This window comes from Vibrio sp. M260112 (assembly GCF_036533775.1).
In the GTDB taxonomy this organism is placed as follows: Bacteria; Pseudomonadota; Gammaproteobacteria; order Enterobacterales; family Vibrionaceae; genus Vibrio.
In genome coordinates this window covers 1-115,343 of sequence record NZ_JATABH010000001.1, presented here as the reverse complement: position 1 = coordinate 115,343, position 115,343 = coordinate 1, and the positions used below count along the sequence as shown (strand labels likewise).

General features: G+C 44.4%; 102 protein-coding genes, 2 pseudogenes, 1 riboswitch and 1 other annotated feature (1 of these 106 running past the window's edge). Of the genes and pseudogenes, 59 read left to right on the top strand and 45 right to left on the bottom strand.

The window, feature by feature from the left end; genetic code table 11:
* A protein-coding gene (manA, locus tag QTN95_RS00510; protein ID WP_331415939.1) for a mannose-6-phosphate isomerase, class I crosses the window boundary here: on the bottom strand, positions 1-265 show its beginning. Its footprint begins 953 nt before the window's first position; 265 of the gene's 1,218 nt are visible here — the first part of the coding sequence; it begins with the start codon at positions 263-265; its stop codon lies beyond the left edge, outside the window.
* Positions 266-331: 66 nt separating this feature from the next.
* A complete protein-coding gene (locus QTN95_RS00505) occupies positions 332-2,233 on the bottom strand; it encodes a PTS fructose transporter subunit IIABC (protein WP_331415938.1) in 1,902 nt (633 codons plus the stop codon).
* Positions 2,234-2,600: 367 nt separating this feature from the next.
* Here QTN95_RS00505 and QTN95_RS00500 point away from each other — a divergent pair, with 367 nt between their 5' ends.
* Positions 2,601-3,440 (top strand): AraC family transcriptional regulator, encoded by an 840-nt coding sequence (locus QTN95_RS00500; RefSeq protein WP_331415937.1) that lies wholly within the window; start codon positions 2,601-2,603, stop codon positions 3,438-3,440.
* A 3-nt stretch (positions 3,441-3,443) separates the two neighbouring features.
* Here the strand turns inward: QTN95_RS00500 and QTN95_RS00495 are convergent, their stop codons facing one another.
* Positions 3,444-4,226: a PTS sugar transporter subunit IIA gene (locus tag QTN95_RS00495; RefSeq protein WP_331415936.1), complete on the bottom strand. Its 783-nt coding sequence runs from the start codon at positions 4,224-4,226 to the stop codon at positions 3,444-3,446.
* Positions 4,227-4,234: 8 nt separating this feature from the next.
* Positions 4,235-4,537: a PTS fructose transporter subunit IIB gene (locus QTN95_RS00490; RefSeq protein ID WP_138970272.1), complete on the bottom strand. Its 303-nt coding sequence runs from the start codon at positions 4,535-4,537 to the stop codon at positions 4,235-4,237.
* Between the two features lie 200 nt (positions 4,538-4,737).
* Between QTN95_RS00490 and QTN95_RS21225 the strand changes: the two are divergent.
* Together QTN95_RS21225 and QTN95_RS00485 are read left to right on the top strand one after the other, a co-directional pair.
* A pseudogene (locus QTN95_RS21225) lies at positions 4,738-5,179 on the top strand (PTS sugar transporter subunit IIA); the annotation flags it as partial.
* A 74-nt stretch (positions 5,180-5,253) separates the two neighbouring features.
* A pseudogene (locus tag QTN95_RS00485) lies at positions 5,254-6,606 on the top strand (fructose-specific PTS transporter subunit EIIC); the annotation flags it as partial.
* Between the two features lie 67 nt (positions 6,607-6,673).
* Here QTN95_RS00485 and QTN95_RS00480 read toward each other — a convergent pair.
* From QTN95_RS00480 to QTN95_RS00470, 3 genes are read right to left on the bottom strand one after another with little or no spacing between them, the layout of a single operon-like run.
* Complete coding sequence (locus tag QTN95_RS00480; RefSeq protein ID WP_331416037.1) at positions 6,674-7,078, bottom strand: PPC domain-containing DNA-binding protein; 405 nt, start codon at positions 7,076-7,078, stop codon at positions 6,674-6,676.
* A gap of 9 nt (positions 7,079-7,087) precedes the next feature.
* Positions 7,088-7,405: a DUF1496 domain-containing protein gene (locus tag QTN95_RS00475; RefSeq protein ID WP_331415934.1), complete on the bottom strand. Its 318-nt coding sequence runs from the start codon at positions 7,403-7,405 to the stop codon at positions 7,088-7,090.
* Positions 7,402-8,313 (bottom strand): 1-aminocyclopropane-1-carboxylate deaminase/D-cysteine desulfhydrase, encoded by a 912-nt coding sequence (locus QTN95_RS00470; protein ID WP_331415933.1) that lies wholly within the window; start codon positions 8,311-8,313, stop codon positions 7,402-7,404. The genes QTN95_RS00475 and QTN95_RS00470 overlap by 4 nt, the downstream gene beginning before the upstream one ends.
* Positions 8,314-8,807: 494 nt before the next feature.
* Between QTN95_RS00470 and QTN95_RS00465 the strand changes: the two genes are divergently transcribed.
* The 3 genes from QTN95_RS00465 to fabV all read left to right on the top strand — a co-directional run bounded on the left by QTN95_RS00465 (position 8,808) and on the right by fabV (position 13,192).
* Entirely contained in the window at positions 8,808-9,434 is a 627-nt protein-coding gene (locus tag QTN95_RS00465; protein ID WP_331415932.1) for a TetR/AcrR family transcriptional regulator, read from the top strand.
* Between the two features lie 60 nt (positions 9,435-9,494).
* On the top strand, positions 9,495-11,786 hold the full coding sequence (locus tag QTN95_RS00460; protein ID WP_331415931.1) for an acyl-CoA dehydrogenase: 2,292 nt from the start codon (positions 9,495-9,497) through the stop codon (positions 11,784-11,786).
* Between the two features lie 203 nt (positions 11,787-11,989).
* On the top strand, positions 11,990-13,192 hold the full coding sequence (gene fabV, locus QTN95_RS00455) for an enoyl-ACP reductase FabV (protein WP_138970278.1): 1,203 nt from the start codon (positions 11,990-11,992) through the stop codon (positions 13,190-13,192).
* Positions 13,193-13,325: 133 nt separating this feature from the next.
* Here fabV and xthA read toward each other — a convergent pair whose 3' ends face one another.
* Positions 13,326-14,132 carry an exodeoxyribonuclease III gene (gene xthA, locus QTN95_RS00450; RefSeq protein ID WP_331415930.1) on the bottom strand — a complete coding sequence of 269 codons (807 nt, stop codon included), beginning with the start codon at positions 14,130-14,132 and terminating at the stop codon, positions 13,326-13,328.
* Positions 14,133-14,341: 209 nt separating this feature from the next.
* On the opposite strand from xthA, the gene QTN95_RS00445 reads away from it, so the two are divergent.
* A complete protein-coding gene (locus QTN95_RS00445) occupies positions 14,342-16,459 on the top strand; it encodes a methyl-accepting chemotaxis protein (protein ID WP_331415929.1) in 2,118 nt (705 codons plus the stop codon).
* 108 nt (positions 16,460-16,567) lie between these two features.
* Here QTN95_RS00445 and rsmS read toward each other — a convergent pair whose 3' ends face one another.
* The 4 genes from rsmS to dinG are packed head-to-tail and all read right to left on the bottom strand — an operon-like array spanning position 16,568 to position 20,181.
* Complete coding sequence (gene rsmS / locus QTN95_RS00440; protein ID WP_331415928.1) at positions 16,568-16,738, bottom strand: pleiotropic regulatory protein RsmS; 171 nt, start codon at positions 16,736-16,738, stop codon at positions 16,568-16,570.
* Positions 16,738-17,286, bottom strand: a complete 549-nt coding sequence (locus QTN95_RS00435; protein WP_331415927.1) for a primosomal replication protein — start codon at positions 17,284-17,286, stop codon at positions 16,738-16,740. Before QTN95_RS00435 ends, rsmS begins: the two co-directional genes overlap by 1 nt.
* A gap of 11 nt (positions 17,287-17,297) precedes the next feature.
* Positions 17,298-18,077, bottom strand: coding sequence for a sulfite exporter TauE/SafE family protein (locus QTN95_RS00430; RefSeq protein WP_138970282.1), 780 nt, complete (start codon positions 18,075-18,077; stop codon positions 17,298-17,300).
* A 31-nt stretch (positions 18,078-18,108) separates the two neighbouring features.
* Positions 18,109-20,181 (bottom strand): ATP-dependent DNA helicase DinG, encoded by a 2,073-nt coding sequence (dinG, locus tag QTN95_RS00425; RefSeq protein ID WP_331415926.1) that lies wholly within the window; start codon positions 20,179-20,181, stop codon positions 18,109-18,111.
* A gap of 516 nt (positions 20,182-20,697) precedes the next feature.
* On the opposite strand from dinG, the gene QTN95_RS00420 reads away from it, so the two are divergent.
* Complete coding sequence (locus tag QTN95_RS00420) at positions 20,698-21,666, top strand: porin (RefSeq protein ID WP_331415925.1); 969 nt, start codon at positions 20,698-20,700, stop codon at positions 21,664-21,666.
* A 138-nt stretch (positions 21,667-21,804) separates the two neighbouring features.
* On the top strand, positions 21,805-22,479 hold the full coding sequence (locus tag QTN95_RS00415) for a DUF2057 family protein (protein ID WP_331415924.1): 675 nt from the start codon (positions 21,805-21,807) through the stop codon (positions 22,477-22,479).
* A gap of 60 nt (positions 22,480-22,539) precedes the next feature.
* Here QTN95_RS00415 and bioA read toward each other — a convergent pair whose 3' ends face one another.
* Positions 22,540-23,820, bottom strand: a complete 1,281-nt coding sequence (gene bioA / locus QTN95_RS00410) for an adenosylmethionine--8-amino-7-oxononanoate transaminase (protein ID WP_331415923.1) — start codon at positions 23,818-23,820, stop codon at positions 22,540-22,542.
* Between the two features lie 132 nt (positions 23,821-23,952).
* Between bioA and bioB the strand changes: the two genes are divergently transcribed.
* Genes bioB through bioD form a run of 4 tightly spaced genes read left to right on the top strand, consistent with a single transcriptional unit; the run spans position 23,953 to position 27,623 of the window.
* Entirely contained in the window at positions 23,953-25,005 is a 1,053-nt protein-coding gene (gene bioB, locus QTN95_RS00405) for a biotin synthase BioB (protein WP_138970287.1), read from the top strand.
* Positions 24,992-26,137 (top strand): 8-amino-7-oxononanoate synthase, encoded by a 1,146-nt coding sequence (gene bioF, locus QTN95_RS00400; protein ID WP_331415922.1) that lies wholly within the window; start codon positions 24,992-24,994, stop codon positions 26,135-26,137. The genes bioB and bioF overlap by 14 nt, the downstream gene beginning before the upstream one ends.
* Entirely contained in the window at positions 26,137-26,937 is an 801-nt protein-coding gene (gene bioC / locus QTN95_RS00395; protein ID WP_331415921.1) for a malonyl-ACP O-methyltransferase BioC, read from the top strand. Before bioF ends, bioC begins: the two co-directional genes overlap by 1 nt.
* A complete protein-coding gene (gene bioD, locus QTN95_RS00390) occupies positions 26,934-27,623 on the top strand; it encodes a dethiobiotin synthase (protein ID WP_331415920.1) in 690 nt (229 codons plus the stop codon). The genes bioC and bioD overlap by 4 nt, the downstream gene beginning before the upstream one ends.
* Before the next feature lie 52 nt (positions 27,624-27,675).
* Here bioD and QTN95_RS00385 read toward each other — a convergent pair whose 3' ends face one another.
* The gene (locus QTN95_RS00385; RefSeq protein WP_269377266.1) at positions 27,676-27,843 is read right to left on the bottom strand and encodes a hypothetical protein; all 168 of its coding nucleotides are present in this window, start codon (positions 27,841-27,843) and stop codon (positions 27,676-27,678) included.
* A 308-nt stretch (positions 27,844-28,151) separates the two neighbouring features.
* Here QTN95_RS00385 and htpX point away from each other — a divergent pair, with 308 nt between their 5' ends.
* The 9 genes from htpX (at position 28,152) to QTN95_RS00340 (ending at position 35,244) form a co-directional block, all read left to right on the top strand.
* Positions 28,152-29,015, top strand: coding sequence for a protease HtpX (htpX, locus tag QTN95_RS00380; protein WP_331416036.1), 864 nt, complete (start codon positions 28,152-28,154; stop codon positions 29,013-29,015).
* Between the two features lie 182 nt (positions 29,016-29,197).
* Complete coding sequence (locus QTN95_RS00375; RefSeq protein WP_331415919.1) at positions 29,198-29,617, top strand: nuclear transport factor 2 family protein; 420 nt, start codon at positions 29,198-29,200, stop codon at positions 29,615-29,617.
* Positions 29,614-30,342 carry an SDR family oxidoreductase gene (locus QTN95_RS00370; RefSeq protein WP_331415918.1) on the top strand — a complete coding sequence of 243 codons (729 nt, stop codon included), beginning with the start codon at positions 29,614-29,616 and terminating at the stop codon, positions 30,340-30,342. Before QTN95_RS00375 ends, QTN95_RS00370 begins: the two co-directional genes overlap by 4 nt.
* A 10-nt stretch (positions 30,343-30,352) precedes the next feature.
* Positions 30,353-31,630 carry an NAD(P)/FAD-dependent oxidoreductase gene (locus QTN95_RS00365; protein ID WP_331415917.1) on the top strand — a complete coding sequence of 426 codons (1,278 nt, stop codon included), beginning with the start codon at positions 30,353-30,355 and terminating at the stop codon, positions 31,628-31,630.
* Between the two features lies 1 nt (position 31,631).
* Positions 31,632-32,414, top strand: coding sequence for a DUF1365 domain-containing protein (locus QTN95_RS00360; protein ID WP_331415916.1), 783 nt, complete (start codon positions 31,632-31,634; stop codon positions 32,412-32,414).
* Between the two features lie 15 nt (positions 32,415-32,429).
* Positions 32,430-33,677 (top strand): cyclopropane-fatty-acyl-phospholipid synthase family protein, encoded by a 1,248-nt coding sequence (locus QTN95_RS00355; RefSeq protein WP_331415915.1) that lies wholly within the window; start codon positions 32,430-32,432, stop codon positions 33,675-33,677.
* A gap of 16 nt (positions 33,678-33,693) precedes the next feature.
* Positions 33,694-34,215 carry a DUF2878 domain-containing protein gene (locus QTN95_RS00350; protein ID WP_331415914.1) on the top strand — a complete coding sequence of 174 codons (522 nt, stop codon included), beginning with the start codon at positions 33,694-33,696 and terminating at the stop codon, positions 34,213-34,215.
* Complete coding sequence (locus QTN95_RS00345) at positions 34,169-34,717, top strand: chalcone isomerase family protein (protein ID WP_331415913.1); 549 nt, start codon at positions 34,169-34,171, stop codon at positions 34,715-34,717. Before QTN95_RS00350 ends, QTN95_RS00345 begins: the two co-directional genes overlap by 47 nt.
* A complete protein-coding gene (locus tag QTN95_RS00340) occupies positions 34,714-35,244 on the top strand; it encodes a DUF3833 domain-containing protein (RefSeq protein WP_331415912.1) in 531 nt (176 codons plus the stop codon). The genes QTN95_RS00345 and QTN95_RS00340 overlap by 4 nt, the downstream gene beginning before the upstream one ends.
* 272 nt (positions 35,245-35,516) lie before the next feature.
* On the opposite strand, the gene purB is transcribed toward QTN95_RS00340, so the two are convergent.
* The 3 genes from purB to mnmA form a co-directional block, all read right to left on the bottom strand.
* The gene (gene purB, locus QTN95_RS00335; protein WP_331415911.1) at positions 35,517-36,887 is read right to left on the bottom strand and encodes an adenylosuccinate lyase; all 1,371 of its coding nucleotides are present in this window, start codon (positions 36,885-36,887) and stop codon (positions 35,517-35,519) included.
* 145 nt (positions 36,888-37,032) lie between these two features.
* Positions 37,033-37,653: a high frequency lysogenization protein HflD gene (gene hflD, locus QTN95_RS00330; RefSeq protein WP_138970302.1), complete on the bottom strand. Its 621-nt coding sequence runs from the start codon at positions 37,651-37,653 to the stop codon at positions 37,033-37,035.
* Positions 37,654-37,681: 28 nt separating this feature from the next.
* Positions 37,682-38,818 carry a tRNA 2-thiouridine(34) synthase MnmA gene (gene mnmA, locus QTN95_RS00325; protein WP_331415910.1) on the bottom strand — a complete coding sequence of 379 codons (1,137 nt, stop codon included), beginning with the start codon at positions 38,816-38,818 and terminating at the stop codon, positions 37,682-37,684.
* 195 nt (positions 38,819-39,013) lie between these two features.
* On the opposite strand from mnmA, the gene QTN95_RS00320 reads away from it, so the two are divergent.
* Both QTN95_RS00320 and QTN95_RS00315 read left to right on the top strand, forming a co-directional pair.
* Positions 39,014-39,283, top strand: a complete 270-nt coding sequence (locus tag QTN95_RS00320) for a hypothetical protein (protein WP_331415909.1) — start codon at positions 39,014-39,016, stop codon at positions 39,281-39,283.
* A gap of 260 nt (positions 39,284-39,543) precedes the next feature.
* The gene (locus tag QTN95_RS00315) at positions 39,544-40,848 is read left to right on the top strand and encodes an inosine/guanosine kinase (protein ID WP_331415908.1); all 1,305 of its coding nucleotides are present in this window, start codon (positions 39,544-39,546) and stop codon (positions 40,846-40,848) included.
* A gap of 101 nt (positions 40,849-40,949) precedes the next feature.
* Here QTN95_RS00315 and QTN95_RS00310 read toward each other — a convergent pair whose 3' ends face one another.
* Positions 40,950-41,357, bottom strand: coding sequence for an H-NS family histone-like protein (locus QTN95_RS00310; protein WP_331415907.1), 408 nt, complete (start codon positions 41,355-41,357; stop codon positions 40,950-40,952).
* Between the two features lie 565 nt (positions 41,358-41,922).
* Positions 41,923-42,104, top strand: a riboswitch (Lysine riboswitch).
* Between the two features lie 113 nt (positions 42,105-42,217).
* On the opposite strand from QTN95_RS00310, the gene QTN95_RS00305 reads away from it, so the two are divergent.
* From QTN95_RS00305 to QTN95_RS00250, 12 genes are all read left to right on the top strand, one after another.
* Entirely contained in the window at positions 42,218-43,819 is a 1,602-nt protein-coding gene (locus QTN95_RS00305) for a Na+/H+ antiporter NhaC family protein (RefSeq protein WP_331415906.1), read from the top strand.
* A gap of 176 nt (positions 43,820-43,995) precedes the next feature.
* Positions 43,996-44,132, top strand: a sequence feature (His leader region).
* 53 nt (positions 44,133-44,185) lie between these two features.
* Positions 44,186-45,082, top strand: a complete 897-nt coding sequence (hisG, locus tag QTN95_RS00300) for an ATP phosphoribosyltransferase (protein ID WP_138970308.1) — start codon at positions 44,186-44,188, stop codon at positions 45,080-45,082.
* Positions 45,083-45,087: 5 nt separating this feature from the next.
* Positions 45,088-46,380, top strand: a complete 1,293-nt coding sequence (gene hisD / locus QTN95_RS00295; RefSeq protein ID WP_331415905.1) for a histidinol dehydrogenase — start codon at positions 45,088-45,090, stop codon at positions 46,378-46,380.
* Between the two features lie 10 nt (positions 46,381-46,390).
* Positions 46,391-47,431 carry a histidinol-phosphate transaminase gene (hisC, locus tag QTN95_RS00290; RefSeq protein ID WP_331415904.1) on the top strand — a complete coding sequence of 347 codons (1,041 nt, stop codon included), beginning with the start codon at positions 46,391-46,393 and terminating at the stop codon, positions 47,429-47,431.
* A gap of 58 nt (positions 47,432-47,489) precedes the next feature.
* Entirely contained in the window at positions 47,490-48,563 is a 1,074-nt protein-coding gene (gene hisB, locus QTN95_RS00285) for a bifunctional histidinol-phosphatase/imidazoleglycerol-phosphate dehydratase HisB (RefSeq protein WP_138970311.1), read from the top strand.
* A gap of 10 nt (positions 48,564-48,573) precedes the next feature.
* On the top strand, positions 48,574-49,188 hold the full coding sequence (gene hisH / locus QTN95_RS00280) for an imidazole glycerol phosphate synthase subunit HisH (protein ID WP_331415903.1): 615 nt from the start codon (positions 48,574-48,576) through the stop codon (positions 49,186-49,188).
* 27 nt (positions 49,189-49,215) lie between these two features.
* Positions 49,216-49,953, top strand: coding sequence for a 1-(5-phosphoribosyl)-5-[(5-phosphoribosylamino)methylideneamino]imidazole-4-carboxamide isomerase (gene hisA / locus QTN95_RS00275; protein WP_331415902.1), 738 nt, complete (start codon positions 49,216-49,218; stop codon positions 49,951-49,953).
* Between the two features lie 206 nt (positions 49,954-50,159).
* A complete protein-coding gene (locus QTN95_RS00270; RefSeq protein ID WP_331415901.1) occupies positions 50,160-51,617 on the top strand; it encodes an integrase family protein in 1,458 nt (485 codons plus the stop codon).
* Between the two features lie 190 nt (positions 51,618-51,807).
* A complete protein-coding gene (locus QTN95_RS00265; protein WP_331415900.1) occupies positions 51,808-53,436 on the top strand; it encodes a hypothetical protein in 1,629 nt (542 codons plus the stop codon).
* A 1,090-nt stretch (positions 53,437-54,526) separates the two neighbouring features.
* On the top strand, positions 54,527-55,600 hold the full coding sequence (locus tag QTN95_RS00260; RefSeq protein ID WP_331415899.1) for a plasmid recombination protein: 1,074 nt from the start codon (positions 54,527-54,529) through the stop codon (positions 55,598-55,600).
* A complete protein-coding gene (locus tag QTN95_RS00255) occupies positions 55,554-55,802 on the top strand; it encodes a hypothetical protein (protein ID WP_331415898.1) in 249 nt (82 codons plus the stop codon). Before QTN95_RS00260 ends, QTN95_RS00255 begins: the two co-directional genes overlap by 47 nt.
* Positions 55,803-55,949: 147 nt before the next feature.
* Complete coding sequence (locus tag QTN95_RS00250) at positions 55,950-56,630, top strand: hypothetical protein (protein ID WP_331415897.1); 681 nt, start codon at positions 55,950-55,952, stop codon at positions 56,628-56,630.
* A gap of 227 nt (positions 56,631-56,857) precedes the next feature.
* Here QTN95_RS00250 and QTN95_RS00245 read toward each other — a convergent pair whose 3' ends face one another.
* The 3 genes from QTN95_RS00245 to QTN95_RS00235 form a co-directional block, all read right to left on the bottom strand.
* The gene (locus tag QTN95_RS00245; RefSeq protein WP_331415896.1) at positions 56,858-57,616 is read right to left on the bottom strand and encodes a hypothetical protein; all 759 of its coding nucleotides are present in this window, start codon (positions 57,614-57,616) and stop codon (positions 56,858-56,860) included.
* Positions 57,617-58,016: 400 nt separating this feature from the next.
* Positions 58,017-58,532 carry a hypothetical protein gene (locus tag QTN95_RS00240; RefSeq protein ID WP_331415895.1) on the bottom strand — a complete coding sequence of 172 codons (516 nt, stop codon included), beginning with the start codon at positions 58,530-58,532 and terminating at the stop codon, positions 58,017-58,019.
* Between the two features lies 1 nt (position 58,533).
* Positions 58,534-59,676 (bottom strand): hypothetical protein, encoded by a 1,143-nt coding sequence (locus QTN95_RS00235; RefSeq protein ID WP_331415894.1) that lies wholly within the window; start codon positions 59,674-59,676, stop codon positions 58,534-58,536.
* Between the two features lie 391 nt (positions 59,677-60,067).
* Between QTN95_RS00235 and hisF the strand changes: the two genes are divergently transcribed.
* Together hisF and hisIE are read left to right on the top strand one after the other, a co-directional pair.
* On the top strand, positions 60,068-60,841 hold the full coding sequence (hisF, locus tag QTN95_RS00230; protein ID WP_138970314.1) for an imidazole glycerol phosphate synthase subunit HisF: 774 nt from the start codon (positions 60,068-60,070) through the stop codon (positions 60,839-60,841).
* Positions 60,838-61,473, top strand: a complete 636-nt coding sequence (gene hisIE, locus QTN95_RS00225) for a bifunctional phosphoribosyl-AMP cyclohydrolase/phosphoribosyl-ATP diphosphatase HisIE (RefSeq protein WP_331415893.1) — start codon at positions 60,838-60,840, stop codon at positions 61,471-61,473. The genes hisF and hisIE overlap by 4 nt, the downstream gene beginning before the upstream one ends.
* A gap of 170 nt (positions 61,474-61,643) precedes the next feature.
* Here the strand turns inward: hisIE and QTN95_RS00220 are convergent, their stop codons facing one another.
* The gene (locus QTN95_RS00220; protein ID WP_331415892.1) at positions 61,644-62,849 is read right to left on the bottom strand and encodes a putative manganese transporter; all 1,206 of its coding nucleotides are present in this window, start codon (positions 62,847-62,849) and stop codon (positions 61,644-61,646) included.
* Positions 62,850-63,172: 323 nt separating this feature from the next.
* Here QTN95_RS00220 and QTN95_RS00215 point away from each other — a divergent pair, with 323 nt between their 5' ends.
* Together QTN95_RS00215 and QTN95_RS00210 are read left to right on the top strand one after the other, a co-directional pair.
* Positions 63,173-64,078, top strand: coding sequence for a manganese-dependent inorganic pyrophosphatase (locus QTN95_RS00215; RefSeq protein WP_269377291.1), 906 nt, complete (start codon positions 63,173-63,175; stop codon positions 64,076-64,078).
* 67 nt (positions 64,079-64,145) lie between these two features.
* Positions 64,146-64,523, top strand: a complete 378-nt coding sequence (locus QTN95_RS00210; protein ID WP_331415891.1) for a DUF2750 domain-containing protein — start codon at positions 64,146-64,148, stop codon at positions 64,521-64,523.
* Here the strand turns inward: QTN95_RS00210 and QTN95_RS00205 are convergent.
* From QTN95_RS00205 to pspF, 7 genes are all read right to left on the bottom strand, one after another.
* Complete coding sequence (locus tag QTN95_RS00205; protein ID WP_331415890.1) at positions 64,520-65,302, bottom strand: DUF2927 domain-containing protein; 783 nt, start codon at positions 65,300-65,302, stop codon at positions 64,520-64,522. The two genes, QTN95_RS00210 and QTN95_RS00205, sit on opposite strands and share 4 nt — an antisense overlap.
* An 8-nt stretch (positions 65,303-65,310) precedes the next feature.
* Positions 65,311-66,096 (bottom strand): peptide ABC transporter ATP-binding protein, encoded by a 786-nt coding sequence (locus tag QTN95_RS00200; protein ID WP_138970320.1) that lies wholly within the window; start codon positions 66,094-66,096, stop codon positions 65,311-65,313.
* Positions 66,093-67,091 (bottom strand): peptide ABC transporter ATP-binding protein, encoded by a 999-nt coding sequence (locus QTN95_RS00195; RefSeq protein WP_331415889.1) that lies wholly within the window; start codon positions 67,089-67,091, stop codon positions 66,093-66,095. The genes QTN95_RS00200 and QTN95_RS00195 overlap by 4 nt, the downstream gene beginning before the upstream one ends.
* Positions 67,091-67,978, bottom strand: coding sequence for a putrescine export ABC transporter permease SapC (sapC, locus tag QTN95_RS00190; protein ID WP_138970322.1), 888 nt, complete (start codon positions 67,976-67,978; stop codon positions 67,091-67,093). Before sapC ends, QTN95_RS00195 begins: the two co-directional genes overlap by 1 nt.
* A complete protein-coding gene (locus QTN95_RS00185) occupies positions 67,965-68,927 on the bottom strand; it encodes an ABC transporter permease (RefSeq protein WP_138970323.1) in 963 nt (320 codons plus the stop codon). Before QTN95_RS00185 ends, sapC begins: the two co-directional genes overlap by 14 nt.
* Positions 68,927-70,546: an ABC transporter substrate-binding protein SapA gene (sapA, locus tag QTN95_RS00180; RefSeq protein ID WP_331415888.1), complete on the bottom strand. Its 1,620-nt coding sequence runs from the start codon at positions 70,544-70,546 to the stop codon at positions 68,927-68,929. The genes QTN95_RS00185 and sapA overlap by 1 nt, the downstream gene beginning before the upstream one ends.
* A 116-nt stretch (positions 70,547-70,662) precedes the next feature.
* The gene (gene pspF, locus QTN95_RS00175; protein ID WP_138970325.1) at positions 70,663-71,655 is read right to left on the bottom strand and encodes a phage shock protein operon transcriptional activator; all 993 of its coding nucleotides are present in this window, start codon (positions 71,653-71,655) and stop codon (positions 70,663-70,665) included.
* Positions 71,656-71,857: 202 nt separating this feature from the next.
* Between pspF and pspA the strand changes: the two genes are divergently transcribed.
* The 13 genes from pspA to QTN95_RS00110 all read left to right on the top strand — a co-directional run bounded on the left by pspA (position 71,858) and on the right by QTN95_RS00110 (position 93,808).
* Positions 71,858-72,526, top strand: a complete 669-nt coding sequence (gene pspA / locus QTN95_RS00170) for a phage shock protein PspA (RefSeq protein WP_138970326.1) — start codon at positions 71,858-71,860, stop codon at positions 72,524-72,526.
* An 80-nt stretch (positions 72,527-72,606) separates the two neighbouring features.
* Positions 72,607-72,840, top strand: coding sequence for an envelope stress response membrane protein PspB (gene pspB / locus QTN95_RS00165; RefSeq protein ID WP_138970327.1), 234 nt, complete (start codon positions 72,607-72,609; stop codon positions 72,838-72,840).
* Positions 72,803-73,222 carry an envelope stress response membrane protein PspC gene (pspC, locus tag QTN95_RS00160; protein ID WP_171052107.1) on the top strand — a complete coding sequence of 140 codons (420 nt, stop codon included), beginning with the start codon at positions 72,803-72,805 and terminating at the stop codon, positions 73,220-73,222. Before pspB ends, pspC begins: the two co-directional genes overlap by 38 nt.
* A 141-nt stretch (positions 73,223-73,363) precedes the next feature.
* The gene (locus tag QTN95_RS00155; RefSeq protein WP_331415887.1) at positions 73,364-74,395 is read left to right on the top strand and encodes an efflux RND transporter periplasmic adaptor subunit; all 1,032 of its coding nucleotides are present in this window, start codon (positions 73,364-73,366) and stop codon (positions 74,393-74,395) included.
* Between the two features lies 1 nt (position 74,396).
* Entirely contained in the window at positions 74,397-75,485 is a 1,089-nt protein-coding gene (locus tag QTN95_RS00150) for an efflux RND transporter periplasmic adaptor subunit (RefSeq protein WP_331415886.1), read from the top strand.
* On the top strand, positions 75,478-78,579 hold the full coding sequence (locus QTN95_RS00145) for an efflux RND transporter permease subunit (protein WP_331415885.1): 3,102 nt from the start codon (positions 75,478-75,480) through the stop codon (positions 78,577-78,579). The genes QTN95_RS00150 and QTN95_RS00145 overlap by 8 nt, the downstream gene beginning before the upstream one ends.
* Before the next feature lie 64 nt (positions 78,580-78,643).
* Positions 78,644-79,207 carry a DNA-3-methyladenine glycosylase I gene (locus QTN95_RS00140; RefSeq protein WP_331415884.1) on the top strand — a complete coding sequence of 188 codons (564 nt, stop codon included), beginning with the start codon at positions 78,644-78,646 and terminating at the stop codon, positions 79,205-79,207.
* A gap of 539 nt (positions 79,208-79,746) precedes the next feature.
* Complete coding sequence (locus QTN95_RS00135; RefSeq protein WP_331415883.1) at positions 79,747-81,396, top strand: ShlB/FhaC/HecB family hemolysin secretion/activation protein; 1,650 nt, start codon at positions 79,747-79,749, stop codon at positions 81,394-81,396.
* A 16-nt stretch (positions 81,397-81,412) separates the two neighbouring features.
* Positions 81,413-90,460, top strand: coding sequence for a two-partner secretion domain-containing protein (locus QTN95_RS00130; protein ID WP_331415882.1), 9,048 nt, complete (start codon positions 81,413-81,415; stop codon positions 90,458-90,460).
* Positions 90,453-90,743 (top strand): hypothetical protein, encoded by a 291-nt coding sequence (locus tag QTN95_RS00125; protein ID WP_331415881.1) that lies wholly within the window; start codon positions 90,453-90,455, stop codon positions 90,741-90,743. Before QTN95_RS00130 ends, QTN95_RS00125 begins: the two co-directional genes overlap by 8 nt.
* Positions 90,744-91,335: 592 nt before the next feature.
* On the top strand, positions 91,336-92,238 hold the full coding sequence (locus tag QTN95_RS00120; RefSeq protein ID WP_331415880.1) for a hypothetical protein: 903 nt from the start codon (positions 91,336-91,338) through the stop codon (positions 92,236-92,238).
* 71 nt (positions 92,239-92,309) lie between these two features.
* A complete protein-coding gene (locus tag QTN95_RS00115) occupies positions 92,310-93,050 on the top strand; it encodes a hypothetical protein (protein ID WP_331415879.1) in 741 nt (246 codons plus the stop codon).
* Positions 93,047-93,808 carry a hypothetical protein gene (locus QTN95_RS00110; RefSeq protein ID WP_331415878.1) on the top strand — a complete coding sequence of 254 codons (762 nt, stop codon included), beginning with the start codon at positions 93,047-93,049 and terminating at the stop codon, positions 93,806-93,808. The genes QTN95_RS00115 and QTN95_RS00110 overlap by 4 nt, the downstream gene beginning before the upstream one ends.
* Before the next feature lie 260 nt (positions 93,809-94,068).
* On the opposite strand, the gene QTN95_RS00105 is transcribed toward QTN95_RS00110, so the two are convergent.
* Both QTN95_RS00105 and cls read right to left on the bottom strand, forming a co-directional pair.
* Positions 94,069-95,274, bottom strand: a complete 1,206-nt coding sequence (locus QTN95_RS00105; RefSeq protein WP_331415877.1) for a cystathionine beta-lyase — start codon at positions 95,272-95,274, stop codon at positions 94,069-94,071.
* Between the two features lie 68 nt (positions 95,275-95,342).
* On the bottom strand, positions 95,343-96,797 hold the full coding sequence (gene cls / locus QTN95_RS00100; protein ID WP_331415876.1) for a cardiolipin synthase: 1,455 nt from the start codon (positions 96,795-96,797) through the stop codon (positions 95,343-95,345).
* A gap of 366 nt (positions 96,798-97,163) precedes the next feature.
* On the opposite strand from cls, the gene QTN95_RS00095 reads away from it, so the two are divergent.
* The 4 genes from QTN95_RS00095 to QTN95_RS00080 all read left to right on the top strand — a co-directional run bounded on the left by QTN95_RS00095 (position 97,164) and on the right by QTN95_RS00080 (position 102,090).
* Positions 97,164-98,594, top strand: coding sequence for a sodium-dependent transporter (locus QTN95_RS00095; RefSeq protein WP_331415875.1), 1,431 nt, complete (start codon positions 97,164-97,166; stop codon positions 98,592-98,594).
* 151 nt (positions 98,595-98,745) lie between these two features.
* Entirely contained in the window at positions 98,746-100,362 is a 1,617-nt protein-coding gene (locus QTN95_RS00090) for a methyl-accepting chemotaxis protein (RefSeq protein WP_331415874.1), read from the top strand.
* Between the two features lie 88 nt (positions 100,363-100,450).
* The gene (locus QTN95_RS00085; protein WP_331415873.1) at positions 100,451-101,146 is read left to right on the top strand and encodes a TIGR01621 family pseudouridine synthase; all 696 of its coding nucleotides are present in this window, start codon (positions 100,451-100,453) and stop codon (positions 101,144-101,146) included.
* Between the two features lie 11 nt (positions 101,147-101,157).
* A complete protein-coding gene (locus QTN95_RS00080) occupies positions 101,158-102,090 on the top strand; it encodes a class I SAM-dependent methyltransferase (RefSeq protein ID WP_331416035.1) in 933 nt (310 codons plus the stop codon).
* 86 nt (positions 102,091-102,176) lie between these two features.
* Here the strand turns inward: QTN95_RS00080 and QTN95_RS00075 are convergent, their stop codons facing one another.
* The 5 genes from QTN95_RS00075 to QTN95_RS00055 all read right to left on the bottom strand — a co-directional run bounded on the left by QTN95_RS00075 (position 102,177) and on the right by QTN95_RS00055 (position 106,918).
* The gene (locus tag QTN95_RS00075) at positions 102,177-102,800 is read right to left on the bottom strand and encodes a CDP-alcohol phosphatidyltransferase family protein (protein WP_331415872.1); all 624 of its coding nucleotides are present in this window, start codon (positions 102,798-102,800) and stop codon (positions 102,177-102,179) included.
* Complete coding sequence (locus tag QTN95_RS00070; RefSeq protein ID WP_331415871.1) at positions 102,793-103,440, bottom strand: ATP-binding cassette domain-containing protein; 648 nt, start codon at positions 103,438-103,440, stop codon at positions 102,793-102,795. Before QTN95_RS00070 ends, QTN95_RS00075 begins: the two co-directional genes overlap by 8 nt.
* Positions 103,406-105,115 (bottom strand): ABC transporter permease, encoded by a 1,710-nt coding sequence (locus QTN95_RS00065; protein WP_331415870.1) that lies wholly within the window; start codon positions 105,113-105,115, stop codon positions 103,406-103,408. Before QTN95_RS00065 ends, QTN95_RS00070 begins: the two co-directional genes overlap by 35 nt.
* A 10-nt stretch (positions 105,116-105,125) precedes the next feature.
* On the bottom strand, positions 105,126-106,268 hold the full coding sequence (locus QTN95_RS00060) for an ABC transporter substrate-binding protein (RefSeq protein ID WP_331415869.1): 1,143 nt from the start codon (positions 106,266-106,268) through the stop codon (positions 105,126-105,128).
* A 203-nt stretch (positions 106,269-106,471) separates the two neighbouring features.
* On the bottom strand, positions 106,472-106,918 hold the full coding sequence (locus QTN95_RS00055) for an META domain-containing protein (protein WP_269377331.1): 447 nt from the start codon (positions 106,916-106,918) through the stop codon (positions 106,472-106,474).
* A gap of 195 nt (positions 106,919-107,113) precedes the next feature.
* On the opposite strand from QTN95_RS00055, the gene QTN95_RS00050 reads away from it, so the two are divergent.
* A complete protein-coding gene (locus QTN95_RS00050; protein WP_331415868.1) occupies positions 107,114-107,362 on the top strand; it encodes a DUF1289 domain-containing protein in 249 nt (82 codons plus the stop codon).
* Between the two features lie 6 nt (positions 107,363-107,368).
* Complete coding sequence (locus tag QTN95_RS21220) at positions 107,369-107,533, top strand: DUF1289 domain-containing protein (RefSeq protein ID WP_443088842.1); 165 nt, start codon at positions 107,369-107,371, stop codon at positions 107,531-107,533.
* 8 nt (positions 107,534-107,541) lie between these two features.
* On the opposite strand, the gene QTN95_RS00045 is transcribed toward QTN95_RS21220, so the two are convergent.
* The 9 genes from QTN95_RS00045 to QTN95_RS00005 form a co-directional block, all read right to left on the bottom strand.
* Complete coding sequence (locus tag QTN95_RS00045) at positions 107,542-107,763, bottom strand: hypothetical protein (RefSeq protein WP_269377334.1); 222 nt, start codon at positions 107,761-107,763, stop codon at positions 107,542-107,544.
* 313 nt (positions 107,764-108,076) lie between these two features.
* On the bottom strand, positions 108,077-108,637 hold the full coding sequence (locus tag QTN95_RS00040; RefSeq protein ID WP_269377335.1) for a VC2662 family protein: 561 nt from the start codon (positions 108,635-108,637) through the stop codon (positions 108,077-108,079).
* Positions 108,638-108,848: 211 nt separating this feature from the next.
* Positions 108,849-109,256: a GspS/AspS pilotin family protein gene (locus QTN95_RS00035; protein WP_331415867.1), complete on the bottom strand. Its 408-nt coding sequence runs from the start codon at positions 109,254-109,256 to the stop codon at positions 108,849-108,851.
* A 2-nt stretch (positions 109,257-109,258) separates the two neighbouring features.
* Positions 109,259-109,555, bottom strand: a complete 297-nt coding sequence (locus QTN95_RS00030; protein ID WP_004746701.1) for a YciI family protein — start codon at positions 109,553-109,555, stop codon at positions 109,259-109,261.
* Positions 109,556-109,660: 105 nt separating this feature from the next.
* The gene (gene yciA / locus QTN95_RS00025; protein WP_331415866.1) at positions 109,661-110,053 is read right to left on the bottom strand and encodes an acyl-CoA thioester hydrolase YciA; all 393 of its coding nucleotides are present in this window, start codon (positions 110,051-110,053) and stop codon (positions 109,661-109,663) included.
* A 74-nt stretch (positions 110,054-110,127) separates the two neighbouring features.
* The gene (locus QTN95_RS00020; RefSeq protein WP_331415865.1) at positions 110,128-110,679 is read right to left on the bottom strand and encodes a septation protein A; all 552 of its coding nucleotides are present in this window, start codon (positions 110,677-110,679) and stop codon (positions 110,128-110,130) included.
* 110 nt (positions 110,680-110,789) lie between these two features.
* Positions 110,790-111,014 carry a hypothetical protein gene (locus tag QTN95_RS00015; protein ID WP_138970393.1) on the bottom strand — a complete coding sequence of 75 codons (225 nt, stop codon included), beginning with the start codon at positions 111,012-111,014 and terminating at the stop codon, positions 110,790-110,792.
* 258 nt (positions 111,015-111,272) lie between these two features.
* Complete coding sequence (locus tag QTN95_RS00010; protein WP_331416034.1) at positions 111,273-113,789, bottom strand: response regulator; 2,517 nt, start codon at positions 113,787-113,789, stop codon at positions 111,273-111,275.
* On the bottom strand, positions 113,782-114,981 hold the full coding sequence (locus QTN95_RS00005; RefSeq protein ID WP_331415864.1) for an acyl-homoserine-lactone synthase: 1,200 nt from the start codon (positions 114,979-114,981) through the stop codon (positions 113,782-113,784). The genes QTN95_RS00010 and QTN95_RS00005 overlap by 8 nt, the downstream gene beginning before the upstream one ends.
* Positions 114,982-115,343 lie beyond the last annotated feature (362 nt).

The following is a 115,343-nucleotide window of genomic DNA, read 5'->3' as shown; positions in this document are numbered from 1 at the left end:
CAATTTTGTCACTCAGAAACAGGCTTAAATTTTGTGAGATTAGATTGGAGAGTTTTGTCTCTTCACCCTCGGTGTTCACGGTAGAACAGCCATTGGGATGGGCACCCATCCAGATTTCGGCTTGGGGTTCTCCACTCTGATTGGAAATACCAAATAGCTGAGCAAAAGAACAGCGGCTACCCCATGCGTAATTCTGGATAACGTTAGTCATAGGGTAGAAGACTTGTCGAATAAGAGAGTCATTCGAGATAGAAAAATCAGACATAGAAGTCACCATGAAATAAACATGGCTTGAGGATGAAACCACTCAAGCCATAAGGGGGAGAGCGGTTTAAGCGGTTGCAGCGGCTAGCTTCGCCTTACGCAGGTTTTTAAGCGCAATACATGTCATTGCAGTAACACATGCGCCAGTCGCCATTGATAGCAGAGCAAGCATAGGGAAGTTCATCGCCCCAAGCAGTGCGACAACAGGACCACCATGAGCCACGCTGTTGGTGATGCCGAATGAGAACGCCATTACTGCCGCCACCATAGAGCCAAGTACGTTAGCTGGGATAACTGACATCGGATCCTGAGCGGCAAACGGTATAGCACCTTCAGAAATGCCCACAAGTCCCATTGCACCAGCTGCTTTGCCTGCCTCGATTTCAGAGGATTCAAACAGATCGAACTTACGGCCAACTGCGGTTGCGATCGCCATACCAAGTGGAGCGACTGGGATTGCACACGCCATTGCGCCCATAAATTGAGTTTGACCGCTAGCAATCATGCCGACAGAGAATAGGAATGCGACCTTGTTGAATGGACCACCCATATCGAAGCCAGCCATACCACCAAGAACGATACCGAGTAGAACGACGTTACCCGTGCTCATGCTGGTTAGCATTGCAGTCAGGCCATCCATTAGTCCGGCGATCGGTGCGCCGATAACAAAGATAAACAGACCAGCGATAAACAGTGAACCTGTGATCGGCGCGATCATGATCGGTACAAGCGGCTGGATGAATTTGTGGTAGTTGATTGAAGTAATGAACTTAACGAAGTAACCCACAAGCAGACCGGCTACGATAGCACCGATAAATCCAGTACCCGCTTCAGCGCCATAGAATGAACCGTTGTTAGCAATCCAGCCACCAATCAGGCCAGGAGCTAGGGCAGGGCGGTCAGCAATCGCATAAGCAATGTAACCAGCAAGAATCGGGATCATCAGCGTGAAAGCGACCACGCCCACTTCAAGGATTTGGTTCCACATGCTACCGGCAGGAATTGCCATACCCGATTCACTCGGCTCACCACCAATGGCTAGGGCAAGAGCGATTAATAGACCACCCGTTACGACAAACGGGATCATGTGTGATACGCCGTTCATCAGGTAACGGTAGAGATCGGAACGAGCTTGTGAGGCTTTGTCTGCGACAGACTGGGTCGCTTGTGTTTGTTCTGCTTGGTAAATTGGTGCAGATAGTGCTTGTTGAATCAGTCCTTCGGCATCGCGTATAGGCGCTTTAACATTGGTTTTAATCACGCGTTTACCAGCAAAGCGAGCCATATCAACTTGTTTGTCGCACGCAACGACAACCGCTTCCGCTTGTGCAATCTCTTCTTCGCTTGGATTATTTTTGACCCCGATCGAGCCATTCGTTTCAACCTTGATTTCGTATCCTAACTTTGCCGCACCTTTTTCTAGTGCTTCCGCTGCTAGATAAGTGTGGGCAACACCCGCAGGACAACCGGTCACTCCGATAATCAAGCCTTTGGTTGGTGCTTGGTTCGATGCCGTTTCAGGCTGTTTTGTCAGTAAAAGTTCCAGCGCAGCATGGTTATCTTGGCAATCGAGAAACTGTTCAATAAAACCTGGCTCGATCAGCTTAGAAGAGAGTTCAGCCAGAACCTCAATGTGGTGATTGTCTCCTCCGTCTGGTGAAGCAATCATAAAGAACAGTTTCGAAGCAAGCCCATCTTCAGCGCCGTAGTCGATGCCTGTTTTATGCACACCGATAACCACTGCGGGCTCGATGACAGCAGAACTCTTAGCGTGCGGCAGTGCGACGCCTTGTTCAAAACCTGTATTGCCAAGTTCTTCACGCGCTTTGATATCAGCAAGAAACTGTTCTTTGTCTGAAATACGACCCTGTGCGTACAGGATCTCGATTAGCTCGTTAAAAACCTCTTCTTTGGACTGCGCATTAAGATTGAGCGCAATCAAATTCTCATTGATGAGTTTGGTGATCATTAGGAACCCCTATCATTTTATTGTTTTACTAGGGGTATTGTGAAAGGCGAGGCGAAAGTCCTGTAGTGAAGAAAAAATGCATTTACTAGACGATTGTAACTGTATTTTCGTGATGTGATTTGGATCGTGGTTGAACGCCGTTGTGTTATGGGGTTGTTGATGTTAAATGTTTTTAAAACATTAACTTATGGTGTGATTGGTCGTCTTGTTGTTTGTTGATCTATGATTGTCTAACTATAAAATTATTGCTTTTGCTGGATTTTTGTATCATCAATGTGGAAGTGTGACTTTGCTCAGTAGCGCCGTGATTCATCACGGGGTATACCTGTGCGTGTAGTAGAGAGAATGTCCTGTTGAGGGGCCAAAGATGATGTTCCAAGATTTAATTTGTGCGGTACTTAATGAACGTAAACCAATCCACAATATTTGGTTTGCGGGTGACTTTCATACTCCACCAGAGTGCAGTTATCAGGTTAACTTTCCACGTTTGGAACTGGTGCTTGAAGGTGAGTACATCAATGAGATGGAAGATCATCAACGTAAGGTCAGTCAGATCGTTGCTCAGGCGGGCGATGCGATTTTTATTCCGCCAAACTGCTGGAACAAGCCAGATTGGGATACCAACTGTTCTGTGCTAAGCATTCTTTTTGGTCGCCGACAATTAGGGCTTAGCTTAGTGAGTAAGCGAAAAGGTGAAGAGAGTTTCTATGATATTCAGAAGCATAGTTTACAAACCCGTTCGGGCTTTGCTATCGACAATATCCTAGAAGCCCTGAGTTCGTTGGCGAGAGAAAGCATCAAACAACCGATGGATGAGTTATTACTTCAAGCATTGCTCCAATACTGCAATACCATGCTTGATGCGCCGGAAGAGAAATCACATAACCGTGTTCAGGATCTCTATCAGGGGATTTGTATCTATATTCAGGAAAATTTCCATCGACAGATCACTCGAGATAGCATTGCGGAACGCTTTAGTATTTCGTCCAATCACTTATCTAGGTTGTTCCGTCAACAGGGTCATATGACCTTGGCCGATTACATTACTTGGGTACGGATAGATCGAGCGAAATTCATGCTCAAGAAATACAACTTTAAACTGAATGAAGTGTCGGTTCGTTGCGGATTCAAGGATGTAAACTACTTTTGTCGGGTATTTAAAAATCGCACGGGCAGAACCCCTTCCGATTATCGAGGCTCAATTTAATCGCTATCCAATCAATCTCGACATTGAATACATCAACAAGGCTTGAAGTTCGATGCTGCTTTTGGTCACTAACAAACGTTCAGCCAGCTGCCCAGAGAGCAAATTACGGGTTAGGTTGGTCGCAGTGATAATCTGATCGCGAGTTGGCGAGGAAGGCATCACCAGTGCTATTGCTAGATGAATTTGGCCGACTTGAGAAGCCCAGTCTATTGGTGTTTCACTACTGATAACCGCAATAGAAATATGATTGATGCTTTTGTTTTCGAACATCACGTGAGGCAGGGCAATACCAGCGGTGATGCAGGTAGAAGAGCGCTCTTCACGTTTGATAAATGCCAGAATAAGCTCATCAGGATTTATCGGGTGGATCAGTTGCGCGAGGCCTTTGAGGCACTCAAATTTGGTCAACGCGGTATGTGCTTTAGCGTAGTGCCACTCCACGGGGCTCGGTGTATTTAACTGTGGCAGACGCTTAGCAAGTTGGTTAGAGAACTCGTGGTTGATTTGCGCTCCAACCAGATCATAGTGTTCCGCAACAACATCTTTAATCACGAAGCATGCCAGTTCAGCATCAATGCCAAAGGCGGTGATCTGGCACAGATCCCCTTCAACAAGTCCGGCCTGAAGCAGTGCCACTGACTTGGTCAAATCGGCACTTCGATTGCGAGTGATGTTGATGATTCGAATCGAACTTTTAAACTTTTTCGCCAATCTACGCAGTGGCTGAGCGACGTGAGTCGAGGCGCTAGTGTTACTGACAAGAAACGTTATCTGGTATTCAGTCATGGGTGGGGTTATGCGCGGCAGTGAGTGATGAAAACTTTATCCACATTGAGCAGCACTTCTTCTATCGAGAGTCGGATACACGGAATGCTATCAAAACGCGCAGCTTGTTCAATTTCAATGTCAGATACGATTAACACTTTGTCTGCTTGAGCGATGTCGTGCGGCGTCAGAAGATTTTCGATACCCATTGCACCTTGGGTCTCGACTTTAATCTGAACAGAGTATTTCGGCGCAGCTTTATTTAACGCATCTGCTGCCATATAGGTATGTGCAATGCCTGTTGGGCAGGCAGTGACAGCAATAATTTTCATAGTCAATCTCTGTGGGTATTTTGGCGGATATTAGCACAGCGAATTGAGATTTCATTGGCACGGAACAATAAATTCACCGATACACTTCACACTTTAATGTCAGTGTTACAATAATCCAGTTAATGCGGTTTTAGTCCTATATCTCTGACAGATAGGGCTGATTAATCTATATTCGAGCGCGAGTACGGCAGGTAGAGACAATGGACATAACAAACCTAATCCAAGCGGAAACTCTCTGTTTGGAGCTAACAGCGACCACTAAGCAGCAAGTTTTCGAAGAGTTGGTTGGTATGTTAGATAAGGCGGGAAAACTTGCCGATAAAGAGCAATTTCTGGCTGATCTATGGGCGCGTGAAAACATTGGAAATACAGGGTTTGAAGAGGGGATTGCCATTCCCCACGCAAAGAGCTGTGCGGTAGCAAAACCAGCGGTTGCGATTGGCATTAGTCGCTCGGGTATTGACTACGGCGCTGAAGATGGCGAGCTGTCGGCTGTATTTTTTATGTTAGCTTCGCCGGACGGGGATGATCATCATCACATCGAAGTCTTAGCACAGCTATCTGGTAAGTTAATTGAACCAGAGTTTATTGAACAGCTTAAACAGGCACAGAGCGTTGAGCAGGCCCTTGCGCTGATCATTGATGAGCAGATTGATGATCCGTTGTCACACCAACAGCTGTTGCAGGAATCCCATTTCCAGTCACAAAGTCTAGTGGCGCATCAACTTGCTCGGGTTAAAGAGCATCTGCTGTTTGGCACGTCGCACATGATTCCATTTATCGTCGCGGGTGGCGTTCTGTTGTCGCTGTCGGTAATGATCTCAGGGCATGGTGCGGTGCCAGAGAAAGGGATGCTGGCGGATATGGCGCAAATGGGTATTGCCGGTCTGACACTATTTACTGCGGTGCTTGGTGGATATATCGCCTACTCCATCGCTGACAAGCCGGGACTCGCACCGGGTATGATTGGTTCTTGGGTCGCCGTTGACCAGTACCACACGGGTTTTCTCGGCGCGATAGTGGTTGGCTTTTTCGCTGGCTATGTGGTGTGGTTACTGAAGAAAATTAGATTGCCGGAAAGCATGATTTCGCTCGGTAGTATCTTTATCTATCCATTGGTGGGCACATTTGTCACCTGCGGTGCAGTAATGTGGGTGATTGGCGTTCCTATCTCATCAACCATGAATTCGCTTAACACCCTACTGACGGATATGGCAGGTTCAGGCAAGATCGTGTTAGGTATGGTGCTGGGTGCCATGACCGCTTTTGATATGGGTGGTCCTATTAATAAAGTTGCTACTCTGTTTGCTCAAACGCAAGTGAATACTCAGCCATGGTTAATGGGAGGGGTTGGCATCGCAATCTGTACCCCACCGCTTGGGTTGGCACTCGCAACGCTACTATCGCCACAGAAGTTTAAGCGTGACGAGCGTGAAGCAGGCAAGGCTGCTGGGATCATGGGCATGATTGGCATCAGTGAAGGGGCAATTCCTTTTGCGGCTGCCGATCCTGCGCGTGTGTTACCTGCAATTGTGCTGGGGGGTATTGTGGGTAACGTGATTGGCTTTATGTTCCACGTACTCAATCATGCGCCATGGGGTGGCTGGATAGTTTTGCCTGTCGTTGATGGCAAACTCGGTTATATCGTTGGTACGCTCGCTGGCTCGTTGACGACCGCTTGTATCGTCATCCTACTGAAGAAAAATGTTAAAGACGAAGATGAATACGGCTCGTTGAAGCGTGTGTATTCTTCGGTTCAGGGAGAAGGTGAGGCGGATGTACTGGCGGTGACATCATGTCCGTCTGGGGTGGCGCATACCTTTTTGGCGGCTAAGTCACTAGAGAAAGCTGCCAACGCCGTTGGGGTGAGAATCAAGGTAGAAACCCAAGGTGCAGATGGGATTAACAATCGCATTACCGAGCGTGATATTGCCCGCGCTAAGTTGGTGATATTTGCTCATGATGTGGCGATTAAAGAGCCAGAAAGGTTTAAGAACATTGCCATTATAGACGTGAGTACCAAAGATGCGATGCACAATGCAGCGGCCCTGATTCAGTCAAAGCGTTAAGGAATTTAGTCAAATAGTTCCCCCGAACTATTTATGCTCCTGGCTCCATGTTTCATGGAGCCTTTTTTCATTGGCTCGAAGAGTCAAGGTGCAACTCAGTATAGCCAGTCTGTGGGTCGTATTCTCGGTTGAAATTAAGCTCATGGTATTGGAGAACAATCAGTTCAGCCGTGGTATCAATCAGGCAACCTGCCAGTAGGTGTCCACCAACCACTGAACCATCTGCGCGTGAGACAGAAAGATGAACGTGCTGGTGGTCTGGAGTCAGTGTACCCATAACGGAAACAATCTCTAGCGGCTCATTAAGTTGCAGTGTCTCAGTCGCACCAGCTAAGCGCAGTTTGAGATGCGTAAAGCAGCCGACGCAAGAGGCGATACTTCCAGCACGAATTTGGTGCTGAGTGACCAATCGTTGAAGGGCAAGTTTTAAGTCGTCACCTTTGGTGAGACGCACAGCAATCGGTGTGATCAACATGAGTCCTTATTCGTTGGTAGAGTAGCGTTTGACCGCTTTGGCCTTAGATTTATCTTCGCTGGTAGAACCCTCGCTGTGTTCCGCTAAAGGGGACCACTTTAGTGCACCATTTGTCTCGAAATCGTTAGCTGCCGAACAAATCATGTAATGTTCACCAACCTGAAGGATAGCGCCGTCAGAATAGGCTTGATCCTGATAGTAACAAACGCGTTTGCCAATCTCGCTGGCATTCACTGCGACGATGGGTTTTGCTGTGGTGCTAATCGTATTGGCTTGTGTTGAAAATGGCATTACAACGAGTAGCAGCGGTAGGTACGACTTCATAGACTCTCTCCCAAATCAGGGCCATATTTACGCTCGTAACGAGGTAGCATGCTTTCGTTTCCAAGTAAGCCACCTTGGTGAACATAGATGATGGTTTTATCTTGATTCTCTTTATACCACGATTGTAGACACTGCCACATCATAGGGTCATAGAGGAGATCGAATTCGATAGAGGTATCTTCGAGAAGCTGTTTCCAAATTAGATAATCTTGTCGATAGAGTTTGCCAAAATGGTGCTTATGGTCCAGTTCCAGGATGTGTGGAAAGTCGCTCTCACCAAGTTGTTCAAATTGTTTGATTAAATACTCTTTGCCACCGACACAAGGGCAGGTGATAACGGGTATGGAATGTGGCTTAAGGAACTTATGCAAGTATAGTGCTGTTGTCCCAGTCCCCGCTGGCAAAGCAACAACAAACTGATTGTGAGGTTCAAAGCGAGTCCAAGAGAGTATTTCTCGTGCCAGTTGTTCAATACCTGAACGAGCCAGAGTCGAGCGTCCCCCTTCTTCTATCACAAGGCAACTGCTATCCGGTTGCCGCATTTGCTCAATAAAGTCTTTGGGATGAAGGTGGTACTCTGAGGTTGCAATCACCTTAGCCCCGAGCTCTAGAGCACCACGATAGTTACCCATCGGCCTATCGATTAACCACTGCGGTAGATGGTCAACGTAAAACTCTAATGTCCAGCCTTTGATTGATGCTAAAGCGGCTAGAGAGTAGAGCGAGTTAGCTTGTGCGCTACCATAGCTGATCAAGGTTCGAGTTGCAGGGTAATCTTGCTCCAATACGGCCATAAATTTTCGCGCTTTATTCCCACTGAAATGCGTGTGGAGCTGATCATCGCGCTTAAGGAAAAAAGGAATGTCATCAAATTGGTGTTGAGTAATTGGCGTATTGGCGAGTTTCATCGATCGAAGTAGTGAACCAAATGGGCGATCATATTAACGGATCACTATTGTGCTGTACCAATCTAGATCAAAATTTTATCGGGCGGGCCATCAAGAGTCTCGGGGTTAGTGATGCCGCGAGTGGTGCTTAAAAAGCGCACTAAATAAAAAAAGCCCAGAGCAAAGGGGCTCTGGGCGGATACAATTAAACATAGGAGTTAATAAGAAAAAGCAGCGTAAATTAGTAGTTTCAGTAAGAAAACAAGTTTGACGGCCTGTAAACTTATCGGGTTGTTAAACCCTCGAACACTCTGCTAACTACACCTATTCAGACCGAGCAAATTCAAAACAGTTCCCAAATTTTTTTAATTTTATTTTATTCCCGTCAATTCAGCCTGTTACCACCGTCTTTTGAGTGCTGGTCAGACCAATGCTAAAAAGTGTGATGTTAATAACTTGTTGCTTTTGTGTTTCGGCTGTATATTTCAAACAGTTGTTTAATACGAGTGATTGAAATGCCAGCGAGAAACTCAACCAAAGAGAAAATCCTTGATGTAGCGGAAGCCTTGTTTGCAGAACACGGTTTTAAAGATACCTCTTTACGAACAATCACCAGTAAAGCTGGCGTTAACTTAGCTTCTGTGAATTATCACTTTGGCGATAAGAAAACTTTGGTAAGAGCGGTATTGAATCGTTATTTAGAGGCGTTTATGCCAGCGGTGCAAGATGCTCTCATCAACCTTAACCTTAATGACAGCTATAAAATGGCTGACGTGTTTGAGTCTTTACGCTCTCCATTACGTAACTTAAATGACGTAAGACCGAATGGAACCAGTCGCTTTATGTTGTTAATTGGTCGTGGTTACACCGATGTTCAGGGACACTTGCGTTGGTTTATCACCACTCGTTATCAAGACACATTATCGTTGTTTACCGAATCGGTAATGAAGGCGAATCCAAAACTAACTCAGGAAGAGTTGTTCTGGCGTTTGCACTTTACCTTAGGTACTTGCGTATTCACCATGGCTTCAAGTCAGGCCTTACTGGAAATCGCAGAAAATGATTACGGTAAAGCGATGGATGCAAAATCTGTCGTTGACCAACTGATTCCATATTTAGCAGCAGGCGTCGCTGCGGAATAAACTGATTAGACAAATAACAAAAATATTGGACCACCCTACAGTGAACAAAAGGATCTGATTATGAGCTCTCTAAGACAAAAATGGGTAAGTGACCCAGCTTTCAAAATGTTTAAAAAAGTGCTGCCTCCGTTATCTAGCACTGAGAAAGAAGCAATGGAAGCGGGTAGCGTATGGTGGGACGGAGAGCTGTTCTCTGGTCGACCAGACTTTAATAAGTTGCACCAGTACCCGAAACCTACGCTGACGTCAGAAGAGCAGTCGTTCATGAACAATGAGCTCGAAACGCTGTTGGCGATGCTCGACGATCATAAAATTGTGAAAGAAGATCGCGACCTACCAGCAGAAGTGTGGGAATACCTACGCAAAGAGCGTTTCTTCTCTCTGATCATTTCTAAAGAGTACGGTGGTCGTCAGTTCTCGTCTTTAGCGAACTCAACGATCGTATCTCGCATCGCGACACGCAGTATCAGTGCTGCCGTATCTGTGATGGTGCCAAACTCGTTAGGTCCGGGTGAACTTCTTTCCCACTACGGTACTCAAGAGCAGAAAGATTACTGGCTACCGCGTCTCGCTAACGGTACAGATATTCCTTGTTTTGCGTTGACTGGTCCAGAAGCGGGTTCAGATGCTGGCGGTATTCCGGATGACGGTATTGTCTGTTACGGCAAACATGAAGGCAAAGAAGTTCTAGGTATTCGTCTGAACTGGAACAAGCGTTACATCACGCTAGCACCTGTTGCGACAGTTCTTGGTCTGGCATTCAAAATGTACGATCCAGACGGTTTAATGGGAGACAAGAAAGAGCTGGGTATTACCTGTGCCCTTATCCCTGCCAACCACAAAGGTGTTGAGATTGGTGAGCGTCATGATCCACTTGGTCTCGCATTTATGAATGGCCCAACGCGCGGCAAAGATGTCTTTATTCCGATGGAGTGGCTAATTGGTGGTCAAGATTACGCAGGTAAAGGCTGGCGTATGTTGGTTGAGTGTTTGTCAGCAGGCCGTGGTATTTCACTGCCAGCGCTAGGCACGGCAATGGGACACTTAACTGCTCGCACCACGGGTGCTTATGCGTACGTTCGTAAGCAGTTCGGTATGTCGATTGGTAAGTTTGAAGGTGTGGCAGAAGCGTTAGGCCGTATCGGTGGTTTAACTTACCTTCTTGAAGCAAGCCGAACACTAACGACCACGTCGCTTGATTTAAAAGAGAAGCCGGGCATTGTGACTGCAATCGCTAAGTACCACATGACAGAGATGGCGCGTACTATTCTGAATGACTCTATGGATATTCACTCAGGTCGTGCAATCCAAGATGGCCCAATGAACTATTTGGCGGCGCCATACCTTGGTATCCCAGTCGCGATTACGGTAGAAGGTGCTAACATTCTGACTCGTAACTTAATGATCTTTGGTCAAGGTGCGACACGCTGTCACCCTTACGTACTCAAAGAGATGGAAGCTGCGGCTAACCCAGATGAGAAGCAAGGCGCAAAAGAGTTCGACGATCTGCTGTTCAAGCATATAGGTCATGCGATGAAGAACACCTTTGGTGCGTTTGGCGCGGCATTGACTGGTTCACGCTTTATCAAGGCGAACATGAGTGGTCCAACTCAGAAGTACTACAAAGAGATGACTCGTTTAAGCCGAGCGCTGGCAGTGAGTGCTGACATCGCGATGGCAACCTTAGGCGGTGATTTGAAGCGCAAAGAGATGATTTCTGCTCGTTTGGGCGATGTTCTGGCGTATTTGTACTTAGCATCAGCAGCACTGAAGAAGTATGAAGATGAAGGTCGTCAGCAACAAGACCTAGATTATGTTCACTACGCTGTTCAGCACTGTCTGTACCATGCTGCGCAGTCGTTACAGGAAGCGTTCACTAACTACCCTCAGAAAGCGGTTGGTCGTCTGCTGAAAGGCTTGATCTTCCCACTCGGCAACCACTACCAGAAACCAAGCGACAACCTAACGGTTCGATTGGCTGAAAGTTTAATGACTCCTGGCGCTCATCGTGACCGATTGACTCACCTTTGCTACATAGGCAAAGATGAAAACGACAGTGTTGGTCTGATGGAGAATGCATTCCTCGCGATGTATGGTGTGAAGGGGTTGGAGCGTAAACTGATGCGCGCAGCGAAAGAGGGTAAAGTGGCTCGTAAAGGGTTACTGAAAGATCGTCTGGCACAAGCGCTTGAAGCCGATGTGTTAACAGAGGAAGAAGTTGATCAAATTCTAGCAGCAGACCAATTGCGTTACAAAGCGATTCAAGTTGACCACTTTAGCCATGATTTCAGCGAAGTTCGTACTCATGGTGAGACAAAAAAGTCAAAAGCAAAGCTTGATAGTGCAGCGTGATCTAGACGATTTCATCTACTCTAGATAAAAACTTGCTCATTTTTAAAGGCACCTCCAGTAGGTGCCTTTATTTTGTGCACAATTTAATAATCCTGACTGAAAGTGCTCCAACCACTTGCATTTTACCGACATTTTTACAGAAATTAGATGCGAACTGCGGGTGAAACTTTTATCCTAGCGGGGTTTTGTTAAGGAAGTTGAATATGATCATCAAACCTAGAATTCGCGGATTTATCTGTACTACTACGCACCCAATGGGCTGTGAAGCTAACGTAAAAGAACAAATTGCTTACACTAAAGCACAAGGCCCAATCAAAGATGCACCTAAACGTGTACTTGTTGTTGGTGCTTCAAGTGGCTACGGCCTATCTTCTCGTATCGCTGCGGCATTTGGTGGCGGTGCTTCTACTATTGGTGTTTTCTTCGAGAAAGAAGGTTCGGAGAAGAAGCCTGGCACAGCGGGTTTTTACAACTCAGTTGCTTTTGAAAAGTTTGCGCGTGAAGAAGGTCTTTATGCAAAAAGCTTAAATGGTGATGCTTTCTCAAATGAAGCTAAGCAGAAAACGATCGATCTGATTAAAGAAGACTTAGGTCAGATTGATATGGTGGTTTACTCACTGGCTTCTCCAGTGCGTAAGATGCCAGAAACGGGTGAAGTGATCCGTTCATCTCTAAAACCTATCGGTGATACGTACACATCTACTGCGGTAGATACAAACAAAGACGTGATCATTGAAGCGAGCGTAGAGCCGGCAACTGAGCAAGAGATCAACGACACTGTTACGGTTATGGGCGGTGAAGATTGGGAATTGTGGATCAATGCTCTTTCTGAAGCGGGTGTTCTAGCAGACGGTTGTAAGACGGTTGCGTACAGCTACATCGGTACTGAGCTGACTTGGCCGATCTACTGGGATGGTGCGCTAGGTAAAGCAAAAATGGACCTAGACCGCGCTGCTGCCGCTCTTAACGAGAAACTTGCAGCTCAAGGTGGCACAGCAAACGTAGCGGTTCTTAAGTCTGTCGTTACTCAAGCAAGTTCTGCAATTCCGGTAATGCCTCTTTACATCGCGATGGTATTTAAGAAAATGCGTGAAGAGGGCGTGCATGAAGGTTGTATGGAACAGATCTTCCGCATGTTCAGCCAGCGTCTCTACAAAGAAGATGGTTCAGCACCTGAAGTGGATGACAAGAACCGTCTGCGTCTGGATGACTGGGAACTACGTGATGACATTCAGCAGCACTGCCGTGACCTATGGCCACAAATTACATCAGAGAACCTAAAAGAGCTTACTGACTACGTTGAGTACAAAGAAGAGTTCTTGAAACTGTTTGGTTTCGGTGTTGAAGGTGTTGATTACGACGCGGATGTGAATCCAGCGGTAGAAGCAGACTTTATCGAGATTTGATAGAGAGTATAGCTTCGAGAACGGGCTTCGCCCTGCGAGAGGCTAGAACGCTTCGCTCCGAGATACGACTTAAGGGTTGGTGCTACGCACCAACCCTTTTTGTTTGCGAGAGTTTAGAGCGCTTCGCTTCTCTCTATTCAAACGTCGACCAAATCGGCGCGTGATCAGACGGTTTATCAATCCCGCGTAGTTCATAGTCAATGTCTGCCTCGATACACTTCTCTGCCAGCTTAGGCGTCGCTAGTACCACATCAATACGTAGGCCGCGGTTATCTGGGAAACCTTTTGAACGGTAATCAAACCACGAGAAGCGGTCGTTTACGTCGGGGTGGATCTGACGGAAGGTGTCAACAAAGCCCCAATCAAGTAATGTCTTAAGCCATTGGCGCTCTTCGGGTTGGAATGAGCACTTACCCGTTTGTAGCCAACGTTTACGGTTAGGTTCGCCAATACCAATATCGGCATCAATTGGGCTGATGTTGATATCGCCCATCACAACCAACTGTTCTTCATTATTATGGTGGTCATTGAGATAAGTCATGAGATCAGCGTAAAACTGGCGCTTGTATGGAAATTTGCTCTCATGGTTAATATTGTCACCCTGAGGGAAATAACCATTGAGAATGGTAACTGGCTGCCCATTATCGTCTTCAATCGTGACCATGATCATGCGTTTTTGATGATCGTCACTGTCTGTCGGAAAGCCTTTCTGAACGGATAAAGGTTCTTTTTTACATAGCATTGCAACGCCATAGTGCGCCTTTTGACCATGGAAGTAGACTTTGTAACCCATGGCTTCAACATCTTCTAATGGAAATGCTTCATCGTGAACTTTAATCTCTTGGAGACCAATGACGTCCGGCTGATGTTTGTCGATAACTGCTTGGAGTTGATGCAGGCGGGCGCGAAGTCCGTTGATGTTGAAGGAAATGACTTTCATTGAGTTCCCTTTTTGGCTATTTGAATTCTTGTCTGGCCAATACTAGCATCAAATAGACGAACGGTGGAAAGCCGATAAAGTTACTTGGTGTTTATTTAACATATTTTTAAACTTTCGTTTGATAACCGATTCAAATGTGGTGTAATTCGTCTGTGCCTCTGGGCTAATTAACCCTCTTCAAAACACCGAGTTTGCTAAAAGGATGTATTATGCGAACGTTATCAGTGCAGTGGAAAATCACGCTCTTAGCGGGTTTCTGTCTTCTTATCACATCTCTCTCATTGATCGGCTTTTCTGTCTATAACGCTGTATCAAATCAGCAGCAAATTAAGCAGCAAAGTTCTCAATCTGTGATTAATAAGTCTGAACAGATTGTTGAGACACGTGCCTTGCTCAATGCCACAGAAGTTACTCAGTTTTTGAACGAAGCGCTCTACCGTGCAGAAATGCTGGCATCCAGTGCTATGTTTCAAAAGACGTTAAGTGAAGAGAATTTCGGTGACAGTGAAGAGCTGCGAACCGCTTTAGATGAGATGGTGCGCCGCTCTGTATTGAGTTTTGAGACCATTCAGGGTGCTTACTTAGTATTTCGACCAAATATGCTCGATAACGAAGACAGCAATTACGAGAATGCTGAGTATGTCGGCTCCAATGAAATTGGTCGCTTTGCTCCTTACTGGCTAACATCGCAAAATGGCGAAAACGTTGTGGCTAATGTACTGTCAGAAGCGGTATTGGCTGACGCGATCAACAGTGAACGCTTTTATTGCCCTATGGCGTCCAGCACCGCGTGTGTGACCACGCCGAGGTTAATTAACCAAGATGGAACTACTTTCTTAACCAGTTCAATATCTGTCCCGCTCATGCTCGACGATACCCCCATTGGGTTTTTCGGTATCGATTTGCGTCTTGATAGCCTCACAAATATCGTTGCGGAATCTGACCAACTGCTTTTCTCTGGCACGGGTTCGATTAATTTAGTCAGCCTCGACGGTTCTTTAATTGCAAGCGATGATGTGACTCAAACCATTGGTCAGCCTTATAGCAGTGATATTGTCTCAAGCGATCAATTGACCGATTTGTTGTTTGGTCAAGAGGTGAAAACTCAGTGGAGTAGTGATGGTAACTGGCTGAATGTTTTTGCGCCTATCATGGTGGCTAACCAGACATGGGGTGTGTTGTTTGACATGCCGCGTGAGAGTGTCTTGGCTGATGCGGAAGCACTGGATACCATTATTAGCGAACAAGTGGCTTCAAGTGTAAAAACTGAAGTGATCGCTGGTGCAGCTTTGATGCTACTCGGTCTTGCTACTATCGCGGTCGCGGCGTCACGTCTAGTGAAGCCTATTCGAGAAGTGGTGGTGCGCTTGAATGATATTGCGTCTGGTGAAGGTGACTTGACGCAACGATTGGAAGTTAAATCTCAAGATGAGATTGGCCGATTAGCGATTGGCTTTAACCAATTCCTTGATAAATTACAGTCTATCATCAGTGATGTGGTGGACACGACGCTTCAGATCGGTACCACCACACATCAGTCTCGTGTAGCTGCACAGCAAACTCGCACCAGCAGTGATTCACAGTTTAAAGAAGTCGATCTCGTGGCGACTGCTTCTGAAGAGATGACGCAAACTGCTAGCCTAGTGGTTCAAAACGCTGAAATCGCAGTGAGGGCAGCAGAGCAGGCTAATGAAGCCGCTGCGACTGGGCAACGTGTTATTGAGCTGTCTCAAACGGAAATGGTTAGATTAGTTGATCGTATGACGGCTGCTGTACCTGTTGTGGAAGAGTTAGCAGCAAACAATGCGAATATAACGGACATTCTATCGGTTATCGAGGGTATTTCTGAACAGACTAACTTGCTTGCTCTTAATGCCGCGATTGAAGCGGCTCGAGCGGGGGAACAAGGGCGCGGTTTTGCGGTTGTGGCTGATGAGGTCAGAAACCTAGCCAGCCGTACTCAAGAGTCAGTGGGTGAAATCCGTAAAGTGATAGAGAACGTGCAAAATGGTACACGGGATGTGGTTAAGGCAATCCAAGACGGAAATGACTTAGCGAATGACTCCGCGCAGCAAGTTCAGAATGCTGCAGCAGAACTGAACCAAATTTTTGAAGCTATCGCGTCAATCAACGATATGAATACGCAAATAGTGAAAGCGGCTGAAGAGCAGCAATCTGTCTCCGCAGAGGTCAATCAAAGCGTGAGTAATATTCGTGATTTAAGTGCTCAAATCTTAACTCAAGCCGAAGAGTCGGAGATGGTAAGTAGGCAAATTGGCGACTTGTCTGATAAACAACAGCAGTTGGTCAATCAGTTTAAAGTGTAGCGCTGAGCCATGATCAGATAAATGCGAAAAGGGCTTCGAATCATCGAAGCCCTTTATTCATTGTTGTGGCAAGATCAGCTTATCCAATCGGTATTGGTCTAATCGTTCTTAATCTGCGTGAGTTTGTCGTAATCTCTTCTCAATATCCGATTGAACAATTTGCAGTGCTTTTAAAGCGATATCTGGCTCTACTTCGTTGCTTTCTAAGAGGTAAATAAGATCAACCGCTAGTTTGATTTCATCCGGAGCGTTTTCAAGTCCTTCATTGGTCGACGACATTATTGGTTCCTTTCACGATAGGTTATCTGCTTTTCAACTTTCAGTTTGGCTTCTTGGCAGCGTTTAAGTCTCTGCTCGGTAGCAATCAAAGCTTGCTGTGCCGCTTGCTGTTGAAACGGAGGAGCATACTGTAGAGCCAGCTCCTTGTCGCGAACCATTTCAAGTAAGCGACGCTCCCACTCCTGATGCTGAGCAAGATTTTGATATAGCTCGTTGATCGGTTTTTGAAAGTGGCTTTTATGCTTAGGCTCTTGTTTACGAATCTTTGTGGTTGCGAGTTCTCGTTGTAGCGCGCTTACTTGTGAGAGCAAACGCTCCGTTAGATATTCCGCTCGCAGTGCCGTTAGTTTGCCGGCGGTCTGTTCTCTAATGATGCTTTCAAGAGTCCCTTGAGTCTCTTTAACACATGGAACGAGCAATTTGGAACGACTTTGGAACAGTCGTTCGTCAAATAGTGGCTGGTGGTGCTCGCCCCTTTTGCGGTCGAGTGCAGCAGCATCGACAGCAAGCTGTTCCAAGGTTGATTGAAGCTGATTGAATTTGCTCATGGCGTTCTCAACTATAGATTAACAAACCAAGCTTCGTAGGCCAGTTTGACGGCTAAGATACTTACGACTGTAACAAAAACTGGTCGGATAAACTTGGCTCCGAATCGTATTGCTGAATGTGCGCCGACGAAAGCCCCTGCCATGAGACAGAGACCCATAGTCAATCCGAGTACCCAATCGATATGCCCCAGAATTGCGAAAGTAACTAATGAAGTAAAATTACTTGTGAAATTCATTGCCTTGGCCAGCCCCGAAGCAAGAAGAATATTGAGACGATACAGGGCCATCGAACTTACTGTCCAAAACGCGCCAGTACCAGGGCCTGCAACACCGTCGTAGAAACCTAAAGTCAAACCTTGCGCGTACTGTTTTTTGTTAAGTACTGGACAAGGCTGAGGCGTATCGTTCTTTACCGTGCTAGGGGTTTTATGCCAAATGGTATAAATAGCCGCGGCGAGGATCACCAATGGCAGAATTTTTTCCAGCCACTGTGTACTAATGAGGTCTACCACCAAGGTGCCGATAATTGCTCCGATCAAAGTCGAGAAGAAAGCACGTTTCCAGCAACTTGGCTTAAATAGCTTCTTACGGTAGTAGGTAAAAGCCGCGGTTGATGATGCAAAGGTGGCGGCTAATTTATTCGTTCCTAATGCAATATGGGGTGGTAAACCTAATGACAGTAGTGCAGGGACGGTCAGCATACCACCCCCACCAGCAACAGCATCAATAAACCCAGCAAGGAAAGCAACCAGTGCCAACACCAACAGTACGGTTGGCTCAAACAATTCCATAAAATAGTTCTTCTTATATAAATACGGATACTTATTCGATGATCCGCTTGAATGGTGGCAGTGAATCGAGTAGGGCGCTGCCATAGCGTTTGGTGATCACGCGACGATCGAGAATGATGACTTTACCAGAATCCCTCTCTTTACGCAGCAAGCGTCCGACAGACTGGATTAATTTTTTACTCGCTTCAGGAACCGTGATCTGCATGAAAGGATTTCCCCCTCGACTTTCTATGTATTCCGCATGCGCCTGCTCTACTGGTGAAGTCGGTACAGCGAAAGGGATTTTGGTGATGATCAAGTTTTCTAGCAATTCACCAGGTAAATCTAATCCTTCCGAGAAACTGCCAGTGCCAAATAAAACGCTGGTCTTTTGGCATTGAACTAAGGTTTTATGTTTTTTGAGTATTTCTGAGCGCGACTCCTTACCCTGAACTTGCAGTGCCCAGCCTCTTTTTACGAAATCGGTTGAGAGGGCTTGCGCGACTTGATTCATCTGCCAGTATGAAGAAAACAAGACTAAATTGGCTTTTTTGTCTGCAATTAAATTAGGCAGCTTTTCAATCAAGTGTTCAGTGAATTGTGGCGATTGCGGTTCATACGCCATTTTAGGGACATAGAGCTCCGCTTGATTCTGATAGTCAAAAGGCGATGCTAAAGCCAAAAATCGCACACCATCTTCGCCCTTTTCACTGATGCCTGCTTGGCGACAGAAAAAGCTAAACGAGTTTAAAGCACGCATAGTGGCAGAAGTGAGTACCGCGCCAATGCAACGACTCCAAAGTTGCTGGTCAAGTTGCCAGCCTACTTCCAAAGGTGAAACGTTGACGATAAAGTCGCCTTCGCGCTCTGTACTGACTTCCAACCAGCGAGCTAACGGCGCACCTTTTTCCCTTTGTGGTTCGGCCATTAGGTTCCATACCTGAGCGAGATTATCCATACGTTGGATATAAAATCCCAGTTCAGCAAGAGCTGGCTCTGCCAATCGATTTGAAAGTTCACCTTCTTTAACTCGTTCGGCAATCAGGTCTGCAATTTTTGCGACTGCTAGCGAACCTTTGTGGCTGAGTTTTTTGAGTTCTATAGATTCCTCTGTGAGCCACTGAGGCAACTCGCCATTCTCAAAACGATAAATGTTTTCTTCGAAATGGGCGGGATCAAAGCGAGTTGCTAGCTGAGTTAACGATGGGATCAGTTGCTGAACTGAGTCTTGTAGTTCGTTTCGAAATCGAGCGACACGTTTTTCGTCTGCCATATTGGCAAATTTCGTCACCGCTTGGTTAAGGCGTTCTAGCCAGCTAGCCGCGCCCTTCAGGCTTGCTGCGGCAGAAGAGTGGTCCCTGGCTACGTGTGGTAGGTGATGCGCTTCATCAAAAACATAAATTGTATTTTCTGGTTCAGGCAGAATGACACCACCACCAAGGCCCGCATCAGCCATGACTAAGCTATGGTTGGCGATAATGACATCTGCTTTATCCATTTCAGAGCGCGCTTTTTGAAACGGACAGTTGCGATGCGCTGGCATACTATTGTTGCAGCTATGTTTATCGCTAACGATTAATTGCCAAATATCATCGGCGATTGGCTTAGGCCAGGAGTCTCTATCGCCGTCCCACTTATTTTGCGCTAGCGAACGGTACATTGTTTCGAGTTGTTCGATATCTTTCTTCTTAGGTTTTGTCTCGAACATGGCTAACTGACCACCATCAACGCCACTGGCGGTTGCAAGTTTCTCGGCACAACAATAGCGCTGACGTCCTTTCGCTAAAATAAAAGAGAACTCACGATCAGTCAGGCGGCGATATAAAGGTAAATCCTTATTGACCAGCTGTTCTTGTAAAGCCACTGTCGCAGTAGATATGACCACTTTTCTATTGTTATGAATCGCGACAGGGATGGTCGCCATTAAATAGGAGAGGGACTTACCAATTCCAGTCCCAGCTTCTGCAACGAGCATACGGGTAGATTTGTGATACTCACCACATAATGTTTTCGCTATCTCCGCAACGAGGTAATTCTGAGCTCGACGAGGCACAAAGTTTTCAAGCTGAGATTGGAGGTTTTGATAACTCGTTCGAATGGATTGTTGGATTTTACTGGTATTCATATTGTGACCTGTATTGCGGGTGGCGCATCATAGCACAGTTTGCTAAACGCTACTTAGTTCACGAAATAGAATCCTTAATAACGAAATGTGGATCTTCTTCACAAAAAAAAACTGAACCTTCAGATACTTACAATTAATTCTAAATGTAAAAAATATATCACGCCAAACTTGGGATTTGACTGGAATAATATTCTGATTTTTATGTTTCAGTATGTAGTTTTAGGGTTTATATGCTGTATTGATGGTTTGTTAAGTTTTCGATACTGCGAGGCTAAAAGTTATGAAGTCGCTCGAAAATTGCCCATAATTTTATGTAAACAATTGATTTTAAATGAATAAATGTTTTTTTATTTTCTGTTTTTAGAATATTTGACACGCCGAATAATCTTTTGCAATCTAGACCTCGAAATTTAGTGACGTTGATATCCGACCCATTAGAGGAAGGAATCATCATCAAAAAACATAAAGGGAACCGGACAAGGATTTCCCATTCTATAGAAAAGGCAGTGGATTATTATGAAAAAGACTCTAGTAGCTCTTTCAGTTCTAGCAGCAGCTTCGTCTGCTCAAGCAATCGAACTTTACAACCAAGACGGTGTAACTGTTAACCTATCTGGTGATGTAGAAGTACGTTACCTAAAAGATATCGGCGTAGACCAAATCACTAAGCAAGAGATCGACGATGCTGATTTCGGTTTCGACACTCGTTACGCTGTAAACGACGACTTCCAAGTTGGTGCTTTCCTTGAGTTTTCTGGTGACAACGATGACCGTGCGAAAGGTAACTCTTCTGTAGGTAACGTTTACTTCGGTTTCTACCACAACGCTTACGGTACTCTAAAAGTTGGTAAACTAGATACTCAACTTGACGACGCTGGTATCGGTTCTGATTACCTTTTCGGTGTTAACTCTTTCTTCAACGATGCTAGCTTCGGTGGTGATGAAGCAGTACGTTACGATTACGACAACGGCTCTTTCTACGCAGGTCTAGGCCTAATCCAAGACAAACACGATGAAGATGCTATTGGCGAAGATGGTCACTACTTCGACGCTAAAGTTGGTTACCGTGTAGCTGACTTCGACTTCACAGTTTTCTACGGTGATGCAGAGCTTAAAGGTGTAGACAGCGATTCTGTTGCTCTAAACAAAGAAGAAACTCTAATCGCTGGTGAGATTCGCTACGCTGGTATCGAAAACCTAAACCTAGAACTAGGTTACTACAAAGTAGACACTAAAGAATCTGGTGCTTCTTCTGATGTAGATACTCTAGCAGTTGCTGCAGACTACACATGGAACAAAGTTACATTCGCTGGTGGCTTCAGCACAACTGATTACAGCGATGCAGCTACAAAAGACTTCGATCAGTGGTTCCTAAACGCGGGTTACGGTATTGCACCTAACACTACTGTTTACGTAGAGATCGGTGACAACGACAAAGACAACACTGACCTAGGTTACGGTGTTGGTATCAAAGCTTCTTTCTAATTGAAAGTCTTTGATTAATAACACGAAGCCACCCTTTGGGGTGGCTTTTTATTTTTTATAACAATGGCTTATTACTTTTAACTTGTTTAAGCTGCTGTTAAAATCAACCCCAATTGTCGCAGAATTAAAGAGATTTTTATGATGAAATGGATGCTAACGTTTTGTGCGCTGTTTTCTTTTACAGCAAGTGCTGCAGTCTTAACCCCAGCAAAAGGTTTATCGGTTCTTTACATAAATGGTGAACAGTCTGAGTCCAAAATTGGTAAATTGGATATACCTCAAGGGAGTGTTCAATTGGTTGTTCAAATGGATAAAGAACTAGGTCGTGGTAATTCTGCAAAAGTGTTTACTTCTTATCCATACGTTATTAATTTCAACGTGACAGGTAATGATATCGTTATTGATCACCCAACAGCGAGAAGCACCCAAGAAGCGGTAAATGCTTTCAAGTCAGAACAGCCAGAGTGGAAACTGTCTCAAGATGGCCAGTCTCTGAACTATACTCAAGACTTGTTGCCTTCAAACGGAAGTTTGTTTCCATACGTAGCCATGGATAAGCTAGTTGCAGAGTACAACCAGTCAAAAGGAATTTTCTTTGAAGGTGGCAAGCTAATTGACAAACCTGTAGAAGCTCAAGTTATTGCAGTAGCGACTACAAGCACAGCTGTTACATCAACAGCAAGTCAAGTTGAAAAAACGTCTCCAGCTAAACCTGTTGCCTCAAGCAATGTTGAACAACTAAAAGCTTGGTACCTAAAATCTTCTCAACAAGAGCGTAAAGAATTCCGCCGTTGGATGATTGACCAAGAGTAATAAACAGTGTGAAGTTTCGAGTTGCAAGCTTCTAGTCACTCGCAGCTCGAAACTTAACTGTTAACCACTAAAGCATTCTTCACAATTCAACGCACATTCAACCGCATCTACTAATGCTTCTATATGCTCAGGTTCACTAATGAACGGCGGCATCATATAAATCAGTTTGCCAAATGGGCGGATCCAAACCCCTTTCTCGACAAACAGTGCTTGAATCGTTTCCATATTGACTGGCGTCGTGGTTTCAACCACGCCAATGGCACCAAGCCAGCGAACGTCTTCTACCAACTTGTGCTGCTTTAACTTAGGCAGTAACTCAGAAAAAAGCTGTTCGATTTGCTTTGTCTGCTGCTGCCATTCATTTTGCTCTAGCAATTCCATGCTGGCAGTCGCGACTGCGCAGGCCAACGGGTTGGCCATAAAAGTAGGGCCATGCATAAAGCAACCTGCATCACCGCCACATACCGTATCCGCAACATCACTTGAGGCTAGCGTTGCTGATAGCGTCATGTAGCCACTGGTTAATGCTTTACCTACACATAGAATGTCAGGGGATATCTCAGCGTGCTCACAGGCAAACATTTTTCCGGTACGACCAAAGCCAGTCGCTATCTCATCAAGAATCAATAGCACGCCAAACTCATCACATAATTCTCTAACACCTTTAAGAAATTGAGGATGATAGATTCGCATTCCGCCAGCGCCTTGAACGATAGGTTCTAGGATCACGGCCGCTATCTGAGAATGGTTTTGAGCGAGCTTGTGCTTAAAGTCGGCTAAATCAGCTTCATCCCACTGCTCCCAGAAGCCGGTTTTTGGAGAAGAGGCGAAGATGTGTTCAGGCAAAAATCCTTTATACAAAGAGTGCATTGAGTTGTTAGGGTCTGTCACCGACATTGCAGCAAACGTATCACCATGATAGCCATCTCTGAGTGTTAGGAACTTAGGTCTCACTTGACCTTTTGCATGCCAGTATTGCAACGCCATTTTCAAGCTGACTTCCACCGCGACAGAACCCGAATCGGCCAAAAAGACATGCTGAAGATTATTTGGTGCAAATGAGAGTAGCTTTTTACACAGGTTAATCGCTGGATCATGAGTGATCCCGCCAAACATAACGTGAGACATCTTATCAATTTGGCTATGTGCGGCAGCATTGAGATGAGGATGATTGTATCCATGAATCGCAGACCACCATGATGACATGCCATCAATTAGCTGCTCACCAGACTCTAATTGCAGCATGACTCCTTTGGCGGAAACAACTGGGTAGCAGGTCAGAGGTGTCAGCGTTGAAGTATAGGGATGCCAGATATGACGGCGGTCGAAAGCGAGATCCATGTTCAGTTCCTGAAATCCTAATGATTAAAAATTAATCAAGTGTAAACTTTTGAAATTGCTGGGTGTTGACAGTCTACCTTGTGTCAGTAGACTAGCCAAGTATTCAAACTGACAATAATTAAAGGAAGCCCCGTGGAAGTACGTCACAACTGGACAGTTGCTCAAGTTAGAGAACTTATGGATAAGCCATTCATGGATCTTCTATTTGAAGCGCAACTGGTGCATCGTCAATATCAGCAGCACAACCATGTCCAAGTCAGCACCTTGCTTTCGATAAAAACAGGCGCTTGTCCTGAAGACTGTAAATACTGCCCCCAGAGCGCAAGATATACAACGGACGTAGAGAAAGAGCGTCTGATGGAAGTCGAGCGTGTTTTAGATGCAGCGCAGAAGGCTAAGAATGCAGGTTCGACCCGCTTCTGTATGGGAGCGGCATGGAAAAACCCAAAAGAACGCGATATGCCGCATCTGACCGATATGATTAAGGGCGTCAAAGGGATGGGGTTAGAAACCTGCATGACGCTGGGTATGCTTACTTCGGATCAAGCGAAAGCTTTAGCCGATGCAGGGTTAGACTACTACAACCACAACTTAGACACTTCACCTGAATTCTACGGCAACATTATTACTACTCGTACTTATCAGGACCGTCTGGATACACTTTCTCACGTTCGCGATGCAGGCATGAAGATATGTTCTGGCGGTATTATTGGTATGGGTGAGAATGCCAATGATCGTGCTGGCCTGCTTGTTGAACTGGCAAACCTACCTACTCACCCAGAGAGTGTGCCAATCAATATGTTGGTCAAAGTGAAAGGTACCCCACTAGAGAAGGTAGAAGATGTTGAACCATTCGATTTTATCCGTCTGATAGCGATTGCTCGAATCATGATGCCTAAGTCTGCGGTACGCCTGTCTGCTGGTCGTGAGAACATGAATGAGCAGATGCAAGCGCTGTGCTTTATGGCGGGGGCCAACTCCGTTTTCTATGGTTGTAAACTGCTGACAACACCAAACCCTTCTGAAGACAAAGATATGCTTCTGTTCGATAAGCTTGGCATTAATAGCCAGCAAGTGTCTCAGAAGCCCGATGAAATCGAAGAGAATGATCTTCTTGATCGAGTTGTAGAACGAGTGGCTGCACGCCCAACGAAAGACGACTTATTCTACGATGCAGGCGTTTAATACTCGAATTGCTAAAGCCCTTGAGCAACGTAAAACTCAGGGTTTAAGCCGTACTTTACTCAATATAGAACAAGGTAATCGTACCCACTTAGTTCACGAAGGTAACAGTTACCTTAATTTTTCCAGCAACGATTATCTTGGGTTAGCCGCGGATAAAGAGTTAACCAAAGCGTGGCAGCTAGGCCTAGAGCGTTATGGCAACGGTAGTGGTGCATCGCCATTGGTGACGGGTCATAGCTCTGCTCATCGCGATCTAGAACAGAGCTTATGCCAATGGCTGGGGTTTGAAAGGGCGATATTGTTTAGCTCGGGATTTTCTGCCAATCAAGCCATGCTATTTGCACTATTAGAGAAAGATGACCTGCTATTACAAGATAAGCTCAATCACGCCTCACTGATCGAAGCTGGTATGTTGTCGACTGCGAAGATGAAGCGTTTCAGACACAACGATGTTGACCACCTTTGCTCTTCCATTGATGGCAATACTTTGGTCGTCACAGAAGGGGTTTTTAGCATGGATGGTGATTTATCACCATTGGCAGATATCTATTCAGTGACACGTAAAAAAGCCTGGCTTGCGGTTGATGATGCTCATGGTATTGGTGTGCTTGGTAAAGATGGTCGTGGCAGTTGCCATCATGCGGGGATTCAGCCTGATTTGTTGGTCGTGACCTTTGGTAAAGCATTGGGTCTATCTGGAGCTGCAATTATGTGTAGCCGTGAGGTGGGGGACTATTTAACTCAGTTTGCCCGACATCATGTCTATTCGACCGCGATGCCCCCTGCACAGGCTGTGGCCTTAACTCAAGCGATCACTATGATTCAGGAGCAGTCATGGCGAAGAGAAAAATTGTGCGAACTCTCTGAGTATTACCATTCTCTGTTAGGGAATGAACAAGGTTACTGTGCAACTCAAACGCCGATTAAGCCATTTATTCTTGGTAGTAGTGAAAAGGCAATCAATATCGCATCACAGCTCAAAGCTAACGGTATCTGGGCGACGGCGATCCGTCCCCCTACAGTTGCTGTTGGTAGTGCACGACTGCGCGTGACTCTCACGGCTAGCCATGAAAAAGCACACATACGAGCATTGGCAAATCAGCTAAAAACAGCTTTGAAGGAAGTGGATTAATGGAACAAGCGGTATTGATTACTCCTGACCGTGTCAACGACAAAGCAGCGATTGCTGATGCATTCGGCAGAGCAGCCAAAACGTACGATCAACATGCAGAGTTTCAGCGTGATGTGGGCTTACGTGTGTTGGCCCAAATGCCTCAAGATCTTACGGGTAAAACGGTATTGGATTTGGGATGTGGGACAGGCTATTTCTCATTAGAGCTGATAAAACGTGGTGCGACGGTGATCTGTTTTGACCTGTCGCAACAGATGCTCGACGCCGCTAAACAGCGCTGTGGTGAGATGGCTACGTACTTGCAAGGAGATGCCGAAGCGTTGCCATTTGAAAATCATAGCATTGATTTTGCATTTTCCAGCTTAGCGCTACAGTGGTGTGATGACTTATCCGTGCCACTTCGTGAGCTGCGTCGAGTGATAAAACCGCTAGGTTCAATTTATTTTTCGACTTTACTCGACGGTTCTCTAAACGAGCTAAAACAAGCGTGGAGCAAAATTGATTCATATCAACACGTGAATCAATTTATCTCAGTCAATCAGGTAAAAATTGCGTTAGCGCAATCTGAATGCCATACGCATCAACTAGACTTACCGACCATTACGGTTTGGTACAAGACGGCATTTTCTTTAATGCGTGATCTTAAGGGCATTGGTGCAACGCATGTGGGTGGCAGGGCAAATGGCTTGACTGGTCGCAAAGCGTTACAACGTGTCGAACAAGAGTATCAAACAAACCAAAATCATCAGGGTCTTCTGCCTGCAACATATCAGGTCTGTTTAGGGGTTATTCATCTATGATTGATGCATTTTTTATTGCGGGTACGGATACCGATGTTGGAAAAACAGTTGCGTCTAAAGCGATTTTAAACGCGCTAGCGGAAAAGGATTTAAAAACCATAGGCTATAAGCCTGTCGCTGCGGGTTGCGAAAAAACGGAGTTTGGATTGCGAAACTCGGACGCGCTCTATCTGCAAAAAGCCGCTACGTTGGAAGTGGCGTATGATGACGTCAACCCATACGCACTAGCGTTGCCAGCGTCACCACATATTGCAGCTAAGCGAGAAGGAGTCGTCATCGATTACGCCGTACTGAGTGATAAGCTGTCACAGCACAAGAAAAATGCGGATATCGTGTTAGTTGAGGGCGCTGGCGGTTGGCGAGTACCTGTATCGGACTCTGATTGTTTGTCAACGTGGGTGCAGCAGGAAAAACTGCCTGTTGTCCTTGTGGTCGGTATTAAACTTGGCTGTCTTAGCCATGCAATGTTGACGCTCGATGCAATCAAAGCGGACGGTTTACAAGTCATCGGCTGGGTCGCAAACCGGATCAACCCAGGCACAGAGCACTATGCTGATATCATTGAGATGCTAGAGCAAAAAATTGATGCGCCGAAAATTGGTGAAATACCTTACGTTCCAAGCGTGAAGCGCAAAGGGCTTGCAAAGTATATTGATGTGACGCCTTTGCTAAAGGGCGACTGTTAGAGATATTAAAAGGGCTGCCATTGGCAGCCCTTTTTGCATTTGGTCAACAGCATTATCGCTCTTGATTAAGCCCCATCAGCGCACTTTGAGTCTCTGCAATACGTTTTTGTGTTTGATTGTCTACAGAGATACCTAACTGCTGCTTTGCCTCATCTTCCGAGATCCCTAAGTGGCAGCACAACAGATCAATAGCCATTTGATAGTCGTTAGTTTCAACCATGATTTTGTCCCTTATCCCTATGTCCCATGGAGTGGATCAGTAGTAAATCTAGCATGTTTGATTGGACTCTCAATACGACCAAAGTCTAACGCCTCGTGGTGTTGAGAAAGCTGACGATACATTATGGCGCTAATCCATTGATTGTAATGAAATTGAGAAATTTGCTGCGTCCAGAAATCAAATGTTTCAATTTGCTGCTTAACCTTGATATTAAAAGGGATAGACTATATCTATTAGGTAAAGAACAAGCTGGTCGTGATTTGAATGCATCAGCACAGAGAAAAAGCTTCCGTTTTTGGAGAAAAGTAATGAAGCGAGTAATGTTATTCCTTGTAACCAACTTAGCTGTTGTACTGGTATTAAGTGTTGTCCTCAACATTGTGTATGCAGTGACAGGCATGCAACCAGGCAGCCTTTCAGGGTTACTGGTGATGGCCGCGGTATTTGGTTTTGGTGGTTCGTTTATCTCATTGCTAATGTCAAAGAGTATGGCATTGCGTTCAGTGGGAGGCATGGTTATTGAGAGTCCGCGTAACGAAACAGAACATTGGCTGCTAGAAACGGTGCGTCGTCAATCTGAGCAAGTGGGTATTGGCATGCCAACGGTAGCCATCTATGATTCAGCGGATATCAATGCTTTTGCAACAGGTGCGAAACGAGATGACTCTTTGGTCGCGGTTTCGACAGGCCTATTGCACAACATGACTCGTGATGAAGCAGAAGCGGTGCTTGCGCACGAAGTTAGCCACATTGCCAATGGTGATATGGTTACCATGACCCTGATGCAAGGTGTTGTAAATACCTTCGTTATCTTCTTGTCTCGTTTTATCGCTAACCTTGTTGCGTCGAACGACAATGAAGAAGAAGGTGGTAGTAATATGATGGTTTACTTTGGTGTCAGTATGGTACTAGAACTCATCTTCGGTTTCCTAGCGAGCTTTATTACCATGTGGTACAGCCGTCATCGTGAATTCCACGCAGATTCAGGTGCCGCACAGTTGGTTGGTAAGCACAAGATGATCGCAGCGCTAGAACGTCTTAGAGTAAGTCATGAATCACAGCTAGAAGGTTCTATGATGGCGTTTGGCATCAATGGTAAGCGTTCAATGACAGAACTACTAATGAGCCACCCTCCACTAGACAAACGTATTGCTGCACTGCGCAATTCTTAATCTGTCGCTATAATTATTTGAAAAGGCTTGGTTTATAACCAAGCCTTTTTTGATCCGTTTGAAAAATCCTACGTACAAAAGCCATAAGTTATACAAAATCATTTTTGTACAACTTTAATTTTTCATCTATGATTTACATGTTATACAAATAAAATTTATGTATAGCTTTTAGGGGGTGACATATGGATGTCCAAGCTGTAAGCAAGGTATATCAACAACTGAACAAGGAAAATCTTCACCTTCTGTCGGATGTTTATCATCAAGAAGTGGTGTTTGAAGATGCTGCCCACCGCTTGGAAGGTTGGGACGCGCTTGAGCGCTATTTTGAGACACTCTACAAAAACGTGACACGTTGTGATTTTGAGATTCAGGAGCATCAGCAAACGGATGATAGTGGGTTTCTCACTTGGCGAATGGCATTAGAGCATCCAAAATTATCAAAAGGTACGGTGATTTATGTCAATGGCGTTAGTCATATTAAGTTTTCTGAAGGGCGAGTCATCTACCACAGAGACTATTTTGATTTGGGTGAAATGCTGTATGAGAACCTACCGTTACTTGGCTCAATTATAAAAAGCATCAAGCAGAGGTTAGGCCAATGAACTGCGTTCTGATTACGGGTGCGACATCGGGTATTGGCTATCAGTTAGCCAAAGATTACGCTGAAAATGGCTGGCATGTTATTGCTTGTGGACGTAACACTGCCGTTCTCAATGAAATGGTTGAGACGTCAACGTCGATCTCTTCACTAACCTTTGATCAAACAAACCTTGAGCAGACCAAAACGGCTTTGTCTCATTTGCCGATTACGCCCCAGTTATGGATATTCAATGCGGGTGATTGTGAGTACATCGAAGATGGGCAACTGGACGCTGAACTCATTAAGAGAGTTTTCGATATCAATGTGATTGGTTTGTCGAATGCTATCCACGCGTGTCAGCCGAATTTCAGCGCGGGGCATAGGGTGGCGATTATTGGCTCTATCGCCAGTGAAGTCGCGTTACCTAGAGCGGAAGCCTATGGTGCGTCAAAAGCTGCGGTCAGCTACCTCGCTAGAACTTTACAGTTGGACTTAAAACCACAGGGAATTGATGTTTCGATAGTCTACCCAGGCTTTGTGAAAACACCACTCACAGATAAGAACACCTTTGATATGCCAATGATGGTGACTGCGCAACAAGCATCCCAACAGATTCGTCATGGTTTAGCGAAGGGCAAAGGCCATATTTATTTTCCAACTAAATTTACATCAATTTTGCGATTGATTGGTGCATTGCCATACCGTTGGCAAAATGCTCTGACTGCAAAGTTGCTCGCCCAGGGATAGAGGTAACGATATGAAAATCGCAATTATAGGCAGTGGAATTTCTGGATTAACGTGTGGTTATTATCTTAGTCGTGACCACGATGTAACCTTGTTTGAAGCGAATGATTATATTGGAGGGCATACCGCGACGGTTGACGTCGAACTTGAGGGTAGTCGCTACTCCGTTGATACGGGCTTTATCGTTTATAACGATCGAACCTACCCGAATTTTATCGCCTTGATGAATGAGATTGGCGTGGAAGGAAGACCAAGCCAAATGAGCTTCAGCGTCCGAAATGACAGTAATGGGCTTGAGTATAATGGCCACACATTAACCACCTTATTTGCACAGAAGAGAAACTGGCTAAATCCTAAGTTTTACTCATTTATATTTGAAATATTGAGATTTAACCGCCTAGTCAAAGAGTGTGTTGATCAAACAACGGGCGAGAACACCTTAGGCGACTTCTTGACCTCTCACCGTTTTAGCGATTACTTCTGCGACAACTATATTCTACCAATGGGGGCGGCCATTTGGTCTTCAACTCTCGCAGATATGAGAGCGTTTCCTCTCCAGTTTTTTGCGCGTTTTTTCTTAAATCATGGACTGCTTGATGTGACAAACAGACCTCAATGGTATGTGATTAAAGGTGGATCTAGAGAGTACATCAAGCCATTGACTAAAGGGTTTACGGACAAGATTCGACTCAATAGTCCGGTCGAGTCAGTGAGTCGTGATCAAGCTGGGGTTACGGTTAGAGTTAATGGTCAAACCGAACGTTTTGACCAAGTGATTTTTGCTTGTCACAGCGATCAAGCTAAGCATTTGTTGGCTGATATCAGCTCAGTAGAGAGCGAAATCTTATCCGATTTAGCCTATCAGCCAAATGAAGTCGTTCTTCACACGGATGAATCTTTGCTGCCAAAACGAAAAGCGGCATGGGCATCATGGAACTATTGGTTGGATGGTGGTGAGCAAGAGCAATCTCGACCACCTACGTTGACCTACAATATGAACATCCTACAGCACATCCAAGCGCCAAAAACGTTTTGTGTTTCTTTAAACAGTAGCGATCAGATAGACAAAGACAAAATACTGAAAAGTTTTGTCTACCACCATCCGGTGTTTAGCCGCGACTCGATGGCCGCTCAGGCAAGACGCAATGAAATTAATGGCTTGTCTCGGACATGGTTTTGTGGCGCGTATTGGTACAACGGGTTCCATGAAGATGGCGTTCGCAGTGGATTGGATGTAGTGAGAGGAATACGTTTAGCCAGTGAAACCCTTCAATCTCAGGGAGCGGCTTAAGATGTCCTTGGAACAGCGTAACCATTTGCTGGTTGGAAACGTCCGACATCGTCGTTTTACGCCCATTGAACATGCGCTGAACTATCATCTATTTATGCCTTGTCTTGATCTGGATGATCTCGACGCTCTGCAACAGAGAGTGTGGGGGTTTGGTCAGAGATGGTGGCATTGGGCGAGGTTTAAGCGCCAAGACTATCTCGGTAGTGGGGACTTAAAACAAGCGGTATTGAGTAAGGTTCAACAGCTGGGTGGAGAACCGATTCAAGGAACCGTGAAAGCGGTCATCCATCTTCGATACTTTGGCATTTACTTCAGTCCGGTGAACTTTTACTACATTTACGACCAACAAGGTCATTGGAGATACTTGCTTGCGGAAGTCAGTAATACTCCTTGGAATGAGCGCCACTACTATCTGCTCGATGCTGATGACCGGAATACTTGGACTCACAGCAAAGCATTTCATGTCTCGCCATTCAATCCGCTAGAACAGCAATACCACTGGAACATCAAACCTCTGGGCGACAAGTTATCTGTTCACTTGGCTTGTCACCGAGAGAGTAAGGAGTTTGATGCTACGCTTAAAATGAACAAACATCCTTTTAATTCAAAAGTATTACTCAAGCACCTGATCGTTACACCCATAATGGCAGTAAAAGTGATGACAGGGATTTATTGGCACGCTTTAAAGCTCTGGATTAAAGGTGCACCGTTTTACTCTCATCCGAAATATCAACAAGGGCTTGACAGTTCAACGGATAACAGCGGCGCGGAACTAAAAAAATAACAAGGAACCGATGACATGATTAACTCACAGACACTGGCTTTGCCTGTTCAGTTAAGTTCAGTACAAAAAACAGCCCGAAATATCGCATTTTCTTGTCTCTGCAAGCTACAAGTTGGTTCTTTAACTGTGATTGAATCATTTAGTGATGAACCAGCACTGCGCGTAAGAGAGCAGTTTGGCAAGCCTAAAGAAGGTCAACCCAGCGCTATCATAGAAGTAAAGAATCCGGGCTTTTATGCCCGTTTGCTCAAGGGGGGCAGTATTGCTGCGGGTGAGGCATACATGGATGGTTGGTGGGATAGCCCTAACCTTACTCAACTGATGGAGTTGATGGCACTCAACTTGTCAGCGTTAGACTCTATAGAGAGCCGTTCTAGTTTGTTGTCCAAGCTTACTTATCAAGTCAGCCATTGGTTAAACAGAAATACGGTGGCCAATTCAGCCAAAAACATCGAAGCGCACTATGACCTGAGCAATGACCTTTACCAAACATTTCTCGACCCAAGAATGCTCTACTCGTCTGCTGTGTTTAACGATGACAGTGACTCTTTAGAGCAAGCGCAAATCAACAAGATGGAACGTTTGTGTCAGCAACTCAAGCTGACAGCGAACGATAGCGTGATCGAAATCGGCACAGGTTGGGGGGCAATGGCGATCTATATGGCGGAAACATATGGCTGCCATGTTACGACAACGACGATTTCAGAGCAGCAATACCAATATGCGAAACAGGCCATAGAGGCGAAAGGCTTGACCGATAGAATCACGTTACTTAAGAAAGACTATCGTTTGCTTGAAGGTGAATTTGACAAGCTGGTCTCGATCGAAATGATTGAAGCGGTTGGCAAACAGTTTTTGACGTCGTACATTCAGAAGTGCCAATCGTTACTCAAACCTGGTGGTCTGATGGCGATACAAGCAATTACCATTGCAGATCAACGTTATGACTACTACAGCAACAACGTTGACTTTATCCAGAAGTATATCTTTCCGGGTGGTTTTCTTCCTTCAATCACCGCTTTAACTCAAGCCACCACTAAGCATAGTGACTTGGTACTAAGAGATCTGTTTGACATAGGACAGGACTACGCACGCACGCTTAGTCACTGGTATGAGCGTTTCAATGTTGCGCAAGAACAGGTCTATAAACTCGGATTTGATGAACGTTTCATTCGCATGTGGAACTATTACTTCTGCTATTGTGAAGGCGGATTCCGAGCAAAATCGATCAGTACAGTGCACATGACGTTCCAACGTCCTTAACAAAGAGAGTGAGCTGATGAAGCGTCTCATACTCATCTCAACTTGGTTCCAGATTATCTGGTTCGTGGCTGTTATTGGGCAAACATCATGGCATTGGCTGACGTTGTTGTTAGTCACCTTTACTCTCTTAATCACCGCTATGCGTAGCGAATTTGCTTGGAAAAAGCTCGCGGTGATCGTGGCAGTGGGCATCAGCGTAGACTCGGTTAATATGGCGTTAGGACTCTTGCATTTTGAGCAAGGGTACCTTCCGTTATGGTTAGTCTCTCTATGGGTTATTTTTGCCTGGTACTGCTATTTTTTATATCCGGTAGTGAGCCAATACCCATTATCTATCGTATCAGTCATAGGTGGAATTGGTGGAGCACTCAGTTACAGTGCCGGTGAGAAGCTTAACGCGGTGACTTTCGGATTGCCGATAGTGTTAACAGCAGGCATCTTGTTAATTGAGTGGACCATTATGGTCTTATTGATTTTTAAGGTGTACGGATATGAAAATCATCCTGATACTCGTAACTTATCTAGTAGTGACAGCTAGTGCGTTGGCTTCTGTTGTCTCTGACAGGGTGGAACAAGACTGGCGCAATTGGTCAAAGGTAGGACAAGCGCAACTTACGATGCTTTTCTTTGATATTTACCACTCTCAGCTTCTTACACCGAGTGGGCGATATACACTTGACCCTGATATTACCCCGCATCCTTTGGCACTATCTATCACCTACCAAAGAGAGATTTCACAGCAGCAATTGATCGATGCGACGCTAGAACAATGGCAAAAGCTCGGCTACCAAGCAACACAAACCCAGCAATGGGCAGAGTATTTAGCGAGTATCTTCCCGAATATCAAGAAGGGACACAGTTTGACATATGTAACAGATGGTGTTCAGGGACAGTTTTATTTCTCTGAGCAGCAAGCGAGCATTAAGCTCATCGGTGTGATAGAGGAAGAACAGCTTAATGATGCATTTTTGGCTATTTGGCTCTCGCCCGATACTGAATATCCTAGCTTGAGAGAGCGCCTGATTGGGAGAGCACAATGATAACTCAGCTACGTGCGGCTATCGCCGCTCTGGTAATCCTGTTTTTACTAGGCTGTGCGGCGGAATTGGATGATTACCAATCTACTCAACCTAAATTTGACCTGTTCGAGTATTTTCAGGGAGAGTCGACGGCTTGGGGAATGGTGCAGGACTACTCCAGTAAACAGACGCGGCGTTTCGAAGTTAACATCAAAGGGAGCGTAGCGGGCAATGTGCTGACCTTAGTTGAAGATTTCGTTTTTGATGACGGAGAGACATCGCAGAGAATCTGGTCAATCGAGCGGGTTGGTGGTGGTCAATACCAAGGGCGTGCCGATGACATCATTGGTGTTGCCACAGGACGAGAAGTTGGTAATGCTCTGCAATGGCAGTATGATTTTGAATTGAAGATGGAACAATCAACGGTGGTGGTTACCTTCGATGATTGGTTATACAGACAAGATGACAGACATGTGTTCAACCTTACCAAAATCAAAAAGTTTGGCATTGAGGTAGGCACGATCACCCTGTTTTTCCAGAAGCAATAAACACAACGCTTCGCCCTGCGAGAAAATTGGAGCGCTTCGCTTGTGGATAACTGGCTCGGGCTTCACCCTACTGGCAGTGAGTGTTGGTAGGAAAATGATGCAACTTTTGGTCTTGAAGGTGTTGACAGGACTCGTTCCTAAAGCGAGCTAATAATCCAGCTCACCAAAATAAAAATGGGTTGACGCCTTAACGCCAACCCTCACACTACTCGCTACTCGCTACTCGCTACTCGCTACTCGCTACTCGCTACTCGCTACTCGCTACTCGCTTCTTACAGCTTGTCTGTCAGCTCAACCGCTTGACCGATGTAGTTTGCTGGCGTCATCTCTTTAAGACGTGCTTTCTCGTGCTCAGGAAGTTCAAGACCGTCGATAAAGCGACGCATTGCTTCACCGTCTACACGTTTACCACGAGTTAACTCTTTGAGCTTCTCGTATGGTTTTTCGATACCGTAGCGACGCATCACAGTTTGTACAGGCTCAGCTAGAACTTCCCAGTTCTTGTCCAGTTCTGCTAGTAGTGCTTCACGGTTAACTTCGAGTTTGCTGATGCCTTTTAGAGTAGAAGTGTAAGCGATGATTGCATAGCCAACACCAACACCTAGGTTACGTAGTACTGTTGAGTCCGTTAGGTCACGCTGCCAGCGAGAGATAGGCAGTTTTTGCGCTAGGTGACCGAATACAGCATTCGCTAGACCTAGGTTGCCTTCAGAGTTTTCAAAGTCAATTGGGTTAACTTTGTGTGGCATCGTTGACGAACCAATCTCACCAGCAACGGTTTTTTGTTTGAAGTGACCGAGTGCGATGTAGCCCCATACGTCACGATCGAAGTCGATTAGGATGGTGTTAAAACGCGCAACCGCATCAAACAATTCAGCGATGTAGTCGTGTGGCTCGATCTGAGTTGTGTAAGGGTTCCAAGTCACACCCAGCGACTCGGTGATGAACTCTTCGGAGAACGTGTGCCAATCTAGCTCAGGGTAAGCGGATAGGTGAGCGTTGTAGTTGCCGACAGCACCGTTGATTTTTGCTAGGATTTCAACGTTAGCGATCTGCTTGTATTGACGTTCCATACGGTACGCAACGTTTGCCATCTCTTTACCCATGGTTGATGGAGAAGCTGGCTGGCCGTGTGTACGTGACAGTAGTGGAATATCACGGTATTCAACAGCAAGAGCTTTAATCGCGTCGATGATGTTTTTGATTTCAGGAAGAATAACTTCGTCGCGAGCTTCTTTCAGCATTAGAGCGTGAGAGGTGTTGTTGATATCTTCTGATGTACATGCGAAGTGAATGAACTCATTTACTGCGTGTAGCTCAGGAACACCAGCAACTTTCTCTTTCAGAAAGTATTCAACCGCTTTAACGTCATGGTTTGTTGTGCGTTCGATCTCTTTGATACGAGCGGCATCTTCTTCAGAGAAATTTGCGGCTAGGTCATCTAGGAACTGATTGGCTTCTGCACTGAATGCAGGGACTTCTGCGATGGCATCTGTAGCTGCTAGCTTTTGTAACCAGCGGATTTCAACGATAGAGCGGTACTTTAGTAGACCAAACTCACTAAAGATGCTGCGAAGTGCAATAGTTTTACTTCCGTAACGACCGTCTACTGGTGAAACAGCAGTCAATGCTGACAGTTCCATGATGTTCTCCTGAATTGAGTTTCGAAATTTTGTGAGCTTTATACCAGCATCTTAGTGATTTGTCACGAATATTGCGCAAACGTTTGCGCGGGATTTGTTTTGGTATAAAGAAACAGCTCGCGCTAAGGCACGAGCTGGGAATTAATTATGACATTCTAGCAAGTAGGATCTGTGCTTGTTCTACCATCTTTTTTCGTCCAAAGATGAGGTGACGACGCTTACCGCCCACTTGTCGCCATAGTACCGCGCTGCGAATGCCAGACAACAGCAGAGCTCGAACTTTATGTTGATTTGTAGTCTGTTGCAGCACAGAAGGTGTCCCCGTTACTTGAATGCGAGGCCCCACTGGGCTAATGACATCAAGATAGACGCTGGCAAGGTTACTCAGCATCTGTTCGTCGAGTAAATCAAAGTGATCGAGTTGGCGTTCGAGCATTTGGATACGGTCGCCGAGCTGTGACATCGCATCGTTACGGCTTTGAAGCTTGCGCTCTAATGCCATCAAACTAATGATGTAACGGGTAATCTCACTGCCAGAAGGGGTGCTATCGATTCCTTTGACCAAACATTCTAGCCCCAGCTTCAAATCGACTTCACGACCATAAACACTGACCGTATTTGCAGGGTTAGTGTTTAAGATCGCTTTTAATGAAGTTTCAAACGCGTCAGAGTCACAGTGACCGTTTTTAGCGACTTGTTGTACCAAAGCAACAGCTTGGCAGATTCCAGCAAATGCGATAGTGCGGTCATAAAGTGTGTTAGCCACGTAATTCTACTCCAATGATTAAGATAAATTAAATTCGCTCTTCGATGATGCCGCCACCTAAGCAGACTTCACCTTGATAGAAAACAGCAGATTGTCCCGGTGTCACCGCAATTTGCGGCTCGTCGAAGATGACTTTGATGTTCTCATCATCGATAGGGATGATAGTACATGGGATATCTGTTTGACGGTAGCGAGTTTTCACAGTGCATTGTAACGGTTCTTTAATCGCTTCACGATCAACCCAGTGCAATTGGGAAGCGATAAGTCCTTGAGACTTCAACATTGGGTGATCTTTACCCTGCACCGCGATAAGAACGTTGCGTTTGAGATCTTTTTTGCCAACGAACCATGGGTCTTCATTACCGCCGCCGCCTTTCTGACCACCAATGTGCAGACCTTTACGCTGGCCAAGAGTGTGATACATCAGGCCATTGTGCTTGCCAATCACTTTACCTTCAGGTGTTTCTATATCGCCTGGTTGAGCAGGTAAGTAACGACCTAGGAAATCGGTAAACTTACGTTCACCAATAAAGCAGATACCCGTGGAATCTTTTTTCTTCGCGGTGATCAGATCTTGTTCTTCTGCAATACGGCGAACTTCAGGCTTTTCTAACTCACCAACAGGGAATAGGCTGCGTGCCACTTGATCGCTGCTTAGAGTATAGAGGAAGTAACTTTGATCTTTGTTGCTGTCTAGGCCGCGCAGCATTTTAGGTTTTTCACCTGCTGCAAGCTCTTCAGCAGTCGGGAACGTACGGCGAACGTAATGACCCATAGCGATGTAATCAGCATCAAGAACTTCATCAGCAAACTCGAGGAATGCTTTGAATTTGATCTCTTTATTACACAAGATATCTGGGTTTGGCGTGCGGCCTGCTTTGTATTCAGCAAGGAAATACTCAAACACGTTGTCCCAGTATTCCGCTGCAAAGTTAATGGTGTGTAGGTGGATGCCTAGTTTGTCGCACACTGCTTGCGCGTCTGCAAGGTCTTCAGCTGCTGTACAGTACTCTTCATTGTCATCCTCTTCCCAGTTTTTCATGAATAGGCCTTCAACTTGATAGCCCTGTTGCTTGAGAAGATAAGCAGAAACGGATGAATCCACACCGCCGGACATGCCAACGATGACTTTCTTTTGACTGTTATCAGTACAGTTGTCAGACATTACTAAACACCACTTAAATAAACTGGAGGCAGATTTTATCAGAAAGCATAGCAAGGGGACAGATCCGAGATCGAACTCACACTTCGATTTTGGTCAATTTCCCCTCAATCACTGACAGAAACCTGAGAATAATTGAGTATAGAGAATCTATATATGGCATAGTTGCACAAATTCAAGTTCCACAGAGCAACTGAAATGAGCGACCAGAACCAAATCATCGAAGAGCAACAATTGATTGAGGTGATTGAAAATCAGCTAGAGGATGGAAACCCAATTAAAGTCAAAGAGACTTTGATGCGTTTGATGATGACAGGCACCTCCCGTGAAGACGCCATTGCCATGATGGCTTGTGCCGTGGCTATTGAGATTTATGATGTCATGAAAAACGACGGTGAGTTCAACCTAAAGCGTTACTCTGAAAATCTAGCAAGTTTACCGGATCTAAGCTTTATAGAAGGCGAGTAATCCGTCATATCACATTTGATCAGGTCTCAGTGAAATTGAATGTGAGATCTGACATTCTGTTTGGGAACGGAGAGCGAATGTGCTCGAAGTAGCAACAATCAGCCACTTTGTTGATGAAAATCCCTTCTTATTTAATACGTACTAAATCGCCTCAGATTTAATTACGATTGCAAACGTTTGCTATAATTCCTCTAGTTGCCGCGCTAAAAAGGGCGAGGTAGAATCCGGCATCCTTTCATCCCTTATTCAGAATCATCAATATGAAATTTCCTGGTCAACGCAAATCGAAGCATTACTTTCCTGTTCACGCTCGCGATCCGCTTGTGACTCAATCACAAGAAAGCAAAAAAATGTCGCGTACGCACATTATTGGTATCGATCAAACCTTGGTAGATATTGAAGCGAAAGTAAACAGCGAGTTGATTGATAAATATAAGCTGAGTAAGGGACACTCACTGGTTATTGATGATGAGACAGCTGAAGCTTTATATAACGAGTTGAAAGAAAGCCAACTTATCACCAATGAATACGCTGGTGGTACCATCGGTAATACGCTTCATAATTACTCAGTCTTAGCGGATGATCGTTCAACACTGCTTGGTGTAATGATCCAGGATATTAAAATTGGTAGCTATGGTTACCGTTATTTGTGTAATACGTCTAGCCGTATGGATCTTAACTATCTGCAAGGTGTTGATGGTGCAATTGGCCGCTGTTTTGCTCTTATTACTGAAGATGGTGAACGTACTTTTGCTATTAGTGAAGGTCAGATGAACCAACTTCATCCTGATAGTATTCCAGAAAAAATCTTTAAAAATGCTTCGGCTCTTGTACTCACCGCTTATTTAGTTCGTTGTAAAGAGGGCGATCCGATGCCTGAAGCGACGATGAGAGCGATTGAATACGCTAAGAAATATGAAGTGCCGGTCGTACTGACACTTGGAACTAAGTTTGTGATTCAAGACGATCCTCAATTCTGGCAGGATTTCTTACGTGATCACGTTAGTGTCGTTGCAATGAATGAAGATGAAGCAGAAGCGTTAACGGGTGAGTCTGATCCTCTAGCGGCGTCAGATAAAACTCTGGAATGGGTTGATTTAGTATTATGTACTGCGGGTCCTGTTGGTCTATTTATGGCTGGTTACACTGAGGATTCAGCTAAACGTGAAACGTCTTTGCCTCTTCTTCCTGGTAGTATTGCAGAATTCAACCGTTATGAATTTAGCCGACCAGCTTCAAAAGACTTATGTGAGAATCCAATTAGAGTTTACTCTCATATTTCGCCATATATGGGTGGTCCGGAAAAAATCAAAAATACCAACGGAGCGGGGGATGCAGCACTATCGGCGTTGTTGCATGATATGGCGGCAAATAAGTACCACAAAAAAAACGTGCCTAACTCAAGTAAACATGCGTATTCATATTTGACTTACTCCTCTTTCTCACAAGTTTGTAAGTATTCTAACCGAGCGAGTTATGAAGTTTTAGTTCAGCATTCACCGCGTTTGTCTCGTGGTTTACCTGAGCGTGAAGATAGCTTGGAAGAAGCGTATTGGGAACGTTAATCAACGAATAAATAACAAACCTCACTCGAGTGAGGTTTGTTAGCGATAAAAAAGCGCCCAATGGGCGCTTTTTTTAATTGCTTGTAACAAACGTTGACCGATTAGATTAGGAAATCGTCTAGAGATTTACCAGCGTCTAATAGCTCTTGAATTGCAGAAGGCGTACGGCCTTGACCTGTCCATGTTTTCTCTTGGCCTGTGCTGTCAGTGAACTTATATTTTGCAGGACGAGGAGCGCGCTTAGATTTCGCTTTGCCTTTAGTTTCACCGGTAAGTGCAGAAATTAATGCTTCAACGTCGATACCGTCGCTTGCAATTTGCTCCGCAATTGCGGCTAGCTTCGCTTCTTGTTCAGCAGCTTGTGCACGTTCAGCTTCTTCTGTTTCTTTACGTTCGCTAACAACAGTCGTTAATTTATCTAGCGCTTCTTCAAGTTGCTCTAGTGTTAGTTCACGTGCGAAAGCACGTAGGCTACGGATGTTTAATAGTGTTTTAGTTAGTTCCGACATTAATTCGTCTCTTCGTATATAAGTTGTCGATGAATGAATCATAAACTTCAAATTTAAATAATACAATCTTCTGCAATAAAAAATATAAAAAACAGCGGATGTTTCGGTGTTGCTGTCTCAATGAATTAAAAAGCGAAGAGCGCAATAGAGTCGTAAATCTGATTAATTAAATTACGATAGAGTTACTGTTATTATAGTTTCATATCAATATGGGAAGAGCTATATATCAATCCTATTAATTGTAGGGTTGTTACTGTTTTAACCTTTAGACATATATATACGTTGTTAATGTGGGTATGTTAACCAGAGTCAATAAAGACCATATAGGGTCAGCTTGTTTTCCCTGCGTATCTATTATTACTGGCTAAATAGTAGTGACTATTAAACCGGATGACTATTCATCCGTCATGGAATCTTAGTCAGTCGCTTCGAATGGGACAAATTAACAATAAAATCGAATAATATGTTGAATCGACTCTCAGGTTAAGTACAATGGCTGGAACCTAATGCGATTGTCGGGTTAAATTATTGTTAAATTGACTTTTCGGTAGTTTAATATTTTACACATCGCGGTAGAGGCGCGGAATAAATCAGTAATGTTTGTTGGGGTGATGCCAATGAACAAACAGGAAAGGTTATTTCGCCGAAGTGAGTATTCATATCAACGATGCTTGCTGGGGTTGCACCCGAAAGGGGTAACACTGCCATAGTCTATAATTTGTAAAACTATGGAGCGCTACTGTAGGGCTGGGTTAAGCATTCGCTTGCTCGTCGCTAATTTCACTTAATTGTTAGGAAATGATTTCCTTCAATTAGTCTGCAGTAGATCTCTAACCATTTATTACTGGTTTTTGAAGATCATGAATTTAATTGATTTTGCATCATCTCCTATTTCTCTCTTGCCACCATTAGTGGCTTTGAGTCTTGCTATCGTAACGCGCCGCGTTTTGGTATCACTCGGTGTCGGTATCTTACTTGGCGCTATCTTACTAAATGACTATTCTGCATCAAATACGCTGGGTTACGTCGGTTCAACGGTATCTAGTGTTTTTGTTGAAGATGGCGGCTTAAACGTTTGGAATATGAGCATTGTTGGTTTCCTTATCCTGTTGGGTATGATGACTGCATTGCTGACGCTTTCCGGCGGAACTAGTGCTTTTGCTGAGTGGGCACAAACACGTGTTAAGAGTAAACGTGGCTCAAAATTACTGGCTGCTTTTTTAGGCGTTTTCATTTTTGTTGATGATTACTTTAACAGCTTGGCGGTAGGTGCCATCTCTCGTCCTGTGACGGATCGTTTTTACGTATCACGTGCGAAACTGGCATATATCCTCGATTCAACCGCAGCACCTATGTGTGTGATTATGCCAGCTTCGAGCTGGGGTGCCTACATCATGACGATCATCGGTGGCATTCTTGTTTCTCATGGCATCACTGAATACTCTGCGCTTGGTGCGTATGTACGTCTGATTCCAATGAACTTCTACGCGATTTTTGCACTGCTAATGGTGTTTGCGGTAGCTTGGTTTGGCTTAGACATTGGTAAAATGCGTGAGCATGAGATTGCAGCATCGCGTGGACATGGGTTTAGCGCAGAACAAGCTGAAGATAGCCAAGAAGCGCATGAGTTGAATGAAGAGCTGGATATCCGCGAGAGCGAAGGCGGTAAAGTATCAGATTTGATCCTGCCAATTGTATTCCTGATCATCGCAACTGTTGCTTCTATGCTTTACACCGGTGGCCAAGCGTTGGCTGCTGATGGTGTCGAATTTAATCTGCTGGGTGCGTTTGAGAATACCGATGTCGGTACCTCTCTTATCTACGGTGGTTTAGTCGGGCTTGCGTTTGCACTATTCACAGTGGTTAAGCAGGGCATTGCGATGGGCGAAATCTCACGTACGCTTTGGATTGGTGCGAAATCAATGTTTGGTGCAATCCTTATTCTAGTGTTTGCGTGGACGATTGGCTCTGTTATTGGTGATATGAACACGGGTAAGTACCTTTCGACTCTTGCACAAGGCAATATCAACCCACATTGGTTACCAGTGATCTTGTTCCTGCTATCTGGCTTAATGGCATTCTCGACAGGTACCTCATGGGGTACGTTCGGTATCATGCTTCCAATTGCGGGTGATATGGCTGGTGCAACGGATCTGGCGCTGATGCTGCCAATGCTAAGTGCAGTACTTGCTGGTTCGGTATTCGGTGACCACTGTTCTCCAATCTCTGATACCACAATTCTGTCGTCTACAGGTGCGCGTTGTAACCATATCGATCACGTATCCACTCAGCTACCTTATGCACTGGCGGTGGCGGCGGTCTCGTGTATTGGCTTTGTTACCTTAGGTATGACTGCTTCAATTGGACTTTCATTTGCGGTTTCTTCGATTGCTTTCGCCGCGATTTGTGTGCTTCTTTCGGTATTGTCTAAATCGAAAATGGCAAATTGCCACAACGCATAACCACATCATTTGAACGAAAAATTTAAAGGGAGCTTCGGCTCCCTTTTTATTTGTATATGACAAAATGAAAAAAGTTTAAATAAATGGTTGAAAAATGTTGATAGCTTAGTTAGTGTGGATAACAACAAAGCGAAACAGAAGAGCTTATTAAGTATGCGTAATTTAGTCATGAATATTCATCATCACCATCACCCAGTCTAGTCTTTCGGGAGATGCACGCATACCCGGGAGACAGGAAACTCCCGGAGGCTAATATCGCAAACTACAAGATTTAGAACCCTCGGGAGACCAACTCTTCCGAGGGTTTTTCAGTTTTACAGTCTTGAAAAGTTTATCGATTTCAAATATTTGCACAGGGAAAATGTCATGCAAACACAACGCCTAAGAATCGCAATCCAAAAGAAAGGTCGCCTAAGTAAAGAGTGTCAGACTCTACTAAAAACGTGCGGCGTTAAATTCAATATCATGGGTGAGCGTCTTGTGGTTCACTCACTAAATATGCCGATTGACCTGTTGCTTGTTCGTGACGATGACATTCCTGGCCTTATTATGGACGGTGTGGTTGATCTTGGTTTTATCGGTGAAAACGAACTGGAAGAAGTGCGTCTTGACCGTAAAGCGCTGGGTGAACCATGTGACTTCGTCCAACTGCGTCGCTTAGACTTTGGTGGTTGCCGCCTATCTATCGCCATCGACAAAGATGCTCAGTACAACGGTCCACAAGATTTAGCGGGCAAACGTATCGCGACCACATACCCACAATTGCTTAAAGCCTACATGGACGAGCAGGGCGTGCCTTTTTCAACGTGTATGCTGACTGGCTCTGTTGAGGTAGCGCCACGAGCGGGTTTGGCTGACGCGATTGCCGACTTGGTATCGACAGGCGCGACGTTGGAAGCCAATGGTCTCAAAGAAGCAGAAATTATTTTCAAATCTAAAGCGACGCTTATCCAACGTGTTGGTGAGTTTGATGCTGAAAAGCAGGCGCTTATTGAAAAGCTGCTCACTCGTATGCAGGGTGTTCAACAGGCAAAAGAGTCTAAGTACATCATGCTGCACGCGCCGACAGACAAACTCGATAAAATCAAAGCGCTACTTCCAGGTGCGGAAGATCCAACAGTTCTACCACTATCAAGCGAGATAAACAAAGTTGCCGTTCACCTTGTGAGTACAGAGAACTTGTTCTGGGAAACAATGGAACAGCTAAAAGAGCTGGGTGCGAGCTCAATCCTTGTCCTTCCAATCGAAAAAATGATGGGGTAACAACCATGAGAACAGTTGTCTGGCAATCGCTAAGTGAATCTCAGCAGGACTCGATTTTAGAGCGTCCAGCGATTACTGAAGGTGCAAACATTACTGCCGCCGTCTCTGATGTGATTGCAAAGGTTCGCACAGGTGGTGACGCAGCCTTGGTCGAACTGACCGAAAAATTTGATGGCGTTAAGCCCGAGTCTATTCGTGTGTCTGAGCAAGAAATTGAAGCAGCGTGTGATCGTCTAACGGATGCGATGAAGCAAGCTCTGAATCAAGCTTATTCTAATATTGCCAAGTTCCACAAAGCGCAAAAGCCGCAACCAATTAAAGTTGAAACTCAACCTGGTGTGTTGTGTGAACAAGTCACTCGTCCAATCCAGAAGGTCGGCTTATACATCCCAGGTGGAAGTGCGCCACTCCCTTCTACGGTATTAATGCTTGGCGTTCCTTCAAAGATCGCAGGTTGTCGAAAAGTGGTGTTATGTTCACCGCCGCCAATTGCGGATGAGATCCTCTATGTCGCAAGACTGTGTGGTATTGATGAGGTGTATAACGTTGGTGGTGGCCAAGCCATCGCTGCGATGGCTTACGGTACCGAATCTGTGTCTAAAGTAGACAAGATTTTTGGCCCAGGTAATGCTTACGTGACGGAAGCGAAGCGTCAGGTGAGCAACGACTTCCGTGGCGCTGCGATTGATATGCCTGCTGGACCATCAGAAGTACTTGTCATTGCAGATGACACGGCTGAGCCAGAATTTATCGCCGCCGATCTGCTCAGTCAGGCTGAACACGGTCCAGACTCTCAGGTGGTTCTTGTGACACCATCACCTATTATCGCCGATCAAGTCATCGATGCTGTACAACGTCAGTTGAAGCAGTTGTCACGTGCCGATATTGCAGAAAAAGCCTTGGCTTCAAGCTTGGTTATTATCGCGGACTCGATTACTCAGGCGGTATCGATTTCAAACTACTACGGTCCAGAGCACTTAATAGTACAAACCAAACAGCCGAGAGAATTGCTGCCATTACTTGACAATGCAGGCTCTATTTTCTTGGGTAATTGGTCACCAGAATCGGCGGGCGATTATGCCTCTGGTACTAACCACGTATTACCGACTTACGGTTACACACGTACTTATTCTAGTCTCGGCTTGGCGGACTTTTCTAAGCGCATGACAGTGCAAGAGCTGTCTGCTGAAGGATTAATCAATCTTGCTCCAACCGTCGTGACTATGGCCGAAGCCGAAGGGCTAGATGCTCACAAAAGAGCGGTGACAATTCGCGTAGAAAAATTGGCAAAGGCGTAAGGTAGAGACAATGGAAAAGCTAGCACGTAAACAGATTCAACAACTCACTCCTTATCTCTCTGCGCGTCGCATTGGCGGGACAGGGGATGTATGGCTGAATGCCAATGAGTCACCGTTTAATAATGAATACAAAACGGATTTCGCTCGCCTAAACCGGTACAGCGAATGCCAGCCAAAAGAACTGATCGCAGCTTATGCCGCATACGCAGGTGTGAAACCAGAGCAAACACTCACGTCGCGTGGTGCCGATGAAGGTATCGAATTGCTCGTTAGAGCGTTTTGTGAACCGGGCGAGGATGCGATCCTCTATTGCCCTCCAACCTATGGCATGTATTCAATCAGTGCTGAAACTATCGGTGTTGAGCGCAAAACAGTTCCACTGACACAGGATTGGCAGCTTGATTTACAAGGTATCGAACAAAACCTTGAAAACGTAAAGCTGGTGTTTGTATGTAGCCCGAATAACCCGACTGGCAACCTAGTCAAGCGTGAAGATATCATCACTTTACTTGAAATGACGAAAGACAAAGCCATCGTGGTTATGGATGAAGCCTACATTGATTTTTGTCCAGAGGCATCCACCGTCGGACTGCTAGAGCAATACCCGAACTTGGCGATTTTACGCACTTTGTCTAAAGCGTTTGCCTTAGCAGGGCTTCGCTGTGGTTTTACACTCGCTAACGAAGAACTAATTAATGTGTTACTCAAGGTCATCGCGCCTTATCCAGTGCCAATTCCTGTCGCGGAAATCGCCACTCAGGCTCTGTCCGAAGCTGGCCTAGCACGCGCTAAGTTTCAGGTATTGGACCTCAATGCCAATCGCGCCTACTTGCAGGTTGGTTTATCGATGATCCATGGTCTTGAAATATTCGAAGGTTGGGGTAACTACTTATTAGTGAAATTCCCTGATGGTGATGCGCTATTTAAAGCCGCTTGGGACCGAGGCATTATTTTACGTAATTCGCCAATTGAAAATTGTGTCCGAATCAGCATCGGTAGCCGTGATGAGTGTGAAAAGACACTCGGATTTATCAGAAATTATTATAACTAAAGCATCATTGGCAGCGGCTGATTGCGGCTGCCAACCATTTTGAAATAAGGAAGTTCCCGTGAGTAAACAGCAAAAAATCCTTTTTATTGATCGTGATGGCACCTTAATTGTTGAGCCGCCGGTTGATTTCCAAGTGGATCGTTTAGACAAATTGAAGCTTGAACCATTTGTTATTCCTAGTCTGCTGTCGCTACAAGAAGCAGGCTATCGCTTAGTTATGGTGACTAACCAAGACGGGCTAGGGACGGACAGCTATCCGCAACAAGATTTCGATGCACCGCACAATATGATGATGGACATTTTCGAGTCGCAAGGCGTCAAGTTTGACGACGTTCTTATCTGCCCTCACTTCGAAGAAGACAACTGTTCATGTCGTAAGCCTAAGCTAGGCATGGTTAAAGAGTATTTGCAGGGCGGTAAGGTTGATTTCCAGAACTCCGTTGTTATTGGTGATCGTCACACAGACTTGCAATTGGCTGAAAACATGGCGATTCGTGGTATTCAATACAACCCGGAAACGATGGGCTGGAAGCAGATCCTCAAGGACTTGACGGTAAAAGCTCGTGTCGCAGAAGTGGTTCGTACGACGAAGGAAACAGATATCAAGGTCAAAGTAAATCTGGATGAGCAAGGTGGAAACCAGATCTCTACCGGATTAGGTTTCTTCGACCATATGCTGGATCAAATCGCTACACACGGCGGTTTCCAAATGAATTGTCAGGTTGAAGGCGATCTGCATATTGATGATCACCACACCATTGAAGATACCGCTTTAGCTTTAGGACAGGCGTTGAAAGATGCTCTGGGTGATAAACGTGGTATTGGCCGTTTTGGCTTTAGTTTACCAATGGACGAATGTTTAGCTCAATGTGCTCTGGACCTATCGGGTCGTCCATATCTTAAATTTGATGCCCAGTTTAGCCGTGAACAGGTTGGTGACTTATCGACAGAGATGGTCGTTCACTTCTTCCGTTCATTGACTGACACATTAGCTTGTACTTTGCACCTTTCATCAGCTGGTGACAACGACCACCACATCATTGAGAGTCTGTTTAAAGCCTTTGGTCGCACGCTTCGTCAAGCGATTAAGGTAGAAGGCACAGAGTTACCAAGCAGCAAAGGCGTATTGTAAGGATAGAGTTATGACAGATCAGAAAGTTGTCATTATTGATACCGGTTGTGCCAATGTTTCTTCAGTGAGATTTGCCATTGAACGTCTCGGCTACCAAGTGAGCATATCGAAAGATCCTCAAGTTGTTTTGGCCGCAGATAAGCTGTTTCTGCCAGGAGTAGGCACGGCGAGCGAAGCAATGAAAAACCTTGAGGAGCGCAACCTAATTGAGCTGGTTAAACAGGTAGAAAGGCCTCTGCTCGGAATTTGCTTAGGGATGCAGCTTTTAGGTAAGTTTTCGCAAGAAAAAGGCCAAAAAGCAGACGAAATCGTTGAGTGTCTTGGCCTTTGTCAAGGAGAAGTCCGACTGATGGACACTGGTGATCTGCCACTGCCTCATATGGGCTGGAATACGGTGAAAGCCAAACCCGATCACCCTCTATTTAGAGGTATCGAAGAGGGGGAATACTTTTACTTCGTCCATAGTTTCGCCATGCCTGTTGGTGAATACACCATCGCACAATGCGATTACGGTAATCCGTTTACCGCTGCGGTTCAAAGTGGCAATTACTATGGTGTCCAGTTCCACCCAGAGCGCTCATCTAAAGCCGGTTCGAAGCTTATTCAGAACTTTTTAGAGCTGTAATTTAAAGAATCAAAGGGAAATAGTTTAGTGATTATTCCAGCATTAGATTTAATTGAAGGGCAGGTAGTTCGCTTATATCAAGGGGATTACGGCCAAGTAACAGAATACAAAGTCGATCCGGCCGAACAGTTCAACCTCTATCACAAGGCAGGCGCGGATTGGCTTCACCTTGTTGACTTGACTGGTGCGAAAGATACAACAGCACGCCAACTGGATTTGATTGCCAAATTACTGGCTAGTACGCCAGCTAGCATTCAGATTGGCGGTGGCGTGCGCAGTGAGCAGGATGTGGTTGATCTGCTAGAAGCGGGCGCACAACGCGTTGTAGTCGGTTCAACCGCGGTTAAGCAGCCTGAACTGGTAAAGGGTTGGATGGAAAAGTACGGTGCGGAGAAAATTGTTCTAGCACTCGACATCAATATTGACGAACAAGGTGTCCGTAAGGTCGCGATTTCTGGCTGGCAAGAAGACTCTGGTGTAACGATTGAGGCGCTTATCGATGACTATCTAACCGTTGGGCTAAAACACGTTCTTTGTACCGATATCTCGCGTGATGGTACGTTAGAAGGTTCAAATGTAGAACTCTACGTTGATCTGTGTAAGCAGTACCCTCAAGTTCAGTTCCAGTCATCCGGTGGTATTGGTTCTCTGGCAGATATCGAAGCTCTGAAAGGCAGCGGTGTGGCAGGCGTGATTGTTGGTCGAGCACTGCTTGATGGTAAGTTTACTGCAAAGGAGGCATTTGCATGTTGGCAAAGCGAATAATCCTTTGTCCAATGAAGTTGAAATATAAGTAACAACTAATTTAATGTTGATGTTTATTTATAACTAATTGTAATTTAAAGATATATATCTATGGCTGCTAATATTTTTTCTTTTTAATATTAGCAGCTAGTTATAAAAATTGATGCAAATCTGATGTAAAATTTGTATGCTTGATGCAGGTGTGATGCAAACAAGCAGGTCTCTTCGTGTATAAAAATTCACAAATCCCACATAAATTTTCGAAGTCATTTATTGAAAACCTTTCTATAACCAAGCCTGATGGCGGTCAAAAGATATACAAAGATACTGATAAACGTGCCAATGGCCTTATGTTAAGGCATAACACTGGCGGTAGCGTTGTGTATGTCGTGAATGGCAGAGTGAAGGGCACTAAAAAACAGTCTCAATTTTTTACTATCGGAAATGCTTCGAAGATTTCACTATTTAATGCTCGCCGTGAAGCCGAGAGGTACCATGATTTGATGAATCAGGGTAAGCATCCAGTTGAGTATATTAAGAGAGCGATAACTTCAATAAGTTTGAGGGAGTTGCATGAACATTATCTTGAGAATAAAGAGCTACACGAAGACACTATTTCCGAATACACCAAAGATTTTGAAAGATTGAGTGTTAAGTTCAGAGAACGCAATGCATTAGATATTCGACGTGATGATGTCATTGAAGAACACAAAGCCGTTAGGATAAAGCACACCGATTACATGGCTGACAAAACATTCCAGAGAGTGAAAGCACTCTATAGACACGGTGCAAAGCACTTTCTTAATGATGAAGAGCTCAGCATATTTAAAAAGAATCCTGTAACAGTCTTAGATGATACCGATGCTTGGTTTGTCAACGGAGGGCAGTCAAGACGTAAAACAGAATGTATTGACACTGATGATTTACCAAGTGTCCTTCGTGCTATTGATGACATGAAAAGTTATAGAGGAGAGAAGAAATTTGTCCATAAAGACTCCCATAATGCCGTTGTAGCTAGTCATTTCTTCAGATTCTTATTATTCACTGGCTGGCGTCCTGAAGAAGTCTGTAAAATCACATGGAGCCAAGTTTCAGAAAGCCTGAGAGATGTAACATGGAATGACGAAGAAGCAGCTACAGGCCTTAAAAACGCTGAAATTCAATATCGTGCTCCGTTGAACAAAGAAGCAATTAAAACACTAGAAAGCTTAAAGGGCTATGGGTTTGAGAGTGACTTCGTCTTTCCAAATGTGACATTAACGAATCACTTTAAGCAGAACCCGACAGACTATGTTGACTTGCTAGAGGTGACAGCGCAAACAGGGAAGCGCTATACATGTGGGATATTTCGTAAAACCTTCCAGACTTATGCTGAATTTATTGGTGTCCATGAAGTCACAATTAAACGTTTAGTGTTCCATACGCAAAAGCACTATACAACGCAAGGAGGGTACATATTTGCTAATAGAGAACACTTAAGGCGACAGAGCCAAAGAGTTGCTGATTTCATCCTGTATTATGCAAAGATGGATGAACTGATAGAGTTTCAAGATGTTGATATTAATGTGAAATTTATTGAAGCTGCACGAGCTGAAGTAAAAGATGAAAGCAATGAATTTCAACTTGTTAGTGAGGTTCTGGAACACTGGATGAGTCTTGGAAGAAAGTTTGATCAAATGCGTTAAGCTGATTTGTTAAGAGTATTCATCCAGTCAAATTCAGTTGGCATGACTTCACCCTAACAAAGTTACTCGAAATTAGCTTATTTGGGCGCTTTGTTTCATTGAGCGGTCTGAGCTCTCAATATTGTCACTATCCCTTTGATTAAGCTGGTAGTAAACGATCAAAGGTTGCATTATGCCAATGAGCATCTAGGTGCGTAATTTTGTGGAAGTCATTCGACAGGCAAAGGGCAATAATTTGAATATTAAAGAAATAGAGCAAGAAATTGATGCGGCATTTGAGAGTAATGACCTCACTTCTATACCGTACTCACAGGCGATCTGGGAACTGTTGTCCTACCTAGAGTATAAGTATTATGAGCTATCTGTTTCGGATGGCTCAACTCACGATAAGGCTGCGGGTGTCGATAATATGATTAACTTCATTACTCACCCGTTGAGAGTGTGTTTCAATAAGTGTAAACGAAGAAAATATGCTCTGACTACATCATTCTCTCAAGACAATGCCAATGCTGCTCATGAGTGGTATGGCAAGTCTTATGATTACAATCAGTTCTGCTCTATATTCCCCCTTGCTCATCGAAAAGAACTATCGATCGAAGTGGCTGGTTGCGAGTTAAAAACCGATAAAGATTGGTCTAATGGAGTTCCATATGAAGCATATAATAGATTTGTTCATAAAACTGGAACTAATGAACGCTCTAATGTTGATACCGCAGCAATTCTCGACACAGTGAAGGATCACACATTTTGTTTTGATAATAAGTTCGCAATCTCATGGAATGAACCGCTATCAAAATCAGTTGTCGGTATTTTCGAAAAATCCCAAAAGGTTAGATACCATTTACCTGACTCATGGGCGTTTTCTCGTTTTACTTTAGGCGAGTTTCGCAAAATATTTGTGGCGATTTCAGGTTTATGCTACGCACGATATGCAGCTACTACAGTAAGCTCAGATGACTTGCCTAACGCTGGTTATGCACAAAGAGTTTGGGTTATTTCTAAAAACGAATTTGTTAGAATTCTAGTTGAAGTGACTGGGTACGAACGTACTAGGGTGTTAGCTGTTTTAGAATATCTAACTTTTGGTTCTATGGGGATTAACTATCCTGATGCTGCAACACAACCATTGTTTGATTGTGAGGATGGGAATTATGCAATATCACCATTTTTATTTATTAACTCAGATGCTGAGCGAAATGCTTGCGCGCTATTGAATCAGATAGCTGCTGATAAGGCGATCTATGCATCTTTAGTCGATGAAAAAGAAAGTCTTTTGTACGATGATCTTGAAAAGGAGTTATCTGCATTAGGCTATCGTTGCGAATCAGGTAAAGTTTCGGGTACTGACTTAGATTTGGCTATAATTGATGACATAAATAAAGTGGTTTTAACTGTTGAGTTAAAGTGGTTTATTGAACCAGCGGAAATTCGTGAAGTAAATCAAAGATCTCAAGAAATAAAAAAAGGAATAGGGCAAGCAAAGATTATTTCCTCTCTATTGCAATCACATGATCTAAATCTGTATCAGAACACGTTAAAGATTTCTAATGACTATCGTCATTGCTCTATAGTTGGTTCTTTTAACTGGATTGGCTCCGATAGGATTCAAGATATGGAAGTGCCAGTTATAAAGGTTGGTCATTTATTGGGCTTGATTAAGGGGGGGAGTAGTTTAGCCGCAGTTATCGAGAATTTAAAAGAGCGTAGCTATCTCCCCACTCCTGAAAAAGATTATAAAGTAGTTCCTTTCTATGTGAAATCAGGCGATTGGCGGTGTGAATGGTACGGTTTAAAGAGTCTGGATGACATTTCCACCTGATATTATTATTCGATATTCATAGAAACGCTCCCAACTTTTGGGAGCGTTCGTGTTTAAAGCCCATTACAGAACATTTTCCGCGTATCAGACATTAGAAAGTAGCTCATTTCTATGTGCTGTCGTGTTTTGGGGTTGAATCCTGATCTTATACCACTACATGGTACTGAGCCTGGTTTAACGACTCGACCATGCTTTAGCCATTGCTGCGGAGTGCGTTTAACTTCGCACTCATCAAAATAGTAATAGTTTAAGTTTTTATATTGCTCTGGGACTGGCAGAACGTCGAAAAAAGGGTGATGCGTTGCTTCGCTGCGAACTGGCTTGGTTTGAGACATATGAAAGTAAATACCTCTCTTACCCTTAATACCTATAGCTCCCCTTTTGGGATACCGCTTATCCTTTGTTGGTAGAGCTAACCACTGTCTCGCTGTGCGCGTTTTGCTGTCTGTAACTGTTTTATCTGAGTTCATGTGAAACCTTTTTATTCTAATAATTTGTGTTTTCAAAATGGATTTTATCGGTTACAGAAGAGGTGAGTCTATACTAAACAATAGATATTAAGTGTTTTAGGGAAAATAAAAGTTTAAGTACCCATAAGCATTCATTTTTGTAAAAAATGAATGCTTACCAGCTTGCCGAGCAAGCTGAAGTTAACGATGTGTTTCTTGTGTGGTGGTTGGCTTGATATTTATGCTTAAATTGGGACGGATTGTTTGAAAAATAGGCTCTTCTACAGTTCGAGTTATTTCTTCTTGGAGATATTACATTAATATAATGGCTCATTTCAAAAGTGCTTGTCAAGTAAAACTTATCCTAACCTTATGTTTTAATTTAATATAATTAGTAATAAATATTTGTCAATTTACTTACGGTAAGCATAGTAACCGACTATGCTTATCTTCTACTCGTACCTCGTTGAAAATAAGCCGTCGGCTGGGGACTTCATCCCCTAGAGCCCCTGACAAATTTTTATCTCGCATTTTCAATGCTTTATAAGAAATTTTAAATTTATAATAAAAAATAAATAATTTGTAAACTATTTTGTTAAATATCAGCGTGTTATAATCATATAAAGTGGATTTTAGTGATTATGTCTGGCTATCAGTTTTTGCATGTTGAAAGTTACGCTAATGTTTCAACTAAAAAAGGTAAACCATCAATGCAAAGTGTCGTTAACGAAGCGATGCGAGAAGAAGGTTATTGCCCTCATGTTGAGCATCCGCAACCACCCCAAATCTTGTTTGGTGTAGATCCTCGTACTCTTCCTCAAGTAGCGCTTAATAGAAGTCTGTTAGCACGAGACAAACTTGGGCGAAAGATACGAAAAGACGCTCCTATGCTGCTAGGCGGTGTAATTAGCGTTGAATCAGAATCAAGTGTTGACTTCAAGGCATTTATCAAGCGATCCATTGAGTTTCTCCAAAAAAAATATGGAAAAAACTTAATGTCAGTCATTCTTCATCTCGATGAAACCAACCCTCACCTTCACTATTACAGTCTTCCAAGCGTTGTTGATGGCGTTTTTTCCATGTCTCAGATCCATGACGGAATCAGAGCTAGGAATGAGTGTAAAGGTGGTTACTCCCAAAAGGCTCACGTATACAAAGAAGCGATGAGAAAGTTTCAAGATGAATATTACGAAGAGGTCGGAGTGAAGCTTGGGATGACGCGCCTTGGGCCACGAGTTCAACGTTTGACGCGAAAAGAGTGGAAGGCCCAGCAAAAACAAGCTCAGGCGCTTTTACAGCAGCGAAAGGATGCGAACAAGCGTCAACGCCTCTTAGACAAAAAAGAAGTTAGGCTCTCTATTAATGAACGTGCAATTGGGTTGAAAGAAAAAGAACTAACATCGATCAACGATACATCTTTCTTTAGTAAAAAATACGAAGAGAAAAATCGATACTTGAGAAAGCGGTTAAGGAAATTGCAAGCTCAACGCGATGATAGTTTGAGTAAAATTGCGGAGCAAGGTGAGCGTATGGCCTTTATAAATCAAGAGGTTAAATCTCTCGCGTGTCAAAATATAAGCTATCAGAGAAAATTTGCCGCAATGGCTTATAAACTAGAAATGAAAGATCAGTTTATTCAACAATTAAAATTAAAAACGAGTAATGATTATGAAAAAAAATATTTTAGAGATCAACAATATACTTGCCACCCTTAAACTTCTCACTCCTGTTCATGACAGAGATTATGTTCGAAGGATTTGGGCAATAACCAATCATGTTGCGATCCAAGCATCGAAGGGAAGAGATACGGAGACCGAAATTATGACTGACTTGCAACAGTTTATTAATCTGTTGAACGAAAAATACCCTGTTCGTCATGATGATAAGGAAGCTTTAGAGTCTAATCTGGGGGTGTAAAAAAATAAATTTGCTGGGTTTTGTCGGTATCTTGCATAAATATCCATTATAACGAATGGAATCTAGTGAAATGTGCTGGTATTGTTCTTCTCAGCTCAAGGGATATTTCTCCTTGTTAATCATAATTACAATAAATAAAGGCTAATAATGTACCACCAAAATGTTGATGAAAAGTCTGTAATGAGTGACTTCTTTAAAGAAAACTCAACTTATCTCATTGACCTGATGAGGAACGAAAAAAACGCAATCTTTCGACAGATCAAAAGCAATGATAATTATTTTGATGATGTGAAAAGTTGCCAGTTGAAATCCCCTAATTTTCTTTTCGATACCCTGATTTTAGGGGCTCTAGAGCATGCGCAAAGCAAATTAGGATTAAGCCTTAAAGGCTTAGACCAAGTTCTTCGTCAAGATTGTGTGAGTTGGTTTTCTAATCTTGATGAAATCGAAGAGCTTAAAAAGGAAGTGAATGAGCTTCAAATAGATGCCATTGATATGCTTAGAGCAAGTATGAAAAAAGACCTCCACGATAAAGATGCACTGATTAAAGAGGCAATAATGTGGATGATAAAGCAAATGTATGAATTGTCATTAAGATACTGTGAAGCTCCGTCTTTTAATGATTTGACCCTACCTGACGATTACTTCAGTGGTGTGATCGAACATGAGCTGTTTTATCTAGGTTATGACGGATGGGAACTAGAGGATATAGAACCTTTTTTATTGAAGTGCGGTAGTACTTTAGATGGTTTTGCTAAAGCGTACTTTGACAAGTTAGTTCCGACTAATAAACAGCTTGCCAATCATCCTCTTAATGGCGATGGATAGCAACTCATAAGTATCTAAAGTGAAAGTTTCTGGGCAGAAAGTTTCGTCCTCGATTTGGGATGTCAGATTTACGTTATGCTGCATGATTTTTAGAAAAAGCAAAATACTGCTTGCCTCTAAAATGTACCTGCCACGCTCAATCTGAACTTAGATATCAAATGGCAGATTTCGCCTCTCAAATACAGAACTTTCAGTAGTCCCTATTAGTAATAGCACTATGGATGAAATTATGGTTGGATTGCACGGAATAGGTGTGGGGCAGAACTAAGGTACGCAAATAGACGATTCCTGAAATGCTCTTGGATATTCCTTATATGAGCCATTAACTCTTGATATGTTTTCTCCCTTTGCACTTTTATCGTGTAGCAATGAGTGTTAACACTTTGAATGCGAAATACTGTAAAAGCTAAACTTTGGATATGCGAGTCCCTTAATTTATCAGCTCTCACTTTATCGCTTTCAAGGTGTGTTGGGCCATCACATTCAACGACCACACTAGCCAAAGTATGTTCTGCGCCATCTAGGTTTAGGATTAACTCTATTACTAAATCAAGTTCATATGTGCTATTGGAGTCAATCCCAAGTGTAGTTTTAGGTATTTTTAGTTCGGGGATTATTCGAAAGAAATGCGTAATTTTGGGGTATGCGGCCAAGTCATCTTTGAATATTCCATCTTCTTCGTTAGTCTCTATTGTAAACTGCGGATAGGTCTTTTGAGTATTGAGGCTAACGACCCGAAATGAAGGGTAATTCGTGAAGTATGATGAAATGTCGATTATGTCCTTTAATCCAGAGGCGCTTACATGTGGGTTTCTTGCCATGCTTAGCATTAGTAGCGAAGTTTTATAACCCAGCTTTTTCTGCACATCATTAAACTCAAAAGGCTTTGCAACGTGGCAAGATACACCATATTTTGTGACTTCATCCTCTATCTGATATCTAGTGTACTCTTTTGAAGTTTGATTATTCGTTAATGTAGTGTACATGTCTGTTCCTTAAAAGATGGTTAGAATCATGCCGAATGCAATGTTATTTAAAGTCAGTTTTGATTTATATAAACATCAAAATTTAGCTGTCTAAGAAGGACAAAGCTCTAAGTCATAGCTATATAGTTCTAGGTTACACCTTTCAGCAGCTGTGAATAACAATGTAGGCAATGGGATAAATTAAGATGCGTCGTTTGTGCTCGAAAATGGGAAAGAGCGAGTACTTTACCAAGAGTGTTCATTACACCACTGCTTGCAGCTAGCAGATGAAATCTTAACTTGGAATCGACAGATAGTGTTCAGTCTAATCATTTAGTTGCATGATTAAGCCCCTTCATTGCGTATGTTTAGCTAGGCAGAAAAACTTTAACACTAATAAATCGAAACCTAGCTCAACTTATTAGTTACTCAAATCATCGTGAGCTTCATTCTCTGCTTTAACTTTCATCAGGCTATAGATGAATTCTAGGTTGTTACTCATTATTCTCACTATTGCTTGTAGTTGTATGAATGCCAGATAATTTATCACTGAAATCCCAGCAACCCTGATATAAGGATACAAATCAAATGTCTTAAAGAGGTGTTGGATGTATGGAGACAGTAAGTTAAACAAAACAATTCCTACCAACACAAAAGCAGATGAAAATATTGTTAAAACAAGGCTGCGGATTCTTTGGGTTTGCTCCGTACCTTTAATCAAGCTGAATTTCTTTGGGTTGGTAAACCTGGCAATCGCTTCTGGATAACTATAAGCCACCCAGATTCCTGCTAGCGTAAAAACAGCCGCAGACACATTTTGTAAGGTACTCGTTAAATCCTTCAAATCAGCTAGGGTAATAAAGTGTCTACCTAAGTAAGCTATGAATACACTTATGGCTACATATGTGACTTGGAAGAGTATGCTTTTGTGTTTCATTCTAATTCCCATACTTACGATTGTACTGCTCTGCTGCACCTGTTTTAGAGAAGTTTAGCAGTGAGTCACGAACGTCTTGTAAAGTAATCATGACCGTTTTAGCAGGGTAATAGCTACTGTCCATTTTTTGTGTTGGGTCTAGTGTGATTTTTCTTCGGTCAACATAGTTACTAAACCACTTGGTTGTGTCTTCATCGTTTGTCCTAAAGCCTATGTCATTCCAAGATAGGTTTTCAGAGCTCTCACTCCCGTCATTTTCTTCATTGTAAACCTTGAGAATATCTCGCAATTCGTCAGCAGTAACGGTAGCTTCTTCGATAATTTCCACATGCTTTTTCTGCTTTGTAGATGTTCGTTTTTTATTGACTTTATTCCATAATGACAAAGCTGGGTTTTGCTCAATTTTCTTTTCTGAAGAGATGGTTTCTCTGATGACTAAGTGAGTGATGTAAGGGGCTAAGTGGTCAGGGGATATATCATCAATTGTCAATTCTTTCATTTTCGTTTTGAAAGAAAACTTTGTTGAGTATTTGCCACAGGGTGACTTGTAAGTGACGTTCTTACGATCAATATCTTGGTTAGCGAAATGGTTGTACTGAGTTGAGTTGTGTACAACTTTACTTTCATCAGGGATAAAATTGTCAATGCTTCTCTTTATGTACCAGCACATCTCTTCAGTGTTGACCGTCGAATGTGGAAACTTAATTGAAGCTATTAAGTTCTTTTCTGGAATGTACCAGAAATACATTGGTGCGCCGTAGATTAGTTTCTTTCCTTGCGCGTTCTTCTCGACTTGGATGACGTCACCGCTATTGCTGCCAACTTTTGAATCTTGAACAAAACCGCTCAATTTACCTTCGTCGTTTGAAAAGGCTTTACAAAAAACAATCAATCTATCTCCGTTTTCTTCTGATAGAGCGTAATCTTTGAAGTAAACATGCGAACGGTTAGGGTGTGACGCTGAATCGAAAGGAAGGGTCTTACAAAAATCTCTCTGCTTCGCCCACTCAGTGACTTTGTCTAGAGCCTCTTCTAGATCACCTTGTACGTGTACAGATGAACGTTTATTAGAGCTACCTAATTTTTGACTTCTATAGAACCCACACTCTTCGATTTCAAAAAAAGTAATTAGCCCATTATCCATATGTAGTTCTCACTCGCTATTGTGCTTTTTGTCATTAAAAATATAGATTTCAGATAGTTATAATACCTATCCCAATAGTGGAATATACACGTAGTTACACATTAAGGACAATCTTCGTTTATTAGAGAGCTGCTAAGAAGAAGCGCTAAGCTGAATAGTCGCTATATTCACCGCTTGCGGTGGGCGTAACGCGAAAACAATAGCACATGAAATGAGACTAAAACTGTTATATAGTGTTTGAATAATTAGTCATATCTTGCATTTTTAGTCACTAGTTATTAGTTGTTTGTAATATATTGTGATGTAAATATGATGCAAAACCCTAAATGGAGTTTCTGGTGTTTTTATTTTTAATTCAATTAAAACAACAACCTATTGAGAGGTGTTGTTTATGTTAGCAAAGCGAATAATTCCGTGTCTTGATGTGCGTGATGGGCAAGTAGTCAAGGGCGTGCAGTTTCGTAATCACGAAATCATCGGCGACATTGTACCGCTTGCTCAGCGTTATGCTGAAGAGGGTGCCGACGAACTTGTTTTTTATGACATTACTGCCTCGAGCGATGGTCGTGTCGTAGACAAGAGTTGGGTTAAACGAGTGGCTGAAGTGATTGATATTCCTTTCTGTGTCGCTGGTGGCATTAAGTCCGCCGAAGATGCCGCTCGCATATTAGAGTTTGGCGCAGATAAGGTCTCGATCAACTCACCGGCGTTAGCGAATCCACAGCTAATTACCGATCTCGCGGATAAGTTTGGCGTACAATGCATTGTCGTTGGTATCGACTCTTACTTTGACCAAGCGTCAGGCAAGTATCAGGTTTATCAGTTTACGGGTGATGAGGCGCGTACGAAAGCGACTCAATGGGAAACACGTGATTGGGTACAAGAAGTACAACAGCGTGGTGCTGGTGAAATCGTATTGAATATGATGAACCAAGATGGTGTTCGCAACGGGTACGATTTGGAACAACTCAATATGGTACGTGCAGTTTGCAAAGTACCACTGATTGCCTCCGGCGGCGCAGGTGCAATGGAGCACTTTGCTGAGGCATACCAAAAAACGAATGTAGATGGTGCGCTGGCGGCTTCGGTATTCCACAAGCAGGTCATCAACATTGGTGAGCTAAAACAGTATCTGAAACAACAAGGTGTAGAGGTGCGTTTATGAGTTTTACCGCAGCGGAAGTGAATACACTGGCAGAGAGAATTGATTGGGATAAGGTGGATGGATTGGTTCCAGCAATAGTCCAGGACTTTCAGTCTAGCCAAGTCCTTATGATGGGCTACATGAATCAAGATGCGTTGGCTAAAACCGGGGAAACGGGACAGGTGACGTTTTTTTCTCGAACTAAAGAGCGTCTATGGACCAAAGGCGAAACGTCCGGAAATGTTCTGCAACTGAAGAATATTGCCCTTGACTGTGACAACGATACGTTACTGGTTAAAGTCGATCCTATAGGTCCAACTTGTCACACGGGAACCACAACGTGTTGGGATGCCGATCAGCAAGAAGAGACTCAAATGGTGTGGCTTCATCAACTTGAGCAGCTACTGGCTGCCCGCAAGGACGCCGACCCTGAGTCTTCTTATACTGCACACTTATATTCCCGTGGTACCAAGCGTATTTCGCAAAAAGTGGGCGAAGAAGGCGTTGAAGTCGCGCTTGCGGCGACGTCGGGCGATAAGGCGGAGTTAATCTGTGAGTCTGCAGATCTTATTTATCACTTGATGGTTCTGCTTCAAGATCAGGGCTTGTCGATGAATGACGTCATCAACAAATTAAAGGAACGTCATAAGTAGTTTCGGCGACATAGACGTACCGAAAAAAGTCAAACAAAAAGCCGCAGTCTGAACAAGCGGCTTTTTTTTGTCATCGAGGATATATTCGCGCTTCATCGATAACATAATAGGTGCGCCCTCTAGTGGGGCACTATTTGGGTCTTATGACCTAGCCTTAGGCACTGATAGTGCTAAATTTCGAATAGAAAATAGTAGCCGTAACCGACGAGAAATGCCGGAATCGCTGAATAAATGGTCGCCACTAGTGCTGCCTTAGGAGCGAGTGCGATAGCAGGAAAGAGCGCATCTCCATCGTTAGATATCGCATTGGCTAGTTGAGCGGACAGTGGCGCCACGCCAGCAATATAGAGACTGGTTACCAGAATTTGCGGCCCACATCCTGGCAGTAGCCCAACAGCAAGACCGATTAGGGGCATCCAAGCGCCTAAACCAGCGAAGCTCGTCGATATATCGACTTGTCCGAAGAAGCTAAACAGTTCAAACGCCATAAACGCAATGATCACCCAAGCCGTGACAAAGTTGGTATCTTGTGCCGCCTTCTGGATAGGATGCGATGAGACCTGCTTTGCATCTTCTGCCACGGTAGATTCGTAGTCTTTTATCTCTTTAGTGAGAGACCAGAGCAGAGTGCTACTGATGATCAATATCGTTCCTATCCACTCAATAGTCATGGTTGGCAAACTGAGTATTTGATTGATGTCGAGTTGAAAAGATCCCATAAAGGCGATGGCGGTTGCTGGAACCAATAGCCACTTCCAAAACACTCCTTGTAGATTGATGGCATGCAGTTCAACGCGTCTGGTCGCGATGCGACACACATCTGCGCTAGGGGTGATTCGTTGAGTGTCGGGTCGTAAAAAGTCGTCGGCATGGATCTCGTTCACCATCCAGCCAGAAACACAGCCCACGATTACACCAAGGCCGATAATCGCAAAACCGATATCCGGTTTACTGGCGAGGAGAAGGAACGCCGCATCCCCCATTGTCGAGGTAAGTACCGCAACGATTGCGCCAAATCCAACCCGCCCACTGACAAACTGCGTGGTGACGATAATCGCACCACCACAACCTGGCAACGCGCCAAGTAGTGCGGCAAACAAAACTTGATGATTTCGTGAGTTTTGATAAAGGTTAACAATGCGGTTGTCTTGACTGAAAAAGCCCGATAGATAGTGATAAATCGCGAGGGTAACGGCAACGTAGCTCGATACAGCCCAGAAGGCGTCTGATAGGGTGTTGACAGTAACCAGCCTAGTGGTTGGATTAACCACAAGCACAATTAAAGCAACGGGCAGCAGCAAGCGTTTGTAAGCTGGGGCGAACTGCGCCAGTGTTAGCCAGTTCGGCAAGGTTTGTAAAAGGCGTGAGTGACTCATAGATATCGAACCTTAATGCGAATTATTATCAATAATATGCTAATGAGAATTATTTTCAATAATGATTTTTAACTTTCCTTGATGATGGGGGGTAGCAAGATGATGCGTATTTGAGACTAAGGGGGTTTTGACGCTTCAACCACGAAAGAGTGTGATAAGTGCTAAACTTAATTGTTGAGCGGTGTGCAATGAATCGAATAGTCATTGCTTATGCCGAAATATTCTCGCCTAGGCGATGACAAATTATCAGAATCAGGTAAAATATTGCCCTCGTGAGTAATGACCCATCGTATGGGAAGAAATTTAGTCAGATAGGAAAAAAGATGATTCTAGTTGTAGGTCACAAGAACCCTGATAGCGATAGTATCTGTAGTGCGTTGGTAGCGACAGAGCTACTGAAAGCTCGTGGTGTTGAAGCTATGCCGATTCGCCAAGGTGAGATTAACCGTGAAACCCAACATATTCTTGAAGTTGCGGGTGCAGAAGTTCCTGAACTACGTACTTCGGTAGCGGGTGAAAAAATCTGGTTAGTAGACTACTCAGATCTAGCACAAGCACCGGATGATGTGGCTGAAGCAGAAATTCTTGGTATCGTTGACCACCACCGTCTAGGTGATGTGATGACAGTGAACCCAATGGAAGCTTGGATCTGGCCTGTTGGTTGTACTAACACTGTACTGTTCAACATGTTTAAGATTGAAGGTCATGAGATTAAGCCTCAAATTGCTAAGCTTATGATGTCAGCTATCCTATCTGATACAGTAGGTTTCGCTTCTCCAACATGCACTCAGAAAGACAAAGATGCCGTTGAAGAGTTAGCAAAAATCGCTGATGTATGTGATGTTGATGCATTCATTAAAGATCTACTGATCGCTAAAACAGATATCGAAGGTCTTTCTGCGGCACAACTTGTAGAAAAAGATCTAAAAGGTTACCCATTCAACGGTCGTGACGTTGTAGTTGGTCAGGTTGAACTTGCGACACTAGAGCAAGTAGACGGCATGATCGATGCACTAGAAGCGGACCTAGAGCGCCGTTGTTCTGAAGAAGGCCTAGCGTTTGCAGCAGTAATGCTAACCGACATCACAACAGCGCAAACTCGCCTACTTTATAAGGGTGAGTGGGCAGAGAAGCTTGTTAAGCATGAGAAAGATGGCATGCTTATGATGGAAAACACTCTAAGCCGTAAGAAACAAGGCTGGCCTTGGCTTCAAACTGAACTGGCTTAATTTCCAGCTCAATGAATTTTAAACGCCCATGGCTTTCGCCGTGGGCGTTTTATTTAGAGGAACAAAAATGTCACTATCTAAAGAGCAGTTAGAAACCGTTAGCAAGATGCGTCCTGATGAGCGATTTAATTACTGTATTAAAGAGATCGCGAAACATCGTCAAGTATGGATTCTGACCGATGAACATGGCTGCGTAATGCTCAATACAGAAGATGAAGACTGTGTCCCAGTTTGGCCTCACGAGGAGTTCGCAACTCAATGGGCAACGGGGGACTGGGAACATTGCAAAGCTGAATCAATATCGACTGCAAAATGGTTTAGCCGTTGGACGCATGGTCTGGAAGATGATGAGTTGTCAGTTGTTGTTTTCCCTAATGACAACGAAGAAGGGGTCGTTCTTTGTCCTGATGAATTCGAATTTGAACTAAAAAAGCGCGCTAATTAGTAGCCAATGAGCTGAAATAGTTCGCCACTTTTAGCAACAGAAACGGCTCGTTCCAGCGTGCCGTTTTTTTTGTATCTACGCAAAATGTTAGCAACGACTGGTTTCGCTTCCTGTTCGCTCATTCCCGCCTTTAATTCGGGTTCATAGAGTAACTTGAGCAGTATAACATCCAGTGGAGACAGCAGATCTTCAGGGGTTTGGTCGTTGAAAATAGAGGGGTATGCACTTTCTGAATCGTTAGGTAATCCCATGACCTGAGTGATTTCTTCAACAATACAAGCGAGCAGTTTACCGTGTTCTCTTGCTTGGTCGACAGGAATAATGACGGCGGCACCAGACATAGAGCTATCGGGATTGAGCCGATACCCCGCTTTACAAATGGCACCATAAACATTATCCAAGGCAGGCTTGCCAAGTTCACGTTCAATGTCCTCACGCCACTGAGATTCCTGAGTAAAAATCCAGATAATGTTTGCCTGTTCACGTGATGAAACTCGGGTAATAGAGTGGCCAGTGATCGCGGCAAGATGACGAATGTGGGCATTGGTTAACTCATCATGCAGTTCGCTGTCAGCAACCCTATGATCGACCCAGATGCGCACTGGCTTGTTCCATTTCACCAGAGGCTTTTTCCCTGAGGAATACTCGTTGCGTAAGGCGACATTGACAAATGCACTCTCGACAAAGCGAGTATCAAGCCAAGTCTGTTGATTGGAATAAGCGAGCGCCGCAGAAGGCAGCGTGAAAGAGAGTAGACTGATTAACGCTATCCTTAGCATCTCGTATCCTATTTGAAGCAGGTTGCCTTGTTAAAATGGCTCTCTACCAATCTTTGAGTGATAGGGTGTTCTGGGTAAGAGAGTACCTGATGAGTCTCTCCACTTTCTACCACTTCACCTTCGTGCATCACCATCACTTTATCGGTAATGTGTTTTACTACGCCGATATGCTGCGATACATAGATGAAGGAAACGCCCATTTCCTCCTGCAATTCCAAAAACAGGTTAATGATTTGAGAACGCATTGCCATGTCGAGACCGTTTAGGGCTTCATCCGCGACTATAATGGATGGCTGCAATATCAGCGCTCGCGCAAGACAAACACGCTGCTTTTGACCAGTCGCAAGCATCTGCGGATAGAAGTACGCGTGTTCAGGTAACAGGCCGACACGCAGTAACGTCTCTTTGACACGTTTGATTCGCGCTTCAGGAGGCATGCTGGTATTTCGTTTCAAAGGCCCTTCCAGAATGCGACCAATTTGAATGCGCGGGTTTAATGAGGTATTTGGGTCTTGGAAAATCATTCGAATCAGTTTACAGCGTGTCGAGTAATCTTCATGTTCTAAGCGTTCACCATTGACTCTTATTTCGCCCGATGTCGGTTCGACTACGCCAGATAGCATACGTGCTAAGGTCGATTTCCCTGAGCCATTCTGTCCGATAAAGCCAATGGTTTGCCCTGCCTCAAGACTAAAGCTGACAGGTTTCACCGCCTCGTGAACTTTTTTACGAAAGAGTCCGGCTCGAGTGACAAAGGTTTTTGATAAGTCGGTGACTTCTAATAGGGCACTCATGCTTTTTTCTTCTCCATGTTGAGCGGGAAGTGGCAGGCAAACTTGTGATTCTTGATTCTTCGAGTCATAGGTATTTCTACACATTGGCGCTGAGCATACGGGCAACGCGGACCAAGTCGGCATCCGATTGGCAAGTGCTGCAATGGAGGAATGGTTCCTGGCAACGATTGCAGCTTCTCTTTGTGTGGGATCCAATCACTAAAGTCAGGCATCGCTTTAAGTAGCGCAACGGTATAAGGGTGCTTCGGCTTGCTAAGTATCTTTTTGGTATCGGCTGATTCTACTGACTGACCACAGTACATAACAGTGATTCGATTTGCCCACTGAGTAATAGTGGTTAAGTCGTGACCAATCAATAGGATAGAGGTATTGTGAATCTGGTTCATTCGACTCAACAGACGCAAAATTTGCGACTGAGTAATCGGATCCAAATCGTTCGTTGGCTCATCGGCGATCAGCAGTTTTGGCTTGGCAGCAATTGCCATTGCAATCATGATCTTCTGGCATTCACCGTCGGTCAGCTCATATGGGTAGCTGCGCATGATCTGTTGGTGATTCTTAATCCCCACTTTATGCAGCAAAGCGGTCGCCTGTTTTTTACGCCATTTAAAGCGTTGCCACCATTTTCCTTCAAATGAACGAGAAGGAATCGCTTCAATCAACTGTTTTCCTACCTCTTCTGATGGATCTAGGCAGGTTGATGGCTCTTGGAAAATCATCGCGATGTCACGTGCGATGACCCGGCGACGTTCTTTTGGAGTGAGTTGCAACAAGTCCACGTTGCCGAGACGCATTCGGTCCGCGGTCACTTTCCAGTTGTCTTTACAGACACCGACAATCGCTTTTGCGACCAAGCTTTTACCTGAACCTGATTCACCTACCAAACCACGAATCTCGCCCTCATTAATGGTTAGGCTCATTCGGTCTACGGCTTTCATCATGCCTTGTGGTGTTTCGATCTCAATAGTGAGGTGGCGGATATCTAACAACGGCATTACTCGATCCCCGCATTTAGCGCTTGGCGAACACCTTCACCAACGAGGTTAATCACAATTACAGTAAACATGATGGCTAGACCAGGAAGTGTCACCGTCCAAGGTGCCAAGTAGATCAACTCGACAGAGTCACCCAATACCGCACCCCACTCGGTGCTGGGGGCTTGTGCACCCAGACCCAAGAATCCAAGCGCAGTGATATCTAAAATAGCAATAGACCATGCCAAGGTTACTTCACTGGCGACCACAACAAGTACGTTAGGTAAGATCGAGTTCCAGAGCAGATAGAAGTCGTTCGCGCCGTCTAACCTTGCCGCCATGATGTAATCTTTTTCGACTTCTGTGTGGACGGCAATATAGACGGATCGAATAAAGCGTGGGATCAGGGCTAAACAGATCGCAAGTAAGATATTGAATTCGCCAAAACCAAGAAATGCGACGAAGATGATCGCAAGCAGCAGCGACGGAATGGACATCACGGTATCGAGTAGATGGTTTAACGTACTTGATAACAAACCCTTCGTCATACCCGCGAGAACGCCGATAACACAACCTACAACAGTGGCGATAATCGTGACAAGGAATGCGGCACCAAAGGTGAATCTTGACCCTTCAATCAAGCGAGACAATATGTCACGCCCTAGGTCGTCTGTACCAAGGAAATATTCAACAGTCCCCGCTGGATTCCATGAAGGTGGGATCAAAAGCTCACCAGTTTGAGCTTGTGGGTCATGAGGCGTGATCCAAGGTGATAACAGAGTGATGACAATGATGAATAATAGGCACCACAGTCCGAACATCGCTAAATTGTTAGCGCGGAAGCTACGCCAGAATCGCTCGAATTGGGTTGGGATATGTTCTTCTTGATAGACGTTATCGGTTAGCATACCACTCTTTCCTTACTAGCGGGTTGATCATAGCGCCAATCAAATCCGACAAGATGTTTGCGGTTAGCACGAAGGTAGCAACAACAATCACCCCTGCTTGAATAGAGACATAGTCTTGTTGAGAAAGTGCATCAAGAAGCCAGCGACCGATGCCAGGCCAGTTAAAAATCGATTCAGTGATGATCGCCAGAGTGAGCATACTAGACAGCTGAACACCAATCTTTGGAATGATCGGTGGGATAGCGTTGCGCAGTACATGTTGAGTGACAATCTCGTGGGTCGAGAGACCTTTTATGCGCGCAGCACGAATGTAGTTTTGGCTCATCACTTCAGCTACCGATGTTCGCATCAAGCCAATTACCTGTGTTGTTGGGGCCAGTGCTAGGACTAAACAAGGTAAAATGAGATGCTCAATGACACTTTGCAATGCGTGAGCACGATAAGCTCCATTAGCAAAGAAAGCATCGATGATGGCAAACCCTGTGACATGATCGATCTGATAGAGCAGATCGTAACGACCCGCAACAGGGAAGATTTCAAAATGTAGGGAAAACACCATGATCATCAGTAGAGCAATCCAGAATAGCGGAGCCGAATAACCTGACATTGAAGTAAACGAGATTGCCGTATCGATCCACTTACCTTGTTTCATACCCGCCAGAGTACCGATGGGAATACCAATAAACAGAGAGATAGAAAAGGCAATCAAACACAGTTCTAACGTTGCGGGGAAGACGGTTTTCAACTCATCAACGATGGCCACGCCGGTTTTACTGACGCCGAAATTAAGTTGCATTAACTCGCCGAGGTAGGTTAGCCAACCACTCCAAAAATCTTGTAGCGCCCACGCTGAGTTGGGCTCTAGGCGTAAGATGCTAAAGCCAACCATGGTCAAGATCAGCAGAGTAATGATAAACAGGTTGAGTCGTCGAACAGCATAGAGCAGCATTAGCGAACCCTCTCGACGGTATCAAATGGCTGAGCGTTAAACGGACTCACTTTAAATCCTTTCAATGAACTATCGTGCGCTTGCAACTGCATTCCATGGTTGAGTGGAATGACAGGAAATTCTTCATTCAAAATATTTTGCGCTTGTTTATACAGATTCTTTCGGTAACGAAGTTTGTCGACTTCAAGCGCTAGGTCGAGTAAGAAATCGAAGTCTGGGTTACACCAACTGGATACATTAAGACCCACTCGATCTGAATCACACGACAGCAGCGGTCGTAAAAAATTGTCAGGGTCGCCAGTATTCGCAATCCAACCCGTTAAGTACAGGTCAATATTGGCGTTGCTATCCACATCACTACGACTGTAGCGGTCGTTGGTTAGCAGGTTGAGTTTTATGCCAACATCGGCGAAGTTTGCTTGGATTAATTCGGCCGTTTTTCTAGGGCTAGGGTTGTAAGCACGTGGCTCTAGAGGCACTGACATTGTCAGCTCTAACCCTTTGCTGTATCCCGCTTCTCGTAGCAACGCGATGGCGTAATTACGGTCGTAACGAATCTGGATAGTGTCTTTCTGATATGCCCAAGACGAGGGAGGTAAGACAGAATAAGCCTGACTGCCAGTGCCATAGTAGACTGAATCGAGAATGTTCTGTCTGTTTATCGCGTAATTCAGAGCTTTGCGTATGCGAGCATCATTCAACGCTGGGTGCGAGGTGTTTACAGCAACGAAAGAGATATTCATTGCAGGTTTTGCTGTCAGCTTAACGTCGTCACTCTGTTCAATAATCGGTAACTGGCTTGAGAGCGGTGAATTGAGCACATCACACTCTTTGCGTAACAGTTTCGCCAACGTTCCTGTCCCACGCTGTGAAATATCGAATACCACTTGATCCATCTTTGGCTGTGATTTCCAATAGCCTTGGTGTTTCTTCAAGCGGATCAAATCGTTAACCTGATATTCAGCCAAATAGAAGGGGCCAGTACCAACGGGATGAGAGTCGATCATGCCTTTATCATCACGCAGCTGTAACTGACTAGCATACTCTTTTGAAAGAATAACGGCATGGCTAGTGGCGATGTTAGACAGAAAACTATTGTCGGGGCGGCTAAGAGTAAACTTGACGCGGTACTCGGAAAGGGCAGTCACATCAATCACAAGGTTATTGAAGTCGATACCACTAAACCAAGGGTACAGGCCGCTGCCCACATAATGAAATGGGCTGGTGCTATCTATGATTCGATGGAAGCTGAAGACAACGTCATCGGCATTCATGGTGCGTGAGGGCGTAAACCAAGCGGTCGTTTGAAACTGTACGCCTTTACGTAAGTCAAAGGTGTACTCAGTCCCTTGTTTGTTTACTTGCCAAGCAGTAGCGAGACTTGCAACGGGCTGGTAATTATCATTATCTAAGGTCAACAGAGTGTTATAGATCTGGGGACTCAAGGTCTCAGAGGTAATACCGCTGTCTACCAACTGCGGGTTGAATGTTGCTGGGCTGCCTTGACCACAATAAACAAAACCGTTTTGACGAATTTTGCTATGATCAATTTCTTCACCGCAGCCAGCTAAGAGGCTGAGGCTAAATAACCCTAATGTAAACTGTATGAATGCTTTCATAGAAAGAACAATTGTCTGGGACAAAGCATAATGGAACTGATCATTATGCCTTAAGATCCTAATAATTTACCACTAAATACAATCAGTAACCAAAGCAAAAGTACAGTTTTGCAAGGTTAATTGAGGTTTGTTAGGTCGTACTTACGAACCATCCCTCTCAATTGATGGTAGCTCAGCCCGAGCATTTCTGCGGCTTTCCGTTGATTGAACTGACTCTGTTTCAATGCTTCAGTCAGAATGAGCTGATCTTGCTGCTCTTGCCACAGCTTGTAGTCGAGCGGAAACGTGAACGTGTGAGCCGGAGAGATATCGTCATCTTGCACACTAGAATCTGTTGTTTGCCAGCCAGATTGAAAAGGGTCGAAGACAAGGGTGTCGATCGGATCTTGTTGTTGACCATGCTGGTATACGGCTCGTTCAATGACATTTTTCAGTTCACGAACATTACCTGGCCAATGGTACTGGAGAAGGCTTTTCTCTGCTTGGGCGGAAAAGCCAACAAAGTACTCATAGCCCAATTCACGGCACATCTTAATCGCATAATATTCTGCCAGCAGTAAGATATCTTCTTGCCTTTCTCGCAGAGGAGGCAAATGAATGACATCAAACGCGAGTCTGTCGAGCAAGTCAGCACGAAAATCACCACTCTCTGCCATTTGAGGAAGGTTAGCATTGGTTGCACAAACTAAACGCACATTGGCGTTAAGCAACTGATGTCCCCCTACACGTTCATACTGCCCATACTCAATAACACGCAAGAGTTTTTCCTGCACCAGTAGTGGAGCGGTGGCAAGTTCATCAAGAAATAGTGTTCCATTTTCTGCACGTTCAAATCGCCCTTTATGTCTGCCTTTTGAACCAGTAAATGAGCCCTGTTCATGACCAAATAGCTCTGAATCGATGAGACCTTCGCTAAGCGTCGAACAGTTGAGTGAGATAAGTGGCTGATCCCAACGTTTAGACAAATAATGTAGGCGCTGCGCAATCAGCTCTTTACCCGTACCTCGCTCGCCAATAATTAATACTGGTCGTTCTATGGCGGCCAGCTTCGAGACTTTGTCGAGTACCGATAGAAAAGCAGGGGATTCCCCGATGAGATTTTGCTGCATGCTGCGACTCCGTGGCGAAATTTACCAATAGTTGGTTAAATTCAGCATACATCGATATGGTATGTATTGGTATGTTTTTATAAATAACTGATTTGTAATGTTTATTTTTTTGGCATGTAATTTGTTATATAGAACTAGAACCAAGGTATTTTGTTGAGCCGATGAAGATCGGTTCTCGCTAACTGTAATAAGGAGCCTAGCTATGGGTATTTTCTCTCGATTCGCAGACATCGTAAATTCAAACATCAGTGCTCTATTGGATAAAGCTGAAGATCCAGAAAAGATGATTCGCCTTATCATTCAGGAAATGGAAGATACGCTAGTTGAAGTGCGTACCAATTCAGCGAAAGCGATTGCTGATAAGAAAGAATTGGCGCGCAAAGTTGAGTCTATTGAAGACACAATCAATGAGTGGCAGCAAAAAGCAACGCTTGCGCTAACCAAGCAGCGTGAAGATTTAGCGAGAGCGGCTCTGATTGAAAAACAGAAGCTGCAAGACCTTCTTAAAGGTCTTCACACTGAACAGACATTAGTGGAAGAGACGATTGATAAGCTGACTGGCGAAATCGGCAAACTCGAAACTAAAATTACCGAAACTCGCGCTAAGCAGCAGGCGTTAGCGATTCGCAGCCAAACGGCTTCAAATCGTCGCGATGTGCAAAAGCATCTTCACACGGCGCGTACCAGTGAAGCAATGGCCAAGTTTGAACAGTACTCGCGCAAGATCGATGAGATGGAAGCCGAAGCGGATCTCTATGCTAAAACGGGCAATGCCAAATCCTTGGATCAAGAGTTTGCTGAGTTGCAAGCCGAAGACGAAATTGAGAAAGAGCTACAAAAACTCAAACAGCAGATGGAAGAGAAAAAGTAATTCTCGGTTTGTTTTGTTAATTTAAATAGGCAGATAGTCTGGTTTGTTCCAACAATCTGCCTTTACTAAGGAGTTATTGTATGTCGTCATTTCTTATTGCTGGGCCATTGATTGTTTTTCTGATTTTTGTTGCACCTTTATGGTTATTTCTTCATTACCGCAGCAAGAAGAATGCAAGCACAGGGTTGTCGAGTGAAGACCTTCAGCGTCTAGAGCAACTCTCCGATAAAGCAGAAAAAATGCACAAACGGGTCGAAACGCTAGAACGCATTTTAGATGCAGAATCTCCAACTTGGAGGCGTCGTTATGAGTAGCAAAGAACTATATCGTGATACGGTAAATGGCAAAATTACAGGGGTATGTGCGGGTCTCGCCAACTATTTTTCGTTGGAAGTTTGGTTGGTACGTATTCTGGTCATTTCTGCGGCGCTGCTTGGTGGGAGTTTTTTAGTTTTGCTCGCCTATGTCGCGATGACATTAATGATAGAAAAGCAGCCAGCGAACTATGTTGAGACAATAAAGGCTCAGCAGGAGCATAAGTTAAAAAACAAACCATGGCAGCAAGGGCAAACGCCGGATTCTTTGCTTAATACCATTGATAAGGATTTGTCTCAGCTCGAAACACAAATCCGTGACATTGAAGCGTATGTCACTTCAGATGCCTTTAAAGTCGATAGAGAGTTTAAGGCTTTATAGCTCTATTGTTCAAAAGTGCGACTCCATACTCATATCAAGGCAAATTATTAATTTTCATAATAATTTACCTCAAGTGCTGTGGAAGTCGCGTTATCATTCATCTATCTTTGTAACTAATAGCTACAAACGGATGATTGACTCATGCATAAATCTTTGTTGTTGCTTGCCATAACCTCTGCACTAAGCGGTTGTGGTAAAGAACTCCCTCCTGTCCCTGAACCACAATCCAGACCTGCTAAATTATTTACTGTTTCTGTCGGCAATGCCCAATTTGAACGTGATTTTCCTGCCACGTCAGAAGCCGGTGATAAAGCAGTGCTGGCGTTTAGAGTGCCCGGTCAAATGCAATCCATCGATGTCCTAGCGGGGCAGATGGTGAAAAAAGGGGATGTACTGGCATCACTCAATCCAGATGAGTACACATTACTCGCCAAGCAGGCCGAAGCCCAGTTTCGTTTAGCGGATGTTCAATATCAGCGTTATAAAAAGCTGCGTGAAGATAAAGTCGTTTCAGAGCAAGACTTTGATCAAGCCAAAGCTAACCATAATTCTGCTAAAGCGACGCTAGAGCAGGCCCGTGCGAATCTCAGATACACCAAGCTGGTTGCACCTTATGATGGCACTATCTCGCTTATTGCTGCGGAAAATTATGAGTATATGGCTGCTAAACAGGGTGTAATGAATGTTCAGACCAATCAGCTAATGAAGGTGATTTTCCAATTACCCGATCACTTGCTCAATAAGTTTGCTAGTGGGGTAAATTTAATCGCAACCATGACCTTCGATGCCTTCCCCAATAATCAATATGATTTAGTGTTTCAGGAAGTGGATACCGAAGCTGACAGCAAAACGGGATCATATAAAGTCACTATGGTGATGGAACGGCCTGAGGATGTGGGTATTCTGCCAGGTATGGCAGGTTCAGTGCACGTTGCTGTTGAATCCACCGGCGCCACTCAAATACCTCAATCCGCGTTAATGGAGCAAGACGGAAAAACGTATGTTTGGCGTGTTGACTCCCAAGGTATCGTTTCTCAAGCCCATGTCGAGCTAAACGACAAACTTCAGGTGCAAAGTGGCCTCAGTGAAGGTGACCAAATTATTGTGTCTGGTGTCAGTGGTATTGAGGCGGGTATCAAAGTCCGCGAATGGATTAAAGAGCGAGGGTTGTAAGATGAAACAGTGGTTATGTCTCGGTCCTCTCGCATCTTTAGTCATGTTGGCTGGATGTGGTGGTGAACTGCAGTATGTTGATTTTGGTACACCTAAAGTGAAAGTCGTTGATCTGTCTAGTCAGTCTGTTGTTGAGGATAGACTCTACTTTCCAGCGGTCGCAAATGCGGCTGAGCGTTCACATCTCAGTTTTCGTGTCGCGGGTGAAATTAGTCGGCTCTATGTTAAAGAAGGTGACCAATTAAAACAGGGTGACTTAATTGCAGAGTTAGACCCAACGGATTACCAACTTGCAGTCGACAATGCTTCGGCGCGTTATAGTGTAGTGGATAGTCAATACAAGCGTTCTAAACCGTTAGTTGATAAGGGCTTGTTAGCTAAGTCGCAGTTCGATGAAATAGCGGCAAATCGTCAAATCGCTTACGCAGAACTCGAACTTGCTAAACTACGCTTGTCCTTTACCAAGCTTCATGCTCCGGTGGATGGCATCATCTCTCGTGTCAATGCCGATCAGTTTGAAAACATTCAAGTTGGGCAGCAAGTGGTCAACATCCATAGTGTCGACAGTGTTGAAGTGCTGATTCAGTTGCCTGACCGTCTTTATACAAATCAGCCGAATCAGGCTACCTTGTCAAAAATTCAGGCGGTCGTAAAAGTACCGAGTGGTAATCAATATTCAGCTCAGATCAAAGAGTTCACCACTGAGCCAGATCCTGCCACTGGCACCTTCACGGTGACATTATCAATGCCAATGCCGGAAAAGGAGTACATTCTTGATGGTATGCCTGTGGAAGTGACATCGAAAGGTGAGAATGTCGGTCTAAAGCTCAACCTCGGGGTTCAAATTCCAATTGAAGCCATTTTCAATGGGGATGGCGATGATCTGGATAAAGAGAACAAATATGTATGGCGCTTAAATTCGGATAGCACAGTGGCCAAGCAGCAAGTGATTGTAGGCAAGGCTAGTAAGGATCTAATCCAGATCTTAGATGGCTTAAGCCAAGATCAAACCGTGGTGGTTGCGGGTCTGTCGAGATTGAGAGAAGGAATGCAAGTTCAAGTGATTAAACAGGAGGCAGGCAATGAGTGAAGTGAATAATAACTTGCCTCAGGATGATGACAAGATTACCGGCATAGCGGCGTACTTTATTCGCAACCGTGTTATCAGTTGGATGATATCACTGATATTTCTGATTGGTGGTACAGCGGCATTTTTTGGATTGGGGCAGCTAGAAGATCCCGCTTTTACTATCAAAGATGCCATGGTTGTCACCTCATATCCGGGCGCGACACCTCAGCAAGTTGAAGAAGAAGTGACTTATCCGATAGAGAAAGCCATTCAGCAACTCACCTACGTCGATGAAGTCAATTCTATATCGAGCCGAGGGTTGTCGCAGATCACCGTGACAATGAAAAACAACTATGGCCCTGATGATTTGCCTCAGATTTGGGATGAACTGCGCCGTAAAGTGAATGACTTGAAAGGGCAGTTACCACCGGGCGTCAATGCTCCGCAAGTCATCGATGATTTTGGAGACGTTTATGGCATTTTGCTGGCCGTAACGGGAGATGGATATAGTTATAAAGAGCTGCTCGATTATGTCGACTATCTAAGACGAGACTTGGAACTTATCGATGGCGTGAGCAAGATTTCCGTTTCAGGACAGCAACAAGAGCAGGTGTTCATCGAAATCTCGATGAAACGAATGAGCAGTCTTGGTTTGTCTCCTAATACGGTGTTCAACTTACTCGCGACGCAAAACGTTGTATCAGATGCCGGTGCGATCAGAATTGGTGATGAGTACATTCGTATTCATCCGACTGGTGAGTTCCAGAATGTGGATCAATTGGGCGATTTGATTCTGACCGAAAGTGGCGCTCAAGGTTTGATTTACTTGAAAGACGTCGCGGATATCAAACGTGGTTATGTCGAAGTACCAAGTAATATTATTACCTTTAACGGTAAGTTGGCGCTGAACCTTGGGGTCTCTTTTGCTCAAGGGGTGAATGTAGTTGAAGTTGGTAAGCGTTTCGACCGCCGCTTAGCGGAGCTAAAATATCAGCAGCCTGTGGGTGTCGATATTGCAGAGATATACAGTCAGCCAAAAGAAGTCGACAAATCGGTGAGTGGATTTGTTGTGAGTCTTGGTCAAGCGGTGGCGATTGTAATTATCGTACTGCTTTTCTTCATGGGGTTGCGCTCAGGTCTGTTGATCGGATTGATTCTGTTATTGACGGTACTTGGCACCTTTATCTTCATGAAGTATTTCGCGATTGATTTGCAAAGGATTTCTCTTGGTGCACTGGTTATCGCTTTGGGTATGCTGGTGGACAATGCCATTGTGGTGGTCGAAGGGATATTGATAGGAACCCAGAAAGGTCGAACGAGGTTGCAAGCGGCAACCGACATTGTGACTCAGACTAAGTGGCCACTACTAGGGGCTACGGTTATTGCTGTGACGGCTTTCGCACCAATCGGTTTATCTGAAGATGCAACAGGTGAATACTGTGGCACTTTGTTTACCGTACTGTTGATATCGTTGATGCTAAGCTGGTTTACCGCAATCTCATTAACACCATTCTTTGCTGATATCTTCTTTAAGGGACAAAAGTTCAAGCAAGAAGGTGAAGAGAGCGATCCATACAACGGCATGATCTTTGTTATGTACAAAGGCTTCCTTGAGTTCTGTATGAAGCGAGCATGGCTGACCGTTGGGGTTCTAATACTTGGTCTGGCAGCGAGCATCGCAGGATTTACTCAAGTTAAGCAATCATTCTTCCCATCGTCGACGACGCCAATTTTCCAAACCGATGTTTGGTTACCTGAAGGGACAGATATTCGAGCGACTAACACCAAGCTAAAAGCGTTAGAGTCATGGTTATCGAGCCAAGATGGCGTTGAGCACGTTACGACGACTGCAGGTAAAGGCTTACAGCGCTTTATGCTGACCTACGCGCCGGAAAAGAGTTACGCAGGCTATGGTGAGATTACAACTAGGGTCGCCAGCTATGAGCAGTTAGCAAATTTGATGACGCAATTTAGGCAGCACCTTGAAGACAACTTCCCAGAAATTAACTACAAGCTGAAACAAATTGAGTTAGGTCCTGGTGGTGGTGCAAAAATTGAAGCAAGAATCATTGGCTCTGACCCGACCGTATTACGTGGTATTGCGCAGCAAGTTTCGGACATCATGCATGCAGACCCAGGTGCGACGAACATTCGTCATGACTGGCGTGAGCGTACTAAGGTACTTGAACCTCAGTTTAACGAAAGTCAGGCGCGACGTTACGGCATCACTAAATCAGACGTGGATGAATTCCTCGCAATGTCGTTCTCGGGTAAATCGATAGGTGTCTACCGAGACGGAACAACGCTAATGCCGATCGTGGCACGTTTACCTGAAGATGAGCGTGTCGATATCCGTAACATTGAAGGAATGAAGATATGGAGTCCTGCACTCGGTGAGTACATTCCATTACAACAAGTCACTATGGGTTACGACTTACGCTGGGAAGACCCGATTATTGTGCGTAAGAATCGTAAACGTATGCTGACGGTAATGGCCGACCCTGACATACTTGGTGAAGAGACAGCCGCGACGTTGCAGAAACGTCTAATGCCGCAGATAGAAGCTATTGAATTGCCACCAGGTTATTCGTTGGAATGGGGCGGTGAATACGAGTCTTCTGGTGAAGCACAGGCATCTTTGTTCACTACCATGCCAATGGGTTACCTGTTCATGTTCTTGGTCACTGTGTTCCTATTTAACTCGGTCAAAGAACCACTGATAGTGTGGTTGACTGTACCGTTAGCCATTATTGGGGTAACCACGGGCTTACTGGCACTTAATACTCCGTTTGGCTTTATGGCCTTGCTGGGTTTCCTCAGTTTGTCCGGTATGTTGCTGAAAAACGGTATCGTCTTGCTTGACCAAATTGAGATAGAGATGCATTCGGGTAAAGATCCATACGTTGCGGTCGTAGATGCGGCACTTAGCCGTGTGCGACCTGTATGTATGGCGGCGATTACCACGATATTGGGTATGATTCCTCTTTTACCTGATATCTTCTTTAAGCCGATGGCGGTGACGATTATGTTTGGTTTAGGGTTTGCAACGGTACTGACACTTATTGTCGTACCAGTGTTGTATCGTCTATTCCACAAAGTCAAAGTGCCAAACTAACGGGTTGAATACAAAAGCGCCCCTGACTCTGTTGGGGGCGTTTGTTTTTTTAGGGAGAAAAGGAATGAGCAAGGAGACAACCTGTGCATGGGCGATGAACCATGAACTTGAGCGTAATTATCATGACGCTGAGTGGGGAGTGCCTGTTTACGACGACACCGTGTTATTTGAGTTCATCACTTTAGAAGGGGCGCAAGCCGGGCTAAGTTGGATTACTATTTTGAAAAAAAGAGCAGGCTACCGTGCAGCTTTTGAAAACTACCATCTAGAAACCCTCGCTCAATATGATGAATCGGAAGTAGAACGCATCATTGAGAATTTTGATGTGGTTAAACATCGTGGCAAGATCACCTCGGTATTCGGTAATGCCCGTGCCGCATTGGCCCTAAAGGAAGAGTATGGCAGCCTTTCTGATGCATTGTGGCAGTTTGTTGATGGACAGCCCATCGTCAATCACTGGACCGAGATGAGTGATGTGCCTGTCTCTACTGAACAGTCAAAAGCGATGAGCAAATTTCTCAAGAAAAAGGGGTTTAAGTTTGTTGGTGAGACGATCTGCTATGCCTTTATGCAGGCGGTAGGCATGGTGGATGATCATCTGATTAATTGCCCTAAAAAAGTACGTTAATTAAGGCTGCAGCAACTATTCTGCCTATAGAGTCCTGATATGCGTTTTTGGTCGAGATCCAACTTTAAAGCTTCGAATCACTTTAACTACAGAGGTACACCATTTTGCTCAGTGGTGTACCTTTTTGTATGGTTCGGAAACAGTGTGAATTCAGTAATTCCCTCTTGTGATATCAATGCGCTCAGTTTTGGTTGCCTTTTACCTCGTAGAAAACGCATAAATTTTGTTTTGTCGATTATGGTGAGTGACCTAACGATGCGTATAGGAAAGCTCTTGGGACTATTGTCTTTGATGCAGCAATGGGGGGGGAGGTAGCTGATGGTGTTGTCAATAAAGAGCCATTTCTTTTGATAGGTTATGCCAAGCTTAAATGATTCCTACGGACAGTCTTATATCTTAATTAGGTTCAATGTGTTAGTGATCTCAATAGCATTATATCTATCTATTGAAGGTGGTGATCATCACTCATGCTGAGTTCCCTTGTACTACTGTGCAGCAATAAGCTGCACCACATATTCTTTCTTAGCGGGAGCATATTGTTGCTCACGATAGCCTCATTCGGCTTGTGTTCACGGGGAGTTAGCGCCAATGAATTGCCTTTAGGGCCATTAGCGACTCAAGATATTGAAGAAGAGCAGCGACAACGTCTTAAACAACTTGAAGAAAGTACTAATGCGCTTCAAGAACTGACTCCTGCTCCCACGCTTCCTGACTCTCAGCCAATAGAAGACACGCAATGTATTGATATTGCTGAGATACAATTTTCTGGAAATACTCAGTACAGCAATCAAACATTGGCCGAGATATCTGGCTTTCAGCCTGGATGTATTGGCCTGAATACGATTAATGGCTATCTTCGCAATATCTCTAATCACTATATTGAAGCGGGTTTTGTAACGTCACGTGCATTTATGACACCACAAGACCTTTCTTCTGGGGTGTTATTGATTGTGATTGTCGAAGGGAAGGTAGAAAAGGCTCTCTTCAATGGGAAGGACGCTGACTTTTTAGTTATGGCACTTCCGGGTATCTCTGGTGGGTTATTAAACTTGAGGGATATTGAGCAAGGGCTTGACCAAGTTAATCGGCTATCACGATACAACGCGCAAATAAAGTTATTGCCTTCGACGCAGCAAGGCTACTCAATTGTTGATATTCAAACAGTGGAAAACCATCTTGTTTCCCTTGGCTCTGGTTTTAGCAATAGTGGACAAAAATCGACAGGCGAAGAGCAACTTTCTGTCAGTTTAACCGGTGAAAACTTTTTTAAGTTGCTGGACCAGTGGAGCCTCCGTGCAACCAAAAGTGCGGCAATGATTAACTCGAAGGATTCCGAAAGCTTATACTTAGGCGTTGATATCCCTGTTGGTTACTGGAACTTTGGCTATCGCACCTCTTACAGCAACTACTTCACGACGTTTAACAATCAGGGTTTCACGTTTGATTCGTCAGGGAAAACCAACAGTCATGACATCGAGCTTAAATGGCTTTTCTATCGTGATGAAGTGAGTAAATCGGCGCTAAAAGCGGCCATCAGCCATCGCCGAGAAAAGAACTATATTCTCGGCAACTTACTCGAAGCTGGTTCTCGAAATTTGTCTTCCGCCTCCCTTGCTTGGGAACACAGTACTCGTTTAGGTGGGGGCTTTATGAACTTATCCCCAAAACTATCACTAGGCACGGATTGGTTTGGCGGCGAAAAAACGCAATCGCAGGACGATTCTCTTCCGACCGCCCAATTTGTCAAAGGCTCAATAACGGGAAGTTATACCTATCCAATCACCCCAGCGCTGTCACTGTCCAGCACCCTATTTGGTCAGTGGAGCAACGATACCTTGTATGGCAGTGAGCGGCTGAGTATTGGTGGTGAATATTCCGTCCGAGGCTTTAAAGGAACCTCTATTTCAGGGGATGAAGGGTATTACTGGCGAAATGACCTTAATTACCGTTTAGGGCAATTTTCTTATATTGGACTCGTTTCTACTCAGTTGGCCCTTGATACTGGCACTATTGTGGAAGACAGCCAAGATGCTTTTGAGCGTGGCTCGCTCTTTGGTAGCAGTTTGTCATTAAAAACTCAGGCTCAGTATGTCTCGAGTTCACTTACCTTTGGGTTTCCAATTGAAGCCCCTTCAAGACTTCATGTCGATGATTACGTGGTCTATTACCGCGTAGATGTCTCAATATAAATTTGGCAGGTAGATTATGGATAAGTGTGTAACCCAAGGCAGTGTGTGGCTGACATATACATTATGTGGTGTTCTAACCATTCATCCGGCTCTTGCCAATGTCGTGATTGATGGCAACTCGGCGAATACCAGCAAAACTCAGGCGGGTAACGGCGTTGAGGTGGTCAATATCGCCACCCCGAACAACAAAGGGCTGTCTCACAACAAATACCAAAAGTTCGATGTTGGCTCTCAAGGGCTAATTCTCAATAACTCGACCCAACAACTCAGTCAGTCTCAGCTTGGCGGGCTACTGCAAAATAACCCCAACCTCAAAGGCCGTGCTGCCGACGTAATTTTAAATGAAGTCACAGGGGCAAACCGCAGCCAGCTTGAAGGCTACACAGAAGTATTCGGCCAACAAGCCAATGTCATCCTCGCCAACCCATACGGTATTACCTGTGATGGCTGTGGGTTTATTAATACACCTCGAGTGACGTTATCGACAGGGGCACCTGAGTTAAACAACGGGCAGTTAACGGGGTTTGATGTTTCCAAAGGGAGCGTCGCCATTGAGGGGCTAGGTCTCGATGCCACCAACCAAACGTATTTTGATATCATTAGTCGCACCGCTGAAATCAACGCCAATATTCATGCCAATGACTTGTCTGTCATCACGGGCCATAACAAGGTCCGTTACCAGAGCAATCAAGTAACTGAAAAAACCTCAACATCGACGAGTAAGCCAGAACTCGCCATTGACTCGTCCGCTATTGGAGGAATGTACGCAGGGCGTATCTCTTTAGTTGCGACTGAAGATGGCGTAGGGGTAAACCTTGGCAATCTCGTTTCAAATGCGGGTGATATTGTGCTCACCGTAGACGGTAAAGTGCAGCTTGCCTCTGCTCAAAGTGCGAAAAACATCGACATTACGAGCAGCCAAGAGGTGGCGTTAACCAACCAGCAAGTGGCGCAAGGGCAGCTAAAGGTAAACGCCGATAACCTAGTATTGAGTCAAACAACAGTAACGGCTGGGGATGTCGTTGAACTAACCGTGAAAGAGAGCATCACGGCTCAAAACAGTCAGCTGTTCAGCGGCATAAAAAACAACAACCAAACCAATGCGAATGCTGAACTTAACATTAAAGCTGACCAAATTTCTCTACAAGACAGCAAAGTCGCCTCTCAAGGCGACGTATCAGGCCAGGTTACCTCATTATCACTGGACTCAAACAGTGAAATTACGGCGAGTGATATTGTACTCACAGACGTTGAAGCTATTGAAAATGATGGTGACATTCACGCTAGCGCTACGTTTGAAGTTGACGCACAGCAGCTAACTTTAGCCGGCTCTGGCACACTGACTTCAGACTCCATTCAGATAGATGTGAACTCTGCAAACCTTGATAGTCAGATTATTGCCAATACATTATCTGTGAAGGCGCAATCGACGTTAGACATTGGGCAAGAGGCCAACCTTCAATCGACGGGTAATACCATACTCAATGCTCAGAGTCTGACTCAAAAAGGCCAACTTACCAGCAATGGTACAATCACACTTGATGCGAATACGCTAAAGCATGAGGGCGAAACGAGTGCCAATCAAATTGCAGTCAACGCAGAGTCGTTAGAGCAAAGTGGTCAATTAATCGCTGAACAAGACATTTCAATTAGCGTTAAAAGTGCAACTTTATCGGGTAAGACCCAAGCTAAACAAGCCCTTGGAGTAACCGGTGAGACAATTAATGTTACGGGGACAGTGGAAGCAACAAAGCTCGATCTAGCCTCCACATCAAGCGTTAATATAGATTCTACAGCGCAAGTAAGTGCCATTGATCAGTTATCAATTGATACTAGTGATTTGTCGAACAAAGGCAGCACCCACTCGGGTGGTACGCTTTCTATCGATGCTACTAACTTTGAGCAGCAAGGGTTTCTAACCAGTGTCGGTGACCTGCAAATCAACACGACAAGTGTAGATATACAGCGCGATATCGAAACGCAGGGTAACCTCAACATAACGGCCTCATCTGTCACTAACAACGCTCAAGCGATTGTAGGGCAAGACTTAAATTTGTCTGCTCAAAGCTTATCTAATAGTGGCACTCTAACGGCTAGTGGTGATACTTCTATTTCCTTAACCAACAACTTTACTCATGGCTCGTCAGGGACGATTTCGGGGAAAAATGTCACCCTTTCTGCAGCCGACGTTGATAACTCAGGCACGCTTCAGGCGTTGGGCAGCCTTAATTTGACGGTGAGCTCATTGGTCAATAAAGGTGGGTTGGTTGCTCTTGCGGATTTAACCACAGTGGTAACAAATGGGATTAATAACCAAGGACTTATCTATGCGGGCAACAATGCCAACCTATACTCCAATACGCTGCACAATACATCAGATGTTGTGGTAGGTCATGATTTATTGATTGCCAAAAATGCAGCAAAACAGAAGAGTTCTAGCGTCACGAATAGCTCTGGCACTATCGAGTCATTGGGCGGTGATATTGGCATTTACACTAATACGCTTACCAATAAACGAACAGTACTAGATATTGCAAATACAGCAACTATTGATAAGAGAGCATATTTTACACCGGTGTTTATTGCCAATGGAACGGTGTATCAGCCGGAACATAGCTATACAATAGAGCGTTATTCAAATTCTGATGTTTATAATAACCGTACATACTACCATCACTCTATTGATAGCGGTGAAAACTTCACTACGACGGCACATAAAGAAGGACAATCATTAATCAGTTCTAGCTCTCTTGCTAAAATAACGGCGAAAAACAACGTTGTAGTTCACGCTTTAAATGTGTTGAATAACAGCAGCCAGATCGCGGGTAAAAATGTATCTATTGATGCAAATAGCTTAACAAACCAAGGTTATACGTTTTCAGAATACACTACATTTTATGATTATGAGTTGAGATTTACGGGTAGTCGATATAACTTAAGCTGGGGAGATTTTATTTTTGATCGAACTAACATCCGCAAAGTCAAAACAGGCTCTTCAGGCCAGCTTAATTCTTCTATCACTGCCAGCAACAATTTAACGCTTAACGTTGCTAACAAAGTCAATAACTCCACGCTTAAGGCGAACGCCACCGCTGTTTCGCCAACAAAATCAGCCTCTGAATTAAAGGCGACATCATCGGCATCGGTCACGGGTCCGACTATCACGTTTGCAAACATAAGTGATATTGCCTTTCCGGATTTCGTGTTCCCGACTTCGCCAAATGGGTTATTTATTCTCTCACCTGACCCGAAAGGTAAGTACCTTATTGAAACTAACCCGCTATTGACCAATATGGGCAATTTCTTAGGGTCCGATTATTTTATGAGTAGTGTCGGCTTCAACCCAGAGGCCGATGTTAAGTTCTTAGGTGATGCATTTTATGATTCACGCATCATTAGCCAAGCCATTTTTGAGCAAACAGGTCAACAGTACTTAAACGCTTCAGTAGGTAGCCAATTAGACCAAATGCAACAGCTGATGGATGCTGCAGCATCTCAGAAAGCATCACTCAACCTGACAGCGGGCATTGCACTTTCTTCTTCTCAAGTCGCAAGTTTGACTCAAGATATCCTTTGGTACGAAGAAATTGAAGTCAACGGCCAGAAAGTGCTAGCACCTAAACTTTATCTAGCGCAGGCAACCATCGATAACTTGAGCAGCGGCGCTCAAATTGCAGGTTCTAATGTCACTATTGATGCTGGCGATCTAACCAATAGCGGCCACTTGTCAGCAGATTCAAGTCTTAGTGTAAACAGCTCAAACAGCATCACCAATATTGGTGGCACTATTGCTAGTGGCGGAAATGTCTCGTTAACTGCGGAGAAAGATATCATCAACTTAAGTGGCGATATCAAAGGTTACGATGTCTCACTCGAAGCAACCAATGGCAGCATTATTAATGAGACCCGAGTGACAACCAACACAGCTTCTCTGGGCAACAACCGTGGCACGTTCACGGATGTCGGTCAGACTGCTGCCATTACCTCAACGGGTAACTTGGCTCTGAAAGCGGGTAAGAATATTGAAAACCATGCGGCAGACATTAAAGCTAATGGAGACGCCAGCTTAAATGCTGGGCAAGACATCATTGTTAGCTCAAAAGAAGAAACTCATGGCTACGACGTCACCGCGCGAGGATGGCGAGCAGGAGAAAGTGAAACTACTCAAATTGGCGCGAATGTTACAACGGGTGGAAACCTAACGATGAGTGCGGATCAAAATATTGCCGTCACTGCGAGCCAAGTGAAATCAAGCGAGAACCTTAGCTTGGCAGCGGGCAATGACATTACCGTTCAAACCGCGCTTAATAAACAATCAGATCATACCTATCGCTCAAATTATACTGAAATCAATCGTAGTGAGCAGCACCAAGGGTCGATGCTTGAGGGCAAGAATGTCTCTATGCAGGCTCAAAACGATATTACGTTATCAGGGAGTACGGTTTCAGCGGAGCAAACTGCAAATCTTAAAGCCAAGGGCGATGTCAACATTGTTGCCGTTAATGATAGCGAGTACCACTTTGATAAAACCGTTACAGAGAAGTCGTTCGGTCGAGGTGAAAGTAGGCTCAATGAGTCTTATCGGGAACAAGTCAAAGGTAGCGCCATCACTGCCGGAGAGGATATCACGGTTAAAGCGCAAAACTTAGCCTCTGCCATTACCGCCGGGGGTAACAGCGATATCAACATCATTGGCTCAACCCTTAACGCAGGTGGAGAAGTGGCATTATCTGCCGATGGTGATGTGACCATGGCTGCTCAAACTTACAAAGAATTTGAACGACATGAAACCATCAAGAAAGGCTTTGCCGGGCTAAGTGGCAGTAACCAAGGCAGCCTTGATGACGCCACTTTGCTTAACAGCAGCTACCTGATTAACTCGGGCAACACCACGGTTATCGCAGGCAAAGATATTGGTGTAATTGCCAGTGAAGTAGCCAGTGGTGGCAGCGTAAGCCTAGAAGCGGTCAATGATGTGCTTATTGCGGCCGGGGAAGTATTAAAGCAGAGTCAAGAGTGGGATGAGAAAACCAAGTTCCTAAGTGGCGGTAACCTGTTTGAGATGGAGAAAAAACGTGAGGGTCAGCAAAGCTCTACTGCTCAGTCGAGTGTGATTCAATCAGGCGGAAACCTCTCGGTCAATGGGGGTTCAGTGACCGTTATTGGTTCTGAGCTTCAAGCTGATAAGAATATAGACTTAACCGCCGATACAGGCGATGTCTCCATTCTTGCGGCGAAAGAAACCACCCAGACGTTCAGCAGTGAAGAAAAACTGTCAGTCAGTTTGGGGGATGGGTTTGATGGAGTAAATGTTGAAGACGGTCAAGTTAAGATATCGCTTGGTGAGGCGACCTACGATAAAGTCAAACAGCAAAGTGATTCACTAAACCATAAAGGGAGTGTGATTGCAGCAGGTGATAATCTGTCAATGGATGCTGAGTCGTCTATTTTGGTCGAGGGCTCTACTCTGGTCGCAGATAGCAACCAAGACCAATCAGGTGATTTAACGCTTGCCGCAAAAGAGAACGTGACCATTATCGAGGCGGTAGACACGCTCAGTGAACAACGTGAAGAAATTCATGGTAAAGCGGAAGCGAGCTTGGTTGTTCAGCACCAAGCTGTGGAGGTCGCAAAAGCGGCGCAAGCGCTCCAAAAATCAACGAAGAAACTTAAACAAGCTGAGCAAGACTATAAACAGTATAAGAAAGGTTTGGACTCTCTAGAGTCGACACTCAGCACCTTAGAACAAGAGTTCGCGGACAAAAAACCAGGCGTTACGTTTGAAGATATCGAAGAGCTCAATGACCTCATCAGCGAAGTGAAAAGCGATGAAGCGTGGTATGTCGCTGGCGTAGCGCTGGCTGCTGAAGATGTGGTGTCCAAAACCACCGGTCTTACCCAGCAAACGGCAGCCGCAGCGCAAAGCTCGGGCACCTACGGCTTCAATGCAGGCCTTCATTTAGATATTGAAGCAAGCCAAACCGAGTCTAGCTCTCAAACGACCACCTCAGTGGGGTCTGCGTTAAGTGGGCAAAATATCAAGATAAGCGCTGGTAATAACACGGGCAATCAACTGAATATCCAAGGCTCTGAGCTCGCGGCTAACGACACTCTGTCTCTCGCAGCCAATGAGGTGAATATCACCGCTTCTCAAGATACTCACAGCAGTAAGTCTGAAACTCAATCTGGTAAGATTGGCGCATCGATGACGGTGTATGGTGCCTCATCGGGCATTAACCTCAATGCAAGCGTCAACCGAAACCAAAGCACATCCGCGTCAACCACGCATAACAACAGTCAATTAAGCGCAGACAATATCCGTATTGCCTCTGCGCAAGACACCAACATTAAAGGGGCAACGGTTGATGCCGGAGAGAGCTTGACGCTAGACGTGGGTGGTGACTTGAATGTCGCTTCAGTACAAGACCGCTATAGTTCGAGTAATAAAGGTCAAGGTATTAGTGGTGGCTTATCTCTTGGCGGAGGAACGGTCTCTGATGGTACAGGCAATGTCCCTAAAGGCGTGATAAATGGTGTTGCGAATAATGCAGGTGATGTAACGGGCGGCAGTAGTGGCTTCAATGCATCTAATGGACGAACAAGCAGCAAGCAAACGGTTGTAACCAGCTTAACGTCAAATGGTAGCTTAGATATCAATGTTGGTGGCAACACAGATATTAAAGGGGCGATCATTGCAGCGCTGGATGAGGAAGGCAAAGACAGTGGCAAACTTAACTTAACCACAGATTCATTAACTTATGCTGACCTTTCTAATACTCGCTACAGTCAAGACCAAAGCTTAGGTCTTAACAGCAGTGTCGGTATCAATAATGGTGAGCTGGATTCAACCAATAACTCAACGTCCCTTCAATACAAAAACACATCTGGTTACGACAAGAGCAAGACGTTGGCAACCATCGGCCAAGGTAACTTAAACATTGGGGATTTAGAGTCTTCCGACGACACGTCTCGTCTCAACCGCGATATCGACAACACCGAAAAAGACCTGTTCAGCGTTGACCGCACTCAGGGGGATATTGATGTTACGGTTGATCACCGTTTACTGACCGAAGATGGCAGGAAGGCTATTGCGGAGGATGTTAAGCGGACAGAATTAGCAGGAAAGTCATTAGCAGATATCGCGCTTGAGGACTCTGTTAAGTTGGCGGATACCTTCGAACATATGGATGTGGTGCAGAAGGAGTTGGATGTACAACTGCTTATTGCTCAGAAGAAAGGTGATGCAGCGGTTAACATTAATAACCTTGATAATGCCACCGCTAAAAAGAAACAAGATGCCATCAATGACTATGCCAATGCTTACTCAGAAGTATTCGGTATATCCATCGAGAGTGCTTTGGTTATCGCGGTTAATAAGTCGATTGGCGGTGCTCACTATATGGGCGACAAAGGCAGCAACATTGTTCTCAATGATGCATCGATGAAAAATGCGCAAGACTATATGAACACCTTAGCGCATGAAGTTACTCATGGGTTGGAGAAGCAAGGCATCATCGGAGATAAAGGAGATCAAGGAGAAAACTACGCTGAGTTGGTCGGTAGCTACGCCGAAGGCAACTATGAGTTTGCACTGGATAATAGTGGTCTAGGCAAGGTTAATAAAGGTAATACTAACTCGCATATTGGGAATGATTCAAAAGCCGTTGTAAATGCGAGTGAGCAGTTTAAAACAGTACAGAAGTCAGGAACGCAAATTGATTATTATCTGACTCAGCCTGAGGCAAGAAGAAAAGCGGAGCTTACAGAATTTCTGTTAAATTGTACCGACTCCAGTTGCAGAAATACTGAGGAGTTTAAATCAAAACAGAAAGAACTTGTTGCTCTTAATAAGAAAGATGAAGAGCGAGACTTAGCTTACAAAAAAGCGTGTTATTCAGGTGGAGGAGAAGAGTGTAATAGTGAATCTGCAAAAGTTGTAGCCGCTCACGATACTTGGGATAAAGAAACAGCCGTAAAAGATAGCTCTCTTACTTCAGAATATATCGATATTACGTCTAAGAACGCTGAAGCAGAAGCTCGCCCTTGGGAATTAGCAGCAGGTAGTGCTCTGGCAGAAATGCCGACTGATGCGTTAATAGGTACTATTAGTGCAGTTCCTGAAATGGTAGATCTTGCAACAACAGCATCTGCCGCTATGCAAGGTGATGAAGGGGCGCAGCAACAACTTAAAACGATGTATGAATCAGCAGTTGAGACGATGTCTGATCCTAATGGTGCTGCTGACAAATATATTGCTGGTATTCAGGCTAAGGAAGCGAGTGGCGAGATTTCATCGTTTGAAGCTAAGAAACAGATATCTAAGTTCTATATATCTGTTGCAGCTGCTGCAACGGGTTCAGCACATGGGGTCGTTAAACTTGTAGATACTAGTTTAAATGCTATAGCGAAAGCGGGAGATTCTGTAATTGATATTGTTCAAAGCAAGCCTCATAAAACAAGTAGCGCTAACGATACTCAAAAAGCAAATATAGAGCGCGCGCCTGGCTCTACAGATTCTGAAGCAGGTTTAAACTCTCCATTAATTTCTTCAAACTCAATATTTGACGCAAAAGGAGTAGATCCGACCACTCCAGCAGTACAAGATGTGCGAACTGATCTATACAAAGAGTACAAAGCAGCAGGAGTGTCTGATGAACTTGCAAAAAGTTTAGCTGATGGGAATATTAAATCTGGCTCTACAATTCCTACGAAAAGAACGGCCAAGCAAGGAGAAACTCTGTTTAAATTTGTTCCATCGGGTAATGCACCGGGGCGTTCGTCGTATTATTTTACTAGAACTGAGTATGAATATTTCAAGTCGAACCCTGACAAGCTAGCTCAAGAAGCAGGCTTACCATATAAGAACTTTGTTGGTAATTATGATGTGTATGCGATTGAGCCAAAACCTGATGTAAATCCAGTAGTATTTGAAAGCAAGGTAGCGGAAGTTCGAGAGGGCGCATATAGAGCACAAGGTGGAGCCAATCAAACATTAGTTCCGAACCTAAAAAACTGGGAGACACCGAAAAAAGTAGATGGCCTAAAGGTATATGGAAATGATTAAAAAGAATAAAGAGTTAACTCAAGAGCAAGTAATAGCGCTAAAAGAAAGTGCAAAAAAGCTACAGATAGCACTAAAAAGCTCTAAAGATCCTGTTGCTCATGAACTTTTAACGGGAAAGCTTGGGGATATCATAGAACAAGCCCTTTCTAGTGATAGTGCGACCTTGATTGAACATGTTCCACATTTTGAAAAAATGACTAGGGATTACCTTCCTGATGTAGAAGAGGAGTACTTTGAGTTTTACAGCTTAGCCAAATATGGAAAGCCAGCCTTTGAAAAGTGAGTGGGAAAATGAACAAGTATCACGAAGAAGTGCCTTTTGATTATTCCACTGATCCGAAATCCTCAGACAATGAGTTTTTCGGGTCTGGTTGGAGTGTTAAGCGAGATGGGACTAAATACTATTTTTGCTATATCTCAGGGCAGCTCCAAGGGGCTTTTCAGAAAGTTGAAATAACAGCATCGGACTTTGAAGACATTAAGAAGGGCAATATGTCTTTTGATGAAATCTATAGGAAGTATCAAGTCCATTGACAATGGAATCAAGCTTATTGTAAATAACGCCACTCATCCGAGTGGCGTCCCTCTTCCCAGAACCACTCAATCCACTCACAGAACCCTCTCTCGCGATTAGAAACCGCAAACTCCAGCGGTATCAGCCACGGGAATATATTGTTAAACCCTGTGGTATTAGGACTGTGATTCGGTGTGTTCTGGCTCTGGGGTAGAAAACATGTTTTTATACATAACATATATCCTCAAATAGATGCATTGAGGCAAAAAAAGCGGGGAGCGCAATTGCTCCCCATTGTCGTTTTTTATCGTTGCTAGTGGCATTACTTTTCTTGATTGCGTCACAGCCTTCAGGAGCAGTGATGGGCATCAGTGGTGGTATTTCGATGTCTGGCGGCGGTGTATCGGACGGAAAAGGTGCGGCCCCTGAAGGTTTGGCTAAAGATGTTACTAATATGGGAGATGTTACTGGTGGCAATGGTGGCTTCAATGCATCTAATGGACGAACAAGCAGCAAGCAAACGGTTGTAACCAGCTTGACGTCAAATGGTAGCTTAGATATCAATGTTGGTGGCAACACAGATATTAAAGGGGCGACCATTGCAGCGCTGGATGATGAAGGCAAAGACAGTGGCAAACTTAACTTAACCACAGATTCATTGAGCTATGCTGACCTTTCTAATACTCGCTACAGTCAAGACCAAAGCTTAGGCCTTAATAGTAGTGTCGGTACCAATAATGGTGAGCTGGATTCAACCAATAACTCAACGTCCCTTCAATACAAAAACACGTCTGGTTATGATAAGAGCAAGACGTTGGCAACCATCGGCCAAGGTAACTTAAACATTGGGGATTTAGAGTCTTCCGACGACACGTCTCGCCTCAACCGCGATATCGACAACACCGAAAAAGACCTATTCAGCGTTGACCGCACTCAGGGGGATATTGATGTTACGGTTGATCACCGCTTGTTGAGTGAAGAAGGTCGGGCGCAGATAGGAAAAGAGATGGATGAGTTCGGAAACAACATACAAAAAACTGCTCAGAACGTGCCAGCCGCAGAAGGTGGTAATATAGTTGAGAATGCTGTGGGTGAATTACTTAATGAGTTGAGCTTTTATACAGGTGGGATACTACCTAGTGACGAAACGAATGGTGGCATAGTAGCCCAAATCCCAGTGCTGTTAGGTGATACTGATGTACAAAACAAAGTGCTTCAGGTAGGTACTGCTGATATGTTAAAGAATGAACAGTTAGACAACTAATCCCTATTGAAGAGAGTGACTATTACATAAAAGCGTCGGAAGAAACTCAGAGTAAACTGAAGGGAATGAATTTGTTGATAAGTAAAGCCCCGGTCAAAGTTACTGAAGACACATCAACCCTCCAGAATGGCACCAATGGTATGATGAATAGCGAGGGAGATGCAATTAAGAATGTTCTTAGCCAGACCCACAACTACGATAAGGATAGTGCTGGTTATGGCAGTGTGTTGCTCAACGTTAATTACAATCCAACTCATGGATTCGTAGGTGACGGTCTAGAGTCTTTCGTAGATAAAGTGGGCGGAACCACAGGCATGGCGAAACAGACAGGTGAATTTATCCGTGATACCACAACAGCGCAAGGTAGCAATGGTTCCAATTTTGCTAACCATTCACAGGGGAATCTGCTTACCAAGAGTGGTCTTGAGTATATTACAGGCAAAGATAGTTATGATCAGGGAGGTTTTAAAGGCCCAACTTACTTTGATAATGGTTTGAACGATAAAGGAATTCCAACCTTCGCTGGATATGGTTCACCGGTAAATACCGAGGACATGAGGCAAGTGGTCAAAGATGCAAAGTTTGGTTTTAGAGGAAATTATACTAATAAAGGTGATTTTGTTGGTGAGAACCTTGGTAAGAACGTCGGAGATAATGGTAATAGAGGAAATACGGTATTAACGACTATAAAAGATACAGTAAATTTAGACACTTATAAAAATGCCGCGATGTTATTTTCTGATGAATCACCACATAGCAATTATAATTGCGGGGATTTACCCACAGCGGTCTGCGGAGCAAAACAACCATGAAAAAATTAATAAATGCAACGGTGTCTCTTTTGATACTTATCTTTGTTTCAGGTTGCTCTGGGGGAAAGTACTTTTATTTAACCGATGCGGATGTTATTGAAAACCCTTATATCGCCTTTAACCCGCCAAAACAAGACTGGTACTTATACAATAATAGAGACTGGAGAGTATTGTATGGTGGGACGAGTAGCGAAAATTCGGCAGTACAGTGGATAGGGTTATCAAATGCTAACCCAAGCATTATGACCTTAAAATTTCGCACTGATAACTATATCTCTCCAGAAGATGACTACTATTTTAATAGTGATTTTGATGAAGACTATGGGCGTTATTTTACGGAGCCTGATTTTTTGAAGACGAACAAAATTCAGGGAATTACATTCGAAGAGATGTGGACGACTTATATCAAAGGGATACATTGCAGCGCTGGTTCGTATTTGCAAGGTATCGGAGGTAGCTATGCACCCACTGGAAGTAAAACGACAAGTATAAAATGTGGTTATTATGATAAGACCATCAGTGACAATGATGGAATGCGAAGGATATCCATCAGGTATACAATCAACTTTTATGCGAGTACTAGTGATGAGCAAAAAATCGAAAATGAACGCTACTTGAAAGATGCCGTTAATCAGATAGTTGAAAGCATCAAAATCAAAAACCTCGATGTAGAGCGTATGGAAGCCGAGGGCTTGATGTTCTATGACAAAGAGTTCGAACTAGACCCTGAAGACTCGGTTATTTGGCGTGCCGAATAGAAATCCTTGCAGCCAAAGAAACCACCCAGACGTTCAGCAGTGAAGAAAAACTGTCAGTCAGTTTGGGTGATGATTTTAATGGTGTGAGCGTTGAAGACGGCCATTTTGATTTCAGGCTTGACTCCGATAGCCGATAGCAACCAAAACCAGATAGGTGTAAAAATGGGCCAACAATTGCTTAAGTTGAGCTGGATGCTAGCAATACTACCCAAAACAGCCACCTGCTTAGCAGGTGGTTTTTATTTTCGCCGATGGCTCGCTTAAGCTGTGGCTTCTTTTTCTAGCAGCAGCGCGTTGTAACGTGCGAAACCAACTTCAAGGTCTGCAATAAGATCGTCAACATTTTCCAGACCAATATGTACACGTATTAGTGTGCCTTCAAAATTAGGATTGGCAACGGTGCGCAGGTTATCAAAACTTTTAGGTTCGTTGGCTAAGATTAAACTCTCAAATCCACCCCAAGAGTAACCCATACTAAAGTGCTGCATACCATCAAGTAATGCGGTAGTTGCACGTGGATAGCTGGTTTTTAGAACAAACGAAAACAGGCCGTTACCGCCGGTAAAATCACGGTTAAAGAATTCGTGGCCTGGGCAAGAATCCAAGGCAGGATGACGCACGTGGTCAACTTCAGGTCTTGTTTGGAGCCACTGTGCCACTTTGAGGCTGTTTTCTGCGTGTTGGCGCATGCGAACGTCGAGTGTTCGTATACCACGCAGCCCAAGGTAAGCGTCATCCGGAGAAACACACTGACCCATTAAGTAGCTTTGTTCGCGAAGTTGGTCCCAATGCTTCTCGTTGGCTACCGCGGTTCCAAGCATCACGTCTGAGTGACCGACAATGTATTTGGTCGCCGCTTGAATAGAAATATCGACGCCGTGATCAAATGGTGAAAAGTTCACTCCCGCAGCCCATGTATTGTCGAGCATGACAATCATCTCATTTTCATGAGCGATACGCGCTAGGGTAGGAACATCTTGAACTTCCATCGTGATAGAGCCTGGAGATTCTAAAAACAGGATCTTGGTATTGGGTTTGATGAGGCTGCGAATCTCTTCACCTATGGTTGGCTCATAGTAGGTGGTCTCGATTCCCATCTTCTTGAGGATCTTGTCACAGTAGTCGCGTGTCGGCTCATAACAGGTGTCAACCATCAAAATATGGTCTCCTGTTTCGACAAATGACAGAATAGCGTTAGCAATCGCTGCTGTACCGCATGGGTATAACGCACAGCCAGCGCCGCCTTCGATTTCTGTCATTGCGTCTTGAAAAGCAAAATGCGTATTGGTACCACGGCGACCGTAGAAGAGAGTTTTGTTCGCTCGGTTGACGGTTGCATGGTGTTTTTCCGCAACGGTATCGAAGACCACAGTTGAAGCGCGTTGAACGGGTGGGTTGACAACCCCATTAGTCCATTTTTTGTCGCGGCCTGCCGTAACATACTTGGTCTGTTTGCTTTCTGACATTGGAAGTCCTTATCTATTAACGCATTGCCATATTTAAACCATGGCAAGGCGTCAATATCAAGCACGGATCAGAGTAGAGGGTTAAACAGGTAAAAAACTCGTTCCAAAAAGCGCGAATAAAGAGTGCGTTTTTGCCATTGTTCGATGTCGACCTGATGAGATTGATTGATGTAGCTTTGCTGAAGCCACAACATCTCTTTGGTAAAGGCTTCATCGTCAATTGCTAATGTCAGTTCGAAGTTTAGCCATAGACTACGCATGTCCATATTAACAGTGCCCACTAAGCAGAACTGTTCATCGATCACGACTGACTTAGTGTGGAGTAGACCACCATAAAACTCGTAAATTTCGACCCCTGCACTAAGCAATTCACTGTAGAAGGCACGAGAGGCCCACTGAACCATGATGGAGTCATTCTTATGCGGGATGATCAACTCAACTTTAATACCCCTTTGAGCGGTCATTTTGAGTGTTTCTAGTAAGTCAGAACTTGGCACAAAATAGGGTGTAGTAATTCGAACGGAATGATTGGCCTGATTGATTGCTAATGTGAGCACCTGGGATATTAGGTGATCAGGCATCCCTGGACCAGACGGAACGACTTGAATAGGGTGCTGAGGTTCGTTCGGGTTAATGTGGCATTCTGGTAACTGAGGAAAACGACGAGAGCCAGTTTCCACTTCCCAATCCCAGCAGTGAATTGCTGATAGCACATTGACGGTAGGGCCCGTTATACGAACCATAATATCAATCCACTGACCGACACCAGAATCTTGCTTGAAGTACGCTGGATCAACCATGTTCATTGAGCCCGTGTAGGCAATTTTTTCATCAATAACGATGATTTTTCTATGCTGACGTAAATCGAGGCGGCGTAAGAATATACGCCATGGACTGACTTCTAGAGCTTGAACGACTTCGATACCTGCATTGTTCATCATCTTTAACCACTCGCTGCGGAAAAAGCGTGGACTACCAGCGGAATCAAGCAGTAGCTTCACATTTACACCACGTTTGGCAGCTTTGATTAAGGCAGATGCAACGGAGTCGGCTAGTCCACCCGGATGCCAAATATAGAAAACCATTCGAATACTTGATTGCGCATTTTCGATATCGTCGATGACCGAATGGAGGATTTGTTCGGGCGAGCTTTGTAGTGACAAGGAGTTGCCAGACAATGCAGGCAAGCCTAATCGGTTATTACACAGTTCGTCGATACGGTAAATATGTCGGCCGAAACTTTCGGGCGAGTGAGCGTGGCAGTCATTGAGTTTGGCGAACCACTGTGCAAAGGGAGACAGCATCTCCTTTGCTCTCTCTGCCCGTTTACGGCCGAGGTTGAGTTCACCAAATAGGAAATAGCAAGCGACACCTACAACCGGAATGATGTAGATAACCATTAACCAGGCAAGCGACACACTCACCGCTCGGCGCTTTAGTACAACACGAATGGTTACACCTGCAACGAGTATCCAGTAAAAGACAATGCCAGCGAGAGTCAGGAAGTGATAAAACTTTTCCATTCAGATACCTAGGTAATATATAGCACTCCAATATTAGAGCTCACGGCGCGCTAGGGCAAGTCACAAATTAGTGGCGGTAGAAACTATACGGAATGAATGCTGAAAAGCACAAATATGTTATGTGAATGTAAAATCTGGTGTTTGGCGGGTGTTATAGGCGAAAAAAACAGCATTTAAACACAATCTTTACATTTATGGTGGAAAAATATACTGTTCGGGCTTCCAATTTTAATCTTAAACTGTTTTACTTGCTACAACGTTAGCGTCACTGACAAGTTTAATAAGTGTAAAAAAAATTATACAACCACTTTTAAAGACGCCTAACAGAAGCAAACACAACTTAAAACATGATTTAATGGAGTAACCATGGCTACAAGTACAAGTGCACAGCCCCGTGATACATGGGGGTCTAAACTAGGCTTCGTCATGGCCGCAGCAGGTTCTGCTGTTGGTTTAGGCAACATATGGAAATTTCCTTACACAGCAGGTGAGAGTGGCGGCGGTGCGTTCGTTGCAATTTACCTACTTTTTGTAATTTTTATCGGCTTTAGCGTAATGCTTACAGAATTCGCTATTGGTCGTAAGACAGGTCTATCAGCAGTAGGTGCGTTCAAATCGACTGACCGTCGTTGGACCTTTACTGGGGTAATGGGGGTTCTAAGTGGCCTACTGATCATGGGTTTCTACCCTGTCGTAGGTGGTTGGGCTCTTGCATACATCTTCAAAGTGGGTGGTGGTCTACTAAGCACACCTGAAGCAATCGGTGATAGCTTCGGTAGCTTTATCTCAGATCCTGTTCAGCCACTTATGTGGATGGGTATCTATCTAGCTTTCAACATCATTATCGTAATGAAGGGTATTTCAGGCGGTATCGAGAAAGCGGGTAAGATTCTAATGCCGCTTCTATTCCTAATTCTGATCGTTGTGTCGGTAAAAGGTTTGATGCTACCAGGTGCAATGGCAGGTCTAGAATTCCTATTCATGCCAGACTTTTCAAAAGTAGACAGTAATGTTGTTCTAGCTGCGCTAGGTCAGGCATTCTTCTCACTAAGTCTTGGTATGGGCTGTATGATGACCTACGGTTCTTACCTGAAGAAGAAAGAGAACTTAGTTCAGACGACAGGTATGGTGACGGCTATGGATACGGGTGTTGCGATCCTAGCAGGTGTCGCGATGTTCCCAGCAATGTTCGCGTTCGGTATGGAACCCGCAGCAGGTCCTGGCTTGGTGTTCGTTGTTGTACCTCAGCTATTCGCTGAAATGGGCGGCGTAATCGGTTTACTATTCGCTCTAATGTTCTTCATCGCACTAACGGTAGCAGCACTAACATCTTCAGTTTCTCTTCTTGAAGTTGTTGTATCTTACCTAATCGATGAAAAAGGTATGAAGCGTTCAACAGCAGTACTTAGCTCAAGCGTAGTAATGGCTTCACTATGTGTGTTCGCTTCACTATCTCTAGGTGGTGTAGGTCCAACATTATTTGGTACAGGTGCATTCGATATTTTTGACTTGTTAACCGATAAGATCTTCCTAGCGGTTGGCGGTATGTTGGTGTGTATCTTTGCTGGCTGGCGTCTATCTCGTGCAGACCTTGAGAAAGAAATCACTAACGACGGCGAAGTATCATTCCCACTATTCGGTCTATGGTACAACTTGGTTAAATACGTGATTCCAGTTGCTATCGCTATTGTTGCCTTCATGGGTGTCAAGTCAGGCTTCGATAGTGGCAAAGGTGAAATCATGCTGTTAGGTCTTGCTATCATCGCGGTTGCGGGTATCTTCTCTAAGAAGCTATAAATCTGTCTAAAAAGCGGACCTAACTAAAAACCTCCCACTTGGGAGGTTTTTTCGTTTTAGTTAATAACCTTGTTAAAGAAGTATAATATACAGCCGATAAGTCATATAGATTCTAAATTTACCTAAAGCATTCAATAGAGGAAGCTACATAGTGAAATGGTCTGTTCGAAGTAAATTGTATGCCGGGTTCGGCTGTATTCTTGCCATTATGACTATCATGGCAGGTGTTATCTGGATGGAAGTGAATCAGTCACATGCTGTTGCTGATGAAATTAGAAAAGATGATGTTCCTGAAGTGGTTGGCTACTTGAGTTTAATTGATGAGGCGGGTGATGTGTATCGAGATGCAACGGGAGCCATTACAGGCGTGCCGGGCGCATTTGACGATTACAAAACCAATAAGCAAGAATTTGCTGATGCAATTACTCACGTGAAAACATTAGAGACTCAAGGAAAGTCAGATTATCAACGTGTTGAAAAAATTGAACAACTGATGCGCGGTTTTACTCAAGGGTTTGAGCGAGATATCGTACCTTTGTTGGGTAACAAAGATGCGTTAAAGCAAGAAATTACAGCATTGCGGGAGTTGTACGAATCTTATCTAGCGCCAATCGAAGCACTGCTTGATGGAGCTTCATCAGAATCAATTGAAGGCACGGACGGTTCTCTTCTTGGGCTGATGGAGTCATTTAACACCATTGAAAATACGATCTTAATTCTGTTTGTTATCGCATTGATCCTGACTTGTACCATTGCGTACTTGCTTTCAAACTCAATTACCACACGTCTCACCAAGTTAGATAGTGTGGCGCAAAAGGTCGCTGACGGCGATCTGACAGCAGAAGATATTGCCGATAAATCGGGCGATGAGCTGGCAAACCTAGCGGTGTCGATTAATAAGATGCAAGCTTCGTTAACCACACTGATTGGTAGCATTTCATCAGTCGCGGTTGAAGTGAAAAGTGTCACTAGCGAACTATCAAATGTCAGCCAAGATATTGTACAAGGCGCCTCATCTCAAGCAGGCAAAGCTAACTTGATAGCAACTGCAGCAGAGGAGTTAAGCTTAACGATTGCAGAAGTTGCACAGCAAGGAACAGCCACCTTTGAAGAGGCACAACGCTCAGAAGGCAGCGCTGAATCAGGTCGTCAGATTATCACTGAGATGGTCGATTCTATTCAGCAGGTGAGCTTGCAGATGACAGAGATGTCAAAGCAGATGAATGGCCTTGGTAAACATAGTGAGCAAATCGGCTCAGTGATTCGAGTGATTGAAGATATTGCTGAACAAACTAACTTGTTAGCACTTAACGCTGCGATTGAAGCGGCTCGTGCTGGAGAGTTTGGTCGTGGCTTTGCTGTGGTTGCTGATGAAGTGCGAGCACTGGCTGAACGTACGACTAACGCGACAAAAGAAGTGGGCGGTATTATTCAGCAGATTCAATCAGGCACTCAAGAGGCTGTAACCTATACGGTTGAGAACTGTCAGTTGGTTGAAATCGGTGTAGAGCGTAGCTCTGGAGCGGTAAGTGTGCTAGAAGAAATCGTTGCTGGAGCTGCCAACGTGCAGGCGATGGTTAACTCGATTGCTACTGCAGCAGAAGAGCAGACGGCCGTGACTAAAGAAATTGCTGCGGATATCACTGCGATCAGCGATATATCAGAACGCTCTCTTCAACTGGCAAATAGAAGCTCACAAAATGTTGAAGGTTTAAACTCTAAAGTGGCAGAGTTAGAGCTGCTAGTGGGTAAATTCAAACTAAGTTAGCACCTAACTGGTTTAGAACCGCACACTTGAAACTGGCTTTCACATGGATTATGGGTATACTCGTGCGTCCAAAGTGGAGCCAGTTTTAATGTTCGATATCTTACACACTCACACTGATTTTATTGTCATCAGCAAACACCCCAATGTTTCAGTACATAAGGATGATGGCGATACCATGCTACTGCAAGAAGTTGCCAAACTGACCAGTGACGCGAAGCTCTATCTCATCCATCGTCTAGATAAAATGACTTCAGGTATTTTGCTATTGGGTCGAAGTTCTTCTGCCGCCAGTGAACTCTCACAGATGTTTGTACAGCGCAGCGTAGAAAAGTACTATCTTGCGATTGGTAGTAAGAAGCCGAAAAAGAAACAAGGGCTGGTGAGTGGTGATATGGAGCGTTCACGCCGCGCTTCATGGAAGCTGCTTAACTCTCAGACTAATCCTGCCATTACTCAGTTCTTCTCATCAGCCGCAGAGCCGGGTGAAAGACTCTTCTTATGCAAGCCACATACTGGAAAGACGCACCAAATCAGGGTGGCGTTGAAATCTGTCGGCTCTGGCATCGTCGGCGATCCTATTTACAATGCAGGTTCCGAGTCGGACCGTGGTTATCTGCACGCTTTTGCGCTGCGTTTCACTTATCAACAACAAGATTTTAAATTTATTTGTGACCCAAGAAACCAAAGTGTTTTAGGGAGTAAATGGAACACTGATATCACATGCCAAGGTATCGAATCTTGGCTTACACCATGGGAGTTAACATGGCCGAAGATAAACAAATAACACCAATCGCTATGCAAGCTGAACACTTACCGTGTTTCTTTGCACAACTGACCACACAACTAGAGATGGTGCCGAATGAAGTAAGACGTTTGTTCCATGGCCGTGGGCGTCGTTTTGATGGTTTAGAACAGTTAACGTGTGATTGGATTCAAGGCCAGTTGATTGTCAGTATCTTCAAAACCGTTGATGATCAATTTTTAAAAGCGCTTAAAGCGGGTTTGATGGAGATTCCTCAGTCTGCTCTCTGGAGTGAGAAACAGGGGCAAGCAATAGTCATTCAGCACCGATATGCGGAAGGCGCGCCTTCTGAAGTACTGCTTGGCGATTTAAACAGTCGTCCAGTTGTCGTTGAGTCGCAGTTGAAATACCAGCTTGATATCGGACGCAACCAGAACACGGGTCTGTTTTTGGATATGCGCTATGGACGTGACTGGGTAAAGGCAAACGCCAAACATAAAAATGTACTCAACTTATTTGCTTACACTTGCGGTTTCTCCGTGGCAGCGATTGAGGGGGGGGCTGATCAAGTGGTTAACGTTGACATGTCGAAAGGTTCACTGGCAAAAGGAAGAGAGAACCACAAACTCAACGGTCACAATATTAATCAGGTAAAGTTTCTCGGCTACGACATTTTCCGCTCGTGGGGGAAAATCAAAAAAATGGGTCGTTACGACCTTATTATTATTGACCCACCGTCGTTCCAAAAGGGTAGCTTTGCTTTAACTAAAGACTACAAACGTATCTTGAGAAAACTTCCGGAACTCTTGGCTGAGGATGGGCAAGTGCTCGCGTGTGTAAACTCACCGCAAGTGACGTGCGATTTCTTGATCGATGGCATGAAGGAAGAAGCGCCTACATTGAATTTTGTTGAGCGTCTTGAGAATCCACCAGAATTCGCAGATGTGGACAGTGAAGCGTCATTAAAAGTTATGTTGTTTAAATAAAAAACGACCCATGCAGCAGGCAGCTACCCGCTTATTGTTCAAAAAGAGCTTCGCGCCCATTTAGCGAGCCTGTTTCAAGCCTTACGTTAAGCCTGATCACGGCTCTGTTTTAAAGTCATAAAACCCGAATAAATTCGAGTTAGAGTTGTAAACCAGCATGCTGCACCAAACAGGTAGGCAATCAGTGCAAAGTGGTTAGGAAGCAAGCAGAATAAGATAAAGCACGCAATGGTTTCTGTCCCTTCTGTCAGACCACTCATGTAGTAAAGAGATTTGTGCTGATAGACTGGATTTTCAATGCCTCGTTTCCCTGCCATGACTGCGAAGGCCAAAAAGCTGCTGCCGGTACCGATAAACGAGAAAATCAAAAATGCACCCGCAACGGCATTTTGCTCAGGGTTTGCCAATACGAACCCAAAAGGAATGAGCGAATAGAACAGAAAATCGAGACTAATATCGAGAAAGCCGCCCGCGTCTGTTATTCCTTGAATACGCGCCAGAGCGCCATCCAGGCCATCGCAGATTCTATTGGCGATGATGAGTAGCAGTGCCAGAGTATATTGCTCAAAAATCAACGCAGGGAAGGCGACACAGCCAAGCGCAAAACCAAAAATCGTGGTTTGGTTTGCGGTGATACCACATCGGTCTAAGAGATTTGCTGACTGTGCTAACGGCCAGCGAATAACTTTGATACTCAAACGATCAAGCATGAACCGTCTCCCATGGCCAAGTTAGGCAACGGCTATTGTCGGGAATGTCGGTTTCATCATGAGTGACCATAAGCGCAGGGATGTCTGCTTTTTTGAGTTGCTCCACAACCCATTGACGAAACTGAACTCGCAACTCTCTATCCAGTTTACTAAATGGCTCGTCTAGTAAGGCCAGATTAGGTTTAGCGAGTAGCATTCGAGTTAGGCTAATTCGCGCACGCTGCCCCCCTGAAATCTGGTCGGGAAAAGAGTCCGCCAAGTTGGTGAGTGAAATGTTTTTCAGTGCCTTCATCGCCTGCTCTTTACGCGCAGCGCCTTTGACTTCATTCGGTAATGAAAACGCGAGGTTTTCCCATACAGAAAGGTGTGGAAACAGTAAATCATCTTGGAACAAAATCCCGACCTGACGTTGATGCGCTGGCAACGAGTCAATCGGCTTTTGATTCAACGTGATTTGACCTTGGTAGGTGAAGTCACTGCTTAGGTGCCCGGCAATCGCATCAAGCAAAGTTGATTTACCGCAGCCACTTGGTCCCATTAGCGTGACAATTTCTCCGTTATTGATTTGAAGGTTCAACGCGTTAAACAGTACCTCACCACTTTTGTTACAGATGACGAGGTTTTTGAGACAAAGGCTCATTGGGTAGCAATCCTTTAATAGACAATCTACGGTATTTAACCTGAAGTCGGCTGAGTACCATAGCGATAGAGAAGAAAATGAGGGGCAACAATGCTTGCCACAACGCATAAATTGCGGTGACACGACGGTCAAAACCACTCGAAAGCGCTACGGCTTCAGTCGTTATCGTGCTTATCCTCCCCGCGCCTAAAACTAGCGTAGGTAAGTATTGTGCCAAGCTGACACTAATACCGATAGCCCAAGCAAAAAGCACCGCGGGCAACAATATCGGTAACTTAATCTGCCACCAGACTTGAATCGGGCTTTTACCCAAACTTAGGCCGACACGGGTCAAGCCATTGTCGAAGCTGCGCCAAGGGCCATCCAGTGAGAGGTAGACGTAAGGAAAGGCAAAAAATACGTGTGCCCAGCACACCCAGAATAGGTAAGCACTACTGTTTAGATAGAGCGTGACTACCTGAATACCAAATAGAATCGAAAGTTGTGGGATTAACATTGGAATCGCAATCACGTATCCAGGTATCTGTCGATGATGTCTTTGGTGGTACTCGTGAGCCGCTAACGCAAGCAACAGAGCAATACTGGCACTGACTAATGCGATTAACAGGCTTTGATTGAGCGCGCTAAAAATACCCGCCCACTCATATTGCCAGAAGCGCAAACTAAACTGAGTAGGAAGTAGGTCAGGGAATCGCCATCTCTGAGCAAAGCTCCACAAAACCAAGATGGGTACTATAGCCAGACTTAAAACGAGCACAATGCTGAAGGTGGACTTACCTGGCAGATCCATTCCTGAACGCCCTGAATATTGCCAATGTTTGAGCCCTTTTGTGATCACCCATTCGACGATTCTGGCGAATAGAATCAGTACGCTGGCGATAAGAAACAGTAATGTCGCACCCGATGCAGCGCGAGGAAGTTGAGCTAAATCTGGTTCGTTAAACCACTGCCAAATTAAAACAGCAAAGGTTGGAGGATTGGTTGGACCGATAATCAAAGCGACATCTACCACTGAAAGGCTGTAGGCAATCACAGCCAACATCGGAAAGCGAAGTTTGGCAAACCATTGTGGAAAGATGCATTTCCACCAAGTCTGCGCCCTAGAATAACCCAGTGACAGGGTTACTTTTTCGGTTTGTGACACTTTTAGCTGCTGTAGAATTGGGATGCTCATCAGCAATAGGAAGGGAATTTCCTTTATAGCCAGCATGAGAACCAGTCCTATTGCATAAGGATCTTTGATCACAAAGGCGAGATCAGAGACAGATTGTGCATTCGGATCATAGCCAAACAGATGGTACAACGATCGAGCCACCAATCCGGTTGGAGAAAAAAGAAAGGCAAAACCAATAGCAAAAGCGACGTGTGGCATAGCGAGTAAAGGGGATAACGTCAGCTCGATTTTACGCCAAAATGGATGATGCCAACTAGAAAGCAGAATCGCAAAGGTCGCTAAGCAGGCAAGATAGCTACTAGCAAGAGTCGAAAAGAGCGTGAGACCCACTGACTGTCCGATGCCCTGCCAAGCGAAAACTGACTCAAAGCCGTTTAATGAAAAGGACTCAAGTCCAATGGGCGGAATATAACCAAACGCAGCCACTACCACTCCGGCAAGTCCCGGAATGGTAGGCAAGATGCAAATTAGAATAAGAGAAAAGTAGATTGCGCGTAACATCGAATCACTTCTAGTTTCCGTAACGTTTAAGCCATTCTTGCTCTAACGCATTTTGCCAACTTGGGTGAGGCTCGGCGATAGATTTGAACTGCTGAGTATTTTTGGCCGTTCCAGTGAGATATTGGCTACTCAATACGGATGGATCGCCCCAAATCTTAGTATCCCCCTTGCGTGATTGGGCATCTGGGCTTAACAAAAAGTTGATGGCGACTTGTGCCCCTGCGCTCGCGTTGGCATTCCATGGAATCGCTAAGAAGTGAATGTTCGATAGTGCACCGTTATCCATCGCATAGGCTTGGGTTGAGTTCGCAAGATTGCCATTTGCTTGGGCGGAATACACAGCATTAGGGTTGAAGGTGATAGCTAGATCGATCTGGCCATCGTCGAGCAACTGAATTGACTCTGTTGTACCTGATGGAAATTGTTTACCCCCACGCCAAGCCACTTTGTGGAATTCATCCAAATATTGCCATAAAGGTTGAGTAATGATGGCAAAACTCTTCTCATCAATTGGCTGCATTAACGAAGCGTCGTTGTTGGTCAGTTCAATCAGCAGTGCTTTTAGGAAGCTGGTGCCATGGAATTCTGGTGGGCGAGGATAGCTTAGGCGATTTGGAAAAGCGTTCGCATAGCTTAACATCTCATTAAACGAAGTCGGTGGGTTATTGAGTTTCAACTTGTCATGAATAAATACCAGTTGCCCCACACCCCAAGGTGCTTCTAAGCCTTCTGTAGGTTCAGAAAAATCAACGTCTATCGGCAATGTTTTGTCGACATATTGCCAATTAGGTAGGCGAGTTGTAAATGGACCAAACAGCAATTGATTGTCTTTCATTGATTTGAAGTTTTCGCCATTGATCCAAACCATATCAACGCTACCACCGCTGTTTTTTCCTGCGGCTTTTTCAGCAATTAGGCGGCTGGTGGTTTCAGCAATATCCGTAACTTTAACGTGTTGCAGTGTGACGCCGTATTGAGATTGAAGCTGGCTATTCGCCCATTGGATATAGCGGTTAATTTCTTGGCTGCCTCCCCAAGCGTGGAAGTATACCGTTTGTCCTTTTGCTTGTTCGATCGTTTGCTGCCAAGTATCAGTTGCGAATGATGAAAAAGACACGATTAATGTTGAAAGTAAAGTGATCAGCCTTGTCATAATGGTCCCTGTTAGTTGGTTGTTGCTATCGGCCATTGAGTTAGACCGGAACAATTCACTTATTCATTCATTATGACTGAAAAAAGATAGGTTTATTATATATTTGAGGTAAAAGTGGATGGATCGTGTAAAAAGTGAGTCGCAATAAGTAAAAAAGCAGCCCGAAAGGCTGCTTCTAAAATAGGATGACTTGACGCGTCGAATTAGTTTTTCCAATCGCTCAATTTGAACGTAAGCGTGTGAACGTCGTTTTTCAGTACCATTGAATCATTGGTCAATGTCATGTCACTCCAGTCAGAGAGTGTTTGAGAAAATGCTTGTTCAACGTCCATCACATCGCCGACGCACATTTTCATGGTCATGCCCATCTTTTCAATGCGGAACTGGTTGTCTTTTAGTTCAGCTTGACCAAAGAAGTTATTACAGCCCGCGTTACCATTCGCTGTCATCTTTTCGCCAACCTCTAGGCGAGGAGCTTGCTGGCGGCCTTCTAGTACAATATCTTTACCGTCAATGCTAACCAACTCCCAGTTGTGGTGTTGGAGATCCTGAGCTGTAATTTGTTTCACATCGTCACCATTGCTTGCACATGCGGTCACTACAACAGGTAGGGTAATTGCTGCAAGTAACATTTTTGGACTAAGCTTCATAATAAATCAACTCCAATAAGTAGATAATAAGCCTTTTAGCTTCGGCTTTGATGGTTTCAGTATAATTAATAAAACACTGTTTTTGTCAGAGGAGAGTCATAGTTTGGTCTAAATCACATATTGGAACTTATTGATAAACATCTAATTATAGATGCCGTAGAGTGTAATTTGTGCTTTTAGCAAATGGGTGACCGTTTGGAACAGTTAGAGTTTTTTGTCGTACCAAGTCCTTGCGTAGGCGTATGCACAGTAGATGAAAAAGGCTACTGCAAAGGGTGTATGCGTAAAAGAGAAGAGCGCTTTAATTGGTTAACCATGACGCCCGCCCAGCAACTGCATGTCATCAAGCTATGCCGACAGCGATACCTGAGAAAAATCAAACGAGATTCAGTAGATCGCATCGATCAAGATAGTACGGATAGCCCTCAACAAGCTCTTTTTTGAAATCAAATACCCAACCCTTGTATAGGCTATTGTCAAGTTGACACAAAAGGTTTCTGTTTAGGCTGTGGTAGAAGCCGTGAAGAACGTTATCTTTGGTACCAACTGACCGAGACAGAACAAAGAGAGATTTTACTAAGAGTGTGCGTACAATCTCTCTATCCCGTTAAATAGACGCCTACTTACTTTAACCCCCATCGGTCGCTAACCCATCCTCCGGCGTGCTCATCAAAATGGCTACCAGAGAAACGATGGTTAGCCTCGGTATGCTTTTCGCAAGAGGGTTGATCGTCGATCAAATGCTGAATATAACTTGCCATTGGATCACCGCTTTTCAGCCGGTCTTGCCTGGTGGCAACTTCTTTAATCAACTGAAGACGGTATGAGTTACTAGCACGTTTCATGCGGTGATCCTCCTTGGTTATGACACTAATATGAAAAGTTAGAAGTGGATGTTTCCAGCGTCAATCTAATTTGATTATTTTTTGTTCTATTTTAGTTTTTTAAGAACTCTGTTCCAGTTATGAAACCATGATCAAAATGGGCTATTGCATTGAAATTAGAAGGGGAGTTGCACGGAGACTAAAAAAGGGTAGTGAAATAAAAAATTCACATAAATTTATTGAGACTTTACTTTGTGCTCATTTACTACTACGGCCTATTTTGGGAAAAAAACCAGTCGTGTATTACGACTGGTTTGAGATGAAGATTGGAGTGTTACTTAGCGAAGTTCACGATTGGGAAACAAGGTAGGAAGCCGTTATCAGCACAGTTGATTAGGCCGATTTGAACCCCTTCAATTTTACTTGTCTTGTTGAACACGCCTACTTGAACGGTTGACTCGCTTGACAGGTTAACCGCCCCCACGTCGACCATGGTGTCGCCTTCAGAGTAGTTAACAAAACTAACGTTTGCGCCATTAACGTTGTTGGTAATGTTAACCGCACCAAGGTTAACCCCGGTAGTTAACCCTTCGTTCCAGTTGAATAGACCAAGAGAGGCGCCGGTCATTTCTTGATTTACTTTTGAAGCGCCTAAAAAGAGGCCAAAGTTAACACCTGTTGTTGTATTGGTCTCAGACATACCGACAATCGCAAAGTCGACACCTTTCACTTGGTCTACTTTACCGTGTAGAGCTGCGAGACGAACGCCAGAAACTTGTGAGTTATCTGGTGCATTAAAATCATTGATAGAAGAGAACATCACTGGGGATGAAGCAACAGCGAAAGAAGAGGCGAATGCTGTAGAGATAGCCACTGCAGTAAGAATTTTTTTCATAATAACTCCAAGTATTAGCTGTGTATCCAGATTAAAGACCAATGTGTATCCGCATTAGCCTACTTTGTAAGCATAGTCAGTATGTTAAGACTGCGTGAAATATGATCTGTGTGACTATATTATTGGTCTTGTTGTACAGCAATCCGTTGAGTTTTAGGGGATGAAAAAACCTCGCATAAGCGAGGCTTTGAATTTGTATACACAGCTGCGGTTAGCGTTTGGCGTTCAAACAGCGTTCATGCGTGACTATCTCGTCTGCAATCAACTGGCCTCGGCTGTTACGCATTTTTATCCGATAACTCAATCCAACCTCTAAGTTAGCTTTGGTGTCGGCAACAGTACAATATGTGTTGATGCTGTTGTTCATGACCTGCGTGGCAGGCTTTGCACCGAGGGCATCAGCGTTGTAAACCATCATAATCTCAACGGTTGAACCATTAGAATTTGCACGCATTATTGAAAGCGGCCCCGCTTCTAGCGGAAGCTTAGACGCCAGTAGATTAGCGCGAGTATTCGCCAACAGCGAGAGTTGACGCTCTTTCTCGGCTGAAGCAGAAGAGCATCCAGCAACAACCAGTGCGACCATTAAGATCGAGAGAGTTTTAAACACAGCTGGCATAATTAGAAGACTTTCTTAAAAGGTTTAACAATAACCTTTTCGTATACACCAGCTTCAATGTACGGATCAGCATCAGCCCACTCTTGCGCTTGTTGCAAAGAATCAAACTCTGCAATAACGGTGGAACCAGTAAAACCAGCTTCACCAGGGTTGTCAGAATCAATGGCAGGCATAGGCCCCGCCGTTAGCAAACGACCTTCATCTTGCAGTGCCTGTAAACGCTCTAGGTGAGCAGGGCGGACACTAAGTCGTTTTTCTAATGAGTTCTCTACGTCTTGTGAAAAGATGACATACCACATGTACAGATATCCTTATATCGATGATGTAACCGTTGGTGGTTACTCTACCTTAAATACTGGTTTTTAAAAGTAATGATTTGGTGTTATTTCGTCTATGCCATGAACTTATTGTACTGGTCGAGGTTTGCCATCTGCGTCAATAGCGACATAGTTAAATGTGGCGTCACAAACCATAAAGCGATCTTCAAGACCGTGCTCTTTTACTGGTTTCACCCACACCTGTAAGTCGATACTCATTGATGTACGACCAATACGTGTACATTCACCGTAACAGCAAACCACATCTCCAACACGAACAGGTTTCTTAAAAGTGATGCTAGAGACGGACACTGTCACGATTCGACCTGAAGAAATTTCCTTGGCGAGAATCCCTCCAGCAAGGTCAAGTTGAGACATAATCCAACCGCCGAAAATGTCGCCATTGGCATTGGTATCGGCTGGCATGGCAAGGGTTCTAAGTAGGAGCTGACCTTTTGGTGTATTAATTTCTTGGCTCATTTTGACATCCACTACAAACGATACAGCGACCAAAGTGGTCGCTGTAAAAGAGGTATTGTAACAAAACTATTCACTTATTCGCCAGCGCTCGCCTCGTTGTTCTCTTTTGGTACATGCTTGTAGATATAGAGCCCGGTCACTAGGGTGAACGCAAACGTGGCAGCGAGTAAGCCAAACACCTTAAAGTTTACCCAGATATCCAATGGTAACTGAAATGCGACATAGATGTTTAAAGCGGCACAGAAAGAGAAAAAGGCAACCCATGCCCAAGTGACCTTAGCCCACACAGGTTCAGGAAGAGAAATTTCTTTGCCCAGCATCCCTTTGATCGCAGACTTGCCTAAGAGGTGGCTGACGGCAAGACCAATAGCAAACACCATGTAGACGATGGTCACTTTCCACTTAATGAAATTGTCATCGTGTAAGAAAATTGTCATTCCACCGAATACGGCAATCATCAAGAAGGTGATGAACTGCATTTTCTCGATTTTCTTATAGATCATATAGGTCAAAGCGATTTGAACCGCGGAAGCAATGATCAGCGCCCCTGTTGCGACGTAAATATCAAACAGCTTATACAAAGTGAAAAAGATAATTAGGGGGATGAAGTCGATGAGTTGTTTCATTGGCATGGTCTTTTGTGTAACAAGAAGCCCTCAGTCTAACCAAATCTCTGGTTAAGACAAAGGGCTTAATGGCAAACTCGGGTTTCTCTACTAACAGCAAGGTAGGGAGATTAGGCTATGTAACGCTTGTAATCTTCGAGATAACCTTCGCTACGCAAACTGTCTACCGTAAATTGCAACTCTTCGTCACTCATAGCAAAACAACTGGATTTGCCTGTCATGCCGTTGAGGTATTCGTGGTACTCAAGCTCGGTGAAGTGGCCAATACGGTCCACGAGCAGAGTCTTGATTCCGTGATGAATCAGACGATAGTAGGTGTGACGCTGAACTTCCATAACAGTACCTCTTACATCAGCGCAAAGACGAATCTTTGCCGCTTTTACTTCGTTGTACGAAAGAAAGCATAATCGGTGCCACTTGATGTTCAAATTAATCACAACCCGATGATTGGTGCCGTTCGCCGTTAATAGAGATGGATACCGCTGCTGAAAATTCGTTCGCGGTACGGTTTCAGATATGCAAAATGCGAGTCGAATTGAGAGCAGAATTGCCAATTGTTTGACAGGCGCATCTGCTCTTTTGCTATACAGTGGCTACGAATGAATTTCTTGTCCTAGAGTTGACTTCAGAATGGTATCGAGTGCGTCTTTGGTTGTTGGTTTTGATAGGCGTCCATCCATAAGCTCGCTCATCCTTTGCACATCTTTTTCTCCGGATTCACCAGAAAGAGCAATGATAGGGATAGCTGGATATGACTGACGTATAATGTTTGCTGCCTCAAAACCATCCATAATCGGCATCTGAATATCCATAAACACCAGATCAATGGGATTGCTTTGGATGATCTCGATTGCGACTTTACCGTTGTTAGCAAGCACAACACCATAGCCAAGCTGCTCCAAATAGAGCTTAACGAGTGTCCGCTGAATCTCTTTGTCATCCACGACCAAAATCATATGTGATGACTTAGCAACAAAACCTAGCTCACCTTTTGCCACTTGAGGATTAATTGGTGGGGCAAAATCGATCGCCGTTGGTGCGATAGGTGACGTTTTTATTTCATCAAGTCGTACGCTAGAAGAAGGGAAGGTCAGAGTAAATTCTGTAAATTCGCCTGGTAGAGAATGACAACTTATTCCACCCCCAAAGGACGTCATGACGCGTTGACAGTAGCCTAAACCTAGCCCACTACCACCACTCTTATTGTGGCTGAAAAAGTCATCGAAAATACGTGAGAGTAAAACCTGAGGAATACCAGGGCCAGAGTCTCGGAAGATGACATGATTTTCATATAGGCCGACTTCAGTACGGATTTCGATCCTGCTTTTTGGGTACGAATCAAAATAGTAGATAGCATTGCGTAATAGGTTGAACAGCACAAAATTAAACAGGGTATCGTTGATCTTAACGACAAAGTCATTCTCAAGGTTCAGCTCTATCCGATTAAATTCATCTTCGCTCTCAAAGCCATATTGATTGATCGCACTATGAATGGCGTGACGAATAGAGGTCGCTTCCGATGGCTCTTGATCGAGAGATGAGCTATTGACCTCCCGCAGAATGATGTCAATCAGTTGTCTGCCGCGATGAATCGCTTGCTTGCCACTATGAACATGACGAAACAGATCATTCTGGTCTTTGATGTTATTCAGTTTGCTTTCCAGAGATTCAAACTCATATTGTACTTGTGCGAGAGGATTTCTCATCTCATGGGCGATAGAGTTAGCAAGTGCCTGTGACTGTTTAACTTTACGCTCATAGTTTATGTGCACTTGAACTTTTTTCAGTACCCTCTCCAGCGCTCGCAGCTCTTCGAATGAGAAATTAACGTCACCTTGTTTATGACTTGAGACTAAAACGTGAGAGAGTTTGTTCTTACCTTCGTAAATCGGCAAGACCAATGCTGAATCCATCTGATTCATATTGGTATGCAAATTGGAAAGCTCGGCGTCACTGGTTTGTTCTATTGCGTCTTCCAACTCGTCGATCACCAAAGGCGTCGAATGATTTTCAAAGTACGTGCGATAGAGACTGGCCCCTTGATAATCATCGAGTAATTTCAGCTTGTCACTTGGCACTCCAAGGTAGCTAGCCAATGCTTCTATCGCTTTCGATGGTGAGTTTTGAAACTCTTCTTCTAAATGGGCAATTTTATCTGTAGGGGGCGTAGATGAACCGTACAGAACGAAGCTGAGACAACTTCTCATCACTTGAGACGCGTATGGCCATGAAATACCAATAGTGATCAGCAAAGTAATCACCGTAGCGGTGCTGAGATAGTCGAGGGGCTTAAACAGCGCGATAACTCCCGTGTAAGCCGCAGCAGTAAGCAGTAAAGAGCAAGCAACCAAACACAGGTAGCGAAAACTGTAAAAACGAGAGGCCAGTATCGCATAGCCCATAAATAGCATTTCACTGACTGACAATGCAGGTGGCAGCCAAGTCAAGGAGAAGTCATTAAAGAAGTAAGTGAAACCCAACTGTATGACTGCGGTAGAGGCCATGAAAATGGTCATTCCGAGGATCATGTAGTTAATCCGAGTGCGACGGATGCGGTTACTTGATCGCTTGATGGATAATAGATTGGCAAACGTTAAAGCAAACAGCAGAGTCAAACCAATGAAGAATGGTTGAGTATAATGGCCAAATTCAAGTACAAATCGGCTTGGCCCCTCTATCGTCACACCTAAGATAGTCAACCCGGGAATAAGGTTTACCACAGTACACATCACAATAATTGTGGTGGCGAAGGCGAGCTGCCACAGACTGGTATGGCGGTCTGTGTAATGTGCTCTCAGTTTTGCAGAAAAAAAGTAGGCAGAGCCAAAGGCCAGCAGTGCTGACAAGTTAGCGATAACGGCCATTGTAATGGCACTTTTTGCTCCCCAATCGGGCAACAAGCCAGTATGAAAATACGCGTTGCTGCAAATCCAGACAAACAAGCCCAATGTGTAGGAGACATAGTAGAGATACTGCTTGATGCTAGAAAAGCCATGTTTTTTCGCCAGCGTTGAACAGAAATAGCCTGCCCAGACAAAAACCAGTAGTGCCGTTAGTATTAACACCACTGCCTTTGGATAAAGTAGATGAGTGGTTAAGTAACTAAGCATAGTGAGGTTTGTGTCCATGATTTCGATATTTTCTTAGCTGACGGATGGTGAGTTTTTTGTAGCTTTTATAGCTCGCTCTCGCTAGCTCTTGATTGAGTGGTTGGATAAACCACAGTCCTTTATAGGTGGCAAACTCTGAACTAGAAACGTGGCTCGTACTGAGCTGACTGAACACCGTTTCGCCTAAGCTCAAATAGTACTGAATCATTAAAGGTTGCTCAATCACAACAAATGCAATTTTATAGCGGAGTGAGAACAACTGTTCCATTAAACGCTTCTGAGCCAAATAGAGATAGAAAATCATCTGAGACTGATTGCCGCTAACGGTAAGACGGATGATTTCACAACACTGTTGGTGTGACACTATCTTCTGCCACAACGAGTTTTCAAAATGGGCGGATGAATGCCTTGGAATGTCTTGATTGTCTAACAAACCGTGCTCACTAAGTTGGTCGACGGTTTTTTTTGTTGCAAGCAATTGCCAACTATCGGTTTGAAAAAATGGGGAAAAGTAGAGCCACTGTTCAGCCTGTGTATGGTGATTTATTTTGGCGCTGGCGACGATCAGTGCGCTATCTGAATCTGCTACTTGAGTTGCCAAAATGAAATGCGTTCCGCAGGTTGATTGATTGATCTCATAAAGCATTTCATACCATTTATGTTGCCAGACAAAGGTCGAAAGGTTAATCAATACAATGGCATCGGGCAGTGTAAGAGCGTGTTGGCAGTGCAAGGTATAATAGTGCTTTTTGTGATGCTCAATACAGTCGATCACACTGTCAAAATAGTCTGCTTCATTGTGAGAGAGATTACGCTGTCTCTGGTCAAGAGCGGAATCATTTAGTGAATGGTAGCCTTTTTTGAGTTTCCAAATCTTATATCCGCACCAAGCTTGTGCCCAGTCATCAAACAGAAAAAGCGCATCTTGCTCAATTTGATGCCACTCTTTTGTACCAATACTCAGGGGACGCTTAAGCTCCGCGTAATAAAATGGAGACATCAGCTTTGTCGCGATGTTTTTGTCCTGCAATGTCGGATCACTTTCGCAGACTAGACGTAGGCGTTCATTGAGTATTTGTTGGAAAAACAAGTCACTGTTATCGCCAAATAATCGATCTATTTGCGTAAATAAAGCGTATGCGTCGTCCGCGACTCCTGATGAGGCAGGAGCAGGGGTGTTTGTGTTAGCCATAGACGTTTGTCGTATATTTTTGTTTTTAGATGGCTAGTATTAATACAGATGAAAATGTGTGCAACCAAATTGATATAAATAATTCATATTTAACATGATAATTAATCAAATCGGTGATGTTGAGCACATAAGTATTCGTCTAAATAGCAAGCTGATGAGGCGCAGTTAAAGCACTCTTTAATACCAATCTAAGTAAAAAATATGATCTAATTGAGGCTGTCATTTCTACACGAGAATGCCATGGATAGCCTCGACAACATCGACTTTAAAAAACTCGCTAGTCAGCAGAAGTCTATACAAATGAAGATGCGTTTACTTGCTCTAGCACACTTTAAAGAAGGGCGGTCTCGAACACAGATTGC

Excerpts from the sequence above, each read along its gene's own strand:
- QTN95_RS00505 (WP_331415938.1), bottom strand. The coding sequence starts at position 2,233 with ATGATCACCAAACTCATCAATGAGAATTTGATTGCGCTCAATCTTAAT.
- QTN95_RS00500 (WP_331415937.1), top strand. The coding sequence starts at position 2,601 with ATGATGTTCCAAGATTTAATTTGTGCGGTACTTAATGAACGTAAACCA.
- QTN95_RS00495 (WP_331415936.1), bottom strand. The coding sequence starts at position 4,226 with ATGACTGAATACCAGATAACGTTTCTTGTCAGTAACACTAGCGCCTCG.
- QTN95_RS00490 (WP_138970272.1), bottom strand. The coding sequence starts at position 4,537 with ATGAAAATTATTGCTGTCACTGCCTGCCCAACAGGCATTGCACATACC.
- QTN95_RS00475 (WP_331415934.1), bottom strand. The coding sequence starts at position 7,405 with ATGAAGTCGTACCTACCGCTGCTACTCGTTGTAATGCCATTTTCAACA.
- QTN95_RS00470 (WP_331415933.1), bottom strand. The coding sequence starts at position 8,313 with ATGAAACTCGCCAATACGCCAATTACTCAACACCAATTTGATGACATT.
- QTN95_RS00465 (WP_331415932.1), top strand. The coding sequence starts at position 8,808 with ATGCCAGCGAGAAACTCAACCAAAGAGAAAATCCTTGATGTAGCGGAA.
- QTN95_RS00460 (WP_331415931.1), top strand. The coding sequence starts at position 9,495 with ATGAGCTCTCTAAGACAAAAATGGGTAAGTGACCCAGCTTTCAAAATG.
- fabV (WP_138970278.1), top strand. The coding sequence starts at position 11,990 with ATGATCATCAAACCTAGAATTCGCGGATTTATCTGTACTACTACGCAC.
- xthA (WP_331415930.1), bottom strand. The coding sequence starts at position 14,132 with ATGAAAGTCATTTCCTTCAACATCAACGGACTTCGCGCCCGCCTGCAT.
- QTN95_RS00445 (WP_331415929.1), top strand. The coding sequence starts at position 14,342 with ATGCGAACGTTATCAGTGCAGTGGAAAATCACGCTCTTAGCGGGTTTC.
- rsmS (WP_331415928.1), bottom strand. The coding sequence starts at position 16,738 with ATGTCGTCGACCAATGAAGGACTTGAAAACGCTCCGGATGAAATCAAA.
- QTN95_RS00435 (WP_331415927.1), bottom strand. The coding sequence starts at position 17,286 with ATGAGCAAATTCAATCAGCTTCAATCAACCTTGGAACAGCTTGCTGTC.
- QTN95_RS00430 (WP_138970282.1), bottom strand. The coding sequence starts at position 18,077 with ATGGAATTGTTTGAGCCAACCGTACTGTTGGTGTTGGCACTGGTTGCT.
- dinG (WP_331415926.1), bottom strand. The coding sequence starts at position 20,181 with ATGAATACCAGTAAAATCCAACAATCCATTCGAACGAGTTATCAAAAC.
- QTN95_RS00420 (WP_331415925.1), top strand. The coding sequence starts at position 20,698 with ATGAAAAAGACTCTAGTAGCTCTTTCAGTTCTAGCAGCAGCTTCGTCT.
- QTN95_RS00415 (WP_331415924.1), top strand. The coding sequence starts at position 21,805 with ATGATGAAATGGATGCTAACGTTTTGTGCGCTGTTTTCTTTTACAGCA.
- bioA (WP_331415923.1), bottom strand. The coding sequence starts at position 23,820 with ATGGATCTCGCTTTCGACCGCCGTCATATCTGGCATCCCTATACTTCA.
- bioF (WP_331415922.1), top strand. The coding sequence starts at position 24,992 with ATGCAGGCGTTTAATACTCGAATTGCTAAAGCCCTTGAGCAACGTAAA.
- bioC (WP_331415921.1), top strand. The coding sequence starts at position 26,137 with ATGGAACAAGCGGTATTGATTACTCCTGACCGTGTCAACGACAAAGCA.
- bioD (WP_331415920.1), top strand. The coding sequence starts at position 26,934 with ATGATTGATGCATTTTTTATTGCGGGTACGGATACCGATGTTGGAAAA.
- QTN95_RS00385 (WP_269377266.1), bottom strand. The coding sequence starts at position 27,843 with ATGGTTGAAACTAACGACTATCAAATGGCTATTGATCTGTTGTGCTGC.
- htpX (WP_331416036.1), top strand. The coding sequence starts at position 28,152 with ATGAAGCGAGTAATGTTATTCCTTGTAACCAACTTAGCTGTTGTACTG.
- QTN95_RS00375 (WP_331415919.1), top strand. The coding sequence starts at position 29,198 with ATGGATGTCCAAGCTGTAAGCAAGGTATATCAACAACTGAACAAGGAA.
- QTN95_RS00370 (WP_331415918.1), top strand. The coding sequence starts at position 29,614 with ATGAACTGCGTTCTGATTACGGGTGCGACATCGGGTATTGGCTATCAG.
- QTN95_RS00365 (WP_331415917.1), top strand. The coding sequence starts at position 30,353 with ATGAAAATCGCAATTATAGGCAGTGGAATTTCTGGATTAACGTGTGGT.
- QTN95_RS00360 (WP_331415916.1), top strand. The coding sequence starts at position 31,632 with ATGTCCTTGGAACAGCGTAACCATTTGCTGGTTGGAAACGTCCGACAT.
- QTN95_RS00355 (WP_331415915.1), top strand. The coding sequence starts at position 32,430 with ATGATTAACTCACAGACACTGGCTTTGCCTGTTCAGTTAAGTTCAGTA.
- QTN95_RS00350 (WP_331415914.1), top strand. The coding sequence starts at position 33,694 with ATGAAGCGTCTCATACTCATCTCAACTTGGTTCCAGATTATCTGGTTC.
- QTN95_RS00345 (WP_331415913.1), top strand. The coding sequence starts at position 34,169 with ATGAAAATCATCCTGATACTCGTAACTTATCTAGTAGTGACAGCTAGT.
- QTN95_RS00340 (WP_331415912.1), top strand. The coding sequence starts at position 34,714 with ATGATAACTCAGCTACGTGCGGCTATCGCCGCTCTGGTAATCCTGTTT.
- purB (WP_331415911.1), bottom strand. The coding sequence starts at position 36,887 with ATGGAACTGTCAGCATTGACTGCTGTTTCACCAGTAGACGGTCGTTAC.
- mnmA (WP_331415910.1), bottom strand. The coding sequence starts at position 38,818 with ATGTCTGACAACTGTACTGATAACAGTCAAAAGAAAGTCATCGTTGGC.
- QTN95_RS00320 (WP_331415909.1), top strand. The coding sequence starts at position 39,014 with ATGAGCGACCAGAACCAAATCATCGAAGAGCAACAATTGATTGAGGTG.
- QTN95_RS00315 (WP_331415908.1), top strand. The coding sequence starts at position 39,544 with ATGAAATTTCCTGGTCAACGCAAATCGAAGCATTACTTTCCTGTTCAC.
- QTN95_RS00310 (WP_331415907.1), bottom strand. The coding sequence starts at position 41,357 with ATGTCGGAACTAACTAAAACACTATTAAACATCCGTAGCCTACGTGCT.
- QTN95_RS00305 (WP_331415906.1), top strand. The coding sequence starts at position 42,218 with ATGAATTTAATTGATTTTGCATCATCTCCTATTTCTCTCTTGCCACCA.
- hisG (WP_138970308.1), top strand. The coding sequence starts at position 44,186 with ATGCAAACACAACGCCTAAGAATCGCAATCCAAAAGAAAGGTCGCCTA.
- hisD (WP_331415905.1), top strand. The coding sequence starts at position 45,088 with ATGAGAACAGTTGTCTGGCAATCGCTAAGTGAATCTCAGCAGGACTCG.
- hisC (WP_331415904.1), top strand. The coding sequence starts at position 46,391 with ATGGAAAAGCTAGCACGTAAACAGATTCAACAACTCACTCCTTATCTC.
- hisH (WP_331415903.1), top strand. The coding sequence starts at position 48,574 with ATGACAGATCAGAAAGTTGTCATTATTGATACCGGTTGTGCCAATGTT.
- QTN95_RS00260 (WP_331415899.1), top strand. The coding sequence starts at position 54,527 with ATGTCTGGCTATCAGTTTTTGCATGTTGAAAGTTACGCTAATGTTTCA.
- QTN95_RS00255 (WP_331415898.1), top strand. The coding sequence starts at position 55,554 with ATGAAAAAAAATATTTTAGAGATCAACAATATACTTGCCACCCTTAAA.
- QTN95_RS00250 (WP_331415897.1), top strand. The coding sequence starts at position 55,950 with ATGTACCACCAAAATGTTGATGAAAAGTCTGTAATGAGTGACTTCTTT.
- QTN95_RS00245 (WP_331415896.1), bottom strand. The coding sequence starts at position 57,616 with ATGTACACTACATTAACGAATAATCAAACTTCAAAAGAGTACACTAGA.
- QTN95_RS00240 (WP_331415895.1), bottom strand. The coding sequence starts at position 58,532 with ATGAAACACAAAAGCATACTCTTCCAAGTCACATATGTAGCCATAAGT.
- QTN95_RS00235 (WP_331415894.1), bottom strand. The coding sequence starts at position 59,676 with ATGGATAATGGGCTAATTACTTTTTTTGAAATCGAAGAGTGTGGGTTC.
- hisF (WP_138970314.1), top strand. The coding sequence starts at position 60,068 with ATGTTAGCAAAGCGAATAATTCCGTGTCTTGATGTGCGTGATGGGCAA.
- hisIE (WP_331415893.1), top strand. The coding sequence starts at position 60,838 with ATGAGTTTTACCGCAGCGGAAGTGAATACACTGGCAGAGAGAATTGAT.
- QTN95_RS00220 (WP_331415892.1), bottom strand. The coding sequence starts at position 62,849 with ATGAGTCACTCACGCCTTTTACAAACCTTGCCGAACTGGCTAACACTG.
- QTN95_RS00215 (WP_269377291.1), top strand. The coding sequence starts at position 63,173 with ATGATTCTAGTTGTAGGTCACAAGAACCCTGATAGCGATAGTATCTGT.
- QTN95_RS00210 (WP_331415891.1), top strand. The coding sequence starts at position 64,146 with ATGTCACTATCTAAAGAGCAGTTAGAAACCGTTAGCAAGATGCGTCCT.
- QTN95_RS00205 (WP_331415890.1), bottom strand. The coding sequence starts at position 65,302 with ATGCTAAGGATAGCGTTAATCAGTCTACTCTCTTTCACGCTGCCTTCT.
- QTN95_RS00200 (WP_138970320.1), bottom strand. The coding sequence starts at position 66,096 with ATGAGTGCCCTATTAGAAGTCACCGACTTATCAAAAACCTTTGTCACT.
- QTN95_RS00195 (WP_331415889.1), bottom strand. The coding sequence starts at position 67,091 with ATGCCGTTGTTAGATATCCGCCACCTCACTATTGAGATCGAAACACCA.
- sapC (WP_138970322.1), bottom strand. The coding sequence starts at position 67,978 with ATGCTAACCGATAACGTCTATCAAGAAGAACATATCCCAACCCAATTC.
- QTN95_RS00185 (WP_138970323.1), bottom strand. The coding sequence starts at position 68,927 with ATGCTGCTCTATGCTGTTCGACGACTCAACCTGTTTATCATTACTCTG.
- sapA (WP_331415888.1), bottom strand. The coding sequence starts at position 70,546 with ATGAAAGCATTCATACAGTTTACATTAGGGTTATTTAGCCTCAGCCTC.
- pspF (WP_138970325.1), bottom strand. The coding sequence starts at position 71,655 with ATGCAGCAAAATCTCATCGGGGAATCCCCTGCTTTTCTATCGGTACTC.
- pspA (WP_138970326.1), top strand. The coding sequence starts at position 71,858 with ATGGGTATTTTCTCTCGATTCGCAGACATCGTAAATTCAAACATCAGT.
- pspB (WP_138970327.1), top strand. The coding sequence starts at position 72,607 with ATGTCGTCATTTCTTATTGCTGGGCCATTGATTGTTTTTCTGATTTTT.
- pspC (WP_171052107.1), top strand. The coding sequence starts at position 72,803 with ATGCAGAATCTCCAACTTGGAGGCGTCGTTATGAGTAGCAAAGAACTA.
- QTN95_RS00155 (WP_331415887.1), top strand. The coding sequence starts at position 73,364 with ATGCATAAATCTTTGTTGTTGCTTGCCATAACCTCTGCACTAAGCGGT.
- QTN95_RS00150 (WP_331415886.1), top strand. The coding sequence starts at position 74,397 with ATGAAACAGTGGTTATGTCTCGGTCCTCTCGCATCTTTAGTCATGTTG.
- QTN95_RS00145 (WP_331415885.1), top strand. The coding sequence starts at position 75,478 with ATGAGTGAAGTGAATAATAACTTGCCTCAGGATGATGACAAGATTACC.
- QTN95_RS00140 (WP_331415884.1), top strand. The coding sequence starts at position 78,644 with ATGAGCAAGGAGACAACCTGTGCATGGGCGATGAACCATGAACTTGAG.
- QTN95_RS00130 (WP_331415882.1), top strand. The coding sequence starts at position 81,413 with ATGGATAAGTGTGTAACCCAAGGCAGTGTGTGGCTGACATATACATTA.
- QTN95_RS00125 (WP_331415881.1), top strand. The coding sequence starts at position 90,453 with ATGATTAAAAAGAATAAAGAGTTAACTCAAGAGCAAGTAATAGCGCTA.
- QTN95_RS00120 (WP_331415880.1), top strand. The coding sequence starts at position 91,336 with ATGGGCATCAGTGGTGGTATTTCGATGTCTGGCGGCGGTGTATCGGAC.
- QTN95_RS00110 (WP_331415878.1), top strand. The coding sequence starts at position 93,047 with ATGAAAAAATTAATAAATGCAACGGTGTCTCTTTTGATACTTATCTTT.
- QTN95_RS00105 (WP_331415877.1), bottom strand. The coding sequence starts at position 95,274 with ATGTCAGAAAGCAAACAGACCAAGTATGTTACGGCAGGCCGCGACAAA.
- cls (WP_331415876.1), bottom strand. The coding sequence starts at position 96,797 with ATGGAAAAGTTTTATCACTTCCTGACTCTCGCTGGCATTGTCTTTTAC.
- QTN95_RS00095 (WP_331415875.1), top strand. The coding sequence starts at position 97,164 with ATGGCTACAAGTACAAGTGCACAGCCCCGTGATACATGGGGGTCTAAA.
- QTN95_RS00085 (WP_331415873.1), top strand. The coding sequence starts at position 100,451 with ATGTTCGATATCTTACACACTCACACTGATTTTATTGTCATCAGCAAA.
- QTN95_RS00080 (WP_331416035.1), top strand. The coding sequence starts at position 101,158 with ATGCAAGCTGAACACTTACCGTGTTTCTTTGCACAACTGACCACACAA.
- QTN95_RS00075 (WP_331415872.1), bottom strand. The coding sequence starts at position 102,800 with ATGCTTGATCGTTTGAGTATCAAAGTTATTCGCTGGCCGTTAGCACAG.
- QTN95_RS00070 (WP_331415871.1), bottom strand. The coding sequence starts at position 103,440 with ATGAGCCTTTGTCTCAAAAACCTCGTCATCTGTAACAAAAGTGGTGAG.
- QTN95_RS00065 (WP_331415870.1), bottom strand. The coding sequence starts at position 105,115 with ATGTTACGCGCAATCTACTTTTCTCTTATTCTAATTTGCATCTTGCCT.
- QTN95_RS00060 (WP_331415869.1), bottom strand. The coding sequence starts at position 106,268 with ATGACAAGGCTGATCACTTTACTTTCAACATTAATCGTGTCTTTTTCA.
- QTN95_RS00055 (WP_269377331.1), bottom strand. The coding sequence starts at position 106,918 with ATGAAGCTTAGTCCAAAAATGTTACTTGCAGCAATTACCCTACCTGTT.
- QTN95_RS00045 (WP_269377334.1), bottom strand. The coding sequence starts at position 107,763 with ATGAAACGTGCTAGTAACTCATACCGTCTTCAGTTGATTAAAGAAGTT.
- QTN95_RS00040 (WP_269377335.1), bottom strand. The coding sequence starts at position 108,637 with ATGAAAAAAATTCTTACTGCAGTGGCTATCTCTACAGCATTCGCCTCT.
- QTN95_RS00035 (WP_331415867.1), bottom strand. The coding sequence starts at position 109,256 with ATGCCAGCTGTGTTTAAAACTCTCTCGATCTTAATGGTCGCACTGGTT.
- QTN95_RS00030 (WP_004746701.1), bottom strand. The coding sequence starts at position 109,555 with ATGTGGTATGTCATCTTTTCACAAGACGTAGAGAACTCATTAGAAAAA.
- yciA (WP_331415866.1), bottom strand. The coding sequence starts at position 110,053 with ATGAGCCAAGAAATTAATACACCAAAAGGTCAGCTCCTACTTAGAACC.
- QTN95_RS00020 (WP_331415865.1), bottom strand. The coding sequence starts at position 110,679 with ATGAAACAACTCATCGACTTCATCCCCCTAATTATCTTTTTCACTTTG.
- QTN95_RS00015 (WP_138970393.1), bottom strand. The coding sequence starts at position 111,014 with ATGGAAGTTCAGCGTCACACCTACTATCGTCTGATTCATCACGGAATC.
- QTN95_RS00010 (WP_331416034.1), bottom strand. The coding sequence starts at position 113,789 with ATGCTTAGTTACTTAACCACTCATCTACTTTATCCAAAGGCAGTGGTG.
- QTN95_RS00005 (WP_331415864.1), bottom strand. The coding sequence starts at position 114,981 with ATGGCTAACACAAACACCCCTGCTCCTGCCTCATCAGGAGTCGCGGAC.